We start from the raw sequence: 112,069 nt of genomic DNA, 5'->3' as shown, positions 1-112,069 counted from the left end.
TCCAAACATTTAGTGAAGGAGTTGCAGTTCCAAGTATTACTTTGGCTCCAATTCTTTTTGCCCTATGAATTGCCAACTCTCTTGCATGGTAGCAAGGCATAGGGGATTGTTGCTTATAAGAGCTATCATGCTCTTCATCAAGCACGATCAATCCTAAGTTCGATAATGGTAAAAAGACAGCTGAGCGAGTACCTATAAATACACTTGGTTTCTTAGTCTGTAAAGATCTCTTCCATGTATGAATTTTCTCTCTATTAGAACAATTACTATGATACTCAAAAACATTTAATCCAAATCTTTTCCGAAAGCGGTCAACCAATTGTGGAACCAAACCAATTTCAGGCGTGAGGACAAGACAATGTCTACTTTCAGATAACTCAAGAGCTACAGTTTGTAGGTATACCTCTGTCTTACCAGATCCAGTGACACCCCAAAGCAAAAGAACTGATCCATTTGAAAGAGACTCATATTTTTCTTTTGCTGATTTTTGCTCTAAAGTTAGAAGTTGAGGGTCCTCAATGTTCACCTTCCTCTTTTCATTAGATTCTTCATCAGCAAAAGTATTTGAAAGGAACAGACGTTTTTCTCTTTCTCCGCAACCAGCCGAAACAAAATTTCTAATCAATAAAGAAGAAAACCCCTCAGCCTCTAAATCTTTTTGCCATTTCCCTCCTCCATTTGTAAGAAGAGTTTTCTTTAACTCAACCTGTCTGGGAGATATCTTTATCTGATGATTCTTGTTCGCCAATTTCACCCACCAAAGTTTTTTATGTCTATTCGATAGTTTTGACCTTCCCAACCAACCAGGAGGTAACGCGGTCTTAAGCATCTGGAAATCACTTACATACAATTCACGAGCTATTTCCTCTAACCATTCTCTCCATTCTTTTTTGATAGCTGCTTTTTGAACTAATGTTTCCACATTATTGAATGAAATATTTTCTGAATTTTCTCTTAAATTAGTTATACTTTTTTCCATCTTATTAACTACCAAACCTTGCATGCGTTGCCCTTTTAGACGCACTGTTACGACATCGCCCACATCAATTCCTAAATTATTTCCATCCTGATAAGAGAAACATCGTCCTTCTCGACCTACATGTAACCAAATATCAAATATGAAAGGATTCATATCATTATTTAATACTTGCCGACTTCAGAAATTTTTTCTACCATTGAATTGTGAGCAGCTTTAAAGCTGTTGTGGAACTTGCAAAATCCCACCCAGAGGGAAGACTAGAAGCTTTGTCAAGAATAGGAAAAATCCAATTCTTAGATAAGCCGGTCTGAGAAATCCCCTGACATCCTTGCTTACACATTTTCATTCCTCAACAAAACATCCTTCATAATTTCAAGTCCAATATTGATGTCATGTGATTTTTCGCAAGATTTGTTACGATTGAGGACATTATCAAATTAGAGTGTTTTTGTTGAATTTTTAAAAATTAAATAGTTTTTCCTGAAATATTATCTCTAGGAGATTCCACCATTTTTCGGGTAATAACCTGAGCTCTGTAACAGACCACAAAAACATCCGAAAAATCATGTTAAAGGAAAAAAAGACATCTAAAAATATTTCTCTTAATCAGGAAAGTAAAAACATTTCCAAAAAAATTAAAAAAACAGCCGCCAAAGTAAACGTGACTAAAGAAACTCAAACTCTTCCTCAAGAATCTTCAAATGATCTAAAAATTGATTTAGATCTAGAGGCTGATAAATTAATTGCTGAAGCAGATAAAGTACCTGAAGCAGATATTGAACTAGATGATGATGACGATAACGCTTCAGTTCTATCTAGTGCTCAAGAAGCAGCAGCTAAAGCTTTAGCAAGTATCAAAATTGGTCCAAAGGGTGTTTACACAGAAGACTCGATTAGGGTTTATTTACAAGAAATTGGTCGTATAAGACTTCTTAGGCCAGACGAAGAAATCGAGTTGGCAAGAAAGATAGCTGATCTTCTTCAATTGGAGGAAGAAGCCGCGCAATTTGAGAGTGAGAATGGACATTTCCCATCAGTAAAAGAATGGGCAGCACTTGCAGAGATGCCATTAACTCGCTTCCGACGGCGATTAATGCTTGGTAGACGAGCAAAAGAAAAAATGGTGCAATCTAACCTCCGATTAGTCGTTTCGATTGCAAAAAAATATATGAATAGAGGATTATCTTTTCAAGATCTTATCCAAGAAGGAAGTCTTGGTCTCATTCGTGCAGCTGAGAAATTTGACCATGAGAAAGGATATAAATTTTCAACTTACGCTACCTGGTGGATCAGGCAGGCTATTACCAGAGCAATTGCAGATCAAAGCAGAACAATTCGTTTGCCTGTGCATTTATACGAGACAATTTCACGTATCAAAAAAACCACTAAAGTTTTAAGTCAAGAGTTTGGAAGGAAACCAACCGAGGAAGAAATCGCCGAAAGCATGGAAATGACAATTGAAAAACTTAGATTTATTGCCAAAAGCGCCCAGCTACCCATTTCTTTAGAGACACCCATTGGGAAAGAAGAAGATTCTAGACTTGGTGATTTTATTGAAGCAGATATAGAAAATCCTGAACAAGATGTAGCTAAAACCCTGCTAAGAGAGGATTTGGAGGGTGTTCTTGCTACATTAAGTCCTAGAGAAAGAGATGTTCTAAGACTTCGTTATGGCCTAGATGATGGGAGAATGAAAACCCTTGAAGAAATTGGACAGATTTTTGATGTAACCAGAGAGAGGATAAGACAAATAGAGGCTAAGGCTCTCAGAAAACTCCGTCATCCAAATAGAAACGGGGTACTAAAAGAATATATCAAGCTAAACTAAAACAATCAAACCACGAACTGTTCTTTACTCAGCGTCTAAGCCTAAGATTTGCTAGATGGTAAATCTCATTTCACATTAACCTTATTAAATTATTTTCCAAGAATTTTAATTTGGTAAGGTTGACTGCTTAAGGTAAAGAAATAGAAAATATTTGCTAATGACACTAGACCAACTGCGCATCGCCTCTCGCCGAAGCCAGCTGGCCATGGTTCAGACGAACTGGGTACGAGATGAACTCCAAAAGGCCCATACTGATCTTGCTATCACAATAGAAGCAATGGCTACGCAGGGTGACAAAATACTTGATGTAGCACTAGCAAAAATAGGAGATAAAGGTCTGTTCACTAAAGAACTTGAAGCTCAAATGCTTGTTGGTCGTGCCGATATTGCAGTCCACTCACTGAAAGATTTGCCTACCAACCTTCCAGAGGGATTAATTCTTGGCTGCATAACAGAAAGGGAGGATCCTTCTGATGCGTTAGTCGTTAATGAAAAAAATCAAATTTACAAATTAGAAACTCTGCCGGAAGGATCTGTTGTAGGGACTAGCTCCTTAAGAAGGCTTGCTCAATTGCGATACCATTATCCAAGTCTTGTTTTCAAAGATGTACGAGGAAATGTTATTACACGATTAGAGAAGCTTGACTCAGGAGAGTATGACTGCCTGATCTTAGCTGCTGCTGGATTACAAAGACTTGGTTTTGCTAATCGAATACATCAATTAATACCAACTGATATTTCACTTCATGCTGTGGGTCAAGGAGCTCTTGGCATTGAATGTGTAAGTGGTCAACAAGAGGTGCTAGATATTTTAAAAACACTTGAGCACGAATCAACATCTAAAAGATGTTTAGCAGAAAGGTCGTTCCTCAGAGAACTTGAAGGAGGATGTCAAGTTCCAATAGGCGTTAGAACTGAAATCAACAACAATGAATTAACTCTTGAGGGTATGGTTGCAAGCTTAGATGGAAAAAGATTAATTAGAGATATAAAAAAAGGGTCGAAAAGCTCTGCGGAGGAAATCGGAATAGAATTAGCCAATGAACTAAAAGGGCGTGGTGCTGGAGAAATATTAGAAGAAATATTCAAATCTGCACGGGCATAAATCATTGAAAATTTAATTAATTAAATTAGGATCAATTTCAGATAAGTAACGCTCCTCGCAGGATTTAATAATCTGAACTGCTTTTTCAACATCAAAGAAACCATTTACAGTACAAGTTCCTGGTTTTTTAAGATCCTTATAATGCTCCCAATAATAAGTTGTTTCTTTGATCCAATGCTTCCCTAATTGTTCAAAGCTTTTTATGTGATCCATCCTCTTGTCATCCGCTATTACACCAATTACTTTATCGTCAACTTCACCACCATCATCAAAGGTCATGATCCCTATTATCCTCGCCTCAACAATTGAACCTGGGATCAACGGTTCAGTAACACCAACAATTTCAATATCTAGTGGATCACCATCTTCATCCCATGTCCTTGGGAGACATCCATAAGCGAAAGGATAGGCTAAGGACGAATATCCAACTCTATCGAGCTTTAAATGCCCTGTTTCAGTAATAAGTTCGTATTTATTTATGGTATTTGAATTTAATTCAACAATTGTATTGACTCTAAGTTCAGATTCATTGGCAAACGCAGGTAATACATGAAGCAGATTAGGCATTGATCTGCTAGGTGCTTGGTCAAGGTTAGCCATAGTATTTATTTATGTTCCTACATGGTAAATCAACGAAGTAAATGTAAATGTGGTTGTGGCACATAATTTAGAAAAGTTTCAACAAAAAAATATGCACAACTAAATTTTTATTTTATTCAGAGATTTTAGAAAGCTTTTCAACTTTATTGTCTAAGTATTCAAGAAAATAATTTGGTGATAATTTCGCTCCTGAGACCTTTTCTACAAGTTCCTCGGAATCCAAACTTCTCCCATGATGATGAACATTTCTTCGAAGCCAATCCAATATTTTACTGATTTCCTTAGATGCAATTATATTTTCAATTTTTCCTAAATCTTCCTCCAGAGTTTTTGTTAGCTGAGCGCTAATAAGATGACCAAGCAAATAAGAAGGGAAATAACCAAACATCCCTTCACTCCAGTGAACATCTTGCAAACATCCCTCCGTATCATTTTCAGGGGAAACACCTAGAAGGTTCCCATACCTTTTATTCCACTCATTTGGCAGGTCTTCTACAGAAAGCCCTCTCTCGAGAAGATCAATTTCCAAGTCAGTCCTAATCATTATGTGCAACCCATAACTAAGCTCATCGGCCTCTACTCGATTCAACCCTGGAGTAAATGGATTTAGATTGATCCATAAATCATTCCCAGAGTGAATCGGAGCACCTGCATTCTCAAAATGATGCCAAAAAGACTTTGCGAATGAAAAGCTCCTAGCAATTCTATTTTCCCAAAATAAAGATTGACTCTCATGAACACCCATAGAGGTTGCTTGACCTAAAGGCCATGAAAACCATTGGTGACTTTGCGAAGGTAACCCTTGTTCATAAAGAGAATGTCCCCACTCATGTGCGGTAGCCAATAAGCAAGACAGTGGCTGACCTTTAACTATTCGCGTCGTAATTCGATAATCATCCGGGCCCAAAGTTATAGAGAATGGATGAGGAGACTTTGCTATTGCTGTATTAGAAGGATCCCTAGACCAATCATTTAAAAGTATCTGACAGAGCTTTTCTTGATCGCTAACTGCTAAATCCCATTTCTTAATCTTTTTGCTGGTTATTGTCGCAGCCTTCTGAATCAATTCGGGTAATCTTTTTTTTAAAGGTTCAAACAGTTCGCTTACACGATTAATCGTTAAGTTCGGTTCAAAAGGTTGGGCAAGTGTCTCCCAGCAGCTTCTTTCTTCATCGAGCTGATTGGATTGTTCTATTCGTAATGAAATTAATTTCTTGAGAGCTGGAGAAAAGCTTTTGAAATCATTATTTTTTTTGGCTTCTTGCCAAAACATATAACCTTCAGACTTTGCTGTTGCAAGCTCAACAACCAATTTCGGATCCAAACTTTTTTGTCTATTGAAATCTTGCTCAAGCAACTCAATATTTCTAAACCGATCTGTCATTTGTTGTAAATCAAAATCGTCTTTTTCTTTTAAATTTTGAAGTTCGAATTTTGCTTCTTTTATTAAAATTTCGAACTGTTCAGAACTTTGTCTTGCATGAAGTTGCTTAGCCAAAAGACTTAATTGCTCTCCTCTCCAGGTCGCGCCAGCAATAGGCATAGATGTATTTTGATCCCAATAGAGAGTGTTTTGTATAGATCCCAATAACTGCGTATCTTTTAGGTAATCACCCAAAAGCTGCCAAGCAGACTTTGACAAAGTATTCTATTTGATGTTTGTTTAATCCTAATATCAAATTAATGAAAACAGATCCGTATTTGGTCAATTTAAAATATTTAAATCATAATTTCTAATTTAAATTATTTATTCATGATTTAAAGATCAAAAAAAATATATCTTTTTTGATCAGCTCTAATTCAAAATACTTTATAATTAATTGAAAAAGAACAAACCTGTTAATATTTCATATAGTTTGATTTGATAGTTTATTAGGAATGGAACAGATTTTATCAACATTAGATTTCGAGACGAATGGACAGGGCTTTTCTGACATAACACAAGACATTAATCATTGGATCCAATGTAAAAAGTTTCAAAAAGGAATACTTCTTATTTTTTTAAAGCATACAAGCTGTAGTTTAATTATAAATGAAAATGCGGATATTAATGTTCTCAAAGACCTCTCAGCATATATGCAAGCTATTGTCCCAGAGGAGGGATTTTATACAAATAACAGAACCAGCAAAAAAATAGAATATCTTCATTCAGAAGAAGGTTTAGACGATATGCCTGCTCATATCAGAACAATGCTTACTTCAAATAGTTTAAGCTTCAGTGTTGTGAATGGTAAATTAGAAATAGGTTTATGGCAAGCAATCTATATTTGGGAACATAGAACATCAAATAAATCAAGATCATTACAATTGCATGCTATTGGTGATTTTGATTTAAATTAAAATTATATAAAAAAAAAAACACATGGCTTCCTTATTAGAGAAAAATCAACTTGATTGCTTCATAAAAAACAACCCTTCTTGGATAATAGATAACAATACGATAAAGAAAGAATTTAATTTCGATAATTTTATAGATGCTTTTGGTTTTATGAATAAGGTGGCTCTTTTATCTGAGAAGATGGATCATCACCCAGATTGGCAAAATACATATAATAAAGTTAAGATCAATCTGACCACTCATGATAAAGGTGGAATTACCACTAACGACATAAAGCTTGCTGAGTCTATTGATAAATTAATCAACCCCTAATGCATCATTAATTACTGCTGTTAAAATGAAAACAACTCAATCCAGTTTAAAAAAAAGTATAGTCTCAAAAACTAATATTCCGATTACAATTATATCAGGTTTTTTAGGTTCAGGAAAAACAACTTTATTAAATCATATTCTCACTAATCAGAAAGGTATAAAAACAGCTGTATTAGTTAATGAATTTGGTGAAATAGGAATTGATAATGAGTTAATAATTAAAACTGAAGAAGAAATGATAGAGCTAACTAATGGGTGTATTTGTTGTTCTATAAATGGCGAGTTAGTAGAAGCAATAGAAAAGTTAATTAATTCCAACAAGAGCCTAGACTATATTATAATTGAAACCACAGGATTAGCAGATCCTCTTCCAGTTGCGATGACATTACTTGGAAGCGATTTAAGAGATCAAACAAGACTAGACTCAATTATAACTTTAATAGATGTTGAGAACTTTAATGATGTAGCTTTCGAAAGTTCAATAGGAAGATCACAAGTAATCTATGGTGATATATTACTTCTTAACAAATGTGATCTAGTAAATAGTAAAGACATAGAAAAGACCATAGCTAAGTTAAAAGAAATAAAGAATGATGTGAGGATTTTAAAAAGTATTAAAGGTAATATTCCTCTAAATCTATTATTAAGTGTGGGCCTATTCGAAACTGATCTTATAAATCAAGAAGAATCATATCATGAGAACTCTGATGAACATGAACATGAACATGAACATGAACATGAACATGAACATGTTCACTCAGAAGAAGATAATAAAATTGAAGATTTTCTTTCTGTTTCTTTTCAAACTAATGAACCTTTATCTCTTAGAAAATTCCAATATTTTCTAGATAATCAATTAAAAAGTAATGTTTTTAGAGCTAAGGGTATCCTTTGGTTCAGAGAAAGCGAAAGAAGACATGTCTTCCACCTCGCAGGCAAGAGAATTTCTATTGATGATAGTGAATGGGAAGAAGAAAGAAAGAATCAACTTGTCTTTATTGGGAAAGAATTAAACAAAGTGAAGATACTCTCTCAATTAAATGCATGTATTGACAAATAATCAAAAAAATACCAACTTAAAAAGATAAATTGAACAACATTAAATCCACTCTTAAATTCCTTAAAAAAGGGAAAGATATAAATTCTATATATAAACTAATCGGATTGAATAATAGTCGCTACATATTAAATTTATTAGTAATCCTGTTAACATTTTTTGTTTTATTGCCGTTATTCACCCTCGCAGGAGAGGCTTTATACGGTATTAAAAAAGGATCTATCTATTTGACGATAAACAATCTTAATGAAATAAAAGGAACACTAATATTATTGATTCTTTCTCTAATTCTAGGAGGATTGTTAGGAGTAGCTAATGGTTGGATTTTAGCCAATTGCCATTTCAAAGGGCGAAAAATTCTTAGAATTTGCCAACTAATTCCTTTCGCAACTCCAGCTTATCTTTTAGCCGCTATATTCACTGATCTCGGCAGCATAAACGCCATCAGAATAACCGGCATGTTTTGGGGGGTATTAATAATGGCATTCACAACCTATCCATATGTATTTCTACTATGTTCTGAAAGTTTTGAGAAAGGTGGTAGAAAACAAATTGAGGCATGCAGAACTCTTGGGATAGGTCCTTGGAAAAGTTTTTTTAGAATATCTCTGCCAATAGCTCTTCCCTCAATCACTGCTGGGTTAGCTTTAATGGCTATGGAAATCATAAATGAATTAGGTGCCGTTCAACTTTTAAATATTCCAAGTATTTCTGCTGGAATACTTGAGAGTTGGGTAGAGGAGGGTGAGCCCTCAGGTGCCATTGCCCTTGCCTTGTTTGCTCTGATTATAGTTTTTCTATTAGTTGCAATTGAACGCCAGTCAAGAGAGAGAAGTAAAAGATGGACAGACGGAGTAAGTAGTGGAGACTCGCCAAAATGGGAATTAAAAGGTATGAATCTGTTCCTTGCTCAAGTTATAACCATTACTCCTCCAATGCTTACATTAGGTATTCCAATTACATGGGCAATAATAAACATTGATCAAATGAATCAGGGCTTCAATACAGATCTAATTGGATTAACTATTAGGAGCTTTAGTTTAGCCTTGGCTGTTTCACTAGTAACGATATTCATATCATTAATTTTATCAATTTCTAAGAGATGGCATAATCAACAATGGCTAAATATATTGACCTTTTTATCCAGTATTGGCTATGCAATCCCTGGCTCTGTTCTAGCTCTTGCCCTTCTTTCCTTTAAAGGAAGTATTTGGCAAATAAATATACTAAGCTTACTGATTTGGGGTTATAGCATTAGATTCCTAGCTGTTTCGAAAGGTGGTCTTGATGCTGGTTTTGAGAGAATTTCACCAAATATAGATAATGCAGCAATAAATCTTGGGAAGAACTGGTCAGATGTCCTTCTCAAAATACATCTACCTCTTCTCAAAGGACCAATGTTGGTTGGTATCCTTCTTGTTTTTGTGGACACCATAAAAGAATTGCCTTTAACTTTTATTTTAAGACCTTTCGATTTTGATACTCTTTCAGTACGAATATTCCAATATGCCGGTGACGAGAGAGTGGCAGAATCAATTTTACCTTCATTGATAATAATTTGCTTGGGATTAATAGCCTCTTTAGCCTTAATACCCAGCCTAAACAAAAGAAATAATTAACACAGATTAAACACACATATTTATACTTTAAATAATCTTTTTACAGGGTAGATTAAGGCTGCGAGTATATCAGAAATTGTTGAAACAAGTCGATAGCAAAGCAATGAAGCTATCAGAGGCGCTTCAGGTAAATGTGATGAACCAAGGCCAAACAGAATTACTGATTCAAACACGCCTAAACCTCCTGGGGCTGCGGGGACTATAAGGCCGATAATCCATGCAAAGGAAAAGTAAGATATTAATTCACCATGAGAAACAAATGACCCAATAGAGAATGCATTTATACAACATAAAAAGCCCAGGAAGCGGAAAAAAACAAATATAGTCTCCACTAATATTGGTTTATAGGGATAAAACATCGTTATTGGATTATTTTGTGCTGATTTTCTGTCTTTACTATTATCATTATGAGTAAAGACTTTTGCCTTCATTTTCTTAATTTTTTTGACTACAAACTTTCTGAATACTGGCAAAAAAATGAGAGTAGTTGACCAGCAAAGTATATAAATAGCAATATTAAAACCTCTAAAAGGTATAAAAATAAAGCCTGCAACTAACATTAAAATTGGTTCTAATAAAATAGATTCAATTGATTTTTCTTTGGAAAGCTCTAAGCGTAAGGTATTATATCTAGATACAAAATGCCATATTCCTCCTGGCAAATATTTATATATATTTGTAGCTAAAAATAGTTTTACAATATTCAAATTATTAATATTACAGCCAATATTATCGATTAAAAGCTTCCATGCATAAGCATTAATAATCACACTTAAAAAACTAAATAAAATTCCCCATATTAACCATAATATCTCTTGACTAGTAATTGTCAGATTAGATAAAGACTCGAAATTTCCATATATTGAATTTCCAAGAAATACAAAGCAAATGAATGTTACTAAAAGTTTGATATTAATTTTAGTTAATAGCAAAAATATAAAATTGTTTATTTTAGGTTGAAACTTTTTCAAATTAAGCATCAATTCGACAAATCATCTAACTCAAGAAATTCTGATAATTCTAAAAATAATCTATGGCGAATCTCTTCTATACTTATTCCTGTCTCCAAAGATATTTTAGTCAAATCATCATGTTCTATTTTTATTGAAGTCTTAGCATTTGGTCTCATAATTTGTTTAACATTGACTTCCCCAAATTGAGTGTTGTAGCACAGTTTTCGTCTTGGAAGTATCCACCGACTAATCTTATTTTCTCTTATCCCAATTGTTGTACTATATTTAAACCAAACTTCCCTGATTAAGGTTTGATGTTTTGGGTAGATAATAGCTTTTACGCATATACCTTTTCTATTTTTTTTCATATCAACCGAATAACAAATTACATCTAGAGCACCTGCAGCTCTTAATCTTTCTATCAAGATTGCAATATCTTCAGGAGTAGAGTCATCGATCCAAGCCTCCTGACAAATTATGGTCTCATATACAGGCTTATCATTATTTTCTTTACAAGCCTGGGCCGAATTTATTAGCAGAACACGTAAAAAATTAGGTCTAGAAAGATTTTTACTGCCTAAACCAATACCAATCTTTTTAATAATTATATTATCTGGACGGCCTATTTTATCTACAAAAGTTGCCATCAATGCAATACCAGTGGGTGTTGTTATTTCACCAAGATATTCATCCTTTAACAACATTAATGGGATGTTAAATTGTTTCGCTATCTCTAAAACTGTTGGTACTGGAACTGGCAAAGGGCCATGCAAGGTAGATACAATTCCTTTCCCAGCAGGTGGACTTGAAAAATAAATATTGTCTGGTTTTAAAAAATCTATAGCCGAGCATACATTAACAATATCAACTATGGAACAAATTGAACCTAGTTCATGAAAATGTACATCTGTAATTTGATTCCCATGAACAATTCCTTCTGCCTCGGCAAGAATCTCGAAAACCCTAATAGATTTTTTTTTCACATAATCATTCAAGCTTGACTCAAGAAGTAGGTTTTTAATATCATTAAAACCTCTAGGTAATTCTTTAAATTCACTTTCGTCTCTTATGCAGACAATCCCTCTAAATCCATTACTATCTCCTTGATTAAATTTTAATTTATAATTTTTATCTATTTTTAAACTTGCTAGGTTATTCAAAAAAATAGAATACGGAACACCTAAATCTAATAATGCTGATGCAAGCATATCTCCAGATATTCCAAGACAACAATCAATAAAAATAGATTTCATTTATGAGTATATTTATAGACAGAATACATTTAGATAAATCAAAAAACTACTTTTTTTTGTCAAGTCTTTTTTTATTTTTATTATCCATATTTTGTTGAGTTGATAGAGCTATAATTTGAAAATCCTCAACCAAAAGTTGATAGTTAACACGACGAACATCAAGGCTAATAAAATGTTTTAAATATTTGATAGGTACTTCACCTTTAAGGTTTACCTTAAAAGGTATGGCTTTCTTTTTTTGATTTCTTGGCTTTTGACGGATTTTTACCACTAAATCCTTATCTTCAGGCTTAGTAAAAACCAATTCTCCTCTTATTGAAAAATAATCATCACCTTCCAATAAATCATCAGAATCAGCTTTAGAAATTAAAGCTTCATTCAATTCATCTTTCTCCCTAAGATCTTTTTTTAAAGTGCTAGGTTCCCAAATACCTGCGATTTGTAAATGAAGATTTTTATCATTCCTACACCTTGGATATACAACCCACAGGTGAGGTTTTTCTAGAGAGACATGATTACGGACCAAGGTTATAACTCTTCCAAGCAGGACTGAATCTATTTCATTACCTTTAGAATCAGTGAGAGCACCACGAGTAAAATTGTCATCATCTTGGGGTTTGTAAATACCTCTAACCATTCCAATTGCTCTGTATTGCAATGGATCAGTGACCAAGGGAATTGGGTGGTTCTGCATCTATTTAATAAATTGCCCATTAATGACCAATATTAAATTTACCAAAATCCCTACAAATACTATTCTGATTTTATTCATTTGGGAAATTTCCATACTCTGACCGATCAAGTGCCTTGAGAGCTTCATCGAGTGCATCAGATGGAGTTGTTGCGTCATCCATAGCTTCTGCTTGTTTTAGACGATTCATTAAATCGAATGGATCGATAGGCAAACCTTGATCAATTTGACTTTCTGCATCAAAAGTATTGTAAATATCTCTTTTCTCATCGACTGAAAAATTTTTTACTTCTGAAATTTTTGTAATTTTTGAAGAGGAAATAACTTGCCCGGCAGTAATTAAAATTGGTGTTAAGCAAACGAAAGTCAAAAATAATTGACGATTAATAATACTTCGAGTTTGATTCAAAACTTAACTTTGGTCTGAATTTACATGATAATAACTTAAGTAATAGAAATTTTAAGTCTTGCTTATTGCAACATGGAATGTAAATTCTATTCGTTCAAGAATAGATCATGTAAAAGAGTGGCTCGTCTCCAACAACGTTGACATTCTTTGCTTACAAGAAACAAAAACAGAAGATCAATTTTTTCCAGTTGAAATTTTTTCAAATCTTGGATATGAAGTATCTATCTCTGGGCAAAAGTCTTATAATGGAGTAGCAATTATAAGTAAATTCCCAATTTGTGATGTACGGCTTGATTTTGATACGGTGATTTCAGACCACAAAGATTTAGCTGTCTTAAATCAGCAAAAAAGAATTATAAGCGCTGAAATAAATGATATTAGAATTGTAAATGTTTATGTTCCAAATGGATCTTCATTAGATTCAGATAAATTTATTTATAAAGAAAAATGGATAAAAGGTTTACAAGCTTATCTAAGAAAAATAAATTTAAGCAATACACCTATATGTTTATTAGGAGACTTTAATATTGCGCCTCAAGATAAAGATATACACACACCAAGTAAATTTGAGGAATCAATTATGGCTTCCTCTAAAGAGAGAAAATTACTTAAAGATGCTTTAGGAGGAGAATTAGAAGATGTTTTTAGAATTTTTGAGTCTGGAGGAAAAAATTGGTCTTGGTGGGATTATCGCCATTCAGCCTGGGAAAGAGACAAGGGTTGGCGAATCGATCATATTTACTTAACAGAGAATATTCTTTGTTATGCCAATAGTTGCTGGATAGATAAAGAACCAAGATCCAGAGAGAAGCCAAGTGACCATGCACCTGTGGTTGTCGATATCAGCTGGCCTCCAACAGAAATTGAAAATGAATTTTTCTTTTAAAAAAATTAGATTATTTTCTATTTTCATATCATCACAGAATTAACAAATCAAATATTTACAATTTGCTAAAAAACGATGCTTTCAAAGGGCATCACCTCTCAAGAAGCCAGTCTGCAACTTGTTTTTATCATCAAGCTTAACGAGGGAAATAGCTCCTTAAAAGATTAAAAAAAAATAACCAGATGCTGAACAGATTCAAAAATTTAGACGAATCAGTCACTTTTAGGCCATTATGGCGAACTGTGTTTATGAGCTCATTAGCTGAGGTGCTGTGACAGACGCGTTGAACACAAAAAGATCTGAAGAAATTTTTGGCTCTGCCAAAAATTTAATGCCTGGTGGAGTCAGTTCACCTGTAAGAGCTTTCAAATCTGTTGAAGGGGATCCAATCGTTTTTGATCGAGTTAAAGGTCCCTATGCTTGGGATGTTGATGGAAACAGATACATCGACTATGTGGGTAGCTGGGGACCAGCTATTTGCGGCCATGCTCATCCCGAGGTAATTGCGGCCCTTCAAGAAACACTGGAAAAAGGAACTAGCTTTGGCGCACCTTGTGTTCTTGAAAACCAACTCGCTGAAATGGTTATAGATGCCGTACCAAGCGTCGAAATGGTCCGCTTTGTAAATAGTGGCACCGAAGCATGTATGGCTGTTCTTCGTTTAATGAGAGCCTTCACCGGGAGAGATAAAGTTATCAAATTTGAGGGCTGCTATCACGGACATGCAGACATGTTTTTAGTGAAGGCAGGCTCAGGGGTAGCAACACTCGGCCTGCCAGACTCACCGGGTGTCCCAAGAAGTACTACTGCTAATACTCTTACTGCCCCCTATAACGATCTTGAAGCAGTAAAAGAACTATTTGCCGAAAATCCTGATGCAATATCAGGAGTCATACTGGAGCCTGTTGTAGGGAATGCAGGCTTCATAACACCTGAACCAGGATTCTTAGAAGGATTAAGAGAGGTAACTCAAGAGAACGGGGCTCTTTTAGTTTTTGATGAAGTAATGACTGGTTTTCGAATCAGCTACGGAGGAGCACAGGAGCGTTTTGGAGTTACTCCAGATTTGACAACCATGGGGAAAGTAATTGGAGGAGGCCTTCCAGTAGGAGCTTATGGGGGCCGCAAAGAAATCATGTCTATGGTTTCTCCTTCAGGTCCGATGTATCAAGCAGGTACTTTGAGCGGAAATCCTCTTGCTATGACAGCAGGCATTAAAACTCTTGAGCTGCTTAAACAAGAGGGGACATACGAAAAATTAGAAGCCATTACAAAAAAACTTTTGGATGGAATCCTCACTGCTGCAAAAGAATCAAATATTCCAATTCATGGTCAGAGCATTAGCGCTATGTTTGGTTTTTATCTATGTGAAGGGCCTGTTCGGAACTTTGAGGAAGCTAAATCTGCTGATACTGAACGATTCAGTAAAATTCACAGAATGATGCTTGAGAAGGGTGTTTATTTAGCTCCAAGTGCATTTGAGGCCGGTTTTACATCATTAGCTCACTCGGAAGATGATATAAATGCGACAATAAAAGCTTTTCAAGAAAGTTTTTCTGAAATCTCATAAAAAAAAGTCCAATTAAAGATTGACTTTAATTGGACTTTTTTTATAAGTTTCTAAAAATCTACCTATTCTTTCCTCCTACAATAACCGGAACATTTCCTGAAGAACTGCCTGGCAAAGAGGGAACAACTTGTGTCTCACCATTCCATTTGTCTAAAAACAATTTAAAAAGCACTTGATCATCAAGGCTTTTATTTAATGTGTCATACCTGAGAGCTTCTTGCTCAGCAATTTTAACCTCAGTTTGAGCTCTCAATAGTTTTTGCTCAGCAATTTGTTTTTCTTCAATTGCTGCTCGATACTCATCTGCAATCGTTAAACCTGTCAAATCAAGAGATTGAACATCTACATAATCAAACTTATTAAGTTCATCTGCCACTGTTTTTTCTACTAATTCTGAGATATCACTCCAGGAACTTGCGATAGTTACCAATTCATACTTTGAGAAAACTGACTTAAGTGCTTTCAATAGTGATGGTTGGATAATCCTGTTGTAAATCTCTCTATCGTTGTAAGAAATTGTTTTAAATACTCTTCCAGCTTCGTTAGGTTTTAAAGCATATTTAACTGTTGCAGTTGCAGAAATAACCTGCAAATCTTTAGTTAATGAATCAAACTTCTCGGGTCTAACCTGAGTCTGAACATTAAAAGGATAAGTATTTTGGACAAAAGGTACTTTGAAATTCAGACCAGGCTTACGAGATCCGCCACTCACTTTTCCTAGTGTTGTCACAACTGAAACCTGCCCAGCAGGAACAACAAAAAATGATTGAGTAAGAAGTAAAAAGCCAGTAAAGGAGAGGACTAGTAGAAGAGTTGTTGTGCCACCAGGTCCATTCGGAGTCACATTACGAAATGGAGTTGTCATAAAAAAGTTAGTCTCAGGTAATTTTATGTTGATTTAGAGAATATTGTGAAGTTTGTTAGATAGAAAAAATAATCAACTTATTTTTTAATTGATCAAGAAGAGTTCTTGTATTAATAAAAACTCCATTTTCTTTACTTAAATCATCTCTTTAGCAGTTCTTAAAACCTCCAAATAAAGTTCTTCATCAATCTCTCTAATATCATATTCTGTAGGCATCGTCCCATGCTTATGTTCATGAACAATCATCCAACATGATCTTTCCAATTCTTTTTTTGACATGCCAGAAAATTCAAGAGATTTCTTAGCAAGTTTTTGTATAGTTTTTTCCATAATAAAGAATCAAAAAAATCAAATTTTTAAATTATCATTTTACTATCTATAATTTTCAAATTGAAGAGCTATTTCCAGATCATCTTCCTCTTTCTTGAGTAAATTAATTGCAGTTTGCAAATCATCTTTGCTTTTACCAGTTATTCTCAAACTTTCTCCTTGTATTGAAGCAGAAACTTTCTTTATATTATCTCGAACTAATTTACTTAGTTTCTTTGCAATTTCTTGAGACAATCCTTTCCTTAATAAAACGTTTTGCAATACCATATTTCCACCAATTATTTCAATCTTTTGGAAATCGAAAATTTTTAATGATAAATTTCTTTTCGTAGCCTTCTGCAATAAAATATCCTTTACAGATTGAATAGTCATCTCACTAATAGAAACAATAGATAATTCATTTTCTTTAAGATCTATTTTAGTCTTTGAATCTTTAAGATCATATCGTTGATCAACTTCTCTTCTCAATTGATCAATAGCATTTACTAATTCCTGGTGATCAAATTCTGAGACTACATCAAAAGAATAAGAAGAAGGCATAAAAACTTCAATTTGTTACCACCATTTTATTATCAAAAAGAAAAATTGCTTATAAATATATTTAAAAGATATTTTACAGGTTTGAAAAATAACTAAAAATAAATCATTGTCTTTTATTTTAAATTAATCAAAAAACATAAGGCTGACAATCTTTCCCATATCTTCAGCACTATGACAACTACTCAATAATGTTTCACTGTCATGGAATGCGAAACAAATCAATTGATCACATCTATTAATAATTTCTTGATTACAAAGACTACTTGCCATTGGCAAAGGTAAATCATTATTTTCTTCTTTTTCTATTAAGTGTAAAACGCTCCCAAGAAGATCCTTTACCTCTGCAGTCTGCCTATCGAGAGATTGAGGCAATAAAACAGTTAAGAGAGAGGGGTTAACATCTAAAACGGCTCTAATTACTGCCGCATTGACCCCTTGTGAACCTGATGTAATTATCGAATGTCCCTCCTGAGCCAAAGACCGTGCTATTAATTCGACTATGTGAATCGAAACAACTGGCACATGCCTACTCCCTAAAAAAGCAATCCTTCTTTTTCCCTCGTTTTTTAACAAGGCCAATTCCTGAGCGAGAGTGTCAACTCGTCCCAATGCTGGAAGATCGAGTGATCGACTCAAGGACATCCTAATTCAGATAATTTAAAGTTAGCACTATTCATGAAGTCAAAAAGAAATTCCTAAAGTTTTAAAGATTCGATCAAGGTCACAATGTTCTTGAACTAACCGAAAAGCATAAGTAGCTTTGACTGTTTCATGAAGACGAACATGGCCAAATGCTTGCTCAATAACTTCAACTGTTGAGAGTGTATCTCTATCAACTTTTAGCAATGGCACATCTAACTCTTCGGATCTATTGATTAATTGTGGTAGTGGTTCACCAGCACCTGTCAAAATTAGACATTGAGTAGAAGCTTCTAAAGCCGCTAATTGGATATCCGTTCGATCAGCACCAGTAACTACTGCCATATTACGCCTTCTTCGAAAAAATTCCATTGCAGAATTAACACTCATCGCACCTATGCTCAATGTTTCTACCATCAACTCAAGCCTGTCAGAGCAACAAACAACTCGAGCATTTAAACGTCTCACCAATTCTTCAACCGTGACACTCCTCAACAAAGGGGACCTAGGCATTACCCCAAAAACATCTAAACCTAGTGACTTAAGTGATGGAACTACATTATCTTTGATATCTTTAATTTGATCAGGGTTAACAGCATTTAAGATAACACCACCTAAATAATCCCCAAGTTGATTTTTAGCCTCCAATAAAGCTTCAACACTTCTACTATCTTGCCAAAAATGAGCGAGTAATACTTTAGCATTCAGACCTTTAGCAAGTTGACTTAGACTTAATCCATACAAGAGTCCCTCATGCAAACTCCCTGCGGCCTCAAGAATATTGATAGTATCACCAGAAGAATCGAGAGATAGCTTTAACTTATCAAATTCAATTCCAGGATCTAAGATCTTTGATTGGATCCTTTGACTAGCAGTAGAGGCACCCAAAAATTGAATCGAGGGAATTAAATTTTCAACAGATAGTTTTAAAGTCTCTCCAACGAACCTAACGTCATCATCAATCATCTCTTGAATGCCTCCTCTTTCAGAGACATTTAACTCAAGACTTGTGGCTAAGGGTTTACCAAATCTAACCAAATGATTTGAAGCGATTAAATTTCTTGCTATGCCAAGAACTAATGCTGATTTACCACTAAATGGTTCACATGATCCAATTAGAAAGGTCTTGCTCATTAATTAAAGACCTGATGTGAGATTAATAACTTTATAAGTTTAGACTTTTTGAGAAAGTTCTCAACAATTAATCTGAACAAAGTTCTCATCAGACAAAAACTCTCCATCAACTCGTAATTTTTCGCAGGAGATACAATCAAGACAACTCAATGAAAAGACTTGTACAAAAGCTCAAGGTTTAAGGGTTTAAAGATTGCCATAACTGGGGCGAATGGGAGTCTTGGTAGGTCTCTAACTGAAGAGCTGAAAGCACAAGGGGCTTATGTTGTTGGCTTAACTCACAACAAAAAAAACAATGAAAAATCTTTTAGCAAGAGACCTAACGAATGGATTTATTGGTCTTGCGGTAAAGAAGAAATACTTTCAAAAAGTCTTGCTAATATTGATATTTTGATACTTAATCATGGATTCAACCCAAAAGGAATGATTGATTCAAATGAAATAAATAAAGCAATAGAAATAAATTCACTCAGTCATTGGAGATTAATAGAAATATTTGAGGATTTAGCAATATCAAACAAAGATTTAAATAAGTTCACTTCAAAGGAAATATGGGTAAACACATCAGAAGCAGAGATCCAAATAGCTTTTAGCCCAGCATATGAAATAACAAAACGTCTAATTGGCGAACTTGTAAGCCTAAAGAAAAGTAAATTATTAATGGGGAAAAGGTCTGAATTTATAATCAGGAAATTAATACTAGGTCCATTTAAATCAAAATTAAATCCACAAGGAATTTTGAGTCCTGAATTTGTAGCAAAAAAAATAATTCAAAAAGCGGAAAAAGATGATTACTTAATCATAGTATCTCCCAATCCTATAACCTATTTAATAATGCCAGTTGTTGAATTAATTAGAATATTTTATGCAAGATTTACAAAAAAAATATACTCCTAATGATTGCTTTCGAAGACAATCAATCTCCTCTATCAGTAAGTATTTCAAAACCGTTTTCCGTAACCAGTACAGTATGCTCCCACTGAGCAGATAGATTCCCATCTTTAGTAATTACCGTCCAGCCATCACGAAGAGTCTTACAATATTTCGACCCAAAATTTATTATGGGCTCTACTGCAATAGTCATACCTTTTCTTAGACTGACATTTGGCAAATCATTAGTTCTAAAATTAAATACCGAAGGTTCTTCATGAAGATTCCTTCCTACACCGTGACCGGTATAATCTTCAACGACACTGAAACCATTTGCTTTCACATAATCTTCAATCGCTCCTGCAATATCAAGAAGCTTATTTTGTGGTTTAATTTGTTTTATCCCAAGCATCAGAGCTTCTTTAGCCACTCTACTTAGTTCAAATGCTTCATCTGAAGCATTTCCTACACAAATAGTTATACAACTATCTCCGTGATAACCATTATAAAAAGCGCCTGTGTCTACTTTTAGCAAATCTCCATCATTAATAATTTTTTTCTTACTTGGTATTCCATGAACAACCTCGTTATTTACGCTTGAACATATACTACCTGGGAAGCCATGGTATCCTTTAAAACTTGGCGTAGCGCCATGATCTCTTATTCGTTTTTCCGCATATTTATCTAGATCCAAGGTAGACATTCCTGGTTTAACCAAATCTCTAATTTCACTCAATACAGTTGCAACTATTTTGCTAGATTTACGCATAATTTCTATCTCTCTTGAAGACTTAATTTCAACTCCTCTCCTTTGTTTAATAACAGGACCATTATTGACAGGTATTTTTGAATTTGATGAGCGAAGGAGATCAGAGAAAAGCTTCATTGTTTAAGGAAAAAGTAAAAACCACAAAATTTGCCTGTTATTAACAAATTAATAATACGCAAATTATCAAATGGATAGGGACATTTTCATCGGAAAAATTCTTTTCTTTAATAAAATTTCTATATTAAACGAAAGATTGAAAGACTCATTTTTTTTTTCTTTAACGATCAATCAATGGCTGAATAAATGCCTATTACAAAAATAATGAGAAGATTGGGATTAAAGAACCAATACATCAAAAATTTTAAATTTGAGAAACAAGCGGTTACAATATGACCTCGGCCAAATCAAGAGTAATTGGTGATGTCAGTTGATTCTAAAGAACCCTCTACAGAAGAGGTAAAAGTTGAAGTTGAATCAAGTACTCCAGAAGATTCTGGAGTAAAAAATGCTTCTGAAACAAAGCCTAAAGGAAGGAAAATTCCAATTAAAACTCTCTCTCCTGCAGCAATAATTAAAGCTTTTGAAGACGAACAACAAACCAAAGATCTCCCTGATATTTATGTTGGAGATACTGTTCGTGTTGGAGTCCGCATAAGTGAGGGCAATAAAGAAAGAGTTCAGCCCTATGAAGGTGTTGTAATAGCAAAGCGACATGGCGGAATTCATCAAACAATCACAGTAAGACGAATTTTTCAAGGAATAGGCGTTGAAAGAATTTTTCTGGTTCACAGTCCTCAAGTTGCATCCATTAAGGTTGAACGCCGAGGTAAAGTAAGAAGAGCGAAGCTTTTCTATCTGCGTGAGCGAGTTGGCAAAGCCACACGCGTAAAGCAGCGCTTCGACCGCTGAGGTTTCGGCCTCCTCAATCAAAAGTCATTGGTCAACAATGACTTAAAGGGTATACACAATGCGCCGTTAGTTCAGTTGGTAGAACGCAGGTCTCCAAAACCTGATGTCGGGGGTTCAAGTCCTCCACGGCGCGTTCGAAAACCCTTTTTGCAGTTACTTTTTTAAAGAATGGAGTTGGATCTTCAACCTGGCGATGTCGTAAAAGTTCTCGAGTCAGCCGCATTAGGCTGGGTCAGGGCTCGAGTTATTCGTGTAAAATCAGGTGGCCGTGTAGTAGTGCAAAGCGACCAAGGACGAGAGTTCACAGCTCGTGGTAATCAAGTTAGGCTGATAGAGCCTGCTGGTTTCCGTCCTTAAAAAAATCATTTGACTTTTTGGTTTTATTTCACTAGCGTCCTTCAACTCAAAGGGAGTTCGCTAGATGAAAAATCATCTAAAAATAGTTCTAAAGTCAACAATATTAATCTTTGGTTGACTAGATGGCATTTATAGGATGATACTCTTTTGGTCAATACAAAGGATTTCATTTGAAAGATAGAATCCTTTTTTAAAGCCTAAAACTGGGACCGTAGTTCAACTGGTTAGAGCACCGCCCTGTCACGGCGGAAGTTGCGGGTTCGAATCCCGTCGGTCCCGTATTTAAATCGAATTAGAGCATTGACAGTTAGGGTAAGACTGGCACCAAGTCCAACTGGAACACTTCATCTAGGAACGGCTAGAACAGCACTTTTTAATTGGCTATTTGCAAAAAAAGAAGGTGGATCTTTTCTTCTGAGAATAGAAGACACTGATATTGAAAGATCTAAAGAGGAATATATAAAAAATATCTATGAAGGTCTCAAATGGCTAGGGATAAACTGGGACGAATCCCCAACCATTCAAAGCGAAAGAATAAAAGAACACAAACAAATCATAAAGACTCTTCTCAATAAAGGTGTTGCCTATAAGTGTTACGCCTCAGAAGAGGAACTAGATGAAATGAGAGAATCTCAAAGGAGAAGTGGTTTGGCTCCTAAATATGACAATAGGCACAGAAATTTAACACCAGAGCAAGAAACAATATATAGAGACGAGGGAAGAGAACCCGTTATCAGATTCAAAATCAGTGATCAAAAATTAATTTCATGGAATGACTTAATTAGAGGTGAAATGACTTGGAGTGGTAAAGATTTAGGCGGAGACATGGTCATTGCGAGAAGAGCACCTGCAGATTTAATTGGTGACCCCTTATACAATTTAGTTGTTGTGGCTGATGATTCAGCAATGAACATTTCCCATGTAATTAGGGGAGAAGATCATCTTGCTAATACAGCAAAGCAAATTCTTCTTTACGAGGCTCTAGATCTCAAAATTCCAATTTTCGCTCATACTCCTTTAATTCTTAATTCTGAAGGCAAAAAACTTTCAAAAAGAGATGGTGTTACCTCAATCTCTGAATTCAAGAAAATGGGTTACACATCTGAAGCCATGGCAAACTACATGACTCTTCTTGGCTGGTCTGTTCCTGAGGGGATTAATGAGAGATTCAAAATCTCAGAAATCTCAGAAATTTTCAGTTTTAAAAAGGTTAATAAAGCCTCAGCAAAATTTGATTGGGATAAATTGAACTGGCTAAACTCTCAAGTAATCCATGAAATGTCAGCAGAAACACTATTAGAAAATTTAAATCCTTTATTCAAAGAGAATGGATGGCATATCCCAAGTCAAGAATGGGGAATTGATCTAGTAGATTTAATTGGGCCATCTATGGTTCTCATAAATGATGGAGTTGATCAAGCTAAACCTTTTTTTGAAGAGCCCAAATTAAATAATGAGGGGAGGAAGCAATTGGAACTTATAGAAGCAAAAGTAATTTTAAATTTTGTTGTTGAAAAGCTTGAAAGCTTAAATGCTTCATTAACTTCCAAAGATGAAGCTCTTAATTTAATCAATCAAGCTACAAAAAGCTGCTCAGTGAAGAAAGGGCTTGTGATGAAAAGTCTTCGAGCAGCACTTTTTGGAACTCTTAATGGGCCTGATTTAATTCAAAGCTGGATTCTACTCTCAAGACTCAGTAAAGATAGAGCCCGAATTAGTCGCTTCATTTAAATCTTTATCTTCATCTAATAAACCCAACATTTTTGCTAATGGTTGAGCTGTTAAACCTTGTATGCCTACTGTCATTAATATTGTCAAAAACACTAAACCCTGAAGTTTTCCAGCTCCTAAAACACCTGCCTGCTCCAATCTGATGGAAAACAAAGAAGCAACTGCTGCAGTAACTATTCCACGGGGAGCCAACCAACCAAGAAACAATCTTTGTTTATTATCAAGAGGTAATCCATAGGTCGCTATCCATACAGCAATTGGTCTCACTACAATCATCAAAAAAAGCACGCAAGTGATACCTCCCCATCCCAAAGGGCTTAATTCCCCCCATGAGACATCTGCTGCCAACAAAGGGAAAAGCATAGTTATTGCTAACTGAGCTAATTCTCTGATTAATTTATCAAGTTCATTCGCCTCTGTAGAGGGCCTTTGTCCTACAACAAACCCTGCTGCAACAGATGCAGGCAATCCTGATTCAGGTAATAACCATTCGCATACTCCATAAAGCAAGAAGATAACACCAAGAGTTAGTTGCAACCTGATCCCTATATAAGGTTCAGATCGTAAGCGTTTTAATCCTTCTGAAAGCAAAAGACCTGCAATTGATCCAAACAAGACTCCTCCTCCAAGCCTTGAAAGCAATCCAAAGAGTAGCTCTCTCCAGCCATGCAAATCTCCAACAACAAGCTCTAACAACAAAAGTGCAAGCACTGCTCCAATAGGTTCAAGTATCAAACCTTCAGCTTCAAGAACATCACTTAGTGGTGATGCAAGTCGAATTTGTCGAACCAATGGAGTTACAACAGTTGGTCCAGTAGCAAGAACAATTGCACTGTAAACTCCTGCTACTGACCAGCCAAGTCCAGAAAACCAATGAGCAGCAAAGAAGCCAGCTGCCAATGAAATGATTAATCTAATTGAAGAAATTCTTAAAACTATTGACTTGATAGCACCTCCAGGAAATCGAAGGTTTAAACCACCATCAAATAAGACAAGGCTTACTAGTAAACCAACTATTGTCTCCAACCCTTTTCCAAGATCTAATGGTTCAACCAATCCAAGACCTGATCTCCCTATCAACAAGCCAGATAGCAATAACAAAACAACCCCAGGAAGACCTGTTATGACTGATAACAGTCTTGCTCCAGCCCCAGAAAAAACTGTGATCCCCCAGAGTAAACCCAGCCTCTCAGGAGTCATAAATAACTAGCAATGAAGGCATAAGAGAGTATCCATTAAATCTGCCTAAGACAATAAATAAGTTAATAAGATAGTTTTAATTACATATTTTTCTACAATAGCAACCCTTTCAATCCTTATATTGTTTATACATTCTAATTTAAAAAACACCTGACAAAACAATTTAAAATTTCTGGCCAAATGGTCTTAACAATGATTCATTAGGCATATAAAGAGGATGCAAAGGGTTTCCTTTCTTACTTAGACCCAAACTTAAAATACGTTTAGGACAATTATTTTCAGTGGACTTCAAATTTGAAATATGTTTAATCATTTCTAGTACGTCATGATCACGTCCATTTAATTGACCTTTATCACCCCAGCCCAACCACAAATCACAATTAATATTTTTCCGCCAAAATTGTAATGTCGCTAGAGTAATTAAATCATTATTGTTACCAATTGGTTCTTTGCTTTTTGATAACTCTAAAGGAGACTTTGAAATTAATCCAAATAAATTTATTATATAAATATTCTTATAATTCCATCTTGAACAAAAATTAATTATCCTTATCAGAGTCCTATCATTCTTAAATGAATTAGCATTTGAAGGATTTAAGCCGATAAAAACTACCGTCTTTTTACCAGTCAGAGACTCTCTTTTTAAGATCCATCGATAGTAACTGCATTTACTAAACAAGCAAAATGACAAAAGAACTTAACCCTAAATCATTATTATTAATTTAAACTATCTTTCTAGCTAGATTAGATAAAATTGGATCCTAGAAGAATAATCAATACAATAATTAAACCTGCTATCGCCATTCGACCATTCCATATTTCAGCTTGAGGAGTGAATCCTCTTTTCCAAGAATTTATTTCACTTGAGCTCGCAGGCCTAGTGGATTTGTGTGTTTCATTCCCTTGATTTAAAGACATGAGAAAAATTGAATCGTCAAGGTATTAATTAAAAAGGAGGCTTGGAATCGTAAAGCAAATTGGATTTTTCCAGAGGCCATCGAGCTGAAACACCTAATTCCATTGAACTTTTGGTGCTATTTGATGACAATCTTAACAAAGCTGCCGCCCCAATCATTGCAGCATTATCAGTACAAAATTCCATGGGGGCAAGAGCAACGTTAATTGAATTTTTAGATGCTTGAGAAAGCATCATTTTCCTCAATCGCACATTTGCCGCAACCCCTCCAACCAAAACAAGAGAATTTAGACCTTGATCAAGAGCACAACGCAGGCTCCTCTCGACTAAGACCTCAGCTACCACTTGTTCGAAGCTCGCAGCAATATCTTCTACTGGTAATTTTTTGTTTTCCGACTTGAGTTTTTCTATCTGGCGAAAAACAGCAGTTTTCAAACCACTAAAAGAAAAGTCATATGGATAAAAACCACCTCCTGGCTTAGATACTCTACCTTTTGGCAATAAAAATTTTTTGGGATCTCCAGATTCAGCTTTTTTTTGAATAGCTGGTCCTCCTGGATAAGATAGTCCCAGAAGTCTTGCAACCTTATCAAAAGCTTCTCCAGCAGCATCATCATGACTTCTACCAAGACGTTGATACTTATGCTGAACATCTACTTTGATTAATTCAGTATGACCTCCACTTACCAATAAGACTAAGAAAGGAGGTTCTGGATGATTTTCTGATAAATAAATTGATGAAAGATGGCCTTCTAAGTGATGTATTCCTAAGAATGGAATTTGATGCAAATTAGCTAAAGTTCTCGCCGTAATTGATCCAACCAAAAGTGAACCTGACAATCCTGGAGTAACAGTTGCTGCGATAGCATCTATATCTTTTATGTGTAGTTTTGATTTTGCAAAAACTTGTTCAATTAAAAATGGAAGATTTTCCAAATGTCTTCTTGATGCAATTTCTGGAACCACCCCACCCCAATTGGCGTGTTCATCAATTTGTGAAGCTATTTCATTAGCCAACAAATTAATTTTCCCTTTTTCATTAGAAACCAAAGCTGCCGCGGACTCGTCACAACTTGTTTCGAGGGATAAAATTATTGACATTTATCGCTAGTTATCTATTAAGTTTAATACTGAAATCCCATTAAAACAGGGCAACAGATAAAAATCTGAACTCATGAGTCGTCTTTTATCAATTCTACTTTCAACATTCCTTTTCTTAGGAGTAGCACCATTGGCTAGTGCTAGGCCAGGCCCAGCACTAAATGCTGACAGAGCTCCTACAGATTTTACAGCTTCTGCTCTAGTATCTTGTTCTGAGAATGCCCGTTTCCAAGAAAGAGCAAGCGCAGCGACCACAGATCAGGCAATAAAAAGATTTGAAAGATATAGCAAAGCTCTATGTGGCGATGACGGACTTCCACATTTAATAATTGGTCCTCCTATTGAGCCCTGGGGCGCATGGTTTAACAGAGGTCATGAGGGAGATCTTCTCATTCCAGGAGTAATGTTTATATACATAGCTGGTATTATTGGTTGGTCAGGTAGGGAATATGTAAGAGCTGTTAGAGGCAAAAAGAATGCTGCAGAATACGAAATTATTATAGATACCGATTTAGCTTGGCAATGCTTAAAAAGAGGCGCTGCCTGGCCTTTACAAGCCAACAGAGAGGGCAAGAATGGTGAGCTTAGAGAAAAAGACAATAATGTCACTCTTAATGGTCCAAGAGGATAAAAAATTATTTATCAATTTTAAAATCACCTGACTTTTTAATCATGTTTCAATTATTCCGTACTAAATGGTTTAGATCCGCTCCAGTGGTAGCAACAATTTGGATCTTTATTACAGCAAGTATCATTGTTGAATTCAATAGATTCGTTCCTGACTTACTTTTCCACCCAATGTCTTTTTAAAAGCCAATTAAATAGATTTAAGTTTTTAATCCCATTAAGCCTTCAATTTCCTCGAAGGCTTTTTCTATATCTTCATTAATAACTACTGCGTCAAACTCTTTTTTCGCAACAAGCTCTTTATTTGCTATCGCCAATCGATCCCTAATAGATTCTTCAGTCTCGGTACCTCTCCCTCTAATTCTTTTTTCAAGTTCTGATAAATTTGGTGGTGCTATAAATATTTGGAATGCTTCAGGAAAAGATTTACGAATTTGTCGAGCACCCTCTAATTCAATTTCAAGTAGCACACTAGTTCCTTCTTCTATTTTTTCTTTAACCATTTTTTTGGGAGTTCCATAGAAATTGTTGGAGAATGAAGCCCATTCCAAAAAACCGTCATTATCTATTATTTCTTGAAAACGTTTCTTTTTTAGGAAAAAATAATGCTCTCCCTCTATTTCTCCAGATCTTGGCTGGCGAGTAGTAGCAGAAATTGAAAGCCATACATCACTATGACTTTCGAGGATTTTCCTTACAATTGTTCCTTTACCTACCCCGCTTGGGCCAGTAATAACAGTAAGATTTCCTAAACAAGACATAATTGATGGTATCTAATTTACCTACCAAAGGTTAATTACATTATCTATTAAATTAAAAGGATGATAGATGAACAAAGTTCCAATTCAAATAATGGACTTAACAACCCTTAAAGCGGTTGTATTTGAACTTAGCCAAGATATAGTTCCAAGTCGATTTGAAAATGCACAGCAAATTGATTCAAATACTGTCCAATTAGGTTTTAGAACCCTTGAAAGACTCACATGGATAGAAATAAGTTGGCTTGCTGAATCCCCTAGGATTGTATCAATACCACCTCCAAAAAGATATGGTGAAAAAAGTACATTAGCGAAACAATTAAAACATTTATTAGTCAACTTAGCTTTAGTTGAAATAAAGCAAAATGGTTTCGAAAGAATAGTAAGGTTTAGATTCTCTAGTAGACCTGGGGAAGAAATAGAGAAGGAATTGGTAGTCGAACTTATGGGTAAGCACAGTAATATTTTACTTTTAGACAGAACAGGTAAAGTAATTACTCTCGGAAAAAAAATAAAAGAGAGTCAATCAAGATTAAGGCCAATAGGAACAGGAGATATCTATACATCTCCTCCACCTCTTAAAGGATTAACTCCTGAATACTCTGAATCATTCAATTCATGGAAAAATAATATATGCTTAGTACCATCAACATTCAAGAATAGTCTTAAAGATACTTATCAAGGAATAAGTCCTGCTTTAACATTACAAATTGCAAGCAATAGTTATAACGATGCTCTTACACTAATAAATCAACCAGTAACAAGTATTGAATTAAAAACATGGAAAGCAATATATAAAAAATGGAAAAAGTGGCTATTAGATATTGAGAATAATAATTTCAGGATTAATTTCAAAGGCCCAACGGATTTCATTGTGTGGGGGCAAATAAAATCAAATCCTCAAGATACAAAAATAGCGCTAAAGCTTAGTATCTATTATTCAAATAAGCTTGCAGAAAGAAAAATAAATTCTATTAGAGAAAAACTAAAGCAAGACCTCGAGAAATCAAAAGTTGATGAAATCAGGAAACTAGATGTTCAGAAATCTCTAATTAAAAATATTTCTGAATACGTAGCCATGCAAAGCAAGGCAAGAAACCTTCTGACCTTAAAATCTCCAACAAAAAAGCAAATAATTGAGGCTCAAACTCTCTTCAAAGAAGCTAAAAGGAAAAAAAGATCAAGGGATTCCATTTTAGATAGAATCGATGTCCACAAGAAAAAAATATCAGAGATTCAATGCTGTGAATCATTTCTTGATTCATTTCTATACGAAAAAAATGAGGATCTGAAAAACAAACTAGATTCAATCATTGAACTTAAAGAAGAAGTAGAAGAATATGTTTGCATCAAAAAAAATAATTTTAAATTTAAATCAAGTAAAAAGAATGGAACCTCATCAAACATAAAAGAGATCCAAAGTCCTAGCGGTCTAACGATTCAAATAGGGTCTAACAACAGGCAAAACGAATTAATAAGTTTAAGAAAAGGGAAAAAAGGAGATATTTGGTTTCATGCTCAAGAAATACCCGGAAGTCACATTGTACTTAAATCATCAAATGGACTTGCAGATGAAAAAGATATTCAGTTAGCTGCTGATTTAGCTTCTTTTTGTAGCAGGGCCCGAGGCAACAAACTTGTTCCAATCATAATGACCCCAATTGAAAATCTACAACGAATTTCAGGAGCCTTACCTGGAACGGTTAGCCATAGAGGAGGCAAGGTGATTTGGGGGAAAGCAGAGCGAGCACAGAAATATTTCCACCACAAGTGAACTTCAATGAATTAATATCAATTTCATTAGACAAGATGAAAATGATTGACTTTTTGCTAGGGACTCATGAGTTTCTAGGTAATCATTCTTTCCCTGAATTTTTAATTGGATATGCATTTGGAGCAGCACTAATTATTGGGGCTCCAACAGTCTTCCTTTTATTGGCATTCACCAGCGCTTTAATGAAAACCAATGGGAAGATGGGTGGCTACAAAGAATATGCTAGTTATGGTGAATCATCGCTGAATGATTGCCCCCCTTTTATATTGCCTGACCCAACAAAAACCAAATAAATTAATTTGCCCTTATGGACTAATGACCAACAGACTATATATCTAATTTTTTTAAATAGCTAGAAAAAATTTATTACATGATTGAAAAGTCAATTTTCTACTAAAATAATATTATCAACTAAATTAACCTGAATAGCTCCAACAAAAAAGAAAATATTTTTAAAGCTCCTCCTCCTATCAGGATAAAAGGAAAAGAGAGTTCAATTGAGGTATCTCAATCACTTGAGATGCCTTTGGTTGATCATCTAGAAGAACTTCGCCAAAGGATACTAAAGAGTCTCATTGCAATTCTTCTATCATCAGGTTTTTGCTTGTTATTTGTTAGGAAACTTGTAGAGGCATTAGAGATACCAGCAGGAAAAATACAATTTTTACAGGTAGCTCCTGGCGAATTTTTATTTACTTCTATAAAAGTTGCAGGTTATGGCGGGCTTACTATTTCTCTGCCATTCATCCTTTACCAATTTTTAAAATTCATCCTTCCTGGTTTAACTAAAAAAGAGAAACTTCTCATAGCTCCCTCAATTGCAGGTTCAGCAATTTTATTTTTCTTAGGAATTTTCTTTGCCTGGAAAGCTTTGATACCTGCAGCCTTGGGATTTTTAATAAGCTATGGCGCCGATGTGGTTGAGCCAATCTGGTCAATAGAAAAATATTTAGATTTTGTCCTTCTACTTATGCTTTCAACTGGGTTAGCCTTCCAGTTGCCAATTCTTCAATTCATTTTAGGTTTCTTTGAAATAATTTCTTGGAAAAAGATGTTATCTAAATGGAGATTAGTTGTTATTTCCTCAGCCATTGCAGGAGCTGTTTTAACTCCATCAACTGATCCAATAACGATGCTTCTTCTATCAACATCGATAACTTTTTTGTTTTTTGTAGGAATTGGGTTAGTTGCTTTAACAACAAATCTCAAAGGACAAATTCATCCATCCTCGGATCCACAGGCAAAGGTAAAGTGATTGCTCTGCCTAGTCTTGGTTTTGCCTGAACATTTTTTAACCATTTCCTTACAAAATCAGATTGACCTGCTCGATTAATAATTTCTAAGGTTCGATTCAAGTTTTCTTTATAGGTCTCCTCATCTAGTGGGAAAGATTGTTGTTCTAAGAACCCCCACATCATTTGTAAATAAATTCGGTCTCTTTTTATTAACAATCTCAAATCATATGTTACGCCCCAACGCCTTCTTAAGCACTGCATTACTTCTTCTGGCTCCAGTGGGGTTGAAGAAGAGGAACGACCAGAATTTGACGAATTAAATTCAAAACTCATTTCAAAACCTAGTCTTCGCAAAGATTAATAACCCTTTATGTGTCCATTCTGGTCTAATATCTGTGTATAGGTGAACGTCTGTAATGACACAAATGACAACTGCAGATGTGCCCTCAATGGGCAGAAGGCAGTTCATGAATCTGCTTACCTTTGGAACGGTTACAGGTGTCGCTTTAGGAGCTTTATATCCAGTAGCGCAATATTTCACCCCATACAGGGCAGGTGGCGGCAGTGGTGGAACAAATGCAAAGGATGAGCTAGGCAATAATGTAAGTGCAAGTGGTTGGTTATCAACCCATCCAGTTGGCGATAGAAGCTTGGTGCAAGGACTTAAAGGTGATCCGACTTACCTAATAGTCGAGGGCGAGGATGCAATTACTAGTTACGGAATTAATGCGATTTGTACTCACCTAGGTTGTGTAGTCCCATGGAATAGCGGAGCAAATAAATACATGTGTCCATGTCATGGAAGTCAATACGATTCGACAGGAAAAGTAGTTAGAGGTCCAGCCCCCTTATCTCTAGCAATAGCTCATGTTTCAGTTGAGGATGACCAAGTTCTCGTAAGTCAGTGGACAGAAACTGATTTTCGAACTGGTACTGATCCGTGGTGGGGTTGATCAATAAATGAAAAAAACCTTCAATACCATTTCTAAAGCCATGAGTCGTTCATTAAAACTTTTTCTCCTCTCAGTTCTTATTGGGTTTTCAATATTCATAATTCCTCAACCAACTTGGGCATACCCTTTTTGGGCTCAACAAAAATTTGAAAATCCCAGAGAGGCAACGGGAAAAATTGTTTGCGCTAATTGTCATGTAGCAAGTATGCCTACAAGAGCTGAAGTGCCTCAGGCAGTTGCTGCTGATAGTGTTTTCAAAACAGTAGTAGAAATACCTTATAAAAAGGACTTACAAGAAATCGGAGCTGATGGAAGCAAAGTTCCTCTCCAAGTTGGAGCAGTTGTAATGCTTCCAGATGGATTTAAGCTTGCTCCTCAAGAGAGGTGGACTGATGAAATAAAAGAAGAGACACAAGGTGTTTACTTCACTCAATACAGCGAGGAACAAGAAAATATACTTTTAGTAGGTCCTTTACCTGGAGATCAAAACAGGGAGATTGTCTTCCCTGTTTTATCTCCTGATCCAAGAAAAGACAAAAATTATAATTTTGGAAAGTATTCAATTCACGTAGGAGGGAATAGAGGAAGAGGTCAAGTTTATCCGACTGGTGAAAAGAGCAATAATAACTTATTCACGGCAACAAATTCAGGGACAATCACTTCAATAGAAACTAATGAAGATGGAACACAAATAATTAATCTAAACAATGAAGAAGGCGAAAGTTTCAGTGAAAATCTTCCTGCAGGGACTTCATTATTAATTAAAGAAGGTGACACTATCGAGAAAGGTGCAAGATTAACTGAAGACCCTAACGTTGGAGGTTTTGGTCAACTTGACAAAGAAATTGTTTTACAAAGTAAAGCAAGAGTTATTGGAATGATTATTTTCTTTATAGGAGTTGGGTTATCACAAATAATGCTTGTGCTTAAAAAGAAACAGGTAGAAAAAGTACAAGCGGCAGAAGGAATATAAATTCAAATAATTGATGGAAAATATATTAATAGCGCTTAGATCACCTGGGCCGGAGTTGGTTCAACTGGGCCCTTTTTCATTTAGGTGGTACGGTTTGTTAATAGCGATTTCAGTTTTGGTAGGGCTTAATCTATCTGGTCAATTAGCAACTAGAAAAGGGTTAAAAAAGAATCTCATAAATGATTTACTCCCTATTGTAGTTCTGGCTTCAGTAATCGGTGCAAGAATTTATTATGTAGTATTTGAATGGAAAAACTACACAGGTAGAAATTTCTGGAGTTCAATTAATTTTTTCAATTTCAATATTCCAATACCAACTGCTATGGAGATATGGGGAGGAGGAATCGCAATTCATGGGGCTCTGATAGTGGGCACATTATCCGTAATATTTTTTTGCCGTTGGCGTAAAGAACCTTTTTGGGATGTTATTGATGTTTTAGTTCCTTCAGTTGCATTAGGTCAGGCAATAGGTAGATGGGGAAATTTTTTTAACAACGAAGCTTTTGGAATTCCTACTAACTTACCTTGGAAATTATTTATACCTTATGAATTTAGGCCTGAAATATTCTCTTCACAGACTTATTTTCACCCTACCTTTCTTTATGAATCATTATGGAATATTTTTGTTTTTGGAATGTTAATTTTTCTTTTTAAAAAGTCAAATAACAATGAACTTAGACTGCCCTCTGGCAGTCTAAGTTGCATTTATCTAATAGGCTACAGCTTAGGAAGATTTTGGATAGAAGCCTTAAGAATAGACCCTCTCTGTTTAGGAGGAACAGCGCCTTTTTGCGAAGGCGGTTTCCGAATGGCACAATTGATTAGCTTATTTTTAATAAGTGCTGGTTTGCTGGGAATATGGAGAATTTATATTTCAAAAAAAGCACTTCCGGATCCTTCATTAATTAATGGGAGAAAGAAATGAGTTCAATTTCTATTGTCGGAGCGGGTCCAGGTGCTTTAGACTTGATGACAATCAGAGCTCAAGAAAGGTTAAAAACAGCTGAGGTTTTGGTTTGGACAGACTCTCTAATTCCTATTGAAATAACAAAAATTGTTAGAGATGATTGTGAAAAAATAAAGACAAGTTCATTAACTCTTGAGGAGATAATTTCAATCTTAATTAAAAAGCACAGGGAGGGTAAAAAAATTGTCCGTCTCCATGATGGTGATCCTTGCTTGTATGGAGCGATATCAGAACAAATATGTAGATTAAATGATGAAGGTATTGAGGTAGAAATAGTTCCTGGAGTAAGTGCTTATCAAGCAACAGCGGCAAAATTAGGATTCGAGCTAACAATTCCAGATTTAACACAAACAATAATACTCAGTAGAGCAGATGGCAGAACAGGTAAACCAGAGGAGGAAAGCCTTCAAAAACTAGCATCTATTCAGTCTTCTTTATGTCTTTACCTAAGTGCAAGACATGTAGAAGAAGTTCAATCTATCCTTATAAAGTATTACCCTGCTAATACTCCTGTCGCTATTGCTTATAGAGTAACTTGGCCAGACGAATGGACAAAAGTTATACCTTTGACTGAAATGGCAAAAACATCTAGAGAAAAAAAATTAATTAGAACAACGTTATATATAATTAGTCCAACATTAAAGCTAGCTAATAAAAGATCAAAACTTTATAGTCCCACACATTCTCATTTATTTAGACATAACTAAAGTGAAATAAATAATAAACCTATTTCAAAAGTATTCAAAGATAGATATAAATTGCTTTTCGAGATATACGACTTTACAAACCCTTTAGAATAAAATTAAGAACACAAAGTTTTTTAATTGGAACAAAGTGATGGCATCAAAAGCGATAATTCCTATATCGCAGATAAAAAATCTCCTTTACAAAAAGTTGGTGAATTCCTAAGGGAAGCCAGGCAAGGGAGAAATCTTTCAATAGAGGATTTATCCTCATCACTTAGAATTGGGAAAGAACAATTGGTCGCACTTGAAGAAGGTGATGAACAATCACTTCCTGAAAAGGTTTTTATAAGAGCAATGGTTCGACGGATAGCTGAGAAATTGAACTTAGATACAAGTTTTATTCTTGATGAACTGAATGAAAAGGAAAAAAATATAGAGAAGCCGACTATGTTAATTAAAAAGAAAAATGCAAGGAAGAAAAAACATTTCAATCCGTTTGTTTTTGTGATTTTGTCTGGAGTCCTAGGATTGTTTACTTCAGTAATTGCACTAAAATATATACAAAGTTTTCAAAATGATTCAATTAATAATCGCCAGCAAAGTTCCATCTTTTTATTAGAAAGAAAAATATATTTTTAAAGTATTTTAAAGTATATTTATATCAACATCTTTAACTTTTTTGATTAGTAAAAGTGCCTTCTTAAAACTCCATTTCTCAAGATCTAAATTCTGACCTAAGTCATTAGGAATCAATTCTATATCCACTTTGTTATTATTAGCTTCAATCACTATCTTTGATATCAAAGGTTCTGGTCTTCTATCCAAAGCGCATGAAAGGCGAAGAAGTAAAGACATATCATTTACTAAGTTTCTATGACTTTCATCTGTCAAAGATTGCCAAGCTTCATGTCTTTTTTTAGGAAAACTTTTCCTATGATACCTAGCAATGGCCGCGACCATCAAATGCTCAGCTTGAGAGTAACCCAAGAGCTCTCCATGCCTTATTAAATACCACGAATGCTTATGATAAGCTCCAATATTTATATGTTTGCCACAGGCATGAAGCCTTGCTGCTGCCCACAAAAGATCTCTACCTTCACCGTTATCATTATGCAAAACCCCTCGGGTCTTATCATAAAAAGCAAGAGCAAATTCCGAAACTCTTTTTGATCGTTTTGAGTTAACACCAAATCTTCTTGATTGATGTATCACTGTTCTTTCTCTTATTGACCCTTGAAAGCCCAACTGATCTTTTAAATAATTATTACGACACATCCAATCAACCACCAAACCTTCACGAAGAGCTCTTTCACTTAAAACAATCTCATTAACATTCACCATATTCATTATCGTTTGCAAAATCAAAGCCCCCGGGACAATAATCTCAGATCTTCTTTCACTTAATGAGGATAAATGACTCCTTTCAGAAGGTGTCATTTGTATTAATTGACTTACAATAATATCTAAATTATTTTTGGAGATTTTATAACCTTGCAATTTTGACTGAATATGATTTTCTTTGTTAGAGATTAATTCCCCAATAGCCATAGCAGTTCCACTAGTTGCAACCAAGACGGGCTTTTCACCTACTTCAATCCTCTTAAATATCTTATCAATTGCTGACTCCATAGAGCCTCTAATAAATGACCTTAAAAATAATTCAGTCTGCGAAGATATAGGATCTTTTTTAATAAATTCTCTTTGTAATCTTACCGCTCCAATCTTTGTACTTGTTAATGCTCTTGCCTCAGACCTATCAGCAAGGATTAATTCTGTCGAACCTCCTCCAATATCAAGAACCAAATGGGGTTTATTCCCAAATTGCATCCCGGAAAGGACACCCAGATAAATCAATCTTGCTTCCTCTGCTCCGCTTATTAATTCAACATTTAAGCCTATCTTCTTTTTTATCTCAGATATAAAGATTTTTCCATTTGGTGCTTCTCGAACCGCACTTGTAGCAGCAATAAGAAGGCTTTCAACTTTATAGCTTTCTGATAAATCCTTAAATCTCTTTAATGTTGCGAATGCCCTAGTCATAGCAATTGATGTAAGTTCTCCAGTATCAGGATCTCTCTCCCCAAGTCTTGTTGTTGATTTCTCAGCAAGCTCAATACTAAAAGTATTTAATTTTGGCTCAAGCTTTGCAATTAAGAGATGCGTTGAGTTAGTGCCAATATCTATTGTTGCCACACGGCATAACTCAGTATCTTGATTTTCCCCAAGATCCAATTCGATAATATTCCGTTTAGAGGAATTATCTATTGAGTCACCTAACATATATTAGTAGGTTTAACCTCAATACTCTGACACTCTCAGCACCCCATTGAGAAGGCCTTATAAATGATTATCAATTTAAATTTTCGCGAGTAATCTTCTTACAAAAAAATGAGATATTATTTTCAACTTCTTAGATGGAATAAACCCAGCGGAAGATTGATACTTCTAATTCCAGCTGGCTGGTCTCTTTGGTTCGCCCCCTCAGCTCCCCCATCCATATTTATTTTGGGATTAGTAATTTTAGGTGGATTATTTGTAAGTGGTGCTGGATGTATCGCAAATGATATTTGGGACAGACAATTTGACAAGAAGGTGAGAAGGACAAAAGAACGTCCATTGGCTAATGGAAAGGTATCTCTAAAGGCTGCATGGATACTACTAATTTCAATGTTGTTTTTTAGTCTTATCGTAGTTCTATATATTCCGACAGAAAGTAGAGATTTATGCCTTCAACTTGCAACAATTTCATTACCTTTTATTCTTCTTTATCCATCAGCAAAAAGATGGTTTAAATTTCCCCAACTTATTCTCTCAATTTGCTGGGGATTTTCAGTTCTGATTCCCTGGGCAGCAAGTGAATCCTCATTAGCAGGAGGGTTACCATTGTTTTCATGTTGGCTTGCAACAATATTTTGGACTTTTGGCTTTGATACTGTTTACGCGATGGCCGACGAGACTGATGACAAATTAATTGGTCTAAACAGTAGTGCAATCAGTCTTGGTAAAGGGTCAATAAAAACCGTTTCTTTTTGCTACTTTTCAACCTGTCTCCTTTTAGCTATTGGTGCTTTCAAAGCAAATTTAGGATTAACGTTTTGGCCTTTTTGGTTGATAGCATCATTGGCAATGCAAAGAGAGGTTATATTATTAAATTCAAAACCAAAAGGTATTAAAAGTTCAGGTTCGCATTTCAGCAATCAAGTTCGAATTGGCAGCTTGTTACTTTTCGGCATGGTGTTAAGCAAGCTTATTTAATCAATCTCTTTAGCGATATTCGCAAATGACTGCCCCTCTAAAAAAAGGCGATCTTTTCCACATAGTTGCCGCAAGTTCGCCAATAAGTAAAAATGAAGATCTACTATCCGGCATAAAAGTCCTTGAGGGATGGGGTTTAATATGCAACGATTTAGATGCAGTAGATAGATCATGGGGGTATTTAGCAGGAAATGATGAAGTTAGATTCAATAACTTACACTCAAATAATCATTACCCTCTTTTAGCTTTTGCTAGAGGTGGATGGGGATCGGCGAGATTGCTTGAAAAAACACAACCATGGAGAGAAGGCTGGTTGATTGGATTTTCTGATTTAACTTCAATACTTCTTGCACGGCTCGCAGGTGGGTTTCAGGGAGGAGTTCATGGTCCCCTTATTACAACCTTGGGTTCCGAACCAGACTGGAGTAAAAACAGACTTAAATCAATTTTGTTTGGAAACACTGTACCAGATATTTATGGAGATCCATGGGGAGGCGGCATCTCAAAGGGGCACCTAATAGTTGGCAACCTCACCGTACTCACTCACTTGATAGGGACTCAACATCTACCAAATTTCAACAAATCAATACTAATCATCGAAGACATAGGAGAGGCTCCGTATAGAATTGACAGAATGCTAACTCACTTAAGATTGGCTGGAGTTTTACAACAGCTGTCTGGCCTAGGTTTTGGCTCGTTTACTTATTGTGATAACGAGCCAGACGTCGAGGGAACCAAGACGTTTGAGCTTCTTGATATTTTCAAAGATCGAACAAAAGATCTTAAAATCCCAATTGTTTCAAATTTGCCAATTGGACATTGCTGTGGGAATGCATCACTTCCACTAGGTAGGCAAGCTATCTTAGATGGCGACTTAGGGAGTCTTAGTCTTTTAAAGTAGACAATAAAGACTCTGCTATTACAAGATCAAATGGAGTTGTCACTTTAATATTCGAAGGTCCAGCATCATATATTTTCACTGGTAATTCCAAGCGTTCAAATAAGGATGCATCATCGGTGACATCCCATCCTTTTGCAATTGCTTCACTATGTGCATGCTTCAGTTTGTTTACGGGAAACCCCTGAGGTGTCTGAGCAGACCACAAATCTGAGCGAGGAGGGCTCTCAATAATCTCACCATCTTTATCAACTTTTTTAATTGTGTCCGTTACTTTTGACGCGGCAATAACAGCTTGGCCCTTGGAAACAATCTTGGAAATTTCATCGAATACAAATGATTTCACCAAGCATCTTGCTCCATCATGAATCAGCACAGACTGAGCATCACTTGGAAGGGCCGCTAATCCCAACTGAACTGACTGCTGTCTTGTTGATCCCCCATTAATCCATTGTATTGACTTTACTGAGTTATCAAAAATTGAGCATATTGAGTTTTTGTCTTTAGGTTGCCCTATAATTCCAATCCAAGTAATTGTTTTAGAGTCGAAAGCTGCCTTCAAAGTCCACTCTAAAACCGTTTTACCTGCGACCTTCAAAAGGAGTTTATTTCTATCAGCACCCATTCGATTCCCACTTCCTGCAGCAGCAATTAACAAATGCACAACTAATTCCTCTCTATTGATTATCCATTTAATATATTCGAAAGTAAAAATGACTATTTTTAGTGTCTTAGCTTAAAATCTTTTCAAAAAACAAATGACTCAATAGTAAGTTAAATAAAACAAGTATTCGATTCTAACAATTTTAAAACCATAAAATTATGACATTATCAAAATTACTTGAAGGTCAGACTGCAATTGTTACTGGAGCCAGCAGGGGTATTGGTAAGGCTATTGCAATTCTTTTAGCAAAAGAGGGCGCAGAAGTAATCATCAATTATTCTTCATCTTTGGAGAATGCAAATAAAGTGGTATCAGAAATAAGCTCTTTTGGAGGGAAGGCATACCCTCTTCAAGCTGATATTTCTGATGAAAACTCGGTAAATGAATTAATCAAAACAGTTTTGGAAAAAAATAATAAAATTGATGTTTTGGTCAACAACGCAGGGATAACTAAAGATGGACTTCTAATGAGAATGAAAACTAACGATTGGCAGAAAGTTTTAGATATTAACTTGAGTGGTGTTTTTTATTGTACAAGAGCTGTCTCTAGGCAAATGTTGAAGCAAAAAAAAGGAAGGATTATCAACATAACCTCTGTGGTGGGGTTGATGGGCAACCCAGGGCAAGCAAATTATTCAGCAGCCAAGGCAGGAGTAGTAGGTCTTACACAAAGTGCTGCTAAAGAGTTTGCAAGCAGGGGAATTACTGTCAATGCGGTCGCACCAGGTTTTATCTCAACTGATATGACAAAAGATCTAAACGCCAAATCAATTCTTTCTGCTATTCCGCTTGGACGATTCGGAAACCCTGAGGACGTTGCAGGAGCGGTGAGATTTCTAGCAGCAGATCCATCAGCAGCTTACATAACAGGCCAGACAATTCAAGTTGATGGTGGAATGGTTATGAGTTGAGCTGATTTCAATTTTGTATGGGCTGACCTAATTCATCTCTCAATCTTCTTATCCTTTGCAGTAATTTTAGTCTTCTGCTTCTCGCCGTAGCCGTAAGAAATATCCTCAAAGGGAAATAAATCAAAGTCATAGTCCCGGCCAAGCCAGCCATGAGAATAAAAAATAAAGCCCCTGGATCATTCATATGTTGACACTAACTACCTTCTGCAAAAATTGGGAATAATTTATGAATTACGATTCGGCTTTCCCCACTTATTTAGCCTCCCCTAATGTGTGTTTCCTATGGGAGATTAAGACTAATTCAAATCAAATATGGCAAAACTTCTAAGTTTTTCAGACGAATCACGTGGTGCTCTAGAAAAAGGAGTAAACAACTTAGCCAATGCTTTAAAAGTCACAATTGGACCTAAGGGTAGAAATGTAGTTATTGAAAAAAAATTTGGAGCCCCAGATATCGTTAATGATGGAGTAACAATCGCTAAGGAAATAGATCTTGAAGATCCTTTTGAAAACATAGGAGCCAAGCTCATTGAACAAGTTGCTTCAAAAACGAAAGAAAAAGCTGGGGATGGCACAACCACTGCAACAGTTTTAGCTCAATTCATGGTTCAAGAAGGGTTGAGAAACACAGCAGCTGGGGCGAGCCCAATCGAATTAAGACGGGGAATGGAAAAGGCTGTAGCTCAAATCGTTGATGATCTCAAAAAGAAAAGCAAATCAGTCAGTGGTGATGCTATTAAACAAGTTGCAACAGTGAGTGCTGGTGGAGACGATGAAATAGGTTCAATGATTGCAGATGCAATAGATAAGGTCAGTTTTGATGGAGTAATAACAGTTGAAGAATCCAAGTCTCTAGCTACTGAGCTAGATATCACTGAAGGGATGGCTTTCGATAGGGGTTATAGTTCACCATATTTTGTTACTGATGAAGATCGCTTAATTTGTGAATTTGAGAATCCCTCAATACTAATAACTGACAAAAAAATTTCATCCATCGCCGATCTCATACCAGTTCTCGAAACTGTTCAGAAGAATGGAACACCCTTAATAATTCTTGCCGAAGAAGTAGAAGGTGAGGCATTAGCTACGCTTGTAGTAAACAAAAACCGCGGCGTGTTACAAGTTGCAGCAGTCAGAGCACCCTCATTTGGCGAGAGGAGAAAAGCTGCTCTAGGGGATATTGCTGTGCTTACTGGCGGCACATTAATTAGCGAAGACAAAGCAATGAGTCTTGAAAAAGTTCAAATCTCTGATCTAGGCCAAGCCAGAAGGGTAACAATTACAAAAGACAGCACAACAATTGTCGCAAATGAGAGTCAAACCACCGAATTATCTAATCGCATTGCCTCTATAAAGAGAGAGCTTGATGAAACAGATTCTGAGTATGACCAAGAGAAGTTAAACGAGCGAATAGCTAAGCTTGCAGGAGGTGTAGCCGTAATAAAAGTTGGAGCTCCTACTGAAACTGAATTAAAGAACAGAAAACTTAGGATTGAGGATGCTCTAAACGCAACTCGTGCAGCTATTGAGGAAGGGATCGTGGCAGGGGGGGGAACTACTCTCTTAGAATTAAGTGAAGGGCTTGAAGATTTATCCAAAAAGCTTGAAGGTGATCAAAGAACCGGAGTTGAAATTATAAAAAGAGCATTGACGGCTCCAACGAAACAGATAGCTATAAATGCTGGATTTAACGGAGATGTTGTTGTATCAGATATCAAGAGATTGGGTAAAGGCTTTAACGCACAAACTGGAGAGTATGTTGATTTACTTGAAGCAGGAATATTAGATGCTTCAAAGGTAATACGACTTGCTCTTCAAGATGCTGTCTCAATAGCCTCACTTTTAATAACAACTGAAGTTGTTATTGCAGACAAACCTGAACCACCAGCAGCACCAGGCGCTGAAGGCGGAGACCCAATGGGTGGTATGGGTGGTATGGGTGGTATGGGTGGTATGGGTGGTATGGGTGGTATGGGTATGCCAGGAATGATGTAAGTAAGGGCAAAGGTCTATACTCTCAGATTAAAAAAAACACACATCAATTTAAAATTATTTTCTTAATAACCATTTCCTCAGATAACTGTATTTAGGTTTAGGTGGTAAAGGTATCAAAGCTTCAATCTCAGACTTAATTTTATTGTCTATGAGTGAACTAGTTGCCTTGTGTCCACAATTTTCTTTATTAATTATGTCATAGGATTTTATCTTAAACGATTCATCAATCCCATCCTTAGATGGCTCAGATTCTTTTGTTTTGATCTCTTTTTCTTGAGTATCATAATTATTGATATTATTTGGTTCATCAACATCGAAAGAATTTTCTTCTGGTTTATCTATATTTGGATTATTTAAATTATTAGGGTTTTGATTCAACTGTTTGAAATCTAGATTTTCCAATTCTTCCAAGCTTTCGACTCCAAAACGATGTGCCCATTGAGATTTCAGGAGAGAGTATAAATTTCTGTCATTGGCCTTTAGAGCGTCTATGATTTGTTTTTGTAGATAATACTTTCTAGACTCCAAGGTTTTTCTCAATTGCTAGACTAAGATTATCAAGCAAGTTTGCGATTTAAAAGAGGTCTAATAAGAAAAAACAACCCAATTGTAAGAATAAATAGAATTAATAAGCAAGAGTATCCATTTATTTTTCCATAAGGAGCATTAATTAAAACTAATTTTAGATCTACAGAATTTTGATATGCCATTCGTATAGGTTCAATCGCAAATGTTAATGGATTAATCGATGCCATCCATCCAAGCCATTTAGGCATGAAAGAGATGGGGGCCAATGCTGTGCTAGCGAAAAGAACAGGTAGATTAGTAATAAAGATAATTGCAATTAACTCTATATGTCCAGGCAATATAAAGGCCAATCCAAGACTTAAACCAGTTATTGCAAATACCAATAACAATAGGGTTATTGCTATCAAAAGGAAGCCTCCCAGACTTGGCCAGCCATAACCCAAAAGAGCAGAAGTTGCCATTATTGCGAAACTCTGCAAAAGGCTAATAGTAGTTATGTAGATGACTGAAGAAATTACGATTGAACTCCTACTTGTCAATGGAGCAACTAATAATCGATTAAGGAAACCAAATTCTCTATCAAACATCACAGGGAGTCCTGCATTAAGAGCTCCACTAAACGCAGTAAAGACTATTAAACCTGCGCCAAGGAATTCTCCATAGCTACTGCTCCCTGGCAAAAAATCTATAGGAGCATTAGAGAATAACGCTGCAAAAAGCAAAAGCCATATTAAAGGCTGAAGGATTCCAGCAAATAATGTTGAAGGTCTTCGAATTAATTGAATAAAAAGCCTCCATGTCAATGCAGAAGTCTCTTGCAACATTTCATTCAAATCATTTCTAGATTGTTTATCCTTAGGAATTGAGGGATTAGTAGTGATCATGTTTTTAATAATTTTGGAGTAATACAATCAATTAACGCATAGATTTCTTTTTCTCAAGATTTAAATCTCTTTTACCAGCAAGTTCTAATTCAGCGTCCATAAGAGTTTTACCCGTTGCTTGCAAATAAACATCATCTAGACTTGGTCTACTGTGAGAAAGTGCAAAGACTTCAAAATTTTCTTTTGAAAGATGACTAGACAGATTTGAGATAACATTATTACTTTGAACTAAAAAATTTAAAGAATATCCTTGCTTTTGATTCACTACTACATTTGATACCCCATTGATATTTTTAATTATTTTCCTTACAGATTCAGCCTCTACTTCATCACTAAACTCTCGCACCCTAAGTGTAACTCTGTCACCACCAAGTTCTTTTTTTAAATCATCTGGTTTTCCACTAGCAATGACTTTTCCTTTATCAACAATAGCCATCTCATCTGCCAACTCATCTACCTCCTCAAGATAATGACTACTTAAAAGAATAGTAGTTTCCTTATTTCTCAGTTCCTTTAATAAGTCCCAAATAACTGATCTACTTTCTATGTCCAAGCCAACAGTAGGTTCATCAAGAATCAATAATTCTGGTTCATGCAACAATCCTGAGGCAAGATCAAGTCTTCTTTTCATTCCTCCCGAAAAAGAACCACATCTCCTATCAATCCAGTCATGCATATCTAGTCTCTGAATCAATTCGTCAATTCTTTTTCTCTTACGTTTGCTATCTAGATGATAAAGGTCTCCTTGAAGCTGCAGTAATTCTCTACCTGTAAGTATTTTATCGATTGCAACATCTTGAGCGACATAACCCAATTTGCGCCTAATTTCTTTTTCATCAAACAACGCATCAAGTCCCCCAACCTCAACATGGCCAGAATCAGGGGAAAGAAGAGTACAGATAATTCTAATTGCAGTGCTTTTGCCTGCTCCGTTTGGGCCCAACAAACCATACAAAGAACCTTTTGGAACTTCAAGGTTAAGTCCATCTAAAGCCCTGACAGGACCATAAGACTTAAATAAATCTTTTAGTTGGATGAAAAACATCTAAAAACAGATTGCCTAAAAACAAGTTAATATCCTCTAACAAAGTCTAATTAATATAACTAGGCAAGGTTATAAAGTTTTTATTTTAATTTGATAGATTTACGAAAATATCATTGAGTAATCTTTAATTAAAGCTAGCAACTGATCATTAAAAACAATTGACACCTCTAATCTACTAATAACAAGCAAAAAACAAACTCCAAACATATAAAGAATAGACCACCTAAACAAACCCTTAGCCCTATTTAAGTCCTCTGGATCATCTCTTAATCTGGAGACCAATTGAAGAAGTCTTGAATTATAAGGTAGCAATAACATTCCATATAACAAGCCTCCCTCGGGCAAGACAAAGCACCCTAAGAAACTTAGAAAGACTGTTAGGTAGCCATAAACAGATATAGCTTTTGCCGTAACGAATGGACCACTTACTGTTGGGAGCATGGGTATACCAACAGATCGATAGTCCTCTCTTAATAATATGGCCAGAGCCCAAAAATGTGCTGGAGTCCAAACCATTACCAAGGAGAATAACCACCAACCACCCAATCCAATGTGGCCTGCTGCTGCCGAAGCTCCTACAAGAGGGGGAATTGCTCCAGCGACTCCTCCGAAAACTATATTTTGAGAAGTTCTAGGTTTTAAGAATGCTGTATATAGGAGAACATAACTACAAAGTCCTAAAAGAGTAAGTCCTGCTGCCAAACAGTTAACTCCACTTACCAAAAGGGTTGAAGCAGCAAGTGTGCATGCAATTGCTCCAATAAAAACAGAAGACTGAGAAAGGCGACCAGAGGGCAATGCTCTATTACTGGTGCGTTTCATTCGCTTATCAAGGTCTTGTTCCCACAAGCAATTAAGAGCTCCTGCGGCTGCAGCCGCAAGAGCTCCTCCACCCAAAGTGCATGCCAATCTTGGAGAGGGTAACGGCCATTCCTCCGAAAGAGCCATTCCACCAACAGTGGTTGCGAGTAATAGAGGAATTAATCTTGGTTTAGCAACCTCTAACCAAGCTGGAAGTTTAATACGCTTTCTAGAAGGAACTATTTCCTCGCGATTAACGGGCTGTGAGATTACATCTGATGTAGAGCTAACCATGACATGCCTCCAAAGTTGATTGATTTAACAGAAGTGATTGAGAAGATTCATCAATTCCTCTACCTTTAAAATTCAATGCTGCTATTACGGCCACCAACAAGCAGGCAATTAGTTGATGGCCAATTATAAGACCAGGTTGACTCATGCTTAGATGAATAGAGAAAACACCTAATAAGATTTGTGAGATGATCAAAAAAACAATCGTCAAAAGATAAGGCCACTGCTTAGCAAGAACATCTCTCTGAAAAGATGAAACAATTACGAATAAAATCACCAAAAAGCTCACCGGGATAGCACTAGTCCGGTGAATTCCTAAAAGATTGCAAGAGTCTCCAAAAGCCAAGCATCTTTGAGCTGCCCACGAGGTTGCCACCCGACTACCTAGTAAAGACTGTGCTACAACTGAAAAAAGAGATAAAAATCCAAAGGAACGAAGCCAAAGCGGGAAAAGTGACTTCCCAGGGTTGAGTAGTTGTTGAGTCACGCCACTCATGATTGCAACAAGAGTGAATGCAACTGCAAGATGAGCCATGACGATTAGAGATGGCAATAGCTGCAGTACTGTCAATGCACCTAAAAAACCCTGAAAAGCAACCAATAAAGTTAAGAATCCATAGGTCCAAGGAAGCCATGTAGGTAAAGTTTTTGCCCACCGTAAAGACAGCAAAAATTGAGCAATTAAAACAATCCCTACAAAGAATGCATCTAAACGATGAAACCATTCCAAGAAGACTTGTAAGTTCATTTGCCTACCAGGCAAAAACGACCCATAACATAAAGGCCAGTCTGGGCAAGCGAGTCCAGCCTCCATAACTCTTGTTGCACCTCCAATCACGACAAGAGTGATTAGCGCAACAACCACATGAGCGGCAAGTTGGCCTAATCTAAAGAGTTGCTTTGGTGGATAAATAACCTGCACGTATGCAAAATCCATCAAGATCATTGTTAATTCAACGTAGCGATTACTTTGTACACGTCACCTGAATAAAAGGACTGCAACATAAAGATTGTCTTTAAAAAAAAAATTATTCATCTTGAATTAACAATTAGCCGATACATTAGTTACTTTTGCCCATAACCTATAAAAAGAACAGGAGATCTTCTTGCCGAAACTGTCGGCCATCTTAACTCTAACGTTAAGTTTAATTCTTGGCGTAGCAGGAGTTTGGATTGCGTACAACGTCAATATGCTTCCCGTGAGCGCGAGCATTAATGCTCCTGTTTATGATGAACTATATCGAGTCCTATTCATTATTGGCTGCATACTTTTCATAGGTATGACTGCTCTAGTAATTTATAGTCTTATTCAATTCCGTCGTAGGCCGGGAGAAACTGGTGACGGGATAGACTTAGAAGGTAATATTTCTTTAGAAATATTTTGGACAGCAGTTCCTGCAATTGTTGTTTTGTTTGTAGGTTTATATAGCTACGATATTTATGATCGAATGGGTGGCATGCAACCTTTAATGCATGATCACAGTGGGCAAATGGATAATCAAACCGGGAGGGTTTGGGGGGGTATAGGTTCCGGGCCAATTGAATCTTCATCCACAAAAAATTCATCTTCATTACCAATTGAGTTAACTGCAATGCAATTTGCTTTTATCTTTCACTATCCAAAAGGAGATATTATTTCTGGCGAACTTCATGTTCCTGTTGGAAGAGAAGTTAATTTAAGAATGGAGTCTAAAGATGTAATACATGCTTTTTGGGTGCCTCAATTCAGACTTAAACAAGATGTAATTCCAGGCCAACCAACGATTTTAAATTTTACTCCTACAAAAGCAGGTAATTACCCAATTGTTTGCGCAGAATTGTGTGGACCTTATCATGGTGGGATGAGATCAAACGTAATAGTTGATGAACAAGAAGACTTTGATACTTGGTTAAAAGAAAACTCTAAAGAGTCGATTTAGATTTATGACTATTACACTCAAACCAAGTAACTCGCCTCCAGAGAAGCTTCAACCAACTGGATGGCTGAAATATCTTAGTTTTAGTCTCGATCACAAAGTCATAGGTCTTCAATATTTAGTTTGTGGTTTCTTGTTTTATTTAATTGGAGGATCTTTAGCTGGAGCAATAAGGGTAGAGCTCACAAGTCCCCTCTCAGATTTCATGCCTAGAGAGGTTTACAACCAAGTTTTGACGCTTCATGGCACAATCATGATTTTCTTATGGATCGTGCCTGTAGTAAATGGTGCATTTGGCAACTATTTAATACCTTTTTATGTTGGTGCAAGGGATATGGCCTTCCCAAGACTGAATGCTGTTGCTTTTTGGCTAATACCTCCCTCCGGATTGATGCTGATAACAAGCTATTTCATAAACGGAGCAGCACAATCTGGGTGGACAGCGTATCCACCTTTAAGCATTACGACTCCAGCCGCAGGTCAAATAATTTGGATACTAAGCGTATTACTTTTGGGTGGAAGCTCAATTTTTGGTGGTATTAATTTCATCGCTACAATCCTCAAGCTTAGAAGACCTGGACTAAAATTAATGCAATTACCCATGTATTGCTGGGCAATGCTTGGTACAAGTATTCTCGTTGTTTTATCAACTCCTGTTCTCGCTGGTACTTTAATATTGTTGAGCTTTGACATAGTTGCTCATACAGGTTTCTTCAACCCAAGTCTTGGTGGAAATGTAATTGTTTATCAACATCTTTTTTGGTTTTACTCTCATCCTGCTGTTTATATCATGGTCTTACCTGCCTTTGGTTTAGTAAGTGAAATACTTCCAATCCACAGTAGAAAGCCACTATTTGGCTATACAACAATGGTCTTCTCAATTATGGGAATAGTTGTTTTAGGCCTAGTTGTTTGGGCTCATCACATGTTTACGAGTGGAACTCCTCCATGGATGCGCTTATTTTTTACAATCGCTACTGCTTTTATAGCTGTGCCTACAGGTATAAAATTTTTCAATTGGGTTGCGACCTTATGGGGAGGGAAAATATCACTTAATTCGGCCATGCTATTTTCCTGCGGATTTATTATTAACTTTGTCTTAGGTGGAATAACGGGAGTCGCCCTAGCTCAAGTTCCTTTTGATGTTCATGTACATGATACCTACTTTGTTGTTGCTCATTTTCACTACATAGTGTATGGAGGTTCTGTCTTTGTTATCTTCTCTTCTATTTATCACTGGTTCCCAAAATTTACTGGGAAAATGCTCAATGAAAATCTTGGAAGATTCCACTTCATAATTACTTTTATAGGCTTTAATCTTTGTTTTGCTCCTCAACACTGGCTAGGTTTAAATGGTATGCCTCGACGAGTTGCTGAATATGATTCACAATTTCAATTAATCAATCAAATAAGTAGCTTAGGTGCATTGTTAATGGCTCTAAGCACTATCCCTTTTCTATGGAATATTTTTCAAAGCATCTTCTACGGGGATGACGCTGGTGACAATCCATGGAATGCATTAACACCTGAGTGGTTAACAAGTTCACCTCCTCCTGTTGAAAATTGGGAGGGAGAAGCTCCACTAGTTCTAGAGCCATATGGTTATGGAGAAAAAAATTCAAATAACACTCAAGAGGTAATTACATGACTTCGATAGTTCCAAAAGAACAATCCTCAGAGAGCAAAAAAGAACTCTCAACTGAAGAGCATGAAGATTTTCGTTTGTTTGGTTTAATAGCTTTTTTAATCGCAGATGGGATGACCTTTGCAGGTTTTTTTGCGGCATATCTAACTTTCAAAGCAGTCAATCCCATTGGCCCTGATGCTATTTACGAACTAGAACTGCCATTACCAACTTTAAATACAGTCTTACTTCTAGTTAGTAGCTTTACATTTCATCGAGCCGGGAAATTCCTAGAAAAGAATGAAGCAAAACAATGTCAAAAATGGCTTCTAATAACAGGCTCTTTGGGAGTGGCATTTTTAATCAGTCAAATGTTTGAGTACTTTACTTTGCCTTTTGGGTTAACAGACAACCTTTATGCAAGTACTTTTTATGCATTAACTGGCTTTCATGGGCTTCACGTAACACTTGGATCAATAATGATAATGATTATTTGGTGGCAAACACGTATCCCATTTGGTCGAGTGAATAATGAAAACAAGTTCCCATTTGAGGCAGTAGAGCTCTATTGGCACTTTGTAGATGGCATTTGGGTTATCTTATTCATCATCCTTTACCTGCTTTAAGAGGTAAATATTGATACTAAGCAAGAAAATTTCAATTAATTTGTTGCACAATTCCACTTATTGGTCAGAATTATAGTAAATAAAACAGTCTGAAATGCTTGTTGGAAAAGAACTCCTCGACAAAGCAAGATCTTTGAGCAGCCGTCCAGAAGACGAAATAGCTAAAGGATGTGGTTATGTCGGCCCAAGCGGAAGAGTTTTACGTAAAAGTTTTTACCGTGCTCTAGTTGAAGCTAAGGGTTATAAACTTCGCTCAAATGGGCCTGGCAGAGCAGGCAATAGATCTTCAAGAGGAAGACAAGCAGAATTTCGGACAAAAGTTCATGGCAATGGCAATCTTCTTATAGGACATGCCTATACGAAAAAACTAGGTCTAGAGCCTGGACAGGAATTTCGTATTGATGTACGAAAAGACTCTGGAGCGATAAGTTTGTTACCACTAAAGAAATAATAAATCTTCTAAAGAAATTTATATTTATTAAATATCAAGTCCTAGTTCCAACCTTGCTCACTAAGCCACTGAGAGCTAATTAATGGTGGAGCTTTTGAAAAAGAATCATTATTTTGTACCTTTAGAAGTTTTTCTGCATACTTTGCCATCAAGTCAACTTCTAAATTAACTTTTTCACCAATTTTTAAAAACTGTAAGCATGTCTTTGTCCAAGTATGAGGTATTACGGCTACTGAAAATTCACACCCATAATTACATATCTCAGAGATAGTAAGACTAATTCCATTCAGGCTAATACTAGCTTTATCGCACATATACCTACAGAAATTCATATCATCCCAAGATACTTTCAAATTCCAGGAGTTTTTCAAATTTTCAATTGAAACAATTTCACCTAGACCATCAATATGTCCGCTAACAATATGTCCGCCTAACCGATCAGACAGACGTAATGCTGGTTCAAGATTTACGTAACCATTTTTCTGAGCTTTTTCTGCAAGATTTGTTCTCTTAAGAGTCTCTTCACTTATATTTGCGAAAAAAGAATCATTGATTAATTCAGAAACTGTTAGACAAACTCCGTCTACAGAGACACTATCTCCAAGATTGAGTGGAGAAAAAGGCTTACATCCATCAACAATTACCCCCAAATTATTTTTCTTGATCGTGCCAATAGACTGAATTAAACCAGTAAACATTATTGTGACTGCCACTTTTAGAATGCTAGTTCTGGTATTTAGAAATGTCTTGAAAAAGTTTATTTGGGTTTCAAATATGGTTTGGTTATGAATTATTCCAATATAAAGCTAAGGTTTTTTTCTCATCAGTACTCAGTATTGGCAATGACCAACATTTATTCCAAACACTCTCTTCTGGTAGAAAGATAGATTGATACCTTTGAGAGACATTTATATTTTTCCTCCTCAAGTCAGAAAAGCTAGTTGGTGGCAAATAACCTTTATTTATTAGACGTCTAAAATAAGTAGGTCCCCACAACGAGTCAACCCACTCAATAGGGAAAGACTCTGGAGGGAGCGAGGGAGAAGCAAGAACCGTCCAATTAAGCGGACTCCCCTCCTTAGGCAAAAGGACAGACAAGCGAGGGTCTTCAACAAGAGCTTTAACACAGTTAGATAAGGGTAAAACTGCTGCATTTGCTCTACCTGAAACGACCCAATTTACAGCATTCCTATCATCATAAGTTTTAGCTTGACTCTTGATTTTCAAGAAATCGTTAACTAAATCTATTTTTTGTGCAATAGAAATCAAAAGATAAGGACTACGAGGAAAAACTATCTGATTTGCGAGAGAATTTGAAAAAACAACTTCCCAAGTATCCTTATTTTTTAAAGCAAGAGAATCTTCATTTCTGAAAAGTATCACCCAGGGGCTAACCGCTAACGGTAAAAGCTTTTTTTTATAATCCTCGCCTAACCCCTCGAGAAAAGAATTAGTCTGCTTACTGAAATTATTTCTAATGTCTTCTAATTTGATTTCTTGAAATGAATTAATGGCTAAATCAGATATCCAACCATCATTTAAGACTAATAAATCTGTTTTTTCTTGAAGAGTAGAGTTATAAGAAAATTTTTTTAAGTCGATATCTTTTATAGGGAAAAATTCCCAACCTGTAGATAAACTATTTACAAATTCACTAGGGAAGCTATTAGAAACTCCTCTCAAAACCAATTTCTTTTGAGACGTTGAGCACCCAGATAAGAAAAATAAAGAAGAGATCAATCCATATTTGATGAACTCTCTCCTACCAAATTTATCAGTATTCATATTATTCAAATCCCATGACAAGTTATTTCGTTATTTGACTTAAAAAGATTAGCCACCTCTAAATCACACTTTTCAACCATTTCTTTCTGAGTCAATCCCTTGATTTGAGCAAGCAACGATAATGCTCCAGCACCAACACCCTCTTTAACATAACCGATCTCATAATCTCTAAGAACTTTTTGATTACTATCATTAAATCTATAACCACTAGCTAGACCAAGGATATTAACTTTAAAATGATTGGCGACATGATTCATTAAATGAATAAAAGAATTTCTATTTTTTGCAGTAGAAAGTGATTCATCTAATAACCATGATGTTGTTCCTATTAAAATTTTACCAGTAACTTCAGAACGTAATTTAGGCTCAATTTCATTTAATGCTAAAGCTAATACTGCCAACATTTGACAACCTCCCCCTAATAAAACATCTTGACCAGATTCTATAGCTCCCATTAAAAGACCAACTGCAATTGGTTGAAATGGATCCCCGACTGCTGCCATGAGCTCAACAGAAGATGGATTCTTCTTTAATTTTGCAGCTTTGAGTCCTTGGTTAACTAATTTTGCTTTTAATTTTGAAGGTGGATTCCTATAACTTCCGCTTATAAGACCATTAACATTCACTCCTAATCCCAAAAGAACAGCAAAAGCTGTAGAGGTACCTCCTGGAACACACTCCGTTATTAAAAGAGATTTTTTTAACTTCTTACCTATCTTAAATCCACCATCTAGTAAAAGTTTGACTCTAGTTCTTTCCATTGCATTACCTGAACTCAAGCATCTAGCAGGGCCCATCTCGGGTGACTCTAAGGCTACATGACTAAATGGGGGGGGGTGTAGGAGTCCTGCCGATATGATTGTTGGTTTAATTTTCAAGAACCTTGAGGCAACGTAACTAATCAATGCAGGCGAGACACCTGCAGCCAAAGGAGGCAAAGGCCATCTTTTAGGAATCAAAGGACCTCTTAATAAAAGTTCGGCGTCTGCAACGGCTGTATAACGTCTAGAAACAGGAGTCGCACCAGCCGCAGAAATACCCTCAATCTCTGCAGTTTGAGATCCAGCGAGAATTAAAAAGAATTCCATATTAGTAATATTTTCTTGCAAAATTTTTACTCTTTCAAGAACATTTTGTTCTTGGAGGCCATCCCCAAAAGCCAATACTCCTGACGACAATAAAGTATAGTCAACTCCTTTCATCTTCAATCAATTAGATTCAAGAGAAATTAAATTCTCTAGGAGTGCAGGAGGCTCGGGCATAGAGGAGTTGAGCCTAGGGAAAATCCAATAAGCCAACGCATGCAAACAAAGAACGTAAACAATTTCTTGAGTTATAATTAGAAATAATGCAACTATTTGAACTTGTCTCATATCCGGAGTAAAAGAAAGATTGAAAACATCTATGCCTTTGGAGAGTAATCCTGCTCCAGCACGAGTAAGAATTACCCACAAATTCTCACCAACCAAAATAGATAAGACTAATACTCTAACAAGAAAACCCATAGTCCCTATAAACACTCCAACACTCCAACTTAACCACCAATTCCATCCTTTTTGCCAACTATGCCCTAACCACAAGGAAAGCGATCCATATGGGAAGAGCACTAAAGGGCCTCTTAGCGGACCCATCAGAGCAGTTAATAACAACACACATATTGTCACTCCCTCAACCCCTGTTTTAACACCTCTACGAATTTGAAGAAGAGCCAAAGGCAAGGGCAACGCAAGACGAAATATAGCTCCACCAATCGGCAAATAATAGAGAGCTATCCAAATCAAAGCCGATGCAGCAGCTAAATAAGAGGACTCAACAATTTTCAAGGCTTGTCTCTTGCTTAGAGGAGCTTTATAAAGAGAGCTGCTTTTAAAAAGGTTTTTATTATCTAAATTCAAAATTATTTTCTTTTTAGAGATCTATCCTTTGACAACTCCGCGTTATCAAAACGTTCGATTTTTTCAACTTCAAACTGGACCCCTGCTTTCCTTAGAGCCTTTGTAACTGTCTCAGCTGGTGCAGAGGGGTTAGCGCCTGACAATCTTAAAATGATTCTGTATGGCTGTGGGGTAAAAATTGTATTCTTTGCTAATTTACTTGATTTTTCGCTAAGTCTATCTTTGTTAGATATTGAATTCTCTTTAATAATTTTCCCTAAATCTTTTTCATTTTTTTTCTTCTCAACTTTAATTCTTGATGTGATTTTTGGCATTTCATTTTGTTTTTTTGACTTAATATTTATATCTCTTGAAGCTCTTGGATTCTGAGGGGTATCAAAACTACTCTCCAACTTCTCACCAATTACAGTATTTGAACATGATTGAAGTGGAATTAGAATAACTATTAGAAATACTCTAATAAACATTTTTTCAACAAATACTAAAAAATCCAAAATTTTATTTGGGTTTAATTACCTTGACCTTGCTAGCTCTTGGACGTCCTGCTTTAGCTGTGGAAGAAGATTTTCGAGAAGTACTTTTTTTTGATGATGATGATGATGAATTCAAATCTTTCTTATTAGACTTTGTTGTCTTTTTTGTTGAACTTTTTTTCTTAGATGTTGTTTTTTTACTTGATTTTTTAGCTGCCAATAGTTGAATAGCCTCATCAATAGTGATATCTTCAACTGTTTTTCCTTCTGGAAGAGAGGCATTTATTTTTCCCTGTTTAACATATAAGCCATACGGTCCATTAAAAAGTTGGATAGTTTCTGTTTCTCCTTCTGGGACACCAAGTTCTTTCAAAGCGGTTCTTCCACCTCTTCCCCGTTTAGGAATAGATAAAAGCTCAAGTGCTCTTTCTAGGCTTATTTGAAGAACATCATCTTCGCCCTTAATTGAGCGATAATCTTTTTCACCATCAGTTTTACTCCAAACAACATAAGGACCAAACCTACCCAAACTTGACTGAACCTTGCCCCCCTCTGGGTGCTCTCCCAGTAGACGTGGCAATTGAATTAATCCAAGAGCTTCCTCAAAGGTCAAGTTCTCAGGTTTTAAATTCTTTGGTAATGAAGTTCTTTTGGGGTTTGGAGCTTTTTTCAAGGATTTATCATCTAGATATTCGATCGCTTTTTCAACATTAATCTCTTCCTCTTTTATATTCTCTGGCAACAAGACCTGAACCTTTGATGAATCCTGCTTCAAATAGAGTCCATATTGACTACTTTTGAATAAGCGAAGATTTCCTAATTTTTTCTTGCCTTTTGGAACTCCAAGATCTTTCAATTCAACGACTAAGCCTCGTTGAACAAAATGTCCATATCTACCATTTAATAGATATAAATTCTGGCCACTATCAGGATCAATTCCTAGGGATTCAGGTCCCTCAGCTTTTTGTTTTAATATCATTTCTGCGATATCTTCGTCTAGATCTGCGGGAGTAATCTCCTGTGGGAGAGTAGCTGTTATAGGCTTCCCATTTTCACCCAGTTGCTTTGATTCCAGATATGTTCCAAATTTACCCAACCTAACAAGAGACGAAAGTCCCTCCAAAGAAACCGATCGGAATTCCCCTCCATCTATATCTCCTTCTCTTTGTTGAACTTGATTTTCCAGACCAGTATCACCTTTATAAAAATCCTTAAGATATGGAAGCCAACTTACTTTCCCTGTTGATATCTCATCCAGTGTTGATTCCATTCGAGCTGTAAAGCTAGTATCTACAAGGTCAGGGAAATGTTCCTCAAGAAGGGCAGTAACAGCAAATGCTGTAAAACTTGGAGTCAAAGAATTATTATTAAGAACTGAATAGCCTCGATCTACAATTGTTCCAATAATGCTTGCGTATGTTGAAGGACGACCTATACCTTCTCTCTCAAGCGTTTTAACTAAAGAAGCTTCGCTATATCTAGCAGGAGGTTGAGTCTGATGCCCAAGTGCCTCAACTTTCTTAGCTGTTGGATTATCGCCTACAGCTAATTTAGGCAAAAGCACTTCTTGCCCCTCAAGGGCACTATCAGGATCATCCGTTCCTTCAACATAAGCCCTAAAGAAACCTGGAAAATCAATTCTTTTACCACTAGCCCTAAAGGACACATCCGATGCTTGCAATTCCACTCCAATCATTGTCAACCTTGCATCGGCCATTTGACTAGCAACTGTTCGTTTCCAAATCAGTTCATACAAAGAAAGGTCCCTTCCTTGTAAATTGGAATCTTTGGGTGTTTTAAAGCTCTCACCAGAAGGACGAATTGCCTCATGAGCTTCTTGAGCATTTCTCGTCTTATTAGAGAATTGACGGGGCTTATTACTTAAATATTCAACGCCATACTTTGATTCAACACATTTTCTTGAAGCATTAATTGCCTGATCGGACAAATGAACAGAATCTGTTCTCATGTAAGTAATAAAACCTCTTTCATATAACCCCTGGGCACATCTCATGGTCTCCCTCGCTGATAGTCGAAGTTTTCTATTAGCTTCTTGTTGTAATGTGCTTGTCGTAAAAGGAGGAACTGGTTTACGAATTGACGGTTTTTCTTCAACATTGATAACTTTCCATTTATCAGTAATTAATTTTTTAGCAAGTTCATTAGACTCATCTTCGTTGAGTAATTTTACGTTTCGACCAGATTTCAATAATCCAGTTGATTCATCAAAATCACTACCACTGGCTATTCTTTGTCCACCAATTGAGGTCATTTTCACCTCAAATTCACTGCCTTCTTTTTCTAATTTTGCTTTCAAATCCCAATAACTTCCACTTCTAAAAGATCTCCTTGCTCTTTCTCGCAAAACCAGCAATCTTACTGCAACTGATTGGACTCTTCCAGCAGATAAACCCCAAGAAACTTTTTTCCACAGAAGAGGTGACAGGGTATATCCAACTAATCTGTCTAATATTCTTCTTGTTTCTTGGGCATGAACTAATTCCATATCAATTTCTCTTGTTTTCGATAGAGCTTTGGAAATAGCCTCTTTTGTGATCTCATGAAAAACCATCCTCTTAACAGGGATTTTAGGATCAAGTACGTTCATTAAATGCCAACTGATACTTTCACCTTCTCTGTCCTCATCAGTAGCAAGCAACAATTCACTAGCGCCCTTCAATGATTGTTTTAATTCCTTGACAATCTTCTTCTTGTCTTTTGGGACCACATACAAAGGATCAAAATCAGCAGTTGTATTGACTCCTATCGTTGCCCACTTTTCTCCTTTGTGCTTCGCAGGGATCTCGGAGGCATTATTGGGCAGGTCTCTTATATGCCCCATTGACGCAAGAACTTGAAAATCCTTAGGCAAAAACCCTCTAATGGTCTTTGCCTTTGTGGGACTTTCAACAATTACCAGAGTATGGTCAGTGGGCATCAGCTCAATTTCCCTTCTTCTTATCTAACGTACTGAATAGTAAAATGCATAGCCCAAAATGATAAAAAAGGCATATTTTATAACTTCGCTAAAGTTATAAAATCAGACACAGCTTCAAAACAATACATAAATGGGAGAACTTTTGTCTTTTCAAATATTCATAAACGAGCCTGTTGAGCTTTTAAATCTCTCTTTAAATGCTAAAGCTGTGCTCCCAGAAGCTGCAGTCCTAATGGCAATGTTAGGGACTCTTTTGGTTGACTTGGCTGGCGAGAAGATTTCAGCCCGCTGGTCTCCGCCTATCTGTTATGCAGGTCTTGGAATCTCCTTGGTTTTGCTAGCAACGCAATGGAATGGAGACATTCAAGAATCTTTCTTAGGCGCATTTATTGCAGATAATCTTGCTATTGCTTTTAGAGGAGTCATAGCTCTATCAACTCTTATCTCTTTGTTAATCAGCTGGAGATATGCTGAACAAAACGGGAGTCCTATTGGTGAATTTGCAGCAATATTATTAGCTGCCACTCTTGGAGCAATGCTTCTATGTGGTTCGACTGATTTGGTAAGTGTTTTTGTCTCTCTAGAAACACTCTCCGTTGCCAGCTATCTGCTCTCTGGATATCTCAAAAGAGATTCGAGAAGTTCTGAGGCTGCTCTAAAATATTTATTAGTTGGTTCGGCTGCTGCCGCTGTCTTTTTATATGGAGCATCTCTGCTTTATGGAATAAGTGGATCAACAAATTTAAAAGAGATAGGAATAACGTTAATCAATTCTCCCACCCCTTTATCTGCGTTAGCGCTTGTTTTCGTATTATCTACAGTAGCCTTCAAAATTGCTGCAGTCCCATTTCACCAATGGACACCAGATGTATATGAGGGTTCTCCTACTCCTGTGGTTGCCTTTTTATCAGTGGGATCCAAAGCAGCAGGTTTTGCTCTTGCCGTAAGAATACTCGTGGGATGTTTTAGCGCTTTTGACACACAATGGAAATTGCTTTTTACTGTTTTAGCAGTCCTAAGTATGTCACTGGGAAATGTTGTAGCGCTAGCTCAAAAATCAATGAAAAGGATGCTTGCCTATAGCTCAATAGGACAAGCTGGATTTGTAATGATTGGATTGGTTTGTGGAACTGAAGATGGTTTTGCCGCGATGGTTCTTTATATGGCTGCTTATTTATTTATGAATCTTGGTGCTTTTGCCTGCATAATACTTTTCTCAATTAGAACTGGTAGTGATCAAATATCAGATTATGCAGGACTATACCAAAAAGATCCATTGATTACTTTAGGATTGAGTTTATGCCTTCTATCTTTGGGAGGCATTCCTCCAATGTTGGGATTCTTTGGAAAGATTTATTTGTTTTTTGCAGGATGGGCAGATGAGCAATACTTACTCGTGAGTGTTGGCTTAGTCACTTCTGTTATTTCTATTTACTATTACATATCGGTTATAAAAATGATGGTAGTAACCGAACCTAAAGAAGCTTCAGATGTTGTCAAAGCATATCCGACGATAGAATGGTCAATACCAGGAATGTCATCTCTCAAAGTAGGATTGATTTTTTGTGTTCTAGTGACTGCAATTGGTGGAATCATTTCAAACCCTCTCTTTAATTTTGCCGATAGTGCGGTAAACGGAACTCCTTTACTTCAAGAAGCCATTACTCTTGCAACTAAAAGTTCAATTGGCTAACAAATTAAAATCATTGAAAAAATCTGTAGCTCGTCTAACGAATGTCAATAAATTTTATGGGGAAGGCTCGGTCAAAGTGAAAGCTCTTGACGACCTAAACCTTGAGGTTAATCAGGGTGATTACCTTGCAGTCATGGGTGCAAGCGGATCGGGTAAAAGTACTGCCATGAACATACTCGGATGCCTTGATCGTCCTACTAATGGGACTTATGAATTAAATGGAACTGCAGTAGAAAAGCTTGATGATGACTTTCTTGCAGATATTAGGAATAAAGAACTTGGTTTTGTTTTTCAGCAATTTCATCTGCTTCAAGAAGTTTCAGCACTAGAAAATGTAATGCTTCCAATGATTTATGCATGCGTCCCCGCTTTAGAAAGGAAGAAGCGCGCTGAAGAGGCTCTTGATCGAGTTGGGCTAGGGAATAGGCTGACCAATCTTCCTAATCAATTATCTGGTGGTCAACAACAGCGAGTTGCCATAGCAAGAGCAATAATAAATCAACCATCACTATTATTAGCGGACGAACCAACTGGTGCTCTAGATTCCAAAACTACTGAAGATGTTTTAAATCTTTTTGATCAACTGCATAGTCAGGGAATAACAATTGTATTAGTAACTCATGAAGATAATGTCGCTCAAAGAGCAAAAAAAATAGCAAGATTTAGAGATGGTAAGGTAACAGAGATTACTGAAAATTAACTCAGGCAATCATATTGAAGTTGACAAAAATTTCTCTGTGTTTCCTTCAAAAAGAATCAATCTACCAATCGAGTCTATACCTTTGATATTCCACTGCTTGCCAGTTTGATTATCAATGTATTTTTTTGACCACAACCTTTCTTCTACTTCGCTGCATAGAAGATTTTTATCTTCTAAAAAATCTAAAGATCTTTCTATTGCAAGTAGAACTTCTGATGACCAAAAATTGATATTCATATTTTTATCTCCAACAATTTGTTTAAGCGAGATCCCTTCTTTAGGAACATTATTAAAAACGTTTAAACCTACTCCAACTCTTAATAATCGAAGTTCCCCACCTCTAAAAAATAATCTAGGTAAAATTCCAGCTAATTTTCGACCATCAACTAATAGATCATTCGGCCATTTTATTTTGACATTAACTCCTATCCGTTCAATTCTCTTAATCAAAGCCAATGCTACAGCTAACCCATAAAGCTGTGAATTATTTTCATATGGACCGTCTCTCTTAATAGCTGCACTAACCCAAACCCCTCCCTTAGGTGCTTGCCAAATCCGACCAGCTTGACCTTTTCCAAATCTTTGACAAGAAGCAAACATTGCTTTTGGCTGATTTTTTTTTACTGGTTTATCTGCAATCCAGTTCGACAACTCTATTTCAGTGCTAGCACAAATAGGTTTCAACATTAATCTCCATGATCTTGTAGAGGAGCTATGTAATTTGTGATATCTAGAAATCAACCCTACACCGCTATAGATTTTTTGATTACTCATATAGCAAAGTCATTTGTTCTTAAAAAAAATTAAGCCTTATCAATTGACTTCTTCATCTCCTCTAATTCAACTTCGACTTCTTGAATTTCTACAGTCTTTACTTCATCAACATCTAAATCGGATGGAGGCAAAGCTATTGCCTCAACTCCTGATTTTAATTGACTCCTCAATGTCTCTAATTCTTTTTCTATATCACCTCCTACCTCCAGTGCTGCGAACTTACTTTCCAGATCCTCACCAGCCAACTCTAAGGCTGCTTGCCCAGTTGCTTCCAATGCCTCTACTTTATCTTCCATTCTTTCAAATGCAGCCATAGCAGACTTGCTACCCAAATCTCCGACCGCGCTTTGAATTTTTTGCTGAGCTTTGGCAGCCTGAGCTCTTGCTTTGAGCATATCTTTTTTCGTTCGGGCCTCAGCTATCTTTCTTTCTAATAACAAAAGACTTTTTCTAAGTTTTTCAACTTGACCACTTTGTGTTTGAGACTGAGTTGTTAAAGATTGAAAAGTTTCCTGAAAGGTTTTTTTTCTACTTAATGCTTCTCTAGCTAAATCATCCTCTCCTTTTTTCAAGGCTAATTCAGCTCTAGACAACCAATTTTGAATTTGCTCTTGTGCTTGATTTGCCTGATTCTCTAATCTTTTTTGACTCGCAATGGCAATAGCTACCGCCTGACGAAGTTTCACCAAGTCATCTTGCATATCAGCAACAGACTGATCAAGTATTTTTGTTGGATCTTCTGCATCACTCAGAAAAGAATTTAGATTTGCCCTTAGCAAGCGACTTAACCTATCTAATAATCCCATTAGGATTTTTTATGCAATCTTAAAAATATTAGCTAGATTTAAGCACTTACTCATCATTAGTGTCTAATTTACATTGATTTTAGAAGACTTAAAGCATAAAACAAAAGCAAAAAGGGAGAAGTCAATATATACATGCTTAGAAGAAATCAAGTCTTCATGGGAAGGAAATGTAGGAGGCCTTATTCAAGATTGGGTAGAAATAGCTGGTGAGCAACTCGCATTAAATTGCACGCCACTTAACATAAAAAATAAAGTTCTAACTATTGGAGCCAGCCATGCACAATGGAGACAAGCGCTTTTATACAATCGTTTGGAGTTAATTGAATCTCTAAAATCTCATGGATATCAAATAAAAGAGATCCGGATTAGACAACATTATCCAATTAATTTAGTCAAAAGGGAAACTGAAAAAGAAATTTGGGAAAATCATCCAAGTAGAACTGACAAAAATGGAATCACCAATTGTCCTTTTTGCAAGGTGCCATCTCCTAGGGGAGAAATTAAATTGTGGGGTAGATGTAGTTTTTGTAGAAGAAAAGAATTGAGAATAGATTGAGCTATTCAACTTAGGCTTCAAGTAACAAAATTCCCATTTGTCCTATTGCCAATGTTTTATATTCTGCTTTCTTAAAGCCAGCAGAAAGTGCTAATTGAATTTGTTTCGCCCCTGAAGGGAAATTAACTAAGCTTTTTTTTATATATAAATATTCCTTTCTCAATCCAAAGAGTGAAGCGATTGGAACGACATAAAGACTTAGATAAATTTTTTGGAAAAGGCCTTGCATGGGATACCCTTCAAAAGATCGAAAATCTAATATTCCTGCCCTTCCACCTGGTTTCAAAACTCTAAAAGCCTCTCTAAGCCCATCATAAGAACTAGAAAGATTTCTTAAGCCATAAGCCATCAATAACCCATCATATTCATTGGATTGGAGATTGGTTTGGAGAGCATTAGCATTTATCCATTTAATTGAAGAATATTTTTTTTTAGATCTTTCTCTAGCAACTAATAATGCTTTAGAAGCTGTATCTATCCCTGTAATATTTTTCGAACTTTTCATATATCTAGCCAAAAGTATTGACATATCTCCTGTTCCACAACAAATATCTATCCATTTCTCACCAAAAGTCGGATTAAGAATATCCAACAATTTTCTTTTCCAAAACCTATGTAATCCAAAGCTAAAGATATCATTTAGAAAATCATATTTTGAAGAAATGGAATTAAACATTTCCTCAATAGCCTTAGTATTACCAGGTCTCATATAAATATAGAAAAATACTTAACTTCCATAAAACATTAGCTCATAACTTTTTTATCAGTGTTTTCATGAAAATGTTTATCATTCGATTGGTCTTATAGATAAATTCTCTTTAATTAAATATTCTTTTATTTCTCTGATAGTTAATTGCCCATCATGTAAAAGGGAAGCCAAGAGAGCAGCTGAAGATTTTCCTAGAGTAAAGGCCTCTTTGATGTGTCTCAAGCAACCAGCACCTCCAGAGGCTATTACTGGTATTGGAACTTTCTCCGAAATAGATCTAGTGAGTTCTATGTCATAACCATTTTGAGTTCCATCACCGTCCATCGAAGTCAATAGGATTTCCCCTGCACCTAGCTGAAATACTTTTTCAGACCATTCAACAACATCTAAACCAGTATTTGTTCGTCCACCACTCACATAAACGTCCCACTTACTAGGGTTATCTTTGCTCTTTTTTGCATCTATTGCAACCACAATACATTGAGAACCAAAACGATTTGCCCCTTGAGAAATTAAGGAAGGTTCTTTGACAGCACTGGAATTTAAACTTACCTTGTCAGCCCCTGCTCTTAATAATTCATTTATTCCATTCAATGAACTGATGCCTCCTCCAACAGTAAAAGGAATGGTTACAGCTTCGGAAGTGCGTCTAACCATCTCAACCAAAGTAGATCTTTTTTCGTGTGTAGCTGTTATGTCAAGAAAGACCAATTCATCAGCCCCAGCCTGGCTGTATCTGCATCCCAATTCAACTGGATCTCCCGCATCTCGCAATCCGACAAAATTAACACCCTTCACTACTCGACCGTTTGAAACATCAAGACAAGGGATCAATCTTAAAGCAACCATGATTTTTAAACAGAGGAACTGTTAAGGTGCCCGAAATTAATTAATTTAATTCCATGGCTAAGCCAACCTCCCTTTCAAGGATAGGTTCAAAAATTAAGATTAATATTGAACGTGTAAGAGATCGCATACCTTCTTATTTGATAGACCAACTATCAAAAGACCCCAGTGGTACCGTAATTGACTATAAAATGACTGATGGAAGGGGAGGTATTGGTGTGGTAATTAAAATGAATAATGGGACCAAGCATTGGTTCTTTGAAGATGAAGTTTCTTAACCCTGAGAAAAAAAGTGAGTGATGCAAGGCAACTCCTTGGAATTAAAGGAGGTTCTGAAACAAAAAACATATGGAAGCTTCGTTTGCAATTAATGAAGCCCATCACATGGATTCCATTACTTTGGGGAGTCATATGTGGAGCGGCTGCTAGTGGCAATTTCCATTGGGAATTAAGCAACGTTCTGGCTTCGATAAGTTGCATGCTCATGAGCGGGCCCCTCTTAACTGGATACACGCAAACAATCAATGATTACTTTGATAGAGAAATAGACGCAATAAATGAACCTAATAGACCCATACCCTCAGGGGCGATTTCCCTTTTTCAAGTCAAATTACAAATTTGGGTTCTACTAATTGCTGGACTAGGTGTTGCTTATTTATTGGATTTATGGGCACATCACACAATACCTTCAGTCCTGTTTCTGGCATTGGGTGGATCATTTGTAAGTTTTATTTACTCAGCACCTCCTTTAAAACTAAAACAAAATGGTTGGCTTGGAAACTATGCACTTGGTGCTAGCTATATAGCTCTACCTTGGTGGGCGGGACAGGCTCTATTTGGACACTTAACCTGGACAACAGCCCTACTAACTCTTGCCTACAGCTTGTCAGGCTTAGGAATTGCTGTGATAAATGATTTCAAGAGTGTTGAAGGGGACAAAAGCCTAGGACTTGATTCACTCCCAGTTGTTTTTGGTATTAAGAATGCAAGTCGTATTAGCGCCGGAATGATTGATATTTTTCAGCTAGCTATGGTCGTAGTCTTAATAGCAATTGGACAACATTTTGCATCTGTCATTCTGGTTTTACTTATAATTCCTCAAATAACATTTCAAGACATATGGCTATTACGTGATCCATTAAAATTTGATGTTAAATACCAAGCCAGCGCACAACCATTTTTAATTTTAGGAATGCTTGTAACTGCAATAGCCATAGGACATAGCTCATTAATTAGTTTATAAAATCAAGTCTTAATTTCAAGAAATAAATTTAAGACTATCTAAGTTTTTATCTACTTCTACATCTATATTTTATGAATTTTTAACTTTATTTAAAACAGCAACATAAAATCCATCTCCATTCTCTTCTTCTCCTGGCCAAATTTGCTTTTCATATACTAATAAAAATTCAGACCTTAATTGAAGAAAGTTTTTTATCTGATTAAAATTTTCATCAGGATGAATAGTGCAAGTGGAATAAACCAATTTGCCGCCACTTTTCAACAAAGGAGATAACGAACTTAGTAGCTGACTTTGAAGCGAAACAAGATCCTGAATATTTTCTTTGTTCATTCTCCATCTTGCATCAGGATGGCGAGCAAGAGTGCCTAGTCCAGAGCATGGAGCATCAATTAGTATTCGGTCGAAGAACCCTCTCCATTCAGGATGTTTTATTAATAAATCATTAGAATCAGCAACCACTAATTCTAAACAATTGATTCCAAGCCTCTCTGCATTGGCGGATATTTTTTTAGATCTTCGTGAGGATCGATCAATAGACCAAATGCTGCCATTATTATTAATTAATTCAGCAATATGTGTTGTTTTACCGCCTGGTGCAGCACAAGCATCAAGGATCTTTTCTCCAGGCAAAGGTTTTAACAATGGAGCAATTAGTTGTGAAGATCTATCTTGAACACTCCATTTCCCTTCGTCATAACCTGGCCATTTTTTGGGCTCACCAACACCAGCAGGAACTTCCAATCCAAAAGGACAACCTGAAATTATTTGATTTTTAATACCAAAGGCATCAAAAATTTCCTTCACGTCTTTTATGTCTGCACGTAATTTATTAACTCTGATATCAATGGGACTAACACTATTAAAAGCTTGTGCAATCTTTTGAGCATCTTCGACTCCCTTCCAAGCAATCAATTCATCTGCCAACCAAATAGGTAGAGATTCATTTTTAGCTAATTCTAAACTAGGGTTTTTAGACTTGGGTATTGAGTGCCCTCCGTTTTTACTTCGAAGAGCCGATCGCAAAATACCATTAACAACAGGAGCAAGCTTTTTCAAATGAAGAGTTTTCGTAAGCTCCACAGTTGTGTTGATAGCAGCAGCTGGAGGTATTCGCTCCATTTTCAAGATTTGATAAAGCCCAAGATGTAATAACCATCTCAACATCGGAGGTTGCTTTTCAGCCGGTACTTTTCCTAAGAAATCTATCCAGCGATCTAAAAAATATCTTTGACGAATTGCACCATAAGAAATTTCAGTTATTAAAGCTTTATCAATCGACTTGAGCGAATAAACTCTAAAAGTCCTATCTAATGCAATATCTGCAAATGCTCCTCCACCAACTGCTTGAATAACTTCGAAAGCGGCTTTTCTTGCCACTAATCCTTTTATCTGCGGGAGATTGTTACTCAAAAGCAACTATTCAAAACCAGTTAAGAGTAATCCATAAACGAAATCAATTTGGCTCAAAAAACCAAGAAATCATTTATTGCAGACACTTTCAAAGGAAGTTGGCACGTGGTCCAACTCAAAATGTGTAACATAAGATACTTTCAAACCTGTCATAAGAGAGTTAGCTTTGAATCAACTTCTTATATGTGTGAGGACACAATGAAGCTTTTTCAACGTTTATTAGTAGCTCCTGCTGCCTTGGGCCTAATGGCTCCTGCTGCAGTTAACGCAGATACTGCATTCTCATCTACCACATCTCTTTCTGGTGGTGCTTATTTCACTGTTGGTTCTGTTTCTGACGGCGGAACAACAGACACTGAAGAAGAGCTTTATATGCAATATGCATACAGCCTTGATGTATCTTCTAGCTTCACAGGCGAAGATCTTTTCTACGCAGGTATCGTAGCTGGTAATGCTAGTGGCCCACTCGCAAGCATGGATAGTGCTGAGACAGGCGATCTAGATGTTCAGTCTTTATTTTATGCATTCCCAGTTGGCGATCTAGAAGTAACTGCTGGTCCTTTGGTTGATCAGGATGATGTTGTTGCTGCAACACCATCTGCTTACTCAGATGCTTTTAGACTAGGTGCTATGCCTTACTCTTTAGCTGGTAACGAAACTGGTCCTGGTGTTGCTGTTGCTTACTCTAACGACAACGGCGTAGTTGCTTCTGCTAGCTTCATCTCTCTTGGTGGTACTGACGCAACCAAAGGTATCAATGCTGATGATGCTGATGATGTTTCAACTTTCACTCTTGGCTACAACGGAGACGGCTTTGGTGGCGGTCTAGTAATCGCTTCTAACGACGGCGATGCTGGCGCTGGATACGACACATTTGGTGGTGGTATCTACTACAGCCCAGAGTCAATTGATGCAACATTCAGCGTGGCTTATGACACAAATGATCCAGAAACTGGTGCTGATTCAACTGATTTGTTCATCGGTGTTGACTACGAAGTTGGTCCTGGAACATTAAGTGCTGCTTACAACACAACTGATGTTGATGGTAGTGATTCTTTAGATTCAACAGGATTTGAAGTTTCTTACACTTATGCATTGAACGACAATGTATCTATCACTCCTGGTTTCTTCACAGTAGAAGATACAAGTACTGGTGATGATGATTCTGGTGTTGTTGTTGAAACTGCATTTAGTTTCTAAGCACATAGAAACTTAAATTACACATAAAAAAGCTCCTGTCCAATGGGCAGGAGCTTTTTTATGTGTAATATTTTAATCAATAGTTTTTTATTAAATCAAGTTGATCATTTTAATTGATCCATAAAACAATTTCAACTACTCATCTAATCAAAGAGCACCAACTCTCCAATAAATAGTTAGAAATGCCTCTATTACCTAGACGTTTTGAGCGTCTAAAATCAGTACTTAATAAAAGAATTGCTGATCTTACTGTCTTAATTGAAAATGTCGAAAAGCCTCATAATCTCTCAGCCATAATCAGAAGCTGTGACGCTGTTGGTGTTCTTGAGGCATATGCAATCTTTAACAAAGAAAAATATTTAACTTTTAATAGCACCGCTCAAGGAAGCCAGAAATGGGTCAAAGTTAACCAATATAAAGAGACTACCGAAGCAATAAAAGTTCTTAAAAAAAAAGGTTTTAAATTGTATGGTACGAACTTGAATCCTAAATCAATTGACTACAGAAAATGTAATTTCAATGGGCCAACAGCATTTGTTCTAGGTGCTGAGAAATGGGGTATTAGTGAGGAGGCGACGAGTCTAGTAGATAAGCACATACATATTCCAATGCGAGGAATGGTTGAATCGTTAAATGTATCAGTCGCAGCTTCGGCATTATTGTTTGAAGCGATTAGACAACGACAAGTAGCGAATACAATTCCTGAAGCAGGGGAGGGAATGAGCAAAGAGACATACAAAGAAAAGATCTTTGAGTGGGCTTACCCAGAAGTCGCAAAATGGTGTAAAAGCGAAGGTAGAAAATATCCAAATCTTAATGAAAAAGGAGAAATTATAGACACCCTCCCAAGAACAGAAAAAATGAGATATTAAATCAAACCCTCAAATACGATTAATTCTACTAGCTAGTTTCACTTATTAATTTCTCTAAGCCTTCTCCAATAAAGGATAGCCCCAAGACCAGAACGAACATCGCGATACCAGGATAGAGTGCTGTCCACCAAATGCCAGTAGGCAATGCGACTAATGCCATATTTAAATCACTTCCCCATTCTGGAATATTTTCAGGAAGACCTAATCCAAGGAATCCTAATCCCCCAAGGACTAATACAGCATCCGCAGCATTTAGTGTTAAGACCACAGGGACAGAAGTAAGAACATTTTTCAGAAGGTATTTTCTTATTACCCATAAAGGGGAAGCCCCCATTGATATTGCCGCCTCAATATAAAGTTCTGATTTAACTTGTGAAGTCTGGTTTCTAACAAGTCGAAAATATTGAGGGATATAAACCACGCACAATGCTATTGAGGCATTTAATATGCCTCTTCCTAATAAAAATGCCATCACCACAGAAAGAAGTAGAACAGGGATGGTATAAAGAGTGTCCATAAGAAGGACTAAAATTCTATCCAAAAGCCCACCAATGTAGCCACTTACAAGTCCCAAAGGTATCCCTACTAAAACGGCAAGGGAAACGGCGACAAAAACCACTTGCAACGCAACTCCACTCGCAGCCAAAGTTCTAATACAAACATCTCTTCCTAGTCGATCTGTTCCACACCAGTGACCCAAAGATGGGGCTGAGAAAATCGGATTCCCTAAGCCAAATTCACCATTAGGCACAATCTTAAGAGATATTAATAATGGAATAAAAAGAGAAATCATTACATACACGAATAAAATGATCAATCCAGCGAACAATAATCTTGTCGACATATCCCTTCGTCCTAAAAAATCTCTTATATTCAATGATCAAATAATAAGACCTAATTAAATTTAGCTTTAAAAGGTAGAAAATAAAAAAAATAATTGCTTAAATAAAAGAATACATACAAATTAAGATGAATTTAAAGAATGATGGGCTCACTGTTGGTGAGCTTTCAATAACCATTGCTGCCATAATAATAATAGGTTTTATATGGACAAATCTAAATAAAAACAAAGGGAATCAGGAAGTCTCGTGCTTTATGCATAATTCAAGCGAGATAAGCTCAATCTCTATCCAAAACAAACAAATTTATAAAGATATCTATTAATCATTATTTAATTTCAAGACAGCCATAAAAGCCTCTTGGGGGACATCTACTTTCCCCATCGACTTCATCCGTTTTTTCCCTTTTGCTTGTTTCTTTAACAATTTCTTTTTCCTTGAAATATCGCCTCCATAACATTTAGATAAAACATCTTTTCTTAAAGCACTAATACCTTCACTTGCAATAACTCGACTACCAATTGATGCCTGCAAAGGAATCTTAAATTGCTGTTTTGGAATAAGTTCTTTTAATTTCTCAACAAGTCCTTTACCAATACCATAAGCGTTATCTTTATGAACAATTGTCGTTAAAGGATCTGCCCGCTCTGAATTAATTAAAACGTCTAATCTAACTAGATTATTTGGCCTATAGCCAATCAAATGATATTCCATAGAAGCATATCCTTTAGTTCTACTTTTCATCTGATCAAAGAAATCGGTTACAACTTCTGCAAGGGGTATTTCGTAAATAAGCGTAACCCGATCAGTCGTTATGTACTTCATATCAATAAAGTCACCTCTTCTTTCCTGACAAAGACCCATTAAAGTTCCGTTGTAATCATTAGGAGCATAAATTTCCATCCGAACGTAAGGTTCTTCTATGGTTTCACGTTTTTGAGGATCTGGGAGTGTAGCTGGATTATCAATCATCAAGACTTCCCCATCAACCATTTTCACTTTATAAATAACTGAGGGTGCAGTAACAATTAAATCTAAGTCGTATTCGCGTTCTAAACGCTCTTGAACAATTTCCATATGTAATAAACCTAAAAATCCACAACGAAAGCCAAATCCCATTGCACTACTTGTTTCAGGTTCATATTTCAGGGCTGCATCGGAAAGCTGCAATTTATCTAGAGCCTCTCTTAGATCTGGATATTGATCTGCATCCGTAGGGAACAACCCACAAAAAACCATTGGCTTGGCTTCGGTATAACCTGGCAAAGCTTCTTCAGCAGGCCTATCCTGCAGCGTGATCGTATCTCCGACTCTCGCATCAGCTACTGCTTTGATTGATGCAGCTAAATATCCAACTTCACCTGCATGGAGAGAGTTTACTTTTACTTGATCAGGAGCCATAACACCTATTTCATCTAACTCATAGCTTTTTTTACTAGCCATAAGTAAAACCTTGTCTTTCTTATTTATGCCACCACTCATGATTCTGAAATAGACAATCACCCCTCTGTAAGGGTCGTAATAAGAATCAAAAATAAGTGCTTTTGTAGCCTGATCAGGATTATCTTGCGGAGAAGGTATTCTATCTACTACCGCTTGCAGTATTTCTGGAATGCCAAGCCCTGTTTTAGCAGAACAGGAAATTGCTTTAGATGTATCTAAACCAATAATTGATTCAATCTCATTTTTGATTTTCTCAGGATCAGCACCAGGTAAATCAACTTTATTAAGCACAGGAATAATTTCTAAATCATTTTCCAAGGCGAGATAAACATTGGCCAAAGTTTGTGCTTCAACTCCTTGACTAGCATCGACGACCAGCAAGGCACCTTCACAAGCCTGCAATGATCTACTCACCTCATAGGAAAAATCAACATGGCCTGGTGTATCAATCAAATTCAAGACATATTCCTCTCCATCATCAGCTTTATAATTCATACGAGCAGCCTGTAATTTTATAGTTATCCCTCTCTCTCTCTCTAGATCCATATTGTCCAAGAATTGTTCCTGCATGTCTCTGGAGGAGACAGTGCCAGTATCCTGAAGAAGTCTGTCTGCCAAGGTTGATTTGCCATGGTCAATATGAGCAATTATGCAGAAGTTCCTTAAACGAGAAATGGGAACATTAGTCATTCGAGAGCAATTAGAGGAACAGGATCTTTGTTTATCAATTCAACTTTGAATAAAGATTAAATATAACTCACTAATACTAAAGTTTTAAATTAATTTAAGTAAGAAATCGTTTCTTTTGCGAATTGCCAAAAGTGCTTCTTGATTTGAATTAATATCTGACTTAAGACTTGGAAAAAGCTCTAACATTTTATTTTTCCATTTACTTGATTTCATTTTTTCAGACCAGCAACGGTTTAAAACTTCAAGCATGATTGTTACTGCTGTGCTTGCGCCAGGTGAAGCCCCAAGCAAAGCAGCTAAAGATCCATCCGATGAGGTAACAACCTCTGTCCCCATTTTTAAAACGCCACCTTTAGGGGTTTGTTTTATGATTTGAACACGCTGTCCTGCAATTGAAAGTTTCCAATCATTTGGTGAAACCATAGGGAGAAATCTTTTTAAAGTTTCAATTCGATCTTCATTTGTTTGTGTTAATTGATTTAACAAGTATTTTCCTAAATCAATATTTCCAAATCCTGCTTGCAACATAGAGAAAAGATTAGTTGCTTTAATCGATCTGAATAAATCCAATTTTGATCCATATTTTAAAAAATTTGAACTAAATCCTGCAAATGGACCAAACAAAAGAGACCTTTTCCCGTCTATCCATCTTGTATCTAAGTGAGGCACAGACATTGGTGGAGCTCCAACTGCTGCGTTTCCATAAACTTTTGCATTATGTGTCATTGTTGATTTTTCCTCTTCACAAATCAACCATTTGCCACTGACAGGAAAACCTGCATATGACAATCCTTCTGGAATTCTAGATTTTTGCAAGAGAGTCAAAGCTCCTCCTCCAGCCCCGAGGAAAACAAACTTTGATCTGACAATTCTATTGCTTTCTACTCCTCCTTCCAAAGATAAATACCAATCTCCTTCATTATCTTGTTGAAGATTTTCAACATTAGTGGAGTAGTTAATCTCAATAGAGTTTGCCTCTTCAATTTGATTGATATATGAGCGAGTTAAATTACCAAAATCAATATCAGTTCCTCTTTGAATTCTTGTCGCAGCAATCTTCTCACTCTGTTTCCTACCTTCCATAATCAATGGGATCCAATTTTTTAATTCACCATGATCCTCAGTGAATTCCATTTGTGCAAAAGCGGCATGAGAACTAAGTTCAGAAAATCTTTTTTTAAGCAAAGAAATATCTTTATCTCCAAAAACAAGACTGATGTGTGGCAACTTATTTAAAAAAGTTTTTGGCATCAATTTTCCTTTTTCTGTCAAAGATGCCCAAAATTCCAAGCTTTGCTCAAAGGATTTATTTATTTGAAAAGCTTTGCTAGTACTAATAGATCCATCATCTTGGCTTGGAGTATAATTAAGCTCACAGTTAGCTGCATGTCCTGTTCCAGCATTATTTTTAGCGCAGCTACTTTCCAAACCAGCAGAAGGTAATCTCTCAACTAGCAACAATCGTAATTCTGGCTCAAGTTCATGTAGAAGGACTGCAAGAGTTGAGCTCATGATTCCTGCGCCGACTAGTATTGCGTCATAAGTATTTGCTGAATCTGAGAAACTGGTATTAGGCAAAATCTTTATCAAGATTACATATAGACTATCCTGCAATTAACTAAGCTAAGCAAAATCAAATTAAGGAAGTTGAAATGACCGACGAAACTCTTGCACTAACCACAGAAAACGTTGAAAAGGTTCTTGATGAATTAAGACCTTTTCTTATGGCTGATGGAGGGAATGTAGAGATAGCTGAAATAGATGGGCCAATAGTCAAAGTTAGACTTCAAGGGGCTTGTGGAAGTTGCCCGAGTAGCACTATGACCTTAAAAATGGGTATTGAGAGAAAACTCAGGGAAATGATTCCAGAAGTTAGCGAGGTAATACAAGTTTTATAAATTTACTTAGAAAAAACCTTTAGTTTTTAATTTAGAGAACTTAATTCCCTTTCAATTGCAGACTTATAGTTAAGACAATCCAAAGGTAGACCGTTATAAATTAAATAGCCGATTGGTGCAATCAGACCAACTGTAAAAATGAGATTAGAGATTTCTAAACCTATTTTCCCAATCAAAAAAGTTATCGCATATAGACCTAAGAGGTAAGCATGAAAAATCAGAAAATCCTTTGTATTTTGAACAGGCCATCTAAAGATAGAGCCTAAGAAAAACAAAACACCTTTCATCACTCTTATTAATAGTTGAATGATCATACATAATCTTTAATCATTTTCACCAATAAGTATGTATCTAAAGATGAACAATGATGTATCAATTAATTTGTGAATTTTGATTGGTTTTTAGAATATTCCTCCTTAATTTTTTTCATTCTTCTTGCCCATATCAAGGTCGCAATAACAACCCATAAGAAGAAGCCACCCAAAGCAATAAGGCTAGCTGTGTAATTCATGAAAAAAGACTTTTAAAAAGTCAGAATCGAAGTCTTTTGAAGCCAAAATATTCCTGTCACTATTGATAGTCCTCCTATTGATCTCATCAAGAAAGGATAAAACATTTTATTCGCTTTACTAGTAGCAAAAGATATACCCAAAACAACGCATCCCATTGCAAAAACTGAACCAAGTAAATATGCAAAAAGATAAGCAAAAGCTCCAAACAAAGGTAGAGCCAATGCAGGAATAACCGCCACCAAATGACTGGCCCCAGCGAAGCCGTGTAAAACACCTAAACCTGTTGCGGCATGAGTATGACTTCCCCGAAGCTTATCTCCAGGAGAATGGAAATGAAAATGTTTATGAGTTTTTTCTTCTCCATGCATATGCTGATGCATATGAATGTTTACTTTCAAGGAAGTCCTAATAGCTAGAAACCCCACAATTAAAAGGCTTATACCAACAAGAAACTCTGCATATGAAGACATTAATTCAATATCTATTAAATCCTTAGCCAAAATCCCAAGTATTGAAAGGATTAAAACACCAGCAGAGTGTCCAACCCCCCATGCAAGACCATCAATTAATGCCACTTTGGGTTTTCGAATAGAAGACGGAGCCATTGCGACCATATGATCAGCACCACTGACTACATGCACAGCACCAGCAGCAAATCCAGTTACTACACTTATTAGCATGAGTATGGATAGGTTAAAATTTCTTTAATCAATTAGATATTCCCCTCATACAAAATTTTAAATTTAGCAAGCTTGACTCTTAAAATATTACATGCAAATACTATGTTATTTCAAAGTAAATTTAGATAAGTGAATATTTATCAAAATAGAAATTACCCTATTAAATTTTCAGGAAATTTGATCTTTTTGAAGTTTTCCTGACATCTCATAAGCTTCTGAACTACCACCATGTCCATGAGCAATTCCTAGTTCATGCATTTTCGCGTGCTCATCAATGGTATCTCGAAGCTCTTTTGAGCCTGAACCGAATGTTGAATATACCCCATAGGCTACTGAGCCAGCTAATAGAACAACTATTCCCCCTATAAGCATTAATAAGGTTGGGTCAGTAGTTGAAGTTTCCATTAGTAATCGTTATTTTCTGAATTCTACAGTACGAATTCCGACTTCGAGAGCCACAAATGGGAACTATCTCAATTGTCCTATTGTTGTATTTAGTTAGTTGATTAAACAAATCAAAAAGCGTTCGCAAGTAAAATAATTAACATTATAATAACCAATATCTATTAGTAAAAATATCTAGTTTTTGTTTATCTAGACAGATTATTATGTAGTTAGATTATTAATTAAGGCTGAATTAAAGAGTGGAATTATAAGCTAAAAGGCCGAAAAAGCCCAATATCAAAAGGATGCTAGCAATCCTGCTAAAGGTTATGGGGCCAAAGTCGATTTTCATATTGAGAGTTGAATTAGTGACTCATCCTAATATGAAACCCTATAAAAAGTGAGACACTTTTCATAGAAAGCAATTTAAAAGTTCAACAGAAATATCATTTTCACTAATTTGCCAAATCCAAGCAAAAGCTAATCACTATTCGCTTTTTTGATTGTTAACTTCTAAATGGTGCTCATGAGCATCAATCTCTTTTTCACTTTTTTTTATTTGCCCATCAAACATAACCACCCATTCTTGAGCTTTAATTTTTTTTTCTTTCTTGATATTCATAAACTAATTAAGTAATTAAGAATCATCATACTTAAATAACATAATTTTTGATTTCAAATGACTCCACAACTTGATTAAGGAAGGTAGGCATTAAGGTTGACATCGCCAGATGACATGATCAGATTGGAAAGTTAGCAAAAAAAAAGTATTCTTAATTACCACAACTTAAAGAAAAAAAATATGTCACAAGTATTGTTCAAAGACAATATGCCCGCTTTGCAAAATAAAGACTATTTTAACTATGGAGGTCAAGGCCCACTCCCAACGCAATCATTAAATGCAATAACTTCGAGTTGGCAAACAATTCAAAATTTAGGTCCATTCACAAATAAAGTTTGGCCATACATTACGAAAGAAGTCGTAACAACAAAAAATCTTATAGCGGAGATATGCGCTATTAATCCCAAGAGAATTGCATTTACTGAAAATGTCACCTCTGGGTGTATCTTACCTCTACTAGGACTGCCATTTATTGATGGTGATAACTTCTTGCTTAGCGATTGCGAACACCCGGGGATAGTCGCGGCATGTAAAGAACTAGCTCGAAAAAAAAATGTAACAATCACAATACTACCCGTATCAAAATTATGCAATGGTAACGACAAGAAAGATGAGACGTATAAAAGAGTACTTGGATTAATAGATGGACATCTGCAAAAGAATACAAAGCTCGTTGTTCTCTCACATCTTCTTTGGAATACAGGACAAATCATGCCAATTGAACTTATTTCCAAAAGACTTAAAGAACATTCAAGTAAACCTTATTTATTAGTTGATGCTGCTCAAAGTTTTTGTCACATACCAATGAAAGGTGCTTGTGACAATGCCGACATCTATGCATTTACAGGACATAAATGGGCTTACGGGCCTGAGGGGCTTGGAGCTGTTGCTCTTTCAAAGAGAGTTTTAGAAGAGTCAAGTCCAACATTAATAGGTTGGAAAAGCTTAAAAAGTGAAGAAGGAATATATGTCAAGAATAAAACTCCTTTTCATTCTGATGGTAGACGTTTTGAGATAGCAACTTCTTGTGTACCTCTTTTGGCAGGTCTGAGAAGCTCTCTAATAATGCTAAATGATGAAGGTAATGAGACGGAACGCTTTTGTAAAATTAAAAGTCTCAGCACTATCTTGTGGGAAAAACTAAACCAAATCAAAAAAATTAAACTTGTTTTAAATAGTCCTCCACCTTCAGGAATTATAAGTTTTACCATTAATGGAATTGATTCTCCTGAAGAGGTTGTCAATTATCTTGGTCAAGAGAATTTATGGATAAGAGTTCTCGAAGATCCTAAATGGCTTCGTGCTTGCGTTCATGTAACAACAGATTTACAAGAGATAGATAACCTCGTCTTTGGCTTGAAGAATTTCATCTCAACTAAATAATCAATATGAACTTTTTTTTAAAGATAATGCTTTTCTCGCTTGTTCACGATCGTCAAAATGAATTGTCTGATCTTTTAGAATTTGATAGTCCTCATGACCTTTCCCTGCTATTAAAACAATATCGTTTTTCTTGGCTTTTGCTATGGCTAGTTGAATTGCTATGGATCTATCTGGCTCAACAGAAATTTCAGAATCAACAGTTATACCTTTTTCAATATCTTTAATGATTTCGATTGGGTCTTCTTGCCGAGGATTATCAGAGGTCACAACTATATAATCTGCAAACTTAGCAGCAACTTCTCCCATCTCAGATCTTTTACCTTTATCTCTATTACCACCACAACCGAAGACACAGATTAATTTTCTTTTCGTCAATGATCTCGATGCGATCAAAGCATTTTGCAAACCATCCGGCGTATGTGCATAATCCACTATCACTAGTGGATAGCCTTCTTTGACTGTAAATCCATCCATATTTATCAGTTCCATTCTCCCTGGTACTCCAGGGAAATTCTTCAAAGCTGCCAAAAGTTCATTTAAAGGGAATCCCCTTTGAACTAGGACCCCTACTGCTTGAAGAATATTCATTAAATTAAAATCACCGACAAGTGGTGAAAAGAATTTCTCTACCCCATAGGGCGTATGCAATTTCCCTTCACATCCATCTTGCATAATTTGAAGATTACTTATAAATAAATCTGGTTTCTCTCTGGTTTGAGAAATCTCTTTTAATGAGCATGTCCAACATTTTTTATTTAACTCTTTTGCTAGTAATGCTCCCCATTTATCGTCAATATTAACTACTGATCTTGGGCAATCGTCTTCTATTAAATGTGATCGAAACAAACTAGCTTTAGCCTCAAAATAAGATTCCATTGAATCGTGATAATCTAGATGGTCCCTTGAAAGATTTGTAAATATTGCTCCACTAAAATCACAACCAGCAACTCTATTCTGAGACAAAGCATGTGAACTTACCTCCATTACTGCATATTGAACGCCTGCCTGAACAGCCTTACAAAGTTGAGCCTGCAAAGGGACAGCAAAAGTAGTTGTGTATTTTGAAGTTTCCTCATGGTTAGGCCATCGATTAATTAACGTTCCAAACAAGGCGGATGGATAGCCAAGCGAAGCAGTCAAAAACTCAATTAAAAATGATGTAGTCGTTTTACCGTTAGTACCAGTCACGCCTATTAAACAAATCTCATTAGATGGTTTACCCCAAAAATCTGCAGCCAATTTCCCCATAAACAGTGATACAGGATCCGGGATAATAACTACTGGGTCTTCATTAGTGGGTGGATTCAAAATAGATGCATTTCTACTGATAATGGCTGCACAAGCACCTCTCTCAATTGCTTTTGCCCAATAAATCCCTCCATCAACTTTTTCACCTTTTAAACCTAAAAACAAATCACCTTTTTCGATTGCCCTAGAATCAAATGAAAGATTTTTTATTTCTGGATTCGCTAAGCCTGAAGGGACTTGAAAATCAATTGCCTTCAATAAAGTGTGCAGATAACGCGACAAAACAAACCTCTGATGATGAAAAAATCAATGAAGGATCAGATCAAGTATAAAAAGATCTACATAAATTTCACAACAAAATAAATCTACTTATGATTCAGTAATTAAAAATAAATTCAATCTCTTTTATAAATAACTTTATCTATAAAAACAATAAATTATGTTTATCTCTTGGAAATCAACAAAGTAGTTTAATAAAAAGAGGAGTTGATTATTTTCTTAAGGTGTTTGGTAAAAAATATTCAAATTCTTTTGTATCCAAGATAAAAGCATTCCTTCCTTTAAACGTGGAGGAATCCTAGGTAATTCAATCTTTTTCGATAGACTAGCTGAGTCAAGAACTATTACTGGAACTTCGTTTGTATACTTAATTTGAATATCTAAAGACACTTTTTCACAATCTATATCAATAGTGGAAAGCACTATAGAAGGTTTTAAGTTTTCTAAACATATATTAGACAATTTTTCTTCAAGTGTTTGACACAAACAGCACCCTTTACGTGTATATAGAATTAATACCTCTGAGTTCATTTGTCTGGAACCGGGTCACACCCACAAGGAGTAAAAGGATGACATTTGCTTAACCTTTTTAAAGTCAGCCATCCACCTCTCCAAGGACCATGTTTATTAACAGCTTCTATCCCATAAGCACTGCAACTAGGGATAAATCGGCAATTAGGTCCAAACAATGGTGAAATCCACTTTTGATAAAAGGAAATTAAACCAACAAAAACAACTGCAATCGTTTTATTGATCTTTGTGAGCATCTTTATATAGAATAAAAGACTGGAGAATAAGGTGCCAATGGATTTACTTCCAGGTTACCCTTTCCAGTAAACGTTTCCAAATTAAACCCCTATGTCTAGATACCGCGGACCTCGCTTGAGGATCACGCGACGCTTGGGAGACCTACCTGGTCTCACCCGGAAGGCCGCAAAAAGGTCTCATCCCCCAGGTCAGCACGGCCAAGCCCGTCGCAAGCGCTCTGAATACGCGATCCGACTCGAAGAAAAGCAAAAACTTCGATTCAACTATGGTATTTCCGAACGCCAGCTTGTTCGTTATGTAAAAAAAGCTCGTGCTCAGGAAGGCTCCACAGGAACAAATCTTTTGAAGCTTCTTGAAAATAGACTTGATAATGTTTGTTTTAGACTTGGATTTGGACCTACCATCCCAGGTGCAAGACAACTTGTAAACCATGGACATGTAACTGTTAATGGCAAGATCACTGACATTGCAAGTTACCAATGCAAGGCTGGAGATGTCATTGCTATTAGAGATAACAAAGCTAGTAAGCAATTGGCTCAAGCTAACTTAGAATTTCCAGGTCTTGCTAATGTTCCTCCACACCTTGAACTAGATAAAACAAAACTTTCGGCAAAGATATCTGCAAAAACAGATAGGGAATGGGTTGCTATTGAAATTAATGAATTGTTAGTTGTTGAGTATTACTCAAGAAAGGTATAGGTCTATACATAGCTTCTTTCTCATTAAATTTAATTATAGAGCCTCTTTTTTTAGGGGCTTTTTCATGTTTTTCTATAGCCTATAGAAAAACAACTCAAAGGATATGGGATCAGTAAAAAAAAGAGTCAAGGAGTTCAGCACTGGAGTAAACACAAAAGTCATTCATCACAAAGAAACTTTTTCTGGAGAGACAGGATCAATAATGCCTCCGATCTTCCCAACCTCAACGTTCGTTCATGGCAATCAAGGGGGTTTTGACTACACCCGTTCAGGAAATCCAAATTTTCGAATCCTTGAATCAGTTTTGTCTGATCTGGAGGAATGTCAGTTCGCGAGTGTATTTAGTTCTGGAGTCGCTGCAATTACAGCAATAGTTTCCTCTCTTAAGGCTGGAGACTTAATCCTTTGTGAGGAGAACCTTTATGGGTGCACGGTGAGATTATTTGAACAAGTTTTTAATCGCTTTGGATTAAAAACTCAATGGATAGACTTTACGAAATCCAATTTTCAAGAAGTTATTTCAAATCACAAACCCGCGATGATTTGGATCGAAAGTCCGACCAACCCACTCCTTAAAATCATTAATATTGAGGAAATTTGTCAGTTCTCAAATAAACTGCAAATTCCTGTTGTTGTAGACAACACTTTTGCAACTCCTCTATTACAAAAGCCTCTTAAGCTTGGAGCGACCTTGTCTCTGACTAGCACTACCAAGTATATCAATGGTCACTCAGATGCACTTGGAGGTGCGGTATGCACCGAGAGTAACGTATGGAGAGACAAGCTAAATTTCGCCCAAAAAGCTCTTGGCTTAAATCCTTCTCCTTTTGATTGCTGGCTTATTACTAGAGGGATCAAAACTCTTCCACTCCGCTTAGAAAAACAAATTAATAATGCATCTAAAATAGCTAATCAACTAGCCGATAATCCAAAAGTAAAATTAGTCAGATATCCCTTTAGAAGTGATCATCCGCAACGTGAATTAGCACAAAGGCAAATGGCTATGGGAGGAGCAGTTGTTACTGCCACTTTGAAAGCAACTCAAGCCCAAACTTATTTATTTTGCAAAAATCTTCATTATTTCAAAATGGCAGAGAGTCTCGGAGGAATTGAAAGCCTTGTTTGCCACCCTGCGACAATGACGCACGCTTCAGTTCCCCAAGAAACAAAATTAAAGATTGGAATTACTGATTCACTTATTCGATTTTCCGTCGGATGTGAAGATATTGAGGACTTAAGTGCTGATTTAAATCAAGCATTCGGGAACATCTCTTGACTGAACGAAATTTACTTAATGACCCTTGCTGGAGTGCCAAAGACTTAGGGGAGCCTCTTCCTAGTCGGCCACATGCCGTATCTGTTGCCTTACCAAGATGGGAAGATGTCATCGCCTACGAAGAAAAGGTTCCAGCCTGCATAAATTCATTAAAAGCAATCTACCCTAGATTCGGATTTAATCCTTTTGTTGCTGAGGTAGCCAGGAAATCACTTTTATTTCATAATGAATCTCATCAAAGTAGCTGGCCTTATCCCAATAGCGCCTCTGCTTTAAGTGCACAAAAATATTGTCTTCTGAAAGATTCTGATTGTTTTTCAAAAATAAAAGATTTTCTTGGTATTTCCTGTCTAATTGTTGACCAAAGAAGTGATCTTGCTGCAAAAGCCTTCTGGCAACACACTGGTCTTGGGCTGTCGTCACGTGAAGCGGCAATTGCCCTTGGAAAAGAAAAAAAACCCTCCATTTCTGAAGGGCATTACGCACGAGAAGAGGTTCTTAAGCGATTAGCAAATATATATAATTGCGACAGTAGTCTAATACGACTACATCGCTCAGGCATGGCTGCCTTAACGACTATTCTTTCAGCAATAAATTGTATTAAAGGAACTTCTTCGACGCTTCAAATAGGCTTTCCATATGTTGATGTACTTAAACTGCCTCAGATCATTTTCCAAGGAAGTGATCTCGTCGTAAAAACAAAATTAAGCCATATAAAAGAAGAGCTGGATAAAAAAAATCCAGCTGCATTAATCATAGAGATCCCTAGCAACCCATTATTACAATGCGTTGATCTCATATCTATCTCTAAGTTGGCTCAAGATAAAAACATACCAATCATCGTTGACGATACGATCGGTTCATCTCTAAATGTTCATCTAACTCCTTATGCAGATGTTGTTTTTAGTTCACTTACAAAAAGTTTTGCTGGAAGAGGAGATATTCTTGCTGGCAGTACGGTCGTAAGTCCTTATTCCAAATGGAAAAAAGAATTAGCTGAGATAATTCCTAAAGTTGCATTATCTACTCTATCTGATTCAGATGCTATCGAGTTAGAAAAAACCAGTCGAGACGTAAAGGATCGCATACAAAGATTAAATATATCTTGCTTAAAGCTCAAAGAAAAATTAGAAACAAAAAAAGAAATTTCAAAGGTCTTACATCCTCAATATTGCAAAAATTTCAATTCACTATTAAAGAAAGGAGGTGGTTATGGATGTCTATTATCATTTGAACTTAAAGGTGGGATTGAAGAATCAAAAAGAGTTTATGATTCATTAAGAGTAAATAAAGGACCAAGCTTAGGTACAAATTTTACATTGGTCTGTCCCTATGTTCAGTTGGCTCACTATAAAGAATTAAAATGGGCTGATAGTTATGGGGTCTCGGAACACTTATTAAGAGTGTCAGTAGGGTTAGAAAATGAGGATGAATTATGGTCAAGATTTAATTCAGTAATATAAAAAAATCACTAACAAAGATTGTCTAAATAACCAATTAGCAAATTTTTTATATAGATTTAGAGTATTAGTTAATTAAGTCATTTAAAAAATGTCAAGAATCTATGAAGACAATAGTTTTGCTATTGGTCATACACCATTAGTCAAACTTAATTCGATCACAAAAAATGCAAAAGCGAAAGTACTTGCAAAAATAGAAGGCCGTAACCCTGCTTACAGCGTCAAATGCAGAATTGGGGCAAATATGATCTGGGATGCTGAAAAGAAAGGTTTTCTCAACAAAGATAAAGTCATTATTGAACCCACATCTGGAAATACGGGGATAGCCCTTGCTTACACAGCTGCTGCGCGGGGTTACAAGTTAATCCTCACGATGCCTGAATCCATGTCAATTGAACGTCGGAGGATGATGGCTGTTCTTGGTGCTGAATTAATACTTACTGAAGCAGCAAAAGGAATGCCTGGCGCCATTGCGAAAGCGAAGGAAATAGCAGATAGCGACCCTCAAAAATACTTCATGCCAGGACAATTTGATAATCCAGCTAATCCAGAAATACATTTCAAAACAACAGGTCCTGAAATTTGGGATGATACCGATGGTCAAATTGATGTTTTAGTCTCTGGCGTCGGGACAGGTGGCACAATAACAGGTGTTTCTCGCTACATAAAACAAGAAAAAAATCATTCATTATTATCTGTTGCCGTAGAGCCCACTCATAGCCCAGTAATAACACAAACTCTTAATGGAGAAGAAGTAAAACCAGGACCTCACAAAATTCAAGGCATTGGGGCTGGTTTTATTCCCAAAAATCTTGACTTATCCGTAGTCGATCAAGTTGAGCAAGTCTCTAATGATGAGTCTATTGCAATGGCATTACGTTTAGCACAAGAAGAAGGTCTACTAGTTGGTATATCATGTGGTGCTGCTGCCGCTGTGGCTGTAAGACTGGCCGAAAGAGAAGAGTTCTCAGGAAAGACAATCGTTGTAGTTCTACCTGACCTTGCCGAAAGATATATCTCATCAGTAATGTTTGAGAATGTTCCTACAGGCGTTATTAAAGAACCATCATTAGCTTGACTTTTGAGTTTATATAACTGACTCCGGTGTTATCAACATCGCGTCTCCATAAGAGAAAAATCTATATTTGTTATAAATAGCATGCTTATAAAGTTTCAACATACGTTCTCGACCAATTAGAGCGCTAACTAAAAGTAATAGAGAACTTTTAGGTAGGTGAAAATTAGTTAGCAATCCATCAATGACGAAAAATTTAAATCCTGGTTTAATTACCAAATCCACTTTACCTTCATACGGCTTCAAAGTTCCTCTTCCTGAAAGGTAAGCAGCCTCAAGGGCTCTCACACTTGTAGTGCCAACAGCAAAGACTTTTCCCCCATCCTCCTGACATTTAGTTATAGCTTTTATGGTCTCTTCTGTAACCTCTATCCACTCACTATGTAAATGCAACTGAGATAGATCTTCTTTCTCTAATGGTCTAAAAGTTCCTAAGCCGACATGTAAAGTAATTTGAGCAATTTTAATACCTCTCGTTTTTAAATTTTCTATAAGTTCATCACTTAGATGTAAGCCCGCTGTGGGAGCAGCTATGGCTCCTGGTTTCGAAGCAAATCTAGTCTGATAGCTTTCCTCATGACCACTAGATTTGTCCTTATCTATATATGGAGGTAATGGGACTTCTCCACATAAATCAAGTAAATTTTCCATTTCCGTCCAACTAGTAAACTCATTTGAAAATTGAATAATTCTTCCGCCTGTACTCTCATCCTTATCAATTACTTTCAAGATTAAAGAACTATCTGGTGACGTATCCAACCATAATTGATCACCTCCTCTCATACGCCTAGCAGGGCGACCAAGACAAAGCCATCGTCCATTACCCCTCGGTTCCATTAGCAATAATTCACCTGCCCCTCCTCCTGACAATCGAATTTTCAATCTTGCTTTAACAACTCGCGTATTGTTAACAACTAAAAGATCGCCAGGCGTCAAGACATCCTTTATGTCCCATACCTTGGCATGCACAAGGTTTAAAGAGTCATCTAGGCCATCTTTGACAATCATCAATTTGGCATCATGCCTACTCTTAATAGGTGATTGAGCAATTAACTCATTTGGTAAATCATAGTTATATGAGCTTAAAAGATTATCTTTTTGATCTAACACATCAAATCAGATTAAAGTAAGAAAAATAACTTGTGACTCAACTAAATCTAATCTCAAGACGAGAGGCTATGAGGGTTCTTTTCGATTAAGTATGCCAAATCCTTCAGGAATAGTGCGCCATCAGCTCCATAGATCACTCTGTGATCAGCAGTAAGATTTACTTGCATCTGCTTTTTGATTGAAATAGAACCATCTTTAGAAGCAACAACTTTAGACAATGAAGCTCCTACAGCTAAAATTGCTCCAGTCCCTGGGGGCAGAATTGCATCAAAACGATCCACGCCAAACATACCTAGATTTGAGAGTGTAAACGTTCCACTGCTATATTCTTGCGGTTCTAATTGCTTATTCCTCGCACGCTTAACAAGATCAGCCCATTGTAACGATAAATCAGCAAGGCTAGTCTTATCAGCATTTTGCAGCACTGGAGTTATCAACCCTCCGTCCTCCATCGCAACTGCAACGGCTACATTTATTTGTGAAGGATAGGCGATCCCCTCAGAACTAAAAGCTGCATTCACCTGGGGATGTCTAGCCAGAGTTAAGCCAACTGCTTTAGCAAGTAAAGCAGTCATAGTTACTCCATTCGGTTTGACTTGTTTATAAAGATCATCCAATTCATCAGTAAGAATTGAATATCCGACTCTGAAACAAGGAGTATTTAAACTTTCCTCCATGTTCCGATTTACAGCTTGTTGAAGAGTATTGAATGCAATTGTTTCCCCTCTAGATCCAAAACTTTTCCCTGGAGCAGGTGGCTTACCAGAGTCAACAGATTTTTTTTCTATGCGAGGCACGTCAGAAACGATTTTCGCTGGAGCATTACTCTCTGCAATCCAAGGAACGCTTATGGGTTGCCCTTTTGCACTTTGAACATCCTCAGCTTGTATTCGTCCATGAGGTCCTGAGCCCCTAACAGTTGCCAAATCCACTCCCATTTGAGAAGCAAGTTTTTTAGCTCTTGGGGAAGCGACTATTCGACCATCATTTAAAAACTGATCCTGATTAACAAAGGATTCTGAAACAAGAGGTGCAGGAGATGCCTTTACAACTACTGTCGTTTTAGGAGAGTCAACAGAGGCTTGTTTTTCTTGAACTTGAGGCGATGAACTCTCTTTTTCTTGACTACCTGATTGAGGGGAAGAAGAAGGTGCATTTGCTTGAGCTGCAACGATCTCATCTACCGTCTCAACGATCAATCCGATTGTCTCTCCAACAGGTGCAGAGCTGCCTGCAGGCATCACAATCGAAGCAAGAAAGCCATCTTGGAAAGACTCAACATCCATATCAGCTTTATCTGACTCAACAACTAAAACTGACTCACCTCTTTCAACTTTATCTCCAGGTTTTTTTAGCCACTCAACTATTTTGCCCTCAGTCATAGTTGAACTTAAAGCAGGCATAAAGATGTCATGAGTGGCCATAATTTGTTCCTATTTCCTTTATGGAGAGTTTGTGGCAAGGCTTCAAAATTTTCTATCTAGAAGCTTTGCAAGTATCAATACATACCAATGTTAGTTCTACATGAGTGTCCTTACAACGATAGTTTTTTTTATGTGGATTTCTTCTTAATATCAAAAATTATTTTTGGATTAGTTGTAGTTCGACCAAATTTCAATCTTGATCAATTGCCTCTACTACGCCATCTCTGACCAAAATACTCACACCCATTTTACTGACTAGGTTATCACCAACTTTTAAATCACAAAAGCTGTCAATTTGTCCTTGCTCGACGATTTGTTCCATCTCCAACTCACGAACTTGAGATTGTTGTGACAGAAGATTTCTTTTTTGTTCTTCAAATTCTGATCTCTTCGAAGCAACTTGGTTCTGAACTTGAGCGACTTGCTCTTGAACTCTTGGGTCAAGGGGGTTAGAGCTCTGACGTCTAATACCATCAACAATTTGTTGTCCTTCTTTTTCTAATTCACCAAGTTGCTGATCTATTGATGATATTGCATTACTTAATTCACGTTCAGCCTCCTCTTTCCATGAAGGTGTTACAACTGCTCTGACAGTTATTGAACGTTTTATAGAAATTGAGTCCACCTGATCAATAAATCATGATTCGACCCATAGAGTCTCAGTAAAACATAGTATTGGTCAATTTAATTGGCCAAACAAACAAATTACAAACCATATATTTCATTTATAAGTTTCAAATCACGTTGGATAATTTTTTCACGTTTTTGCTTAAGAGTTTGAGTTAACAAGCCATTTTCTATTGTAAATGGCTCTACCAAGGCAATTGAAAATAATCTCTCTTCTCTTCTAGATCCGAGACGATTTGCCAGTGCTTGATTCATTTCCAATTTTAGAGATTGTCTTAATTCATAATTTTCAGAAGATATTCCAAGAACAACTTTTGAATTCACACCCTTTTCTGCTAGCCATTCTCTTACGTGATCAATTCTTGGAACAATCAAAGCAGCAAGATATTTTTGATCTTGACCTAATAGCAAAGCCTGCTCAATCAATGGACTAGCAATCAAACATTCCTCCAAAGGTCCAGGCTCAATATTTTCTCCACTACTTAGCACAATCGTATCTTTTGCTCTTCCAGTCAGGATTAAGGATCCATCAGAAAGCAACATCCCTAAATCACCAGTATTAAACCAGCCGGTAGCATCTAAAACCTTCTTCGACTCAGATAGCTTCCCTAAATAACCAGACATTATTTGAGGACCTCGCGCAAGAACCAAACCTTTTTGACGCAGTTTTTTTATTTGGAATGTTTCAGGATCTACTATTTTTATCTCAGTCTCTGGCAATGGTTGACCTGCGCCCCCACGTATATTTCTCCAAGGCCTTCTACATGTGAGGACTGGACTAGTTTCTGTTAAGCCATAACCAACTAATAATTCAACACCTAAAGCTTCAAAGAAAGAATCAATATGCGGAGCAATTGCACCTCCACCACTAATTGGGAATCTCAATTTTCCTCCACAAATCTTGGTAAGGATTTTTGGCCACAAATAAATAGAGGAAATTCTATGAATGGGGTACCGTAAAAGAATCTCTATACAAGAGATAATTTGTTCAAAACTAGAAACACTCTCAATAGTTAAAAAATAAAGTTTTCTTCGTGCCAATTTATATGCCTTACTATTAGAAATCGCACTTTTTATCAAGGTCTTTCTAAGTCTCGGCATTTTATCCACAGCATCCTCAAACCCTAACTTTATTGACTCCCAAAGCCTTGGAACTGTTGCCATTACTATTGGCTTAACCTTTGGCAAATCTTCCTTAAGATATCTAATTGATGTATATGTTTGAGTACATCCACAAGAAAAAAAATAATATTCTGCACTACGTTCATATGAATGCCAAATTGGTAAGACACTTAATACAGGTGCGCCTGGAGAAGGATTCGCTACGCAAGCAAGAGACCTAATTTGATGTAATAAATTAGAATGTGTTAGTGGAACTCCTTTAGGTTTACCAGTCGTTCCAGAAGTATATAAAATTGTTGCTATTCTTTTTGTTTGCCTATCAATTATTTTCTCCTGTTTACTTACATTTTCTATATTCAATCCTTTCTTCAAAAAAGTCTCCCATTCAAAAACGCCTTCACAAGCTTTACCCTCAAGTTGGAGAACAAATTTCAAACTATTGATTTGATCATCATTAAGCGAAAGTCTTTCCCATACATCGGAATTTTGAACAATCAATCCAACCGCATTTGAGTCTTCAAGAATATATCTAAGTTCACTTGGTGGAGCAGTCGCACCTCTAACGGAGTCTGTTGCACCTATTCGCATCAGACCTTGATCGGCGATGAGCCATCTTGGACTATTTTCGGCAAAAAGAGCGACCACCTCATCAGGTTCTACTCCGACCTGTGAAAAAGCAGATGCTGCTATAGAAATATTTTCTGCAAGTTCTTTATATGTAAAGCTTTCTGGGTGGAAAGTATGTGGTGAATCAACCGCTAACACCTCACCTAACTGAAGTTTTAATAGTTCCCAAATCTCGTCAACTTGAGTAATCTTATTAAGATTAGATCTTCTGTTAATTGCTTGTTCCTCTTTACTATTAGGGATCCAAAAAGCAAAAGCATCCTCAGAAGAAAATATATTTTTTTGTGAGTTAATTTTTGTCATAGCCAAAAAATAATTTGTTATTTTTTTAGTGATATTTAAAGAGGTTGATTTATTTTTCCCAGTTCAATTTAAAACGTCTTCTGACAGATTCTCTTAAAAGAGGCGTAACGTCACAGACTTTGATGCCAGGTATCCAATCACTCAATTTCCCTACTTTCACTTTATCTAGTCCACAAGGAATTATCTTTTCAAAACCAATTAGATCACAATCAACATTTAGTGAAAATCCATGCTGAGTCACCCATCTCTTGCAACCAATTCCTATTGAACCAACCTTCTTATCTTCACACCAAACTCCTGTCAAGCCATCTACCCTCCTCCCCTCTATTCCCAACAAGTCAAGAACATCAATCAGCACTTGCTCCAATTCTCTCAAGTACCAAGACAAATCTTTTTTGTGAAGGCTTAAATTTAGAACCAGATATCCAACGATCTGCCCAGGCATGTGATGCGTAACTTCACCTCCTCTCTCAATACTAAAAACGGGCAAAGGAGAATTATTTTCCTCGAACAACAAATTTTTTTTATCGCTACCTCTACCCATTGTGAAACAAGAAAAATGTTCAAGAAGCCATACTGCTTGGGGTGAGAACGGTTCCTCAATAAGGTTTTTTTGAAAATTCTTCTGCCAACCTAAGGCAGTCTCAAATGGCACAATATTTTTTGGTTCAAAAAGAAAAGCGGAAGAAGATTGTGCAAGTTGAGGGGTTAGATCTAAGTTGCTATTAGGCCCTGACTCAGGCGAAAAAGAATGAAGCTTCTTATCCATGGACGCAATCTTGAATTAACTCCATCACTTCGTGATTACACCAAAACAAAAATAGATAAAGCAACTCACAATTTCCAAGAAATGGTGCAAGAAGCTGATGTCCGCCTCTCAGTCGCTCGAAATCCTCGCGTGCCACAACAGACAGCTGAGGTGACTGTCTTTGCAAACGGAACAGTAATAAGAGCCCAAGAAAGAAGTGAAAATCTTTATGCAAGCATCGACTTAGTAGCAAATAAACTTGCACGGCAATTACGTAAGTACAAAGAGCGACATAACAGTCACAACGTTCATAATAATCAGTCAACGAAATCAGTCCAAAACGAAGAAACTGAAAATTTTTCTTCCTCTGATCATTCGCTTATTGAAGGTAAAGAACCTCATTTACCTAGTCCAGGAGTAAGACGCAAATATTTTGAGATGAATCCTATGACTATTGATCAAGCAAGAGTCCAATTAGACTTGATTGATCATGACTTCTATTTATTTAGAGAGGAAGAAGGGTCAGCTTTGCGAGTTATTTACAAGAGAAATCATGGAGGATATGGCGTAATCCAAGAAAAAATTTAGATACTTCTCTCAAATGAGTAAAAATAACTTGGAAGAAGCTCATGCGAATATTGCTGATGTGATTTATCAAGCAGTCCTAAATCCTCATTTTGATAAAGAAACGATTGTTCAAGTTTGTGATGCCTCTAAGCAAAATGGCTTTGCAGGTTTATGTACTAGTCTTTCCAATCTATCAATTGCACGTGAAAGGTTAGGCAGCAAAAGTACCACAAAATTAATCTCAGTAATCGCATTCCCTTTTGGGTTTATCCCAACTTATAACAAACGAAAAGAGGCCGAGTATGCAATAGAGAAAGGAGCAGAAGAGTTAGATCTTGTTCCAAATTATTTTGCATTAAAAGAAGGAAATATAGAATTATTTGCTGAGGAAATAAATCAAATAAGTGAATTAGGCATTCCTGTAAGAGTGATAATTGATACAAATATACTTTCAAACTCATCAAAACTTTCCATAGCAATTGATTCTGTAATTGATGCGGGAGCAATTGGAATTCAAATAGGCAATGGTTTTGGTCCATATATTTCAAAGAATCAAACAGATCTTGTCTCTAAAATTGTTAAAAATCGCTGCTCAATTAAGACTGTCGGAGGTATTAAAACTTTTGATCAAGCAATAGAAATTATTGGAGCAGGTTCAACATATATTGGAACAAGTTTTGGTTTTGAAATTACTCAAGAACAAAAGAAAAAGGAATAATGAATTCAAATCAAAGAATAAAAGGTCTTTCTTTAAAAGTTGGTCCTTTAGGTGAAAATGACAGGCTTTTAACCATACTTAGTGAAGAAAATGGGATATCACGTCTCGCAATACCAGGAGCAAGAAAACCGAAAAGTAGACTTGGAGCCACATCACCTTTTAATTTTTTAGATTTACACATAGTTGGGAAAAAAAATCTTAGGCGAGTTACACAATTAAAAATCATTAAGAGTTATGGGAATCTTGGAAAAAACATCGAAACACTTTCAGCCGCTCAAGCAATTTCCGAGCTGATTATGATTTTAGTTGCGAATGAAGACCCGCAAAAAGATTTACTGAAACTGGTTTTAATCCATCTAGATAGACTAAATGAATTACACAAAACAGAATTTGAAACATTAGAAGCTCTAGCAATAAGTATTCAATCATGCATTCATTTATTGGCTCTAGGCGGATATTGTTTACCGCTTCAAAACTGTTGTTACTCGGGCTCAAAGCTAATACCCCCTATTGGAGAGTGGAGTTGGAAATGTAGCTTTATTCCTGCAGAGGGTTTTGCAATTGGAAGAATGCCTAATGCAAGCACTGAGCTTAATCCATCAGAACTTGCTTTACTTCAGAGACTGTTACTAGAAAAATTACCTTTCCACAGCAATGGAAAATTATTAGGTCCTAAAAATGTCTGGTTAAAACTACTAAAAATTGTTGAGACCTGGATTGAAACTCATTTACAAAAAAGAATTACATCTCTTCAAATGATGAGAGAGGTAATAATTTGCAATGATATAAACACTAATTAGAACAACGTATTTGAAAAAAATTATTATTTATAAATTATTTAACTATTACAATAGTTAGAGAAGAAACTTATGATAGCTGCTAACTTAAAATACCCGTTTTTTAGAGTTTGACTCATATCGCCTGGCTAGGCAAAAAAACACCTTTTTGCGGGAACGTCTGTTACGGGCTTAGCACGACTGAAAAGCTTAGAGAGAGAGGATATCAAACAAGTTTTATTCACTTTGATAACCCAAAAAGAGATGGGAATAATAAAACTTCCCTATTAGCTAATGATCCTGATGTAAGTCTTCCTTATTTAATTAAATCTCAGGTTTACACAATCCCTTCATTAAATGCTCAAAGAGAGCTTAGAGAATCTCTCTCAAGACTTAAACCTGATTTAGTCCATGCAAGCCTGACTCTTTCTCCTTTGGATTTTCGACTACCTGAGCTTTGTCATCAACTTAATTTACCCTTGATCGCAACTTTTCACCCTGCTTTCGATTCGAAACTAAGAAATCTGACTGCCAATACACAGCAACTTACCTACCAACTTTATGCACCATCATTAGCCAAGTATGACAGAGTAATTGTTTTTTCAGATTTGCAAGCAGAAGTACTTGCTAAACTAGGCGTTAAAGAAAGCAGACTCGAAGTAATCCCTAATGGAATTGACATAAAGAAATGGAACCCGCTGAAACCAAGTAATTCACAAAACGAGCTTCAACATGCAATAAAAAAGAAGCTCGGTTCCGAGAGAATATTTATCTATATGGGTAGAATAGCCTCTGAAAAAAATGTTGAAGCTTTACTACGTGCATGGAGATTCGTCCAGCCAAAAGGATGTCGACTAGTAATAGTAGGAGATGGGCCACTAAGGCCAACGCTCGAAAATCATTCAATTTTCAACAAAGAAGATAATGTTGTTTGGTGGGGATATGAGGCCGATCAAAATAAAAGAGTTGCTCTTCTTCAAATCGCTGAGGTTTTTATACTCCCAAGTCTTGTAGAGGGATTATCTATCGCCTTGCTTGAAGCTATGGCAACTGGAACAGCATGCGTCGCGACAGATGCTGGAGCAGATGGAGAAGTGCTTGAAAATGGAGCAGGAATAATACTTAACACTGAGGGAGTTACCTCTCAATTAAGGACCCTCTTACCTGTATTACGTGATCAACCAGTACTTACACACGAATTAGGTAGACGTGCTCGCACGAGGGTAGAAGAAAGATATACACTTCAACAGAATATTGACTCACTTGAAACTCTATATGCAAACGTACTTAAGTCATCTAACTCGAAATCTCCTCAGCCAATTGACGACTCTTCTGAGCAGCTAAGACAACTGCTTCAATTAAGGCGGATCTCAAGCCCGCAAGTTCAAGGTGTCGAAGAGCGCTGATTGTAGTACCTGCTGGAGAGGCAACCATATCTTTAAGTTCAGCAGGGTGCAAACTTTTTTCTCTTAGTAGCGATGCAGTTCCTGAGAGGGTTTTATGAGCTAATTGATTGGACAATTGTCGTGGTAATCCTGCTGCCACAGCACCATCAGCCATTGCTTCAAGCACTAAAGCTAAGTATGCAGGTCCTGAAGAAGTTAAAGCCAAAAAGGAATCAAGTTTTTGCTCCTCTAATTCGTAAATTTCACTGATAGGTTCAAAAATCTTTCTAACGACTTCCTTCTGATCCAAAGTTATACTTTCATCCCAAGCCAAACCAGTAAGCCCTTGACTCACAAGACATGGAGTGTTTGGCACTGCTCTTACACATGTGTGTAAAGGGAAAGCCTTCTTAAGAGTTTTCAATGTTATTCCAGCCAAGACGGAAATTAACAATGGTTTAGGGAAGTGAGCTTTCGATTGGAATGTTGAATCTGATTCTTTGATTTTACTGAATTGTTGAGGTTTTACAGCCAAAATTTTCAAAGGAGCATTCCATACCTCTGTAGAGAAAGAATCTTCACTAGATACGACTTTTATTTCTTTTGGAAGATCATGCAATGCAGGCTCAATACTTGAGCTTTTACCAACAATTCCTAAAACATTTTCAGGGTTGTATTCACCTCTTTCCAAAAGCGGTGAGACAATAGCTTTAGCCATACTGCCAAGGCCAATTATCCCAATAGAAATTTCCAATCTATTTAATCACTCAAAGAGCTGTCGCCACTGTCTCCCCCCACGCAGGCTCTGGAGCAGGAGAGGTTTCCTTAGACATTAAGTCATGACCTTTATTGGTCATATTTGATGGGGAAGCTTCCTCTTGGAATGAATTAGTAACTGTCACACAAGAAGGTGCAAAAAGAAAAATACTTTCTCCAACCCTTTCTTGATGTCCATCAATAGCAAATGTTCCACCTGCGACAAAATCAACTGCCCTTTGCGCCTGATCAGGCTCCATCATTGTGAGATTCAAAATAACTGTTTTACGCTCTCGCAAAGCTTGGATTACTCTCGGCATTTCATCAAAGCTACGAGGTTCCATCAAACTAACTTCAGAATCATTTGTTGAAATCCCAGGCATACCTATAACATTTGAAGAAGTATAACCACCCCTTCCATCAAAAGGATTGGGCTGAGAGATTGTTGACATTTCTCCGCTCCCTACTTTGCTCCCTTTATTAAAATTCTCAAAGTCTTCATTTGTGTCGTAATCGAGCTCATCAAAATCACTATCTAAAAAGTCATCGCCAGCGACGACAGCACGAAGACGGGAAATAAGCGACACCAGTTAATCCTCTCGGGATGATTTGTTAAAAGTTGGATAAGCCAACATCGGATACATCTTCAACGAAATGAAGGATGAACCATATACTTAAATAACGTTCCTTATCTAAAGGGGCAAGCTTTTTTATTGGTTTTTTCATATCTTCGACAATTTCTCTACGTTCGACGTTTGCCAAACAAAAAAGATCCCAAACGAATCCAAGTAGCGCCAACCTCAATAGCCTCTTTCCAATCATTGCTCATGCCCATTGAGCAATCCTTTAACCCCAAATGATTTGCAAGGTTTTTACATTCATGAAATAAATCTTTTCTTTGATAGGAATCAAGAGCAATTGGTGGAATTGTCATTAGGCCTATCAAATTAACACTATTCAAAGCAATAATCTTAGACCAACTGTTCAAGAGATCTTCCTTTGAAAATCCACCCTTTTGTGGATCATTCCTGAATTTTACTTGTAAAAATAAATTTGGAGTTTTTTGCTCTTCCAGCGAAATTCTAGAAATTCTCTCAAGCAAAGACAAAGAGTCAACAGAATGAATAAAGTCGAATTCTTTAATAACTCCTCTGACTTTATTTTTCTGCAATGTACCGACAAAATGCCATCGGAGTTGCTTCAGATCATTCAGTTCGTTTTTTTTTGGGATAGCCTCTTGTAAACGACTTTCTCCAAAATCCACTTGACCATAATCAGAAAGTTTACGAATGGATTGTTGATCATGCCCCTTGCTCACTGCAAGTAAACTAACCCCTAAGGGTAGTGAACTTGTTATCGACTTAAATTCATGAGAGTCAATCACCATCAAATCAACCAAATTTACATAAAAGTTTGATTAAATAATTCCTTCCAAACGTCAATGTCTGATGATTTCTCTCTCTTACATTTAGACAAATGCATTTCTGAATAATGCCGAGCATCCATATATGGAATAACCTCAAAAGTTGATCCTCTCGGTTGCAAAGTAACTAAAAAAAATATTTTTTGCGCATATAAAGTTGCATAAACATCTCTACCATTAGTTGCTGGTGAAACCAAATATAACATTCCAAAAGTTGGGTGATTCAGATAGCGTTCAGCGTTCAAATTTTAATTCTTTTTAATTAAGATGTACCATACATACAACGTAAGACAATAGCTATCAAAAGCACAAAAATCGAACTTAAATTAATCCAAAAATATCTAGGATTAACAACAATACTAGGTTGTAGTTGCTGGGATGACAGCCAAATCCCCTCTCTTGACATTAGAGAATCTGCCCCCTGTTCTGCTCTGAGCAAAATATTAGACAAAAGTCGTTCGCCTAGTGTTACAAGCAAATCTAATGACCTTTTTAATCCCAATTTTCTAAATTCAATTGCCCTAACACCGACGGAACGAAAGAGGTTTTGGAGCTCCTCTTGAACTAAGGGTAAAAATCGCAAAGCCAAAAGAAGTTGAAATGACAATTTTTCCATAGGGACTCCCAACAAAGCCAAAGGAGAAAAAAACCACTTGATTGCCCATACAAGATCTTCAGGAGGCGTTGTGATTAACATCAAATTCACACTATGAATAACAGTAAAAATAAAAGTCGAAGTTTTAATACCTAATTCTGCAGAGCGACGATCAACAATTAATGGCCCTAATGAAATACCCCCAAAGTTAAATGGCCCCAACTTAAAAATCTCCCATGATCGAGTCATAACAATTGCTCCTGGTATTTCATCAGGTGCTCTTATAGTCAATTCACTTGATGCTTCACTCGCGGGTAAAACAATCGATAAGAATCCGATAATTAAAGAGAAAAACAATAGAAATACCAGAGACCTCAACCAAATGCGTGGAGGTAGCAAACTAAGAAACGTAATAAATAAAAGAAACAAAGCTATTGAAATTCTCCAGATGGAATTAGCTAAAACAGGAGATAACAAAAACACTAAGATCCAGGAGAGTTTGATTCGAGGATCAATACCACGAAGCCAGCTAGACTTGCCAGAGACATATTGACCAATTGGAATATTTTTTAGCCAATCCATAAAAATTACTAATTTCAGACCCCTTTCTGTTCGCGTGCCAAGTCTTTTTCGACATCGCGTTGCTGCTTCCCTCTCCAAAACAATTTTATAGGAGTCCCTTCAAACCCAAGGCCCTCTCTAACTTGTCTCTCAATATATCTTCGATAGGTTTCCCCAAACAATTTAGCTTCATTCACAAAAAGAGTAAAGCTTGGAGGATTAATAGCTACTTGAGTACCGTAATAAAGACGCCCTTGTTTTCCGCCTCTTGTGGTAGGGGGACTTCTCCATTTCAAAGCCTCAATTAGAACCTCATTAACAACTGATGTACTAACCCTTCTTCTATTCTGATCAACTGCCAAAGTAGCTAATGCAAAAATGCCTTCAACTCTTTGTCCCGTAAGTGCAGATGTAAAAATCATCTCGGCCCAATCGAGGAAATATAATTTCGAACGTATTTCTTTTTCCATTGCAGACATTGTGTGACTATCTTTTTCAACAGCATCCCATTTGTTTACGACAATTACACATGCTCTTCCTTTCTGCTCAATTTTACCTGCAAGTCTTTGATCTTGTTCTGTCACGCCATCCAAAGCATCAATAACCAATACACAAACATCACTTCTTTCTATCGCCTTAAAACTCCGGTTAATGCCGAAGAACTCTGGACCATAGTTAACACTTCTACGTCTACGGATTCCCGCCGTATCAACTAATTTCCATTGTTTACCTTGATGAGTTATTCGAGTATCAATCGTATCTCGAGTCGTGCCCCTAATCGAACTAACAATTGCTCTTGTTTCTCCACAAATAGAATTAAGAAGACTTGACTTTCCAACATTTGGTCGGCCAATGATTGCTAATTGAACAAGAGAATCATCGACTTCATCTAAATCTTTAGAGGGGAACAACGTAACCACATGATCAAGCAAATCTCCGGTCCCTACTCCATGTATGGCAGAAATTGGATATGGCTCACCGAGACCAAGCTTCCAAAATTCTGCTGCCATTGCTAACCCTTGTTCGGGTGATTCACATTTGTTAACCACAACGAGTGTTTTACAAGAATGAGACCTCAAAAATTCAGCAATCGATTCATCAGCTGCAGTAACCCCCTCTTGGCCATCAACAATTACTAATGCAACGACGGCTTCTTCAAGCGCAAGATTAGCTTGCTCTCTTATTTCAGGAAGGAACTCAGTATCGTCATCAAAAACTAAACCCCCAGTATCTACAACTTTAAAATCTCTATCCCTCCAAAATGCATCTTGATAAGTTCGATCTCTAGTTACCCCTGGTTCATCATGAACAATGGCCTCCCTGCTCTGACATAAGCGATTCACCAATGTAGATTTCCCAACATTTGGGCGTCCAATTATTGCGACTATTGGCTGCGGCAAAATTCTCTACCTTTCAGAAGATTATGTAACCTTTATAGGCCAAAATCAAGATTAATTCTTCATACTACAAGCCTGAGCAAAGAGTTATATTAGAAAATGAGGTTTAGAAATAAAACTGACCCAAAAGATTAATCAAAAAAGGATTCATTCACGACCAAACTATCCTTAATCGCAATACTTCTGATTTTGATAGCATCTCTAAGAGTGCCATTTCCTTAAAAGCATCATTAAGCATTTTTGAAACCAAAAAACAAATCAAACTTTTTCTTTTTTTAATGACAAATAAAAATTCAAATCCACTTTAGAAATGAAAGTGTTATCTCCGATTTTGTTATCAGGGAATGGAACTTCTAGATCTTTAAACTGTCCAGTTATTCAATCCCCACTGGCAGGTGTAAGCGATCAAATATTCAGAAAGTTTGTTCGTAGATGGTCTCCAAAAGCTTTACTTTTTACAGAAATGGTGAATGCTAAAAGTCTTGAGCTAGGTCATGGGGAAGAAAAAGTAATTGAGCTTTCAGAGGAGAGTGGACCAATTGGGGTTCAACTCTTTGACCATCGGCCAGATTCAATGATAGACGCTGCTATCAAAGCCGAGTCATCGGGCGCATTCCTTATAGATATAAATATGGGTTGCCCAGTAAAAAAAATTGCACGGAAAGGGGGCGGAAGTGCTCTATTAAAAGAACCAGAACTTGCTCAATTGATCGTCAAAAAGGTTTCCAAGGCAATATCAATTCCATTAACAGTAAAGATTAGGTTGGGTTGGGATGAAACCACCAATGATCCAGTATCTTTTGCTTTAGGGCTACAGGAAGCTGGGGCACAACTAATAACTGTTCATGGCCGAACGAGGAAGCAAGGATTTTCTGGGAATGCAAATTGGGAAGCTATTTCAAAAATAAAAAAATCATTAGATATCCCTGTCATTGCAAATGGTGACATTAAAAATTCTCGTGATGCCATCGAATGTTTAAAGATTACGAATGCCGATGGGGTAATGATAGGGAGGGCAAGCATGGGAGCTCCGTGGCTGGTTGGACAAATTGATGCGGAAATCAAAAATCAAAAAACTTTCATACCACCTGACGCAAAGATGAAAATCAGCTTATCCCTCGAACATCTCAAATTACTTATTTTAAAAAAAGGTAATCATGGACTTTTGATTGCTAGAAAACATATGAATTGGACTTGTAGAGGTTTTCAAGGCGCCTCTACGCTACGCCAAAAATTAGTTAGAGCAAGCTCTCCAAATGAAGCTATAAAGCTACTCGAAGATGAGCTGATTAAATTCAACTAAAACATTTCAGGGCATAATCAAAGGCCAACTTTGTCGAATCAATAGCATCGAAAAATATGGTCTAGCACCTATGGACAGATCAGATGCTCTAATAATTTGTTGATCTGAGAATCCTATTCGTTCTGCGAATACAGATCTTTCTATTAGATCGAGTTCTTCAAGCAAAGGTTTGACCCATTTCCATTTTTTACCAAGCTTGAGCAACACAACCACCCTTTTCATCAGAGCTGCATCAGAAAGAATAACCTTTAGCTCGTTATGCGAGTCCGGGACAGGTGCTACAAGCAACTGTTCCTCTTGAAAAGCAAGTGGTAATTTACTTTTCGCAGCAGCTGCCGAAAAAGATGTAACACCTGGAATTAATTTAACGAGACAATCTGGATGATATTTTTCTATCACCTTTGAAAGATAAGAGCCTGTTGAAAAAATCGAAATATCTCCTTGAGCAAGGAAAACGACTCTTTCACCCTTCTCGACCATCCTTATTAACTCATTCCCGGCAACTCTCCATGCGTTTTTTAATATGCTCTGATCTTTAACCATAGGAAAATGTAAAGGAATTTTTTTTTGATCTTTGCTTATCCATTTTGAAGCAATTTTTTCCGCAAGACTTTCTCCTCCTTTACTAGAGACAGGATAAGAAACAACTGTTGAGTGTCGAATTGCATCTACCGCTGCCAGAGTCAATAAAGAGGGATCTCCTGGGCCTACACCCGCAATAGTTAAAACTTTCATTTAATTGGGGGACTTCTATCTACTTAAAAAATAATTAACTATGCATTCTTGGCTCATGATGCGTTTTAATCAGCGCATCAGATTCAACCTTAGCCAATTCTTTCAACCTAAAATTAATAGTATTCCTCTCAAAACGTTCATCTGCCAACTTCCAATAAATCCCAAAATGCCTGGCTTCGCTCTTTAGTAAGTCGGCGTATAGATTCCTAAGTTCGATATCAGGAGAATGTATAGATAACAACTTCATTCTTTCATGACTCCTAGCCTCAATAAGACCCGCTACCAGAAAGCTATCCAACATTCGTAAAGGTTCATCTTTGCGAATGTTTTTTGCCAAAATCGCAGCATATGGAGGAGATTCTAATTTTTGAAGTTTTTTCCCTCGCGCATTCAAAATTGATAAAACTCTCTCAAAATGCTCAAGTTCCTCTCGTGCTAATGGGCTTAGAATCTCTGAAAGGCCAGGTTCACTCACATAACGAAACATGAGTTGAAGAGCCACTCCAGCCGCCTTTCGCTCACAATGTGCATGATCCAAAAGTATTTCTAATGGATTAGTAATTGCAAGATTTATCCAATCTTCATTAGTTTTATTTATTAGGCAGCGAATATTTGACTGCCCAACGACTTGGGATTTTGACTTATCCATAGGTTCCTCAGACTCTCTTTAAGTAAGAAACTATCCCTTTCAATGCAAGTTGATAACTATTTACTCCAAAGCCACAAACTAAACCCAATGCTTTATCTGAAAGAAATGATTTGTGGCGAAATTCTTCCCTAGCATAAATGTTACTTAGATGTACCTCCACATAGGGAATAGCAACTCCCAACAAAGCATCCCTTAAAGCTATGGAGGTGTGTGTATAAGCACCTGCATTAATCAATATTCCGTCAACAGAACCAGCACTGTTGTGAATGCAATCAATCATCTCGCCTTCTGAATTACTTTGAAAAAATTTAAGCTCTGCGTCAAGCTCGCTTGCTAAAGTTAATAATTCATCTTGAATATCTTCTAGCGTTTGCGTGCCATAGATAGTGGGCTCCCTTTTCCCAACAAGATTCAAGTTCGGTCCATTAATTAGCAAAAGATCCATATTCCTGACAAATTAAACATTTTGTATGATCGTATCGATTCCAACCTAATTGGACCAACAAATCCAAGGAAAGTGGCACCGTTTACTGTTAATCTCATTAAGTGGATCGGGTCGGTGCCCGAGTGGTTAATGGGGGCGGACTGTAAATCCGCTGGCTACGCCTACGTTGGTTCAAATCCAACCCGGCCCATCTCTCCACAAGCCCTTGTAGCTCAGCGGTAGAGCACTCCCTTGGTAAGGGAGAGGTCTCGGGTTCAAGTCCCGACGAGGGCACTGCCCTCAACCGCAGTTAGGGCAAGCAATCTAAGGCACTAAAGATTGCTAAAAAACTTCTAAAATCACAAAAATAAATCAATTAGAGCAGAGATTAGAGCCAAAAGCTCTTTTTGCTTTATGGCGATATACCTAATCATACAAATGATTTCACTCGGTTTTTTCTTACACTCAAATCTTCATAAATAAGACCTAAAGAGAGCTTGCTAGGCTAGAATTAATAAGATTTAAGTAGTTATAGCAGCACTTCTAACGCAGATGAACTTTATATTAGACGCATATACATATCATCTTTGCTTTAAGTCGAAGTCTTTAGAGCTAGATCCTAAGATTTAAAATGCTCACATTAGAGAGAAAGAAACCGAGCTAAAGACGTAAAGGAGGACACACTTGTGATGAAAACATCAGAGCAAACGTTGCTCTACTAGCAAAAAAGAGGCAGAGAGCCACGGTTTTTCATTAACCAGCCAGAATCCTTATTATAAAAACTCTTTTAAATTTACTCGCTATTCAGCGCGATTTGATCACGCGGATAAATAATAAGTTTTTCTCATAGCTCACATCAATATTCATAATTAGATCACCTGAGCAAAAACCCACAGTATCGACAATTTTTCTTTATATTTTTTTTATATTTATGTTTTTCGTTATGACTCCTGAAGCAGAAAAGTTTAACGGTTGGGCCGCGATGCTTGGTTTCGTTGCAGCCTTTGGCGCTTACGCAACAACCGGGCAAATCATTCCTGGCATTTTTTGAATGGAACTCAATCCATTTAAGCCTTATCAACAATTTTTTCAAAATTTATTGAAAAGATCTAACAAAAGTTCTTGACGGTCTGGTTAAGAACTTTTTTTTTACGTTCCTTGCTCAACCAAAATAAATTTATTACATCTACTTACTTGTAGCCATGTGCTTAATAGGGTTTATATGATTTTTCATGGTCTTTATGCAAAAAATTTCATATTCAGTATTTAGAGAACAGGCAACTAAAAAGGCCCCAAATGTAATGACATAGAAGAGGCCTTTCAGATCAGATTTTTATATTCAAAATCAAACAATTCCTGGAACGATCCAGCCTGTTATTCCGTAGTTAATGACTGCTGCAAAGAAACCCATCATCGCTAGACGACCATTCATTTGCTCTGCTGTTTTCCAGTAGCTAGTTTCCTTATTCATTAAACGACACCTGGAATAAGTTGACCGGTTGTTAGGTAAATACCTGTTAGTAGAACGAATGCCATCATGGCTGGTCTACCGATGCTTCTTTCTAGAATTGTTTTGTTAGATGGTTGCATTGTTATGAGTAGTTATTGGTTTAGAAAATTCCAGGAATGATTTGACCTGTTGTGAAATAAGCACCTAAAAGACTGATCATCCCGATCATTGCCCAACGGCCATTTGTCTTTTCTGCTTCTTCTGGGTAGCTGGTGTAATCCTCTACAAGTTGAGGCTGTGTTTCACGAGCAAAGATGTTTTGCTTGCCATACTCAGTGATTACCTGAGATGAAGATGAAGATGTCATTACTGGAATTGCTTTGATGTGAAGTAATGTAAAGTATGAATTTTCTAAGGGGTAGATACGGTCAGGTACGGCTTCTTCTAATACTTAATAGCTTTAAACCTCAAACACTAAATTCAGCAACTTATTAGAGAGATATTGATCCAATGATTAGATCCACTGATAATCCTCATAAGTATGAACAACACAAATCGAGTGAGTTTACCCACCCTTAATATTTTGATTGCAGGCTATATTTTGGATATTAAGTCCACACCAAATTATTCATTTTTCATGAGTTCCGATCCTGATAATTTACAAATACTTATCAGCAAGTACAGAACTATGGACATATATGAATTAGAAGCAAATATCGATAATTGGAATAAAGAAAATGATTGCCCAACTCAAACTCAAAGACTTGTTATTGCAAAAAACGTACTGGAAATCAAATACAAAGAGAGACAAGAACAAATAGAACTTTTAACTAAATCCCTCACATCTTCTTCACGAGCTGGGAGATGGATTTCTAGTATTAAAGTCGTCATTAAACAGCTTCTAAAATTTAATAAGTAAAGCTATATCACTTTCAAGAGTTGTTGTATTAGTCAGTCCCACGTTGAAAGATCAGTAGTTCCTTGAGATCTTTGCATCCATGAAATTTTCCATACGCCATCAATTTTTTTGAAAATTAATGAATAAGTAGATAAATCATTGTTTCGCTCTCCTTTGTAGCTAAATGCTTCTTTCAAGGTGAATGCAGCAAAGCCCCAATAAGAATTAGCCTCTAGCCGATGAATCTTTACTAATTCGGAGAGTTCAATAACCAAATCCGCACTTTCATACATACCTGCAAGAGCCTCTGCGGTTATGGGGTTACCACTTGGCCTGATAGCCAAGAAATCATTTGTAGTGTTAGCCGGTAAAAATGTCTTGTTTTGAGCCCTATCCGTAAAGCCATGAATAAGTGCTTCTAGTTGCTTTGAATCAGAAGACAATGTTCTTAATATATTTCGCTAGAGCATCTCACAATTCGGATAATTTGGATGTGTCATTTAATGTATTTGAATAAAAAGGAAATGAATTTATAAGTGGATAAAACTCAATAAAAAATGGACAAACAACAGATCACAGCGCTCCCTAAAAAAGATTTGGCAAGTGTTCTTATCGGATATATATTCGATTGGCGTCAAGCAAAGATGCCTCGCTGAGTGGAAAGAAATCGGGTCGGTGACCGAGTGGTTAATGCGGGCAGACTGTAAATCCGCTGGCTACGCCTACGATGGTTCAAATCTACCCGGCCCATCTTTATGTTCAGCACTTCAGAATCCAACAGAACTTTCCACTTTTGACTTTCTCACTTCTAGTTACTGGAGTGAGAGTGTTAGAACTCTTATTTCACTCCTAACAAATTTAGATTACGCAAACATCAGAAAAAAAACCTGTTTAAGCAACGTCAAAATATCTTTGTGATTTCTCAAAATCAATTAGTGAGGCAAAAAATATTATTTTTACCTCACTAATTGTTTCCATGTTGTAAGTAGTTAGGCATGGCAACATCCCAAAGAGACTTAAAGGTAGAATCAAATAAAAAACAAAAAACCGCCAGTTTTAACATGGCGGTTTTTTTGAAGATCTGTCGCAAGTGTTTCCTTGTTTCCACTGCAGAGGATCTCAACTCCTCACTTTTTAAATTTAATAGAAATAAAACTAGGGAAAAACTCTTTGCAGGCGAGTTTAAAAATTGGCACATGCATTCAGTCACTAAAAAAGCATCCTGCTCACTGAGAGGATGCTTTTTTCGCACAGAACTATGTGTGAGGAGTTGTTCTGTTAATACTTTCTAAACCATATTGCACTAAATTGCTGGGAACAGAAATATTCTCTTAAAAATATTCGAATTCTTAGTGAGGACTTATTCTTACCACTTCACCTCTTCAATTCTTTATTGACAAAATTTCGACCTATTTTTTCAAACCTAATATAAATTCAAGTTACACGCGAAAAAGACATAAAATAAATTAATTAAAGAGGTGAAAAAAAATTAATCAGCAGATAGATTGACCGATTATTTAAGAATTTTATGCTGTTGAATTGCTTCTGATGGTTCAATTCAAGCAAAAAGGCAACAGAATTTTCATATCACGAGCACTTGGTTCTGATTAAAAGGAATCTATTAAATTCATATTGGCTAGACAGCTCCTCAAATCTAATCGATCTGATACTGACTCATATTTATTCCTATGGTTTTCTTTCCTTTTGATTTCCTTAGGGCAACCTCCTCTCCTCCTCTAGTGCATAATTACACTTAGATTAAATACATGAAATCAAAAATAATTTTTCAAGTCTATAGATAAGTTACTAAATAACAAAAGATATCAAAAATCGCTTACATCGCAAAGACAGTAAGCTTTACGTAACAAGTTGAACACCAATAAGAGAATCTCTTGTTTAAGATAATTAAGTAGCATTCACTACAGAAAACATTCACCTTATCTAATGATGAGCCGCAGTTTGACACAAGCCAAGGAACGGGGACTTAAGCATATTTCGGAGCAAGAAATGTCTTTAACCTACAGAGGCCTTAAGTACAACCACGAAAAGGCAGTTGCTGAAAGGCAGCATGTACAACTTACTTATCGTGGTAAATCTTACCAAAGCTAGCCACGATTTCTCCATTTAAAAAAGCCCTTGAATTTAAGGGCTTTTTTTTGTAAAACAATGAAGTCACTTAATAATCTTGGATCTTTTATTCAAATAAATATTTATCATAGCCAAGGTAAAAATGATAAAAAATGATATTATAAATAGCAAAAGATAATTTCCTGAAATCATATTTATTTCACCGTTTAATATTTTTTGTAAGAAATTTTTTAAACCTATATCCTTAATTTTTCTTGCTGCAAAACCACTAGCGACAAAAGGGGAATCTGAAATTATTATACTAAAAATGAGAGCAGGCATAAACCTCCTCCAAGATATTTTTGTTAGTCCTATTGCATAACAAACAAAATCAAAGAAACCAGACATCAAAAGCGCAGTCATAAGGAAATAATTATTTTCAAGATAATATTGGCTAATACTTTCGACTCGTCTCATTTGCTTTGAGCCAAGCAACCTGCCAATAAAATTTCTCCCTAATTTTCTAGACAATAAAAATGATGTCGAACATGATACAAAATCAGCAAAAAATATAATAACTAATCCTTGGGTAAAGCCAAACTGAAAACCTGCAGCAACTGAAAATATTGTTCCAGGTAAAACTGGGATAACAATACTTATGGATCTTAATATAAACAATAAGCATATTAATATTAAACTAAAAAAGCTATTCGTATTCAAACTATCAACAATATTATAAAATAAATTACTAATAGTATTAACATCAAAACGAACAAGAGTAATGATTAAAGTAATAACAACAAAAATTAGTATTGCATACCTAAAATATTTACTACTTATTGACTTATTATCCATAAAATATTTTCTCAACCAGTATCAAAATTTATCTTCAAATTATAGTATGGAATTTCTAAAAACTTTCTATAAAAATTACTAATTCTGCTCAAACTTAAGGCTGCAAAGTGTATTTGCCTCTTTTAGAGGCATTTCTCCAGAGTTCCATTTCTCATATACACATGTATAAAAAGGTTCATTTATGCTAGTTAAATCATTTTTTTGATCTATTAATTCTCGGAGATATTTAGCTTTCGCCCGAAGATAATCTTTCTTATATGACCAGTACATCACTTCGGCAACACCTATAAAAGCCAAAGAGAATGCAAAGATAACAAACAAATGATAAATCAATCTTTCTTTACTAAGGATAAATATTTTATTGTCAACATCATACAAAAGTAACTCGTAGATAATACTCAAAGTTCTTTCCTTTCTCTTTTAAAAAAAATACTGATTAGCACCTTTCATAGATTTCATTACTAATCCAATTAATCATCACAAAACAGTATTGAGCATTGTAAGAACAAAAATGTCAAACGCCTTCTAAGGTACCTAGGTACTATCTTCATAAAACATAACCCTCAATTAATGATTTATTTTGTTAGAAGAAATAAAATTCTTGGGGTTCAATGTCATCAAAAAATTTCTTACTTAATCAGCTACAAGAAATAGTTTTATCCGGCATTACAAGAAGTGAGAAATGGCGAAGGAAACAGCTTCAAGTCTTGTCAAATTTATTAGAAAATCATCAACAAGAAATATTAAACGCTTTATATCAGGATTTAGGGAAGCCTCCTACAGAAGGTTTCTTTGAAATTATTGCTGTCAAACAAGAAATAAAATTGGCACAGAAAAATTTATCCAGCTGGATGAAGGCGAAAAAAATCAATGTCCCTGTATCTTTACGGCCTGCTCAAGCACTTGTTCAGCCAGATCCGTTGGGCTGCATTCTGATAATTGGTCCTTGGAATTATCCTTTTTCTCTTACCCTTCAGCCGTTAGTGGGAGCATTAGCAGCAGGTAATACTGCTGTTTTAAAGCCCTCAGAACATGCACCTAATGTCTCAAATCTAATAAAAAATCTTATAGAAAAGTATTTTCCTCCTCAGATCGCTCAAGTTGTTGAAGGCGATGGAAGTACTGCTGCTGATTTAATAGCTCAAAAATTTGATCATATCTTTTTTACAGGTGGAGAAAACATTGGGAAAAAAGTAATGGAAGCGGCTTCAAAAAATCTTACTCCAGTAACTTTAGAGCTTGGAGGCAAAAGCCCAGCTATTGTTATTAATGGTGCAAATCTTGAAGTAACTGCAAATAGGGTCATATGGGGGAAAAGTCTCAATGCCGGTCAAACATGTATTGCACCGGATCATTTACTAGTTGAACATAAGCTTGTTGATTCTTTAATTTCTAATTTAAAAAATTCGATTAATAATTTTTATGGAACTACTCCCCTAGATTCAAAACATCTAGGGAGAATAATAAATAAACACCATTTTGATAGACTTAATAATTTACTAAAAGAATCAAAAAAGAATGGCCAGATAATCTATGGAGGAGATACTAATGAAATAGATAGAAGGATTAGCCCTACTCTTATCAAAATCGAGAATAGAAATGATCCACTAATGAAGGAAGAACTTTTTGGACCATTGCTACCTATCTTGCCTATTAAAAATCTCGACGAGGCTATTAAAGAGTTTAAGTTTTTGCCTAAACCACTTGCTCTCTATCTTTTTGGAGGGGGTAGCAACGAGCAAGGGAAAATACTTGCAATGACCTCTTCCGGAGGTGTTTGCTTTAATGATGTCGTCTTACAAGCAGGAATACCAGAACTACCATTCGGAGGTGTCGGTTCAAGTGGAATGGGGAAATACCACGGGAAAGCAGGTTTTGATAACTTTACTCATTACAAATCAGTCCTAAAAAGACCTTTTTGGCTAGATCTTAATTTCAGATATCCTCCCTACAAGCTGGATTTATCTTTACTAAATAAGTTAATAGGTTAAAATTAGTCTAAATCTATGAGCTGGATTATTAATTGCGATAGAAATGATCACAAAGATAAAAACAATTGTTAATCTATTTTATCTTAGTAGTATTGTTTTATTCTTATCAATATTTGCTATACATGTTAACGCAGAAACAAAAATTATCGCTAAAAGTGACGACACACTCTTAAAGATATCTAAGCGATATGGAGTGTCCTTGAAAGAGCTAATGTATAAAAATAATTTCAATGATGCAACCAAAATAATAGCAGGTAAAGCGATAGTAATACCTTTAAATAATAATGATAAAGATATAAAAGTTGGTAACCTTGTTCATGAAGTTGTTGAAGGAGATACTCTTTATAAAATAGCAAGAGAATATAATGCAAATTTAAAAGATCTTATTTCTATTAATAATTTAGGAAATAATTCTTTCCTCGCACTAGGTCAAATTATCATACTTCCCAAGGGAGCAAACTATAGAAAAGTAATTAATGATAAAAGTATCAAATTAGCAAGTAAAAAGGTTTTTTACCATCAAACTTCTAAATCAGAGGATCTTTCATCTATTGCGAAGATACACCAAGTCCCAATAGAAGAAATTAATATTTTGAACAAATTGAAAAATACTTCAAAAGTCAATTCGAACACAAAATTGAAACTAAGAAAAAACAAATCTTCTAAATGGCTAAAATATGGCTCATTAACCATCAATTGGGCAGACTGGACATATCTTGACGGTAATTATATTGCTCTAGCAAAAACAAAAAAGAATAAATCTTTTTACTTGGCTCTTAACTGCAAAAAAAGAACATTAAATAATACATTAAATAATTCTTACTGGACAAGCTGGTATTTTCCTGAGACCGACTTTGAATTTAAATTAATCAATGATTTTTGTACTTAAAATTTTTAGAATATAAATTATTTATTCATTTCAAGAGAGGGAGGATCCAATCTTTCAGAGTCTTCTTCAACAAGTTGCAATCTCAACCTTTTCCCCCCAGAAAGTTCTCCAAGAGAAACTCTTATAGTTGAACCAGTCAGAGTTTGAAGTGTATCTAAAAGCTCTCTTAAATAAGGAGTGCTACTGCCAGACTCGACCCATAATCTCTCTTGCAAACTCTCTAATCTTTTCCAAGCAGAGTGAAACTTCAAGATAGAACTCTCTATAGTTTTTGCCTGTCCAAAAGCATCTGAAAGCAATCCTAAAGAATCCAACCTGAGCGCTTCTTGAGTGGCTTTATCTAAATTTAAATCTTTATTTTGAAAAGCTCTTAAAGCTATAGAAGCATCTAAAGACTTGCCGATCCATTTAGCAGTATTAGTCATATCTTTGACTGAATCAATTTCAGGATTTTCTCGTAAAGTTTCACATATCTCTTCTTGCTGAATAGGCGATAACTTAGATAATTCTCTTACCAATGGAGCAACAAACTTGGCTGGTAAAAGATTTGATTGTGTTTTTTCTCTAATTTCAACAGGCAAAAGAGAACTGGTTGCGGCCATAAATTCGTCAGTAAGACTCTTTACTTGTCTTCTGGTTATGTCCTTTCCTTCATTGGCAGCTTCAGAAACCATATATTGAATCTCAGGGGCAGCTTGTGCAGTTTCAATAAAAGCTCTTTTAGAAAAATTATTTACACTTGATTCTTCAAGAATTCCATCACCCACAAGATTATCTGAGGAATCCGCTAATTGAATAAGGGAATATGCTTTGCTTTTACTAATTTCCATCTCTCTTAACCACTGCAAAAAACCTGTACCTCTTCCATCACCGCCTCTCTTTTCTCTATCTCTAACAACACGTAAAATCCTTCCTCGCCAAATTTCAGTTTGCAAATCAAACTGTTCGCATATAGACCATGCATTTTCTAATCTCTCAATGAAGTCAATATTACTTAAATCATCTTGATCAGGATCAGGCAAATCAAACGTTATAGAAGATGGGTCTAAAGATGGCTGTGATATCACAAAAAATAAAATCGTTAGAAGGTTAATATTTCAAAGCTAATTGAAAATTCGCCCGAAAATCAATATGAATTATTTTTATCTGAAAGTAAAAATCTTTAATAGCGATCTATTTTTTTCAGAATAGCAGCGACAGTCTGTGACACATCCACAAATCTTTCCTGTTTTGATAGATAATATTATTATAAAATCAACTTAGGGAAGCAGATGAGCTTTGCAAGAAAAGATAAGGTGCGCATCTTGCGTCAAGAATCATACTGGTTCAATCAAATTGGAGAAATTGTCTCTATCGACAAATCTCCAGCGATGAGATACCCAGTTACTGTCAAATTCGAAAAATGTGATTTCAAAGCTTTTAGTGGTGTTGATGGCGGGGCCAACACCAGCCAATTTTCAGTAAAAGAATTAGAACCTGCTGCAAGTTAGCAGTATTATTACTTTTGCCAGAATTACCTGAAGTTGAGACAGTTAGAAAGGGACTTGAGAAACTTCTAAAAAATTTTTATATTCAAAAAATAGAAGTATTAAAAGAACGTTCAATTGCAAGTATTGGAGGATCTAGAACCTTTATTGAGAATATTAAAAATAGTTATTTAGGTAATTGGGAAAGAAGAGGAAAATATTTAATAGGATCTCTGCTATCACAAAATAAAATAAGCAAAGGTTTTTTAGTCGTTCATCTTAGAATGACAGGTCAATTTATATTACTTGAAAAACATATAAACCCTTGTTCTCATACCAGAGTTAGGTTTTTAGAAAAGCACGGTAAAGAACTTCGGTTTATAGATATCAGAAATTTTGGACAGATGTGGTACGTTCCTTCGTCAAAGTCGGTATCAGAAATTGTTTCTGGAATTAAAAGATTAGGCCCAGAACCATTTAGTGAAGCTTTTAATAGTAGTTATTTAGAAAAACATTTGAAGAAAAGAACTCGTTCAATTAAATCATCATTGTTAGATCAAGAGACTGTCGCTGGTGTTGGGAATATATATGCAGATGAGGCATTATTTGACGCATGTATTAATCCAAAGACTGAAAGTAGAAATTTAAAAAGCTCTGAATTAAAAAGGCTTTGTAAAAGTCTTGTCAAAATTTTAAATATAAGTATTGGAGAAGGAGGAACAACTTTTAGTGATTTTCGAGATTTAGACGGAAAAAATGGAAAATATGGTGGGCAAGCCTTGGTATACAGAAGAGGTGGTAAAAATTGTAAAAAATGTGGAGAGAAAATAGTGCGAGAGAAACTATGTGGAAGGAGCACACATTGGTGTCCTAATTGCCAAAAATAAATAAGCATCAAAAAAGGGTTCTTATATGAACCCTTTTTAAATAATTTTACCTGGCATTGAGCTATTTTCTCAGGGGGCTACCCCCCAAATATCGTCGCCGCTGATGCGTTTCACAACCGAGTTCGAGATGGATCGGAGTGGTTCCACATCGCCATGAACACCAGGATAGTGTTGTTTATGAACCCTGAAAACTGCATAGATGTTATTAAAAATAAATTGAAAGAATAAAGCAATAATTTGAATAAAAGCAAAAGAAGGTCAAGCCCTCGATCTATTAGTACTCCTCCGCTGCATCTGTTACCAGACTTCCACGTAGAGCCTATCAACGGGTGTTCTT

At 36.3% G+C, this 112,069-nt stretch carries 127 protein-coding genes, 4 tRNA genes and 2 rRNA genes (2 of these 133 cut by a window edge); 60 read left to right on the top strand and 73 right to left on the bottom strand.

Annotation, left to right across the window (positions count from 1 at the left end):
- Positions 1-1,132, bottom strand: the 5' portion of a protein-coding gene (gene priA, locus AC6EIY_RS10645; protein ID WP_498506852.1) for a replication restart helicase PriA. Its footprint begins 1,112 nt before the window's first position; only the first 1,132 of its 2,244 coding nucleotides appear in the window; it begins with the start codon at positions 1,130-1,132; the stop codon falls past the left edge of the window.
- A 37-nt stretch (positions 1,133-1,169) separates the two neighbouring features.
- Complete coding sequence (locus AC6EIY_RS10640; protein WP_498506851.1) at positions 1,170-1,319, bottom strand: hypothetical protein; 150 nt, start codon at positions 1,317-1,319, stop codon at positions 1,170-1,172.
- 225 nt (positions 1,320-1,544) lie between these two features.
- Here AC6EIY_RS10640 and rpoD point away from each other — a divergent pair, with 225 nt between their 5' ends.
- Positions 1,545-2,807, top strand: coding sequence for an RNA polymerase sigma factor RpoD (gene rpoD / locus AC6EIY_RS10635; RefSeq protein WP_498506850.1), 1,263 nt, complete (start codon positions 1,545-1,547; stop codon positions 2,805-2,807).
- A 157-nt stretch (positions 2,808-2,964) separates the two neighbouring features.
- Entirely contained in the window at positions 2,965-3,912 is a 948-nt protein-coding gene (gene hemC / locus AC6EIY_RS10630) for a hydroxymethylbilane synthase (protein WP_498506849.1), read from the top strand.
- A gap of 12 nt (positions 3,913-3,924) precedes the next feature.
- Here the strand turns inward: hemC and AC6EIY_RS10625 are convergent, their stop codons facing one another.
- On the bottom strand, positions 3,925-4,512 hold the full coding sequence (locus AC6EIY_RS10625) for an inorganic diphosphatase (protein ID WP_498506848.1): 588 nt from the start codon (positions 4,510-4,512) through the stop codon (positions 3,925-3,927).
- Positions 4,513-4,624: 112 nt separating this feature from the next.
- Positions 4,625-6,154 (bottom strand): carboxypeptidase M32, encoded by a 1,530-nt coding sequence (locus AC6EIY_RS10620; protein ID WP_498506847.1) that lies wholly within the window; start codon positions 6,152-6,154, stop codon positions 4,625-4,627.
- A gap of 236 nt (positions 6,155-6,390) precedes the next feature.
- On the opposite strand from AC6EIY_RS10620, the gene AC6EIY_RS10615 reads away from it, so the two are divergent.
- From AC6EIY_RS10615 to AC6EIY_RS10600, 4 genes are all read left to right on the top strand, one after another.
- Positions 6,391-6,852, top strand: a complete 462-nt coding sequence (locus AC6EIY_RS10615) for a secondary thiamine-phosphate synthase enzyme YjbQ (RefSeq protein WP_498506846.1) — start codon at positions 6,391-6,393, stop codon at positions 6,850-6,852.
- 22 nt (positions 6,853-6,874) lie between these two features.
- Positions 6,875-7,162, top strand: coding sequence for a 4a-hydroxytetrahydrobiopterin dehydratase (locus tag AC6EIY_RS10610; RefSeq protein ID WP_498506845.1), 288 nt, complete (start codon positions 6,875-6,877; stop codon positions 7,160-7,162).
- Positions 7,163-7,187: 25 nt separating this feature from the next.
- Positions 7,188-8,222 carry a CobW family GTP-binding protein gene (locus tag AC6EIY_RS10605; protein WP_498506844.1) on the top strand — a complete coding sequence of 345 codons (1,035 nt, stop codon included), beginning with the start codon at positions 7,188-7,190 and terminating at the stop codon, positions 8,220-8,222.
- Between the two features lie 77 nt (positions 8,223-8,299).
- Complete coding sequence (locus AC6EIY_RS10600; protein WP_498508224.1) at positions 8,300-9,838, top strand: ABC transporter permease; 1,539 nt, start codon at positions 8,300-8,302, stop codon at positions 9,836-9,838.
- A gap of 20 nt (positions 9,839-9,858) precedes the next feature.
- On the opposite strand, the gene AC6EIY_RS10595 is transcribed toward AC6EIY_RS10600, so the two are convergent.
- From AC6EIY_RS10595 to AC6EIY_RS10580, 4 genes are all read right to left on the bottom strand, one after another.
- Entirely contained in the window at positions 9,859-10,770 is a 912-nt protein-coding gene (locus AC6EIY_RS10595; RefSeq protein WP_498506843.1) for a lysylphosphatidylglycerol synthase transmembrane domain-containing protein, read from the bottom strand.
- Positions 10,771-10,817: 47 nt separating this feature from the next.
- Positions 10,818-12,044 (bottom strand): nickel pincer cofactor biosynthesis protein LarC, encoded by a 1,227-nt coding sequence (gene larC / locus AC6EIY_RS10590; protein ID WP_498506842.1) that lies wholly within the window; start codon positions 12,042-12,044, stop codon positions 10,818-10,820.
- 46 nt (positions 12,045-12,090) lie between these two features.
- The gene (gene patR / locus AC6EIY_RS10585; RefSeq protein WP_498506841.1) at positions 12,091-12,738 is read right to left on the bottom strand and encodes a heterocyst master regulator PatR; all 648 of its coding nucleotides are present in this window, start codon (positions 12,736-12,738) and stop codon (positions 12,091-12,093) included.
- 70 nt (positions 12,739-12,808) lie between these two features.
- Positions 12,809-13,144: a hypothetical protein gene (locus tag AC6EIY_RS10580; protein ID WP_498506840.1), complete on the bottom strand. Its 336-nt coding sequence runs from the start codon at positions 13,142-13,144 to the stop codon at positions 12,809-12,811.
- 58 nt (positions 13,145-13,202) lie between these two features.
- Here AC6EIY_RS10580 and xth point away from each other — a divergent pair, with 58 nt between their 5' ends.
- Entirely contained in the window at positions 13,203-14,030 is an 828-nt protein-coding gene (xth, locus tag AC6EIY_RS10575) for an exodeoxyribonuclease III (protein WP_498506839.1), read from the top strand.
- Positions 14,031-14,361: 331 nt separating this feature from the next.
- Positions 14,362-15,600 (top strand): glutamate-1-semialdehyde 2,1-aminomutase, encoded by a 1,239-nt coding sequence (gene hemL, locus AC6EIY_RS10570; protein ID WP_498508223.1) that lies wholly within the window; start codon positions 14,362-14,364, stop codon positions 15,598-15,600.
- 58 nt (positions 15,601-15,658) lie between these two features.
- Here hemL and AC6EIY_RS10565 read toward each other — a convergent pair whose 3' ends face one another.
- The 5 genes from AC6EIY_RS10565 to AC6EIY_RS10545 all read right to left on the bottom strand — a co-directional run bounded on the left by AC6EIY_RS10565 (position 15,659) and on the right by AC6EIY_RS10545 (position 19,108).
- A complete protein-coding gene (locus tag AC6EIY_RS10565) occupies positions 15,659-16,465 on the bottom strand; it encodes a prohibitin family protein (RefSeq protein ID WP_498506838.1) in 807 nt (268 codons plus the stop codon).
- A 135-nt stretch (positions 16,466-16,600) separates the two neighbouring features.
- The gene (locus AC6EIY_RS10560; RefSeq protein ID WP_498506837.1) at positions 16,601-16,795 is read right to left on the bottom strand and encodes a DUF8662 family protein; all 195 of its coding nucleotides are present in this window, start codon (positions 16,793-16,795) and stop codon (positions 16,601-16,603) included.
- 42 nt (positions 16,796-16,837) lie between these two features.
- The gene (locus tag AC6EIY_RS10555) at positions 16,838-17,335 is read right to left on the bottom strand and encodes a YajQ family cyclic di-GMP-binding protein (protein ID WP_498506836.1); all 498 of its coding nucleotides are present in this window, start codon (positions 17,333-17,335) and stop codon (positions 16,838-16,840) included.
- 123 nt (positions 17,336-17,458) lie between these two features.
- Positions 17,459-17,977, bottom strand: a complete 519-nt coding sequence (locus AC6EIY_RS10550; protein ID WP_413682807.1) for a DNA recombination-mediator protein A — start codon at positions 17,975-17,977, stop codon at positions 17,459-17,461.
- 39 nt (positions 17,978-18,016) lie between these two features.
- On the bottom strand, positions 18,017-19,108 hold the full coding sequence (locus tag AC6EIY_RS10545) for a phosphotransacetylase family protein (RefSeq protein ID WP_498506835.1): 1,092 nt from the start codon (positions 19,106-19,108) through the stop codon (positions 18,017-18,019).
- A 159-nt stretch (positions 19,109-19,267) separates the two neighbouring features.
- Between AC6EIY_RS10545 and AC6EIY_RS10540 the strand changes: the two genes are divergently transcribed.
- Positions 19,268-20,005 (top strand): SDR family oxidoreductase, encoded by a 738-nt coding sequence (locus tag AC6EIY_RS10540; RefSeq protein ID WP_498506834.1) that lies wholly within the window; start codon positions 19,268-19,270, stop codon positions 20,003-20,005.
- Positions 20,006-20,024: 19 nt separating this feature from the next.
- Here AC6EIY_RS10540 and map read toward each other — a convergent pair whose 3' ends face one another.
- A complete protein-coding gene (gene map / locus AC6EIY_RS10535) occupies positions 20,025-20,864 on the bottom strand; it encodes a type I methionyl aminopeptidase (RefSeq protein ID WP_498506833.1) in 840 nt (279 codons plus the stop codon).
- A 303-nt stretch (positions 20,865-21,167) separates the two neighbouring features.
- Between map and rplS the strand changes: the two genes are divergently transcribed.
- The 5 genes from rplS to gltX all read left to right on the top strand — a co-directional run bounded on the left by rplS (position 21,168) and on the right by gltX (position 23,744).
- Positions 21,168-21,656, top strand: a complete 489-nt coding sequence (gene rplS, locus AC6EIY_RS10530; RefSeq protein WP_498506832.1) for a 50S ribosomal protein L19 — start codon at positions 21,168-21,170, stop codon at positions 21,654-21,656.
- 60 nt (positions 21,657-21,716) lie between these two features.
- Positions 21,717-21,789: transfer RNA gene (locus tag AC6EIY_RS10525), tRNA-Trp, on the top strand.
- A 35-nt stretch (positions 21,790-21,824) separates the two neighbouring features.
- A complete protein-coding gene (locus AC6EIY_RS10520) occupies positions 21,825-22,013 on the top strand; it encodes an SH3 domain-containing protein (protein WP_006043540.1) in 189 nt (62 codons plus the stop codon).
- 205 nt (positions 22,014-22,218) lie between these two features.
- Positions 22,219-22,292, top strand: a tRNA-Asp gene (locus AC6EIY_RS10515).
- A gap of 21 nt (positions 22,293-22,313) precedes the next feature.
- Positions 22,314-23,744, top strand: a complete 1,431-nt coding sequence (gltX, locus tag AC6EIY_RS10510; protein ID WP_498506831.1) for a glutamate--tRNA ligase — start codon at positions 22,314-22,316, stop codon at positions 23,742-23,744.
- On the opposite strand, the gene AC6EIY_RS10505 is transcribed toward gltX, so the two are convergent.
- The 4 genes from AC6EIY_RS10505 to tsaD all read right to left on the bottom strand — a co-directional run bounded on the left by AC6EIY_RS10505 (position 23,700) and on the right by tsaD (position 26,961).
- Entirely contained in the window at positions 23,700-24,944 is a 1,245-nt protein-coding gene (locus tag AC6EIY_RS10505; protein ID WP_498506830.1) for a cation:proton antiporter, read from the bottom strand. The genes gltX and AC6EIY_RS10505 overlap by 45 nt on opposite strands.
- A 163-nt stretch (positions 24,945-25,107) precedes the next feature.
- Entirely contained in the window at positions 25,108-25,635 is a 528-nt protein-coding gene (locus AC6EIY_RS10500; protein ID WP_498506829.1) for a DUF1643 domain-containing protein, read from the bottom strand.
- Positions 25,636-25,688: 53 nt separating this feature from the next.
- A complete protein-coding gene (locus AC6EIY_RS10495; protein WP_498506828.1) occupies positions 25,689-25,862 on the bottom strand; it encodes a high light inducible protein in 174 nt (57 codons plus the stop codon).
- A gap of 28 nt (positions 25,863-25,890) precedes the next feature.
- Positions 25,891-26,961, bottom strand: a complete 1,071-nt coding sequence (gene tsaD, locus AC6EIY_RS10490; RefSeq protein ID WP_498506827.1) for a tRNA (adenosine(37)-N6)-threonylcarbamoyltransferase complex transferase subunit TsaD — start codon at positions 26,959-26,961, stop codon at positions 25,891-25,893.
- 73 nt (positions 26,962-27,034) lie between these two features.
- Here tsaD and AC6EIY_RS10485 point away from each other — a divergent pair, with 73 nt between their 5' ends.
- Positions 27,035-27,592: a Photosystem I reaction center subunit III gene (locus AC6EIY_RS10485; protein ID WP_498506826.1), complete on the top strand. Its 558-nt coding sequence runs from the start codon at positions 27,035-27,037 to the stop codon at positions 27,590-27,592.
- 41 nt (positions 27,593-27,633) lie between these two features.
- Entirely contained in the window at positions 27,634-27,771 is a 138-nt protein-coding gene (gene psaJ / locus AC6EIY_RS10480; protein ID WP_498462314.1) for a photosystem I reaction center subunit IX, read from the top strand.
- 17 nt (positions 27,772-27,788) lie between these two features.
- Here psaJ and gmk read toward each other — a convergent pair whose 3' ends face one another.
- Complete coding sequence (gene gmk / locus AC6EIY_RS10475) at positions 27,789-28,349, bottom strand: guanylate kinase (RefSeq protein ID WP_498506825.1); 561 nt, start codon at positions 28,347-28,349, stop codon at positions 27,789-27,791.
- Positions 28,350-28,416: 67 nt separating this feature from the next.
- On the opposite strand from gmk, the gene AC6EIY_RS10470 reads away from it, so the two are divergent.
- From AC6EIY_RS10470 to tatC, 3 genes are all read left to right on the top strand, one after another.
- Entirely contained in the window at positions 28,417-30,120 is a 1,704-nt protein-coding gene (locus AC6EIY_RS10470) for an Rqc2 family fibronectin-binding protein (protein WP_498506824.1), read from the top strand.
- A gap of 41 nt (positions 30,121-30,161) precedes the next feature.
- Positions 30,162-30,413, top strand: coding sequence for a hypothetical protein (locus AC6EIY_RS10465; RefSeq protein ID WP_498462311.1), 252 nt, complete (start codon positions 30,162-30,164; stop codon positions 30,411-30,413).
- Positions 30,414-30,640: 227 nt separating this feature from the next.
- Positions 30,641-31,375, top strand: coding sequence for a twin-arginine translocase subunit TatC (tatC, locus tag AC6EIY_RS10460; protein ID WP_498506823.1), 735 nt, complete (start codon positions 30,641-30,643; stop codon positions 31,373-31,375).
- Here the strand turns inward: tatC and AC6EIY_RS10455 are convergent.
- Positions 31,326-31,688 carry a DUF3067 family protein gene (locus AC6EIY_RS10455; RefSeq protein ID WP_498506821.1) on the bottom strand — a complete coding sequence of 121 codons (363 nt, stop codon included), beginning with the start codon at positions 31,686-31,688 and terminating at the stop codon, positions 31,326-31,328. The two genes, tatC and AC6EIY_RS10455, sit on opposite strands and share 50 nt — an antisense overlap.
- A gap of 83 nt (positions 31,689-31,771) precedes the next feature.
- Between AC6EIY_RS10455 and petC the strand changes: the two genes are divergently transcribed.
- The 5 genes from petC (at position 31,772) to AC6EIY_RS10430 (ending at position 35,573) form a co-directional block, all read left to right on the top strand.
- A complete protein-coding gene (gene petC, locus AC6EIY_RS10450; protein ID WP_498506820.1) occupies positions 31,772-32,308 on the top strand; it encodes a cytochrome b6-f complex iron-sulfur subunit in 537 nt (178 codons plus the stop codon).
- A 7-nt stretch (positions 32,309-32,315) separates the two neighbouring features.
- The gene (petA, locus tag AC6EIY_RS10445) at positions 32,316-33,281 is read left to right on the top strand and encodes a cytochrome f (RefSeq protein WP_498506819.1); all 966 of its coding nucleotides are present in this window, start codon (positions 32,316-32,318) and stop codon (positions 33,279-33,281) included.
- Positions 33,282-33,294: 13 nt separating this feature from the next.
- Positions 33,295-34,206 (top strand): prolipoprotein diacylglyceryl transferase, encoded by a 912-nt coding sequence (lgt, locus tag AC6EIY_RS10440; protein ID WP_498506818.1) that lies wholly within the window; start codon positions 33,295-33,297, stop codon positions 34,204-34,206.
- Positions 34,203-34,955: a precorrin-4 C(11)-methyltransferase gene (cobM, locus tag AC6EIY_RS10435; protein ID WP_498506817.1), complete on the top strand. Its 753-nt coding sequence runs from the start codon at positions 34,203-34,205 to the stop codon at positions 34,953-34,955. Before lgt ends, cobM begins: the two co-directional genes overlap by 4 nt.
- A 117-nt stretch (positions 34,956-35,072) precedes the next feature.
- Positions 35,073-35,573 carry a helix-turn-helix domain-containing protein gene (locus tag AC6EIY_RS10430; protein WP_498506816.1) on the top strand — a complete coding sequence of 167 codons (501 nt, stop codon included), beginning with the start codon at positions 35,073-35,075 and terminating at the stop codon, positions 35,571-35,573.
- Positions 35,574-35,579: 6 nt separating this feature from the next.
- Here the strand turns inward: AC6EIY_RS10430 and AC6EIY_RS10425 are convergent, their stop codons facing one another.
- Positions 35,580-37,214, bottom strand: a complete 1,635-nt coding sequence (locus AC6EIY_RS10425) for a Ppx/GppA phosphatase family protein (protein ID WP_498506815.1) — start codon at positions 37,212-37,214, stop codon at positions 35,580-35,582.
- Positions 37,215-37,322: 108 nt separating this feature from the next.
- Between AC6EIY_RS10425 and AC6EIY_RS10420 the strand changes: the two genes are divergently transcribed.
- Positions 37,323-38,189 carry a 4-hydroxybenzoate polyprenyltransferase gene (locus AC6EIY_RS10420; RefSeq protein ID WP_498506814.1) on the top strand — a complete coding sequence of 289 codons (867 nt, stop codon included), beginning with the start codon at positions 37,323-37,325 and terminating at the stop codon, positions 38,187-38,189.
- A gap of 25 nt (positions 38,190-38,214) precedes the next feature.
- Complete coding sequence (locus tag AC6EIY_RS10415) at positions 38,215-39,090, top strand: S66 peptidase family protein (RefSeq protein WP_498506813.1); 876 nt, start codon at positions 38,215-38,217, stop codon at positions 39,088-39,090.
- Here the strand turns inward: AC6EIY_RS10415 and ispD are convergent.
- Complete coding sequence (gene ispD, locus AC6EIY_RS10410; RefSeq protein ID WP_498506812.1) at positions 39,074-39,751, bottom strand: 2-C-methyl-D-erythritol 4-phosphate cytidylyltransferase; 678 nt, start codon at positions 39,749-39,751, stop codon at positions 39,074-39,076. The two genes, AC6EIY_RS10415 and ispD, sit on opposite strands and share 17 nt — an antisense overlap.
- 158 nt (positions 39,752-39,909) lie before the next feature.
- On the opposite strand from ispD, the gene fabG reads away from it, so the two are divergent.
- The gene (fabG, locus tag AC6EIY_RS10405; protein WP_498506811.1) at positions 39,910-40,662 is read left to right on the top strand and encodes a 3-oxoacyl-[acyl-carrier-protein] reductase; all 753 of its coding nucleotides are present in this window, start codon (positions 39,910-39,912) and stop codon (positions 40,660-40,662) included.
- Positions 40,663-40,669: 7 nt separating this feature from the next.
- Here fabG and AC6EIY_RS10400 read toward each other — a convergent pair whose 3' ends face one another.
- Positions 40,670-40,846: a hypothetical protein gene (locus AC6EIY_RS10400; protein WP_158466132.1), complete on the bottom strand. Its 177-nt coding sequence runs from the start codon at positions 40,844-40,846 to the stop codon at positions 40,670-40,672.
- A 128-nt stretch (positions 40,847-40,974) separates the two neighbouring features.
- Between AC6EIY_RS10400 and groL the strand changes: the two genes are divergently transcribed.
- A complete protein-coding gene (gene groL / locus AC6EIY_RS10395) occupies positions 40,975-42,657 on the top strand; it encodes a chaperonin GroEL (protein ID WP_498506810.1) in 1,683 nt (560 codons plus the stop codon).
- Positions 42,658-42,711: 54 nt separating this feature from the next.
- Here groL and AC6EIY_RS10390 read toward each other — a convergent pair whose 3' ends face one another.
- The 5 genes from AC6EIY_RS10390 to AC6EIY_RS10370 form a co-directional block, all read right to left on the bottom strand.
- On the bottom strand, positions 42,712-43,185 hold the full coding sequence (locus tag AC6EIY_RS10390) for a hypothetical protein (RefSeq protein ID WP_498506809.1): 474 nt from the start codon (positions 43,183-43,185) through the stop codon (positions 42,712-42,714).
- Positions 43,186-43,214: 29 nt separating this feature from the next.
- Positions 43,215-44,069 carry an ABC transporter permease gene (locus AC6EIY_RS10385; RefSeq protein ID WP_498506808.1) on the bottom strand — a complete coding sequence of 285 codons (855 nt, stop codon included), beginning with the start codon at positions 44,067-44,069 and terminating at the stop codon, positions 43,215-43,217.
- 31 nt (positions 44,070-44,100) lie between these two features.
- A complete protein-coding gene (locus AC6EIY_RS10380; protein ID WP_498506807.1) occupies positions 44,101-45,114 on the bottom strand; it encodes an ABC transporter ATP-binding protein in 1,014 nt (337 codons plus the stop codon).
- A 99-nt stretch (positions 45,115-45,213) separates the two neighbouring features.
- Positions 45,214-46,209, bottom strand: coding sequence for a heme o synthase (locus tag AC6EIY_RS10375; RefSeq protein ID WP_498506806.1), 996 nt, complete (start codon positions 46,207-46,209; stop codon positions 45,214-45,216).
- A complete protein-coding gene (locus AC6EIY_RS10370) occupies positions 46,202-47,143 on the bottom strand; it encodes a COX15/CtaA family protein (protein ID WP_498506805.1) in 942 nt (313 codons plus the stop codon). Before AC6EIY_RS10370 ends, AC6EIY_RS10375 begins: the two co-directional genes overlap by 8 nt.
- 169 nt (positions 47,144-47,312) lie before the next feature.
- On the opposite strand from AC6EIY_RS10370, the gene AC6EIY_RS10365 reads away from it, so the two are divergent.
- The 4 genes from AC6EIY_RS10365 to AC6EIY_RS10350 all read left to right on the top strand — a co-directional run bounded on the left by AC6EIY_RS10365 (position 47,313) and on the right by AC6EIY_RS10350 (position 50,823).
- A complete protein-coding gene (locus tag AC6EIY_RS10365; protein WP_498506804.1) occupies positions 47,313-48,125 on the top strand; it encodes a cytochrome c oxidase subunit II in 813 nt (270 codons plus the stop codon).
- A gap of 4 nt (positions 48,126-48,129) precedes the next feature.
- On the top strand, positions 48,130-49,770 hold the full coding sequence (gene ctaD / locus AC6EIY_RS10360) for a cytochrome c oxidase subunit I (RefSeq protein WP_498506803.1): 1,641 nt from the start codon (positions 48,130-48,132) through the stop codon (positions 49,768-49,770).
- Complete coding sequence (locus AC6EIY_RS10355) at positions 49,767-50,372, top strand: cytochrome c oxidase subunit 3 (RefSeq protein WP_498506802.1); 606 nt, start codon at positions 49,767-49,769, stop codon at positions 50,370-50,372. Before ctaD ends, AC6EIY_RS10355 begins: the two co-directional genes overlap by 4 nt.
- 94 nt (positions 50,373-50,466) lie before the next feature.
- Positions 50,467-50,823 (top strand): AbrB family transcriptional regulator, encoded by a 357-nt coding sequence (locus tag AC6EIY_RS10350; protein WP_498462290.1) that lies wholly within the window; start codon positions 50,467-50,469, stop codon positions 50,821-50,823.
- A gap of 41 nt (positions 50,824-50,864) precedes the next feature.
- Here AC6EIY_RS10350 and AC6EIY_RS10345 read toward each other — a convergent pair whose 3' ends face one another.
- The 6 genes from AC6EIY_RS10345 to topA form a co-directional block, all read right to left on the bottom strand.
- Positions 50,865-51,521 carry a riboflavin synthase gene (locus tag AC6EIY_RS10345; RefSeq protein WP_498508222.1) on the bottom strand — a complete coding sequence of 219 codons (657 nt, stop codon included), beginning with the start codon at positions 51,519-51,521 and terminating at the stop codon, positions 50,865-50,867.
- 85 nt (positions 51,522-51,606) lie between these two features.
- Positions 51,607-52,608, bottom strand: a complete 1,002-nt coding sequence (locus AC6EIY_RS10340) for a type 2 periplasmic-binding domain-containing protein (protein ID WP_498506800.1) — start codon at positions 52,606-52,608, stop codon at positions 51,607-51,609.
- A 5-nt stretch (positions 52,609-52,613) separates the two neighbouring features.
- Positions 52,614-53,810, bottom strand: a complete 1,197-nt coding sequence (locus AC6EIY_RS10335) for a nicotinate-nucleotide--dimethylbenzimidazole phosphoribosyltransferase (RefSeq protein WP_498506799.1) — start codon at positions 53,808-53,810, stop codon at positions 52,614-52,616.
- A gap of 6 nt (positions 53,811-53,816) precedes the next feature.
- Positions 53,817-54,503 (bottom strand): DUF2232 domain-containing protein, encoded by a 687-nt coding sequence (locus AC6EIY_RS10330; protein ID WP_498506798.1) that lies wholly within the window; start codon positions 54,501-54,503, stop codon positions 53,817-53,819.
- 2 nt (positions 54,504-54,505) lie between these two features.
- The gene (locus tag AC6EIY_RS10325) at positions 54,506-54,997 is read right to left on the bottom strand and encodes a hypothetical protein (protein WP_498506797.1); all 492 of its coding nucleotides are present in this window, start codon (positions 54,995-54,997) and stop codon (positions 54,506-54,508) included.
- A gap of 4 nt (positions 54,998-55,001) precedes the next feature.
- Entirely contained in the window at positions 55,002-57,914 is a 2,913-nt protein-coding gene (gene topA / locus AC6EIY_RS10320; protein WP_498506796.1) for a type I DNA topoisomerase, read from the bottom strand.
- A 130-nt stretch (positions 57,915-58,044) separates the two neighbouring features.
- Here topA and AC6EIY_RS10315 point away from each other — a divergent pair, with 130 nt between their 5' ends.
- Positions 58,045-59,607 (top strand): NAD(P)H-quinone oxidoreductase subunit N, encoded by a 1,563-nt coding sequence (locus AC6EIY_RS10315; RefSeq protein ID WP_498506795.1) that lies wholly within the window; start codon positions 58,045-58,047, stop codon positions 59,605-59,607.
- A gap of 13 nt (positions 59,608-59,620) precedes the next feature.
- Positions 59,621-60,307, top strand: coding sequence for an ABC transporter ATP-binding protein (locus AC6EIY_RS10310; protein ID WP_498506794.1), 687 nt, complete (start codon positions 59,621-59,623; stop codon positions 60,305-60,307).
- Between the two features lie 9 nt (positions 60,308-60,316).
- Here AC6EIY_RS10310 and AC6EIY_RS10305 read toward each other — a convergent pair whose 3' ends face one another.
- The gene (locus AC6EIY_RS10305; protein WP_498506793.1) at positions 60,317-61,081 is read right to left on the bottom strand and encodes a biotin--[acetyl-CoA-carboxylase] ligase; all 765 of its coding nucleotides are present in this window, start codon (positions 61,079-61,081) and stop codon (positions 60,317-60,319) included.
- A gap of 29 nt (positions 61,082-61,110) precedes the next feature.
- Positions 61,111-61,887: a PspA/IM30 family protein gene (locus AC6EIY_RS10300; protein WP_498506791.1), complete on the bottom strand. Its 777-nt coding sequence runs from the start codon at positions 61,885-61,887 to the stop codon at positions 61,111-61,113.
- Between the two features lie 73 nt (positions 61,888-61,960).
- Here AC6EIY_RS10300 and AC6EIY_RS10295 point away from each other — a divergent pair, with 73 nt between their 5' ends.
- Positions 61,961-62,443: a DciA family protein gene (locus AC6EIY_RS10295; protein WP_498506790.1), complete on the top strand. Its 483-nt coding sequence runs from the start codon at positions 61,961-61,963 to the stop codon at positions 62,441-62,443.
- A 10-nt stretch (positions 62,444-62,453) separates the two neighbouring features.
- Here the strand turns inward: AC6EIY_RS10295 and ubiE are convergent, their stop codons facing one another.
- Together ubiE and hisF are read right to left on the bottom strand one after the other, a co-directional pair.
- Positions 62,454-63,152, bottom strand: a complete 699-nt coding sequence (gene ubiE / locus AC6EIY_RS10290; protein WP_498506789.1) for a bifunctional demethylmenaquinone methyltransferase/2-methoxy-6-polyprenyl-1,4-benzoquinol methylase UbiE — start codon at positions 63,150-63,152, stop codon at positions 62,454-62,456.
- Positions 63,153-63,230: 78 nt separating this feature from the next.
- Positions 63,231-64,001 carry an imidazole glycerol phosphate synthase subunit HisF gene (gene hisF / locus AC6EIY_RS10285; protein ID WP_498506788.1) on the bottom strand — a complete coding sequence of 257 codons (771 nt, stop codon included), beginning with the start codon at positions 63,999-64,001 and terminating at the stop codon, positions 63,231-63,233.
- Between the two features lie 53 nt (positions 64,002-64,054).
- Between hisF and petP the strand changes: the two genes are divergently transcribed.
- Together petP and chlG are read left to right on the top strand one after the other, a co-directional pair.
- Positions 64,055-64,276, top strand: a complete 222-nt coding sequence (gene petP, locus AC6EIY_RS10280) for a cytochrome b6f subunit PetP (protein WP_498506787.1) — start codon at positions 64,055-64,057, stop codon at positions 64,274-64,276.
- A gap of 14 nt (positions 64,277-64,290) precedes the next feature.
- Positions 64,291-65,241 (top strand): chlorophyll synthase ChlG, encoded by a 951-nt coding sequence (chlG, locus tag AC6EIY_RS10275; protein WP_498506786.1) that lies wholly within the window; start codon positions 64,291-64,293, stop codon positions 65,239-65,241.
- A 69-nt stretch (positions 65,242-65,310) separates the two neighbouring features.
- On the opposite strand, the gene AC6EIY_RS10270 is transcribed toward chlG, so the two are convergent.
- Positions 65,311-66,618, bottom strand: coding sequence for a 16S rRNA (cytosine(967)-C(5))-methyltransferase (locus AC6EIY_RS10270; protein ID WP_498506785.1), 1,308 nt, complete (start codon positions 66,616-66,618; stop codon positions 65,311-65,313).
- A 231-nt stretch (positions 66,619-66,849) separates the two neighbouring features.
- Between AC6EIY_RS10270 and AC6EIY_RS10265 the strand changes: the two genes are divergently transcribed.
- Both AC6EIY_RS10265 and trmH read left to right on the top strand, forming a co-directional pair.
- On the top strand, positions 66,850-67,851 hold the full coding sequence (locus tag AC6EIY_RS10265; RefSeq protein WP_498506117.1) for a porin: 1,002 nt from the start codon (positions 66,850-66,852) through the stop codon (positions 67,849-67,851).
- 182 nt (positions 67,852-68,033) lie between these two features.
- Positions 68,034-68,723 (top strand): tRNA (guanosine(18)-2'-O)-methyltransferase TrmH, encoded by a 690-nt coding sequence (gene trmH, locus AC6EIY_RS10260; RefSeq protein ID WP_498506784.1) that lies wholly within the window; start codon positions 68,034-68,036, stop codon positions 68,721-68,723.
- Between the two features lie 28 nt (positions 68,724-68,751).
- Here trmH and AC6EIY_RS10255 read toward each other — a convergent pair whose 3' ends face one another.
- The 3 genes from AC6EIY_RS10255 to AC6EIY_RS10245 all read right to left on the bottom strand — a co-directional run bounded on the left by AC6EIY_RS10255 (position 68,752) and on the right by AC6EIY_RS10245 (position 73,207).
- A complete protein-coding gene (locus tag AC6EIY_RS10255; protein WP_498506783.1) occupies positions 68,752-69,516 on the bottom strand; it encodes an ABC transporter permease in 765 nt (254 codons plus the stop codon).
- A gap of 367 nt (positions 69,517-69,883) precedes the next feature.
- Positions 69,884-71,695 (bottom strand): translation elongation factor 4, encoded by a 1,812-nt coding sequence (gene lepA, locus AC6EIY_RS10250; RefSeq protein ID WP_498506782.1) that lies wholly within the window; start codon positions 71,693-71,695, stop codon positions 69,884-69,886.
- Between the two features lie 84 nt (positions 71,696-71,779).
- Positions 71,780-73,207 carry a malate:quinone oxidoreductase gene (locus AC6EIY_RS10245; protein ID WP_498508221.1) on the bottom strand — a complete coding sequence of 476 codons (1,428 nt, stop codon included), beginning with the start codon at positions 73,205-73,207 and terminating at the stop codon, positions 71,780-71,782.
- A 140-nt stretch (positions 73,208-73,347) separates the two neighbouring features.
- Between AC6EIY_RS10245 and AC6EIY_RS10240 the strand changes: the two genes are divergently transcribed.
- Positions 73,348-73,593, top strand: a complete 246-nt coding sequence (locus AC6EIY_RS10240; protein ID WP_498462270.1) for a NifU family protein — start codon at positions 73,348-73,350, stop codon at positions 73,591-73,593.
- A gap of 26 nt (positions 73,594-73,619) precedes the next feature.
- On the opposite strand, the gene AC6EIY_RS10235 is transcribed toward AC6EIY_RS10240, so the two are convergent.
- The 5 genes from AC6EIY_RS10235 to AC6EIY_RS10215 form a co-directional block, all read right to left on the bottom strand.
- Entirely contained in the window at positions 73,620-73,907 is a 288-nt protein-coding gene (locus AC6EIY_RS10235) for a hypothetical protein (protein ID WP_498506781.1), read from the bottom strand.
- Between the two features lie 62 nt (positions 73,908-73,969).
- On the bottom strand, positions 73,970-74,104 hold the full coding sequence (locus AC6EIY_RS10230; protein WP_498506780.1) for a hypothetical protein: 135 nt from the start codon (positions 74,102-74,104) through the stop codon (positions 73,970-73,972).
- A 12-nt stretch (positions 74,105-74,116) separates the two neighbouring features.
- Positions 74,117-74,785 (bottom strand): hydantoin utilization protein A, encoded by a 669-nt coding sequence (locus AC6EIY_RS10225; RefSeq protein WP_498506779.1) that lies wholly within the window; start codon positions 74,783-74,785, stop codon positions 74,117-74,119.
- Positions 74,786-74,953: 168 nt separating this feature from the next.
- Positions 74,954-75,190 carry a photosystem II reaction center protein PsbN gene (gene psbN / locus AC6EIY_RS10220; RefSeq protein ID WP_225866589.1) on the bottom strand — a complete coding sequence of 79 codons (237 nt, stop codon included), beginning with the start codon at positions 75,188-75,190 and terminating at the stop codon, positions 74,954-74,956.
- Positions 75,191-75,656: 466 nt separating this feature from the next.
- Positions 75,657-75,791: a hypothetical protein gene (locus AC6EIY_RS10215; protein WP_498506778.1), complete on the bottom strand. Its 135-nt coding sequence runs from the start codon at positions 75,789-75,791 to the stop codon at positions 75,657-75,659.
- Positions 75,792-75,971: 180 nt separating this feature from the next.
- On the opposite strand from AC6EIY_RS10215, the gene AC6EIY_RS10210 reads away from it, so the two are divergent.
- Positions 75,972-77,174 (top strand): aminotransferase class V-fold PLP-dependent enzyme, encoded by a 1,203-nt coding sequence (locus tag AC6EIY_RS10210; RefSeq protein ID WP_498506777.1) that lies wholly within the window; start codon positions 75,972-75,974, stop codon positions 77,172-77,174.
- Here AC6EIY_RS10210 and AC6EIY_RS10205 read toward each other — a convergent pair whose 3' ends face one another.
- The 3 genes from AC6EIY_RS10205 to yidD form a co-directional block, all read right to left on the bottom strand.
- Positions 77,175-78,704 (bottom strand): UDP-N-acetylmuramoyl-L-alanyl-D-glutamate--2,6-diaminopimelate ligase, encoded by a 1,530-nt coding sequence (locus AC6EIY_RS10205; RefSeq protein WP_498506776.1) that lies wholly within the window; start codon positions 78,702-78,704, stop codon positions 77,175-77,177.
- A gap of 216 nt (positions 78,705-78,920) precedes the next feature.
- Entirely contained in the window at positions 78,921-79,232 is a 312-nt protein-coding gene (locus AC6EIY_RS10200; protein WP_498506775.1) for a glutaredoxin family protein, read from the bottom strand.
- Positions 79,229-79,468 carry a membrane protein insertion efficiency factor YidD gene (gene yidD / locus AC6EIY_RS10195; protein WP_498506774.1) on the bottom strand — a complete coding sequence of 80 codons (240 nt, stop codon included), beginning with the start codon at positions 79,466-79,468 and terminating at the stop codon, positions 79,229-79,231. Before yidD ends, AC6EIY_RS10200 begins: the two co-directional genes overlap by 4 nt.
- A gap of 91 nt (positions 79,469-79,559) precedes the next feature.
- On the opposite strand from yidD, the gene rpsD reads away from it, so the two are divergent.
- The 4 genes from rpsD (at position 79,560) to cysK (ending at position 83,982) form a co-directional block, all read left to right on the top strand.
- Positions 79,560-80,168, top strand: coding sequence for a 30S ribosomal protein S4 (rpsD, locus tag AC6EIY_RS10190; protein WP_269609728.1), 609 nt, complete (start codon positions 79,560-79,562; stop codon positions 80,166-80,168).
- Positions 80,169-80,271: 103 nt separating this feature from the next.
- Complete coding sequence (locus AC6EIY_RS10185) at positions 80,272-81,444, top strand: trans-sulfuration enzyme family protein (protein WP_498506773.1); 1,173 nt, start codon at positions 80,272-80,274, stop codon at positions 81,442-81,444.
- Positions 81,441-82,907, top strand: coding sequence for a PLP-dependent transferase (locus tag AC6EIY_RS10180; protein ID WP_498506772.1), 1,467 nt, complete (start codon positions 81,441-81,443; stop codon positions 82,905-82,907). Before AC6EIY_RS10185 ends, AC6EIY_RS10180 begins: the two co-directional genes overlap by 4 nt.
- Before the next feature lie 88 nt (positions 82,908-82,995).
- Positions 82,996-83,982, top strand: coding sequence for a cysteine synthase A (gene cysK, locus AC6EIY_RS10175; RefSeq protein ID WP_498506771.1), 987 nt, complete (start codon positions 82,996-82,998; stop codon positions 83,980-83,982).
- Positions 83,983-83,991: 9 nt separating this feature from the next.
- Here the strand turns inward: cysK and queA are convergent, their stop codons facing one another.
- The 5 genes from queA to lipB form a co-directional block, all read right to left on the bottom strand.
- Entirely contained in the window at positions 83,992-85,089 is a 1,098-nt protein-coding gene (gene queA / locus AC6EIY_RS10170; protein WP_498506770.1) for a tRNA preQ1(34) S-adenosylmethionine ribosyltransferase-isomerase QueA, read from the bottom strand.
- 53 nt (positions 85,090-85,142) lie between these two features.
- Positions 85,143-86,513, bottom strand: a complete 1,371-nt coding sequence (locus tag AC6EIY_RS10165) for a dihydrolipoamide acetyltransferase family protein (protein ID WP_498506769.1) — start codon at positions 86,511-86,513, stop codon at positions 85,143-85,145.
- A 190-nt stretch (positions 86,514-86,703) separates the two neighbouring features.
- Positions 86,704-87,138: a YlqD family protein gene (locus tag AC6EIY_RS10160; RefSeq protein WP_498506768.1), complete on the bottom strand. Its 435-nt coding sequence runs from the start codon at positions 87,136-87,138 to the stop codon at positions 86,704-86,706.
- Positions 87,139-87,218: 80 nt separating this feature from the next.
- The gene (locus tag AC6EIY_RS10155; protein ID WP_498506767.1) at positions 87,219-89,192 is read right to left on the bottom strand and encodes an AMP-binding protein; all 1,974 of its coding nucleotides are present in this window, start codon (positions 89,190-89,192) and stop codon (positions 87,219-87,221) included.
- A 49-nt stretch (positions 89,193-89,241) separates the two neighbouring features.
- Positions 89,242-89,961: a lipoyl(octanoyl) transferase LipB gene (gene lipB / locus AC6EIY_RS10150; RefSeq protein ID WP_498506766.1), complete on the bottom strand. Its 720-nt coding sequence runs from the start codon at positions 89,959-89,961 to the stop codon at positions 89,242-89,244.
- Between lipB and hpf the strand changes: the two genes are divergently transcribed.
- From hpf to AC6EIY_RS10130, 4 genes are all read left to right on the top strand, one after another.
- Positions 89,944-90,528 carry a ribosome hibernation-promoting factor, HPF/YfiA family gene (gene hpf / locus AC6EIY_RS10145; protein ID WP_498506765.1) on the top strand — a complete coding sequence of 195 codons (585 nt, stop codon included), beginning with the start codon at positions 89,944-89,946 and terminating at the stop codon, positions 90,526-90,528. The genes lipB and hpf overlap by 18 nt on opposite strands.
- A gap of 13 nt (positions 90,529-90,541) precedes the next feature.
- Positions 90,542-91,225: a deoxyribose-phosphate aldolase gene (gene deoC, locus AC6EIY_RS10140; protein ID WP_498506764.1), complete on the top strand. Its 684-nt coding sequence runs from the start codon at positions 90,542-90,544 to the stop codon at positions 91,223-91,225.
- A complete protein-coding gene (recO, locus tag AC6EIY_RS10135) occupies positions 91,225-92,025 on the top strand; it encodes a DNA repair protein RecO (protein ID WP_498506763.1) in 801 nt (266 codons plus the stop codon). Before deoC ends, recO begins: the two co-directional genes overlap by 1 nt.
- Positions 92,026-92,132: 107 nt before the next feature.
- On the top strand, positions 92,133-93,407 hold the full coding sequence (locus AC6EIY_RS10130) for a glycosyltransferase family 4 protein (protein ID WP_498506762.1): 1,275 nt from the start codon (positions 92,133-92,135) through the stop codon (positions 93,405-93,407).
- Here the strand turns inward: AC6EIY_RS10130 and proC are convergent.
- The 6 genes from proC to der all read right to left on the bottom strand — a co-directional run bounded on the left by proC (position 93,298) and on the right by der (position 98,121).
- Positions 93,298-94,140: a pyrroline-5-carboxylate reductase gene (gene proC, locus AC6EIY_RS10125; RefSeq protein WP_498506761.1), complete on the bottom strand. Its 843-nt coding sequence runs from the start codon at positions 94,138-94,140 to the stop codon at positions 93,298-93,300. The genes AC6EIY_RS10130 and proC overlap by 110 nt on opposite strands.
- A gap of 13 nt (positions 94,141-94,153) precedes the next feature.
- Positions 94,154-94,729: a cell division protein SepF gene (locus AC6EIY_RS10120; protein WP_498506760.1), complete on the bottom strand. Its 576-nt coding sequence runs from the start codon at positions 94,727-94,729 to the stop codon at positions 94,154-94,156.
- Between the two features lie 155 nt (positions 94,730-94,884).
- On the bottom strand, positions 94,885-95,529 hold the full coding sequence (locus AC6EIY_RS10115; protein ID WP_498506759.1) for a YggS family pyridoxal phosphate-dependent enzyme: 645 nt from the start codon (positions 95,527-95,529) through the stop codon (positions 94,885-94,887).
- Between the two features lie 14 nt (positions 95,530-95,543).
- Entirely contained in the window at positions 95,544-95,810 is a 267-nt protein-coding gene (locus AC6EIY_RS10110) for a PipX family protein (RefSeq protein ID WP_498506758.1), read from the bottom strand.
- A gap of 17 nt (positions 95,811-95,827) precedes the next feature.
- Complete coding sequence (locus AC6EIY_RS10105) at positions 95,828-96,742, bottom strand: CbiQ family ECF transporter T component (RefSeq protein WP_498506757.1); 915 nt, start codon at positions 96,740-96,742, stop codon at positions 95,828-95,830.
- Positions 96,743-96,756: 14 nt separating this feature from the next.
- Entirely contained in the window at positions 96,757-98,121 is a 1,365-nt protein-coding gene (der, locus tag AC6EIY_RS10100) for a ribosome biogenesis GTPase Der (RefSeq protein ID WP_498506756.1), read from the bottom strand.
- A 307-nt stretch (positions 98,122-98,428) separates the two neighbouring features.
- Here der and dusB point away from each other — a divergent pair, with 307 nt between their 5' ends.
- Positions 98,429-99,421, top strand: a complete 993-nt coding sequence (dusB, locus tag AC6EIY_RS10095) for a tRNA dihydrouridine synthase DusB (RefSeq protein ID WP_498506755.1) — start codon at positions 98,429-98,431, stop codon at positions 99,419-99,421.
- A 6-nt stretch (positions 99,422-99,427) separates the two neighbouring features.
- Here dusB and cobI read toward each other — a convergent pair whose 3' ends face one another.
- The 3 genes from cobI to aroQ are packed head-to-tail and all read right to left on the bottom strand — an operon-like array spanning position 99,428 to position 101,250.
- The gene (gene cobI / locus AC6EIY_RS10090; protein WP_498506754.1) at positions 99,428-100,156 is read right to left on the bottom strand and encodes a precorrin-2 C(20)-methyltransferase; all 729 of its coding nucleotides are present in this window, start codon (positions 100,154-100,156) and stop codon (positions 99,428-99,430) included.
- Between the two features lie 34 nt (positions 100,157-100,190).
- Entirely contained in the window at positions 100,191-100,805 is a 615-nt protein-coding gene (locus AC6EIY_RS10085; protein ID WP_498506753.1) for a MiaE family protein, read from the bottom strand.
- 7 nt (positions 100,806-100,812) lie between these two features.
- A complete protein-coding gene (gene aroQ / locus AC6EIY_RS10080) occupies positions 100,813-101,250 on the bottom strand; it encodes a type II 3-dehydroquinate dehydratase (RefSeq protein WP_498506752.1) in 438 nt (145 codons plus the stop codon).
- Between the two features lie 108 nt (positions 101,251-101,358).
- Between aroQ and AC6EIY_RS10075 the strand changes: the two genes are divergently transcribed.
- From AC6EIY_RS10075 to AC6EIY_RS10065, 3 genes are all read left to right on the top strand, one after another.
- Positions 101,359-101,440 (top strand) — tRNA-Tyr (locus AC6EIY_RS10075).
- A gap of 11 nt (positions 101,441-101,451) precedes the next feature.
- Positions 101,452-101,523: transfer RNA gene (locus tag AC6EIY_RS10070), tRNA-Thr, on the top strand.
- Positions 101,524-102,172: 649 nt separating this feature from the next.
- On the top strand, positions 102,173-102,280 hold the full coding sequence (locus AC6EIY_RS10065) for a high light inducible protein (RefSeq protein WP_011125327.1): 108 nt from the start codon (positions 102,173-102,175) through the stop codon (positions 102,278-102,280).
- Between the two features lie 294 nt (positions 102,281-102,574).
- On the opposite strand, the gene AC6EIY_RS10060 is transcribed toward AC6EIY_RS10065, so the two are convergent.
- The 3 genes from AC6EIY_RS10060 to AC6EIY_RS10050 are packed head-to-tail and all read right to left on the bottom strand — an operon-like array spanning position 102,575 to position 103,046.
- Positions 102,575-102,700, bottom strand: a complete 126-nt coding sequence (locus AC6EIY_RS10060; RefSeq protein WP_498506751.1) for a high light inducible protein — start codon at positions 102,698-102,700, stop codon at positions 102,575-102,577.
- The gene (locus AC6EIY_RS10055; RefSeq protein WP_011294968.1) at positions 102,700-102,819 is read right to left on the bottom strand and encodes a high light inducible protein; all 120 of its coding nucleotides are present in this window, start codon (positions 102,817-102,819) and stop codon (positions 102,700-102,702) included. The genes AC6EIY_RS10060 and AC6EIY_RS10055 overlap by 1 nt, the downstream gene beginning before the upstream one ends.
- A gap of 20 nt (positions 102,820-102,839) precedes the next feature.
- Entirely contained in the window at positions 102,840-103,046 is a 207-nt protein-coding gene (locus tag AC6EIY_RS10050; RefSeq protein ID WP_498506750.1) for a CAB/ELIP/HLIP family chlorophyll-binding protein, read from the bottom strand.
- 174 nt (positions 103,047-103,220) lie between these two features.
- Between AC6EIY_RS10050 and AC6EIY_RS10045 the strand changes: the two genes are divergently transcribed.
- Positions 103,221-103,598, top strand: coding sequence for a hypothetical protein (locus AC6EIY_RS10045; protein ID WP_498506749.1), 378 nt, complete (start codon positions 103,221-103,223; stop codon positions 103,596-103,598).
- 32 nt (positions 103,599-103,630) lie between these two features.
- Here AC6EIY_RS10045 and AC6EIY_RS10040 read toward each other — a convergent pair whose 3' ends face one another.
- On the bottom strand, positions 103,631-104,020 hold the full coding sequence (locus tag AC6EIY_RS10040) for a DUF3804 family protein (RefSeq protein ID WP_498506748.1): 390 nt from the start codon (positions 104,018-104,020) through the stop codon (positions 103,631-103,633).
- A gap of 232 nt (positions 104,021-104,252) precedes the next feature.
- Here AC6EIY_RS10040 and AC6EIY_RS10035 point away from each other — a divergent pair, with 232 nt between their 5' ends.
- Together AC6EIY_RS10035 and AC6EIY_RS10030 are read left to right on the top strand one after the other, a co-directional pair.
- Complete coding sequence (locus AC6EIY_RS10035; protein WP_498506747.1) at positions 104,253-104,495, top strand: hypothetical protein; 243 nt, start codon at positions 104,253-104,255, stop codon at positions 104,493-104,495.
- Positions 104,496-105,521: 1,026 nt separating this feature from the next.
- The gene (locus tag AC6EIY_RS10030) at positions 105,522-105,686 is read left to right on the top strand and encodes a DUF4278 domain-containing protein (RefSeq protein WP_498506746.1); all 165 of its coding nucleotides are present in this window, start codon (positions 105,522-105,524) and stop codon (positions 105,684-105,686) included.
- Positions 105,687-105,749: 63 nt separating this feature from the next.
- Here AC6EIY_RS10030 and AC6EIY_RS10025 read toward each other — a convergent pair whose 3' ends face one another.
- Positions 105,750-106,499 (bottom strand): TVP38/TMEM64 family protein, encoded by a 750-nt coding sequence (locus AC6EIY_RS10025; protein ID WP_498506745.1) that lies wholly within the window; start codon positions 106,497-106,499, stop codon positions 105,750-105,752.
- A gap of 78 nt (positions 106,500-106,577) precedes the next feature.
- The gene (locus AC6EIY_RS10020; protein ID WP_498506744.1) at positions 106,578-106,901 is read right to left on the bottom strand and encodes a hypothetical protein; all 324 of its coding nucleotides are present in this window, start codon (positions 106,899-106,901) and stop codon (positions 106,578-106,580) included.
- A gap of 209 nt (positions 106,902-107,110) precedes the next feature.
- Between AC6EIY_RS10020 and AC6EIY_RS10015 the strand changes: the two genes are divergently transcribed.
- Positions 107,111-108,490, top strand: a complete 1,380-nt coding sequence (locus AC6EIY_RS10015; protein WP_498506743.1) for an aldehyde dehydrogenase family protein — start codon at positions 107,111-107,113, stop codon at positions 108,488-108,490.
- Between the two features lie 43 nt (positions 108,491-108,533).
- On the top strand, positions 108,534-109,379 hold the full coding sequence (locus tag AC6EIY_RS10010) for a DUF8654 domain-containing protein (RefSeq protein ID WP_498506742.1): 846 nt from the start codon (positions 108,534-108,536) through the stop codon (positions 109,377-109,379).
- A 17-nt stretch (positions 109,380-109,396) separates the two neighbouring features.
- Here AC6EIY_RS10010 and AC6EIY_RS10005 read toward each other — a convergent pair whose 3' ends face one another.
- Positions 109,397-110,446 carry a hypothetical protein gene (locus AC6EIY_RS10005; RefSeq protein ID WP_498506741.1) on the bottom strand — a complete coding sequence of 350 codons (1,050 nt, stop codon included), beginning with the start codon at positions 110,444-110,446 and terminating at the stop codon, positions 109,397-109,399.
- A gap of 204 nt (positions 110,447-110,650) precedes the next feature.
- On the opposite strand from AC6EIY_RS10005, the gene AC6EIY_RS10000 reads away from it, so the two are divergent.
- Positions 110,651-110,869 (top strand): photosystem I reaction center subunit IV, encoded by a 219-nt coding sequence (locus tag AC6EIY_RS10000; protein ID WP_498506740.1) that lies wholly within the window; start codon positions 110,651-110,653, stop codon positions 110,867-110,869.
- 14 nt (positions 110,870-110,883) lie between these two features.
- Positions 110,884-111,732 (top strand): DNA-formamidopyrimidine glycosylase, encoded by an 849-nt coding sequence (locus AC6EIY_RS09995; RefSeq protein WP_498506739.1) that lies wholly within the window; start codon positions 110,884-110,886, stop codon positions 111,730-111,732.
- Between the two features lie 48 nt (positions 111,733-111,780).
- Here AC6EIY_RS09995 and rrf read toward each other — a convergent pair.
- Positions 111,781-111,897: ribosomal RNA gene (gene rrf, locus AC6EIY_RS09990) — 5S ribosomal RNA — on the bottom strand.
- A gap of 89 nt (positions 111,898-111,986) precedes the next feature.
- Positions 111,987-112,069: ribosomal RNA gene (locus tag AC6EIY_RS09985) — 23S ribosomal RNA — on the bottom strand (it continues 2,794 nt past the right edge of the window).

It is taken from the genome of Prochlorococcus sp. MIT2304 (genome assembly GCF_059772405.1).
This window is presented reverse-complemented; position numbering and strand designations above follow the sequence as displayed.

What these genes read in the sequence shown, in the direction of transcription:
- AC6EIY_RS10640 (WP_498506851.1), bottom strand. Translation starts at nt 1,319, where the DNA reads ATGTGTAAGCAAGGATGTCAGGGGATTTCTCAGACCGGCTTATCTAAG.
- rpoD (WP_498506850.1), top strand. Translation starts at nt 1,545, where the DNA reads ATGTTAAAGGAAAAAAAGACATCTAAAAATATTTCTCTTAATCAGGAA.
- hemC (WP_498506849.1), top strand. Translation starts at nt 2,965, where the DNA reads ATGACACTAGACCAACTGCGCATCGCCTCTCGCCGAAGCCAGCTGGCC.
- AC6EIY_RS10625 (WP_498506848.1), bottom strand. Translation starts at nt 4,512, where the DNA reads ATGGCTAACCTTGACCAAGCACCTAGCAGATCAATGCCTAATCTGCTT.
- AC6EIY_RS10615 (WP_498506846.1), top strand. Translation starts at nt 6,391, where the DNA reads ATGGAACAGATTTTATCAACATTAGATTTCGAGACGAATGGACAGGGC.
- AC6EIY_RS10610 (WP_498506845.1), top strand. Translation starts at nt 6,875, where the DNA reads ATGGCTTCCTTATTAGAGAAAAATCAACTTGATTGCTTCATAAAAAAC.
- AC6EIY_RS10605 (WP_498506844.1), top strand. Translation starts at nt 7,188, where the DNA reads ATGAAAACAACTCAATCCAGTTTAAAAAAAAGTATAGTCTCAAAAACT.
- larC (WP_498506842.1), bottom strand. Translation starts at nt 12,044, where the DNA reads ATGAAATCTATTTTTATTGATTGTTGTCTTGGAATATCTGGAGATATG.
- patR (WP_498506841.1), bottom strand. Translation starts at nt 12,738, where the DNA reads ATGCAGAACCACCCAATTCCCTTGGTCACTGATCCATTGCAATACAGA.
- hemL (WP_498508223.1), top strand. Translation starts at nt 14,362, where the DNA reads ATGCCTGGTGGAGTCAGTTCACCTGTAAGAGCTTTCAAATCTGTTGAA.
- AC6EIY_RS10565 (WP_498506838.1), bottom strand. Translation starts at nt 16,465, where the DNA reads ATGACAACTCCATTTCGTAATGTGACTCCGAATGGACCTGGTGGCACA.
- AC6EIY_RS10560 (WP_498506837.1), bottom strand. Translation starts at nt 16,795, where the DNA reads ATGGAAAAAACTATACAAAAACTTGCTAAGAAATCTCTTGAATTTTCT.
- AC6EIY_RS10555 (WP_498506836.1), bottom strand. Translation starts at nt 17,335, where the DNA reads ATGCCTTCTTCTTATTCTTTTGATGTAGTCTCAGAATTTGATCACCAG.
- AC6EIY_RS10550 (WP_413682807.1), bottom strand. Translation starts at nt 17,977, where the DNA reads ATGTCCTTGAGTCGATCACTCGATCTTCCAGCATTGGGACGAGTTGAC.
- AC6EIY_RS10545 (WP_498506835.1), bottom strand. Translation starts at nt 19,108, where the DNA reads ATGAGCAAGACCTTTCTAATTGGATCATGTGAACCATTTAGTGGTAAA.
- map (WP_498506833.1), bottom strand. Translation starts at nt 20,864, where the DNA reads ATGAAGCTTTTCTCTGATCTCCTTCGCTCATCAAATTCAAAAATACCT.
- rplS (WP_498506832.1), top strand. Translation starts at nt 21,168, where the DNA reads ATGTCAGTTGATTCTAAAGAACCCTCTACAGAAGAGGTAAAAGTTGAA.
- AC6EIY_RS10520 (WP_006043540.1), top strand. Translation starts at nt 21,825, where the DNA reads ATGGAGTTGGATCTTCAACCTGGCGATGTCGTAAAAGTTCTCGAGTCA.
- AC6EIY_RS10505 (WP_498506830.1), bottom strand. Translation starts at nt 24,944, where the DNA reads ATGACTCCTGAGAGGCTGGGTTTACTCTGGGGGATCACAGTTTTTTCT.
- AC6EIY_RS10495 (WP_498506828.1), bottom strand. Translation starts at nt 25,862, where the DNA reads ATGTCTTTAAATCAAGGGAATGAAACACACAAATCCACTAGGCCTGCG.
- tsaD (WP_498506827.1), bottom strand. Translation starts at nt 26,961, where the DNA reads ATGTCAATAATTTTATCCCTCGAAACAAGTTGTGACGAGTCCGCGGCA.
- AC6EIY_RS10485 (WP_498506826.1), top strand. Translation starts at nt 27,035, where the DNA reads ATGAGTCGTCTTTTATCAATTCTACTTTCAACATTCCTTTTCTTAGGA.
- psaJ (WP_498462314.1), top strand. Translation starts at nt 27,634, where the DNA reads ATGTTTCAATTATTCCGTACTAAATGGTTTAGATCCGCTCCAGTGGTA.
- gmk (WP_498506825.1), bottom strand. Translation starts at nt 28,349, where the DNA reads ATGTCTTGTTTAGGAAATCTTACTGTTATTACTGGCCCAAGCGGGGTA.
- AC6EIY_RS10470 (WP_498506824.1), top strand. Translation starts at nt 28,417, where the DNA reads ATGAACAAAGTTCCAATTCAAATAATGGACTTAACAACCCTTAAAGCG.
- AC6EIY_RS10465 (WP_498462311.1), top strand. Translation starts at nt 30,162, where the DNA reads ATGATTGACTTTTTGCTAGGGACTCATGAGTTTCTAGGTAATCATTCT.
- tatC (WP_498506823.1), top strand. Translation starts at nt 30,641, where the DNA reads ATGCCTTTGGTTGATCATCTAGAAGAACTTCGCCAAAGGATACTAAAG.
- AC6EIY_RS10455 (WP_498506821.1), bottom strand. Translation starts at nt 31,688, where the DNA reads ATGAGTTTTGAATTTAATTCGTCAAATTCTGGTCGTTCCTCTTCTTCA.
- petC (WP_498506820.1), top strand. Translation starts at nt 31,772, where the DNA reads ATGACACAAATGACAACTGCAGATGTGCCCTCAATGGGCAGAAGGCAG.
- petA (WP_498506819.1), top strand. Translation starts at nt 32,316, where the DNA reads ATGAAAAAAACCTTCAATACCATTTCTAAAGCCATGAGTCGTTCATTA.
- lgt (WP_498506818.1), top strand. Translation starts at nt 33,295, where the DNA reads ATGGAAAATATATTAATAGCGCTTAGATCACCTGGGCCGGAGTTGGTT.
- cobM (WP_498506817.1), top strand. Translation starts at nt 34,203, where the DNA reads ATGAGTTCAATTTCTATTGTCGGAGCGGGTCCAGGTGCTTTAGACTTG.
- AC6EIY_RS10425 (WP_498506815.1), bottom strand. Translation starts at nt 37,214, where the DNA reads ATGTTAGGTGACTCAATAGATAATTCCTCTAAACGGAATATTATCGAA.
- AC6EIY_RS10420 (WP_498506814.1), top strand. Translation starts at nt 37,323, where the DNA reads ATGAGATATTATTTTCAACTTCTTAGATGGAATAAACCCAGCGGAAGA.
- AC6EIY_RS10415 (WP_498506813.1), top strand. Translation starts at nt 38,215, where the DNA reads ATGACTGCCCCTCTAAAAAAAGGCGATCTTTTCCACATAGTTGCCGCA.
- fabG (WP_498506811.1), top strand. Translation starts at nt 39,910, where the DNA reads ATGACATTATCAAAATTACTTGAAGGTCAGACTGCAATTGTTACTGGA.
- AC6EIY_RS10400 (WP_158466132.1), bottom strand. Translation starts at nt 40,846, where the DNA reads ATGAATGATCCAGGGGCTTTATTTTTTATTCTCATGGCTGGCTTGGCC.
- groL (WP_498506810.1), top strand. Translation starts at nt 40,975, where the DNA reads ATGGCAAAACTTCTAAGTTTTTCAGACGAATCACGTGGTGCTCTAGAA.
- AC6EIY_RS10385 (WP_498506808.1), bottom strand. Translation starts at nt 44,069, where the DNA reads ATGATCACTACTAATCCCTCAATTCCTAAGGATAAACAATCTAGAAAT.
- AC6EIY_RS10380 (WP_498506807.1), bottom strand. Translation starts at nt 45,114, where the DNA reads ATGTTTTTCATCCAACTAAAAGATTTATTTAAGTCTTATGGTCCTGTC.
- AC6EIY_RS10375 (WP_498506806.1), bottom strand. Translation starts at nt 46,209, where the DNA reads ATGGTTAGCTCTACATCAGATGTAATCTCACAGCCCGTTAATCGCGAG.
- AC6EIY_RS10370 (WP_498506805.1), bottom strand. Translation starts at nt 47,143, where the DNA reads ATGGATTTTGCATACGTGCAGGTTATTTATCCACCAAAGCAACTCTTT.
- ctaD (WP_498506803.1), top strand. Translation starts at nt 48,130, where the DNA reads ATGACTATTACACTCAAACCAAGTAACTCGCCTCCAGAGAAGCTTCAA.
- AC6EIY_RS10355 (WP_498506802.1), top strand. Translation starts at nt 49,767, where the DNA reads ATGACTTCGATAGTTCCAAAAGAACAATCCTCAGAGAGCAAAAAAGAA.
- AC6EIY_RS10350 (WP_498462290.1), top strand. Translation starts at nt 50,467, where the DNA reads ATGCTTGTTGGAAAAGAACTCCTCGACAAAGCAAGATCTTTGAGCAGC.
- AC6EIY_RS10345 (WP_498508222.1), bottom strand. Translation starts at nt 51,521, where the DNA reads ATGTTTACTGGTTTAATTCAGTCTATTGGCACGATCAAGAAAAATAAT.
- AC6EIY_RS10340 (WP_498506800.1), bottom strand. Translation starts at nt 52,608, where the DNA reads ATGAATACTGATAAATTTGGTAGGAGAGAGTTCATCAAATATGGATTG.
- AC6EIY_RS10335 (WP_498506799.1), bottom strand. Translation starts at nt 53,810, where the DNA reads ATGAAAGGAGTTGACTATACTTTATTGTCGTCAGGAGTATTGGCTTTT.
- topA (WP_498506796.1), bottom strand. Translation starts at nt 57,914, where the DNA reads ATGCCCACTGACCATACTCTGGTAATTGTTGAAAGTCCCACAAAGGCA.
- AC6EIY_RS10315 (WP_498506795.1), top strand. Translation starts at nt 58,045, where the DNA reads ATGGGAGAACTTTTGTCTTTTCAAATATTCATAAACGAGCCTGTTGAG.
- AC6EIY_RS10305 (WP_498506793.1), bottom strand. Translation starts at nt 61,081, where the DNA reads ATGAGTAATCAAAAAATCTATAGCGGTGTAGGGTTGATTTCTAGATAT.
- AC6EIY_RS10300 (WP_498506791.1), bottom strand. Translation starts at nt 61,887, where the DNA reads ATGGGATTATTAGATAGGTTAAGTCGCTTGCTAAGGGCAAATCTAAAT.
- ubiE (WP_498506789.1), bottom strand. Translation starts at nt 63,152, where the DNA reads ATGAGACCTGGTAATACTAAGGCTATTGAGGAAATGTTTAATTCCATT.
- hisF (WP_498506788.1), bottom strand. Translation starts at nt 64,001, where the DNA reads ATGGTTGCTTTAAGATTGATCCCTTGTCTTGATGTTTCAAACGGTCGA.
- petP (WP_498506787.1), top strand. Translation starts at nt 64,055, where the DNA reads ATGGCTAAGCCAACCTCCCTTTCAAGGATAGGTTCAAAAATTAAGATT.
- AC6EIY_RS10265 (WP_498506117.1), top strand. Translation starts at nt 66,850, where the DNA reads ATGAAGCTTTTTCAACGTTTATTAGTAGCTCCTGCTGCCTTGGGCCTA.
- trmH (WP_498506784.1), top strand. Translation starts at nt 68,034, where the DNA reads ATGCCTCTATTACCTAGACGTTTTGAGCGTCTAAAATCAGTACTTAAT.
- AC6EIY_RS10255 (WP_498506783.1), bottom strand. Translation starts at nt 69,516, where the DNA reads ATGATTTCTCTTTTTATTCCATTATTAATATCTCTTAAGATTGTGCCT.
- lepA (WP_498506782.1), bottom strand. Translation starts at nt 71,695, where the DNA reads ATGACTAATGTTCCCATTTCTCGTTTAAGGAACTTCTGCATAATTGCT.
- AC6EIY_RS10245 (WP_498508221.1), bottom strand. Translation starts at nt 73,207, where the DNA reads ATGAGCTCAACTCTTGCAGTCCTTCTACATGAACTTGAGCCAGAATTA.
- AC6EIY_RS10240 (WP_498462270.1), top strand. Translation starts at nt 73,348, where the DNA reads ATGACCGACGAAACTCTTGCACTAACCACAGAAAACGTTGAAAAGGTT.
- AC6EIY_RS10235 (WP_498506781.1), bottom strand. Translation starts at nt 73,907, where the DNA reads ATGATCATTCAACTATTAATAAGAGTGATGAAAGGTGTTTTGTTTTTC.
- AC6EIY_RS10230 (WP_498506780.1), bottom strand. Translation starts at nt 74,104, where the DNA reads ATGAATTACACAGCTAGCCTTATTGCTTTGGGTGGCTTCTTCTTATGG.
- AC6EIY_RS10225 (WP_498506779.1), bottom strand. Translation starts at nt 74,785, where the DNA reads ATGCTAATAAGTGTAGTAACTGGATTTGCTGCTGGTGCTGTGCATGTA.
- psbN (WP_225866589.1), bottom strand. Translation starts at nt 75,190, where the DNA reads ATGGAAACTTCAACTACTGACCCAACCTTATTAATGCTTATAGGGGGA.
- AC6EIY_RS10215 (WP_498506778.1), bottom strand. Translation starts at nt 75,791, where the DNA reads ATGAATATCAAGAAAGAAAAAAAAATTAAAGCTCAAGAATGGGTGGTT.
- AC6EIY_RS10210 (WP_498506777.1), top strand. Translation starts at nt 75,972, where the DNA reads ATGTCACAAGTATTGTTCAAAGACAATATGCCCGCTTTGCAAAATAAA.
- AC6EIY_RS10200 (WP_498506775.1), bottom strand. Translation starts at nt 79,232, where the DNA reads ATGAACTCAGAGGTATTAATTCTATATACACGTAAAGGGTGCTGTTTG.
- yidD (WP_498506774.1), bottom strand. Translation starts at nt 79,468, where the DNA reads ATGCTCACAAAGATCAATAAAACGATTGCAGTTGTTTTTGTTGGTTTA.
- rpsD (WP_269609728.1), top strand. Translation starts at nt 79,560, where the DNA reads ATGTCTAGATACCGCGGACCTCGCTTGAGGATCACGCGACGCTTGGGA.
- AC6EIY_RS10185 (WP_498506773.1), top strand. Translation starts at nt 80,272, where the DNA reads ATGGGATCAGTAAAAAAAAGAGTCAAGGAGTTCAGCACTGGAGTAAAC.
- cysK (WP_498506771.1), top strand. Translation starts at nt 82,996, where the DNA reads ATGTCAAGAATCTATGAAGACAATAGTTTTGCTATTGGTCATACACCA.
- AC6EIY_RS10165 (WP_498506769.1), bottom strand. Translation starts at nt 86,513, where the DNA reads ATGGCCACTCATGACATCTTTATGCCTGCTTTAAGTTCAACTATGACT.
- AC6EIY_RS10155 (WP_498506767.1), bottom strand. Translation starts at nt 89,192, where the DNA reads ATGACAAAAATTAACTCACAAAAAAATATATTTTCTTCTGAGGATGCT.
- hpf (WP_498506765.1), top strand. Translation starts at nt 89,944, where the DNA reads ATGAAGCTTCTTATCCATGGACGCAATCTTGAATTAACTCCATCACTT.
- lipB (WP_498506766.1), bottom strand. Translation starts at nt 89,961, where the DNA reads ATGGATAAGAAGCTTCATTCTTTTTCGCCTGAGTCAGGGCCTAATAGC.
- deoC (WP_498506764.1), top strand. Translation starts at nt 90,542, where the DNA reads ATGAGTAAAAATAACTTGGAAGAAGCTCATGCGAATATTGCTGATGTG.
- recO (WP_498506763.1), top strand. Translation starts at nt 91,225, where the DNA reads ATGAATTCAAATCAAAGAATAAAAGGTCTTTCTTTAAAAGTTGGTCCT.
- AC6EIY_RS10115 (WP_498506759.1), bottom strand. Translation starts at nt 95,529, where the DNA reads ATGGTGATTGACTCTCATGAATTTAAGTCGATAACAAGTTCACTACCC.
- AC6EIY_RS10105 (WP_498506757.1), bottom strand. Translation starts at nt 96,742, where the DNA reads ATGGATTGGCTAAAAAATATTCCAATTGGTCAATATGTCTCTGGCAAG.
- dusB (WP_498506755.1), top strand. Translation starts at nt 98,429, where the DNA reads ATGAAAGTGTTATCTCCGATTTTGTTATCAGGGAATGGAACTTCTAGA.
- cobI (WP_498506754.1), bottom strand. Translation starts at nt 100,156, where the DNA reads ATGAAAGTTTTAACTATTGCGGGTGTAGGCCCAGGAGATCCCTCTTTA.
- AC6EIY_RS10085 (WP_498506753.1), bottom strand. Translation starts at nt 100,805, where the DNA reads ATGGATAAGTCAAAATCCCAAGTCGTTGGGCAGTCAAATATTCGCTGC.
- aroQ (WP_498506752.1), bottom strand. Translation starts at nt 101,250, where the DNA reads ATGGATCTTTTGCTAATTAATGGACCGAACTTGAATCTTGTTGGGAAA.
- AC6EIY_RS10065 (WP_011125327.1), top strand. Translation starts at nt 102,173, where the DNA reads ATGACTCCTGAAGCAGAAAAGTTTAACGGTTGGGCCGCGATGCTTGGT.
- AC6EIY_RS10060 (WP_498506751.1), bottom strand. Translation starts at nt 102,700, where the DNA reads ATGAATAAGGAAACTAGCTACTGGAAAACAGCAGAGCAAATGAATGGT.
- AC6EIY_RS10055 (WP_011294968.1), bottom strand. Translation starts at nt 102,819, where the DNA reads ATGCAACCATCTAACAAAACAATTCTAGAAAGAAGCATCGGTAGACCA.
- AC6EIY_RS10050 (WP_498506750.1), bottom strand. Translation starts at nt 103,046, where the DNA reads ATGACATCTTCATCTTCATCTCAGGTAATCACTGAGTATGGCAAGCAA.
- AC6EIY_RS10045 (WP_498506749.1), top strand. Translation starts at nt 103,221, where the DNA reads ATGAACAACACAAATCGAGTGAGTTTACCCACCCTTAATATTTTGATT.
- AC6EIY_RS10030 (WP_498506746.1), top strand. Translation starts at nt 105,522, where the DNA reads ATGATGAGCCGCAGTTTGACACAAGCCAAGGAACGGGGACTTAAGCAT.
- AC6EIY_RS10025 (WP_498506745.1), bottom strand. Translation starts at nt 106,499, where the DNA reads ATGGATAATAAGTCAATAAGTAGTAAATATTTTAGGTATGCAATACTA.
- AC6EIY_RS10015 (WP_498506743.1), top strand. Translation starts at nt 107,111, where the DNA reads ATGTCATCAAAAAATTTCTTACTTAATCAGCTACAAGAAATAGTTTTA.
- AC6EIY_RS10010 (WP_498506742.1), top strand. Translation starts at nt 108,534, where the DNA reads ATGATCACAAAGATAAAAACAATTGTTAATCTATTTTATCTTAGTAGT.
- AC6EIY_RS10000 (WP_498506740.1), top strand. Translation starts at nt 110,651, where the DNA reads ATGAGCTTTGCAAGAAAAGATAAGGTGCGCATCTTGCGTCAAGAATCA.